Genomic DNA, 114,679 nt, shown 5'->3' with positions numbered 1-114,679 from the left:
CCGATCAGGCGCGACACCGCCCCGATCGCCCTGGAGAGCGACCACGAGCCCGCGATCGCGGTCATCCTGGAGTTCCCCGACAAGCAGAGCGTGCTGAACTTCTACAACTCCGCCGAGTACGAACCCCTCAAGGAGTTCCGGCACACCTTCGCCCGCGCCAGCGCCGTCCTCATCGACGCCACCTGACCCCCGTCCGGCGCGCTCCGCCCCCCACGGCCGGCCGAACCCACCGAGCCCGCCAGGCAGGGAGCCCTTCCGGATATCGAAGCGAATGCGCCCGCCCTTGACTGGATAGCACTCCTATCCAATAATTGGCTAGCTTCACTATCCAATGAGAGGTCCCCCATGTCACCGTCGTCGCTGAACACAGCGGGAACACTCCTCATCACCGTGCCCGCCGTGGCCTTCGGCGGGGTCTCCCTGCTCTCGCAGATCATGCGCGGAGTCCCCGGATATCTGGACAACCCGGTGCGGCGCGGCCTGTGGCGGGCCGGGCACGCGCACGCGGGCGTCCTGGTGCTCTTCGCGCTCGTCGCGCTGCTCTACATCGATCAGGCCGACCTGTCCGGCGGCCTGAAGGACCTGTCCCGGGTCCTGATCGTGGCGGCGCCCATCCTGATGCCGCTGGGCTTCTTCCTGTCCGTGGTGCGCCCCTCCGACACGAAGCCGAACAGGTTGATCTGGCTGGTCCCGGCGGGCGGGGTGTCATTGGGCGCCGGCACGCTGCTGCTCGGCATCGGCCTCGTGTGAGCCTCCGCATGAACCGTGCGGTCCCGCACGAGCCCCGTGAGCCCGTACGCCCCCGTGTGAGCATCGTCACCCAGGAATCCGGGCAGGTCCGACACTCCTGGAGAGATAAGGAACGTTCCAGGTAGGCCTTCGGGGCTGGAAACTGCGATCATTGGGTGGTGAGTACCATCATCGCGCGCAGATACAAGCTCGTCTCACGCGTCGGCCAGGGGGCGACCGGCGTCGTCTGGCGCGCTTACGACCTGCTTCTGGAGCGAGAGGTGGCCCTCAAGGAGATACTCCTGCCACCGGGGGCCGCCGCGGCCGAGCAGCGGCGGCGGGTGGTCAGGGAGGCGCGCATGGCGGCGCGGCTGAGCCACCGGGGCATCGTGACGGTGCACAACCTCACCGAGGAGGCCGAGCGCCTCTGGATCGTCATGGAGTTCCTGGAGGCGCTGACGCTGCACGACACGCTCGTGCAGGCGGGCCCGCTCCCGGTGGACCTGGTGGCGGCGATGGGATGCCGCCTGCTGGAGGCGTTGCGGCATGCGCACGACGGCGGGGTGATCCACCGCGACATCAAGCCCGCCAACATCATGCTGACCGGCGACCGGGTGGTGCTGGCCGACTTCGGCTTCGCCGCGCCGGAGGGCGCGGCGACGACCTCGACGCGGGGCACTCCGGCGTTCATCGCGCCGGAGGCGCTGCAGGGCAGGGGCGGCACCCGCGAGGCGGACATGTGGTCGTTCGGCGCGACGCTGTACATGGCGGTGGAGGGCAGGACCCCGTTCCGTACGGTGAACTCGATGGCGGCGCTGGTGGAGGCGCTGCGCGAGCCGCCACGCGCGCCGAAGCGGGCGGGCGCCCTGGAGCCGGTGCTGCGGGGGTTGCTGCGCAAGGATCCACGGGCACGGCTGAGTGCCGAGCGGACGTCGAAGATGCTGGAGGACGTGCGCTGCTTCAGCGCGGCCTGAGAACGTTCACGAGCGTTTCCGAAACGCCTTCGCCGACCTCCGGGCCATTTTCCTGATTCCCCGATCAGGGTTTACGGACATGGAACAAAATTCCATCATGCCCATGCGTCTGAATCGTTACCGAGAATCACCGTAGGTAATCACATAGTGCACTGTTCCAGGTGAAAATATGAATCAGCTGAGGGGCCCGGCTTCTATGTGCAGCAGGTGATTCATGGGAACAGATGCGGGAAAGGCACGCTTACTAAGTGATCGCTATCACTTGGCCTCGCCGATCGGGCAGGACGGCGTGGGCACGGTGTGGCGGGCCCACGATTCCCTGCTCGGGCGGAACGTGGCGATCAAGGAGATCCAGCCCCGGTTCGGCGAGGACGGGGCGGACATGCGCGAGGCGCGACGACGGGCGCTGCGCGAGGCGCGCTCGGCCGGGAGGCTGAACCACCCGGCGGTGATCTCCGTGCACGACCTGATCGAGGAGGACGGGCGGCTCTGGATCGTCATGGAGCTGCTGGAGGCCCTCACGCTCAAGGAGACCGTACGGCACCTGGGCCACCTGCCGATCCACTGGGTGGCGTGGATCGGCTTCCAGCTGCTGGGCGGGCTGCGCCACGCGCACGGGGCGGGTGTCCTGCACCGGGACATCAACCCGCGCAACATCCTGCTGACCGGCGACCGGGTGGTGCTGGCCGACTTCGGTATCGCGGCGCTGCACGGCGACCAGGACACTTCCGCGACCGTGCCGGTCGTCCACGTTCCCACCTTCGTCGCGCCGGAGCGGCTGCGGGGCGGGCCGCCGACCCCGGCGGGCGATCTGTGGTCCTTCGGGGCGAGCCTGTACTTCGCGGTGGAGGGCCGGCCGCCGCGCCCCCTGTCCCGTACGCCGGCGCCGCGCGAACCGGGGGGCGCCGGGCACCAGGGGCCGGTGGCGCGGGCGGGGATGCTGTGGCCCGTCCTGGAGGGGCTGCTCCGGCGCGACCCCGCGGCCCGCATCAGCATGGGGCAGGCGGGTCGCATGCTGTCGGCGATCCTCCATGCGGAGGGGGTGGCCCTGGCCCCGCCACGGCTGCCCGCGGCCCGGCTGCCGCCGGACGCCCTCCCCTGAGACTGGCCCCCTTAGGACCGCTAAGACCTGGCGGGACCGCGCGGGATCGCGCACGGCCTTTGGCCGGGCATTCGGGACGGGGAACGGCCGCCTTCCTCTTTCTCCCGCCACTCTTCCGCCACGCGGGCCCGCCTCCCGCGCGGGCGGGGTGTCTCGGGACGGCCAGGCCGGGCGCGTTTTCCGGCCGGGCGGAATTGATCAGAACGGATGGAGCTCGAGAAACCGCGAAAAGGCCAGACGCTGACACCCCTGGCTTTCAACACATCCCAAATCTTCGCCAATCATCACAAATTAGCTCGAACCAGCCTCGAGCCGTTTCCGGCGGCTTCGGACCGGCTCGGATCGGACCGGATCGGGCCGGATCGGGCCGGATCGGGCCGGGGCGGACCGGGGCGGGCCGGGGCGGGCCGGGCCGGGCCGGGGGGGCGGGGCGGACCGTTTCTGGGCGGTCCTGTTCTGGGCGGTCCTGTTCTGGGCGGTCCGGGGCCCGGGAGGTCAGACGGCCGGTACGCGGCGGCAGGCCTCGACGAACCTGGAGGCCAGCCGGGGACTGCCGGCCCAGTGCAGGTGCAGGTAGGAGGCGGTGATCCGGCCGTCGGCGAACCCGTCGGAGCCGCCACGCCAGCGGAACAGCGGCCGGTCGGGGACGGGCTCGACCGCGGTGCGGTGGAACTCGTGGCCCCGGTAGCGCTCCCCGTCCCTGGTGAGCGGCGAGTCGCGGACGGCCACCGCGTCCCGGTAGCCGAGGGTGAGGGTGCCGGTCATCCTGGCCTCGACGTCGAGGACCCCGCACATCGGCCTGCCGTCCAGCTTCCTGGCGAGATACAGCAGGCCCGCGCACTCGGCCGAGATCGGCCCGTCGAACGCGGCGACCTGATCGCGCAACGGCTCGTTGGCCGACAGCTCGGCCGCGTAGACCTCGGGAAAGCCGCCTCCGACGACGATCCCGCGAGCCCCCTCGGGGAGGGTCTCGTCGACGAGCGGGTCGAAGGGGACGACCTCGGCGCCCGCCGCCGCCAGCAGCTCCGCCTGCTCGGTGTAGCCGAAGGTGAAGGCCTGCCCCCCGGCGACCGCGATCCTCGTGACGGGAGCGGCGGGCGGCCCCGGGCTCCACGGGACGGCGGTCAGCGGCGGCGCGGTACGGGCCAGGCGCAGGAGCTCCTCCAGGTCGCAGGAGGCGGCCACCAGGTCCGCGACGGCGTCCATGGCCCTGACGGCCTGGGTGCGGCGCTCGGCCGCGGGAACCAGGCCCAGGTGCCTGGAGGGGGTGGCGACAGCGTCGCTGCGGCGGATCGCGCCGAGCACCGGGACGCCGCTCTCGGCGAGCGCCTCGCGGCAGATGGCCTCGTGCCGTTCGGAGCCGATCCGGTTGAGGATCACCCCGCCGAGCCTGATCCGGGTGTCGTAGGAGGCGAACCCGTGCACCAGCGCCGCCACGGAGCGGCTCTGCTTGGCGGCGTCCACGACCAGGACCACCGGGGCGCCGAGCAGCCTGGCGACGTGCGCGGTGGAGGCGAACTCGGTGGAGCCCGCGCCGTCGTACAGGCCCATCACCCCCTCCACGACCGCGACGTCCGCCCCGGCCGCGCCGTGCAGGAACAGCGGGGCGACGAGTTCCTCCCCCACCAGCCAGGGGTCGAGGTTGCGCCCGGGGCGGCCGGTGGCCATGGCGTGGTAGCTGGGGTCGATGTAGTCGGGCCCGACCTTGTGCGGGGAGACCGCCATGCCCCGGCGGGCGAGGGCGGCCATCAGGCCGGTCGCCACGGTCGTCTTGCCCGCCCCGGAGGCGGGGGCCGCGATGACCAGCCGGGCTACCATTCGATGCCCTTCTGACCCTTCTGCCCGGCGTCCATGGGGTGCTTGACCTTGCCCATCTCGGTGACCAGGTCGGCGGCGTCGAGCAGCCGGGGGTCGGCGTCGCGGCCGGTGACGACGACGTGCTGGCCGCCGGGGCGCCCGCGCAGGGTGTCGACCACCTCGTCGACGTCGATCCAGCCCCACTTCATCGGGTACGTGAACTCGTCGAGCACGTACAGGCGGAACGTCTCGGCGGCGAGGTCGCGCTTGATCTGCTCCCAGCCCTCGCGGGCGTCGGCGGCGTGGTCCTCCTCGCTGCCGGGACGCTGGATCCAGGACCAGCCCTCGCCCATCTTGTGCCAGGAGACCGGCCCGCCCTCACCGGAGTCGCCGAGCACCCGCAGTGCCCGCTCCTCGCCGATGCGCCACTTGGCGGACTTCACGAACTGGAAGACCCCGATCGGCCAGCCCTGGTTCCAGGCGCGCAGGGCCAGGCCGAAGGCGGCGGTGGACTTGCCCTTGCCCGGTCCCGTGTGGACGATCAGCAGCGGCCGGGTGCGGCGCTGCCTGGTGGTCAGGCCGTCCTCGGGCACGCTGGCGGGTTTGCCCTGCGGCATCGTCGCCCTCCTTTCACCGCCATGCGGCTCACTGTCTTACGGCTCACTGTCATGCGGCGCGGCGTTCTCGTCGGCCGTTCACCCTCACGCGGCGCGGTGCCCTCACCGTCCTCGCCGGCCCCTCGCGGTCACGCGGCGCCGCGCCGCTCGCGGACCATCCCGGCCAGGTCGGTGAGGTCGTCGAGGCGTACGGTCTCCGCGCCCATCCGCGCCGCCAGCGAGGCGGCGAGGCCGAGGCGCACGTGGCCGCCCTCGCAGTCGACCACCACCCCCGCCACCCCGGCCAGCAGTCCCGCCGCGCGGCGGGACTCCTCGACGGTGCCCGAGGTCGCCCTCCCGTCGGTGACCAGGACCACCAGCGGGCGCCTGGACGGGTCGCGCAGACGCTCGACCCGCAGCACCTCGGCGGCCCGCAGCAGGCCGGCGGCCAGCGGGGTCCGCCCCCCGGTGGGGAGCTCGCGCAGCCGGGCCGCGCCGGCCTCGACGGAGGAGGTCGGCGGCAGGACCAGGTCGGCGCGGGCGCCGCGGAAGGTGACGAGCCCGACCTTGTCGCGGCGCTGGTAGGCGTCGAGGAGCAGGCCGAGCACCGCTGTCTTGACCGCCCGCATGCGCTGCCTGGCGGCCATGGAACCGCTCGCGTCCACCACGAACAGCACCAGGTTGCCCTCACGGCCCTCGCGGACCGCCTCCCTGAGGTCGCCGCGCCGCAGCAGCAGTCCCGGCCCGTTCCTGCCCCGCGCGACCTGGTACGGGGCGGCGGCGCCGACGGTGGCCCGCAGGTGGAGGGAGCCGGTGGGGCCCTCGGGGACCCGGGCCCCCGTGGTACGGCCCAGGGGCGTCCTGGCGCGCGACCGGCGCCCCGGGGCTCCGGCGCCGACACCGGGGACGGTGAACAACCTGGTCCTGCCCCCGGGCTCGGCGTCGAAGGTCCGCTCGCGGGCCGGTGCTCCCCCGGCGGTCTCCGGCGGTTCACCGGGATCCTCGGTGGAGGCGGCGGGCTCCCGCGTCCCGGGGCCGGGAACGCCCGGGACGTCCGGGGCCGCGGGCCGGGAGGCCTCCCTGTCGTCGCGGCCGCCGGGAACGCCCGGGTCACCCGAGTCGCCCACCTCGTCCGGGGCGGCGTCTCCGGTCTCGGGGCCGCCCTCGGGCGCGGGCCCGTCCGGGCCGCCGTCCGGATCGGTGCCCCCCGGGCCTTCGGAGTCGTCCGGGCCCTCGGGGTCGCCGGGGTCGTCGGGGATCTGGTCCAGGAGATCCTGGAGCTTGGACTCGTCCAGGCCCGGCGCGTCGAAGGGGTCGCGGCGGCGGCGGTGCGGGAGCGCGAGCCTGGCCGCCTCCCGTACGTCGTCGGCGGTGACGGAGGTGCGGCCCTGCCAGGCGGCGTGCGCGATCGCCGCACCGGCGGTGACCAGGTCGGCCCGGAGCCCGTCCACCTCGAACCCCGCGCAGACGGTGGCGATCCTGAGCAGTGCCGCGTCCGGCAGGACGACCTGGGCAACCCTGGCACGAGCCTCGGCGATGCGCGTGGCCAGTGCCCGCTCCTCGTCCGCCCAGGCGGCGGCGAAGGCGCCGGGGTCGGCCTCGAAGGCCAGGCGGCGCCGGACCACGTCCACCCGCTGGGACGGTTCCCGCGAGGCCCGGACCTCCACGGTCAGCCCGAAGCGGTCGAGCAGCTGCGGGCGCAGCTCCCCCTCCTCGGGGTTCATCGTCCCGACCAGCAGGAACCGGGCGGCGTGCCGTACCGACACCCCCTCGCGCTCGACGTAGCAGGTGCCGAGGGCGGCGGCGTCGAGCAGCAGGTCCACCAGGTGGTCGTGCAGGAGGTTGACCTCGTCGACGTACAGGACGCCCCGGTGGGCGCTCGCCAGGAGGCCGGGTTCGAAGGATTTCACGCCCTCGGTGAGGGCTCGCTCGATGTCGAGGGAGCCGACGAGGCGGTCCTCGGAGGCGCCGACGGGCAGTTCGACGAGGCGTGCGGGCCGCGCGGCGCCGTCCCGCGCTCCACCGGGCCGCACGGTGTCGGACCGGGCTCCGCCGGACCGGGTTCCGCCGGGCTGCGCGACGCCGGGCTGAACGGTGGCGGGCGGGGTGAGCCGGTCGCCCGGCTCGGTACGGCCCTCGTGCGGCCCGTCCGGGCATCCGGGGTCGGGGGCGGCGGGGTCGCAGGAGAAGCGGCAGCCGGTCACCACCTCGACGGGCGGCAGGAGCGCGGCCAGCGCCCGCACGACCGTGGACTTGGCGGTGCCCTTCTCCCCCCTGACCAGCACTCCCCCGACGCGGGGGGAGACCGCGTTGAGGATCAGCGCGAGTTTCAGGTCCTCCAGCCCCACGATCGCGGTGAAGGGATAGCGGGAGTCACGCACCTTCGGGTTCTCCTGTCCGTCTCGTCGAATCAACGGGTCGCCGGGCGCTCGAACCGTCATGGGAGGTAGCTGAGCCGCCAGCGCCCGCCGCGCCCGGTGAGCGTCACGCGGGCCAGCGGCGCGACGTCGACGCGCCAGAAGGCCTGGGCGGGGGCGCCGAGGGCGTGGACGACCGCGGCGCGGATGACCGCCGGGTGGGTGACCGCGACGGCCCTGCCGGGTGCGCGGACGGCGAGCCAGCCGGACACCCTGGCCAGGAGCGCGGTGACCGGCTCCCCGCCGTGCGGCGCCGCGCCGGGGTCGCCGAGCCAGGAGGCGAGCGCCTCGGGTTCCGCGGCCTCGACCTCGCCGAGCGTCATCCCGCTCCAGCGGCCGTAGTCGCAGTCGGCCAGCAGCGGGTCGTGCTCGGCCCGCAGGCCGAGCGCCGCCGCCGTCTGGACGCAGCGCAGTTCGGCGGGGCAGGCCGCGGGACCCGGACCGAGGTCCCGCGCCATCCCCTCGGCCCGGCGCAGGCCGCGTTCGTCGAGCGGTTCGTCACCCGGGAACGCGGCCCGTACCGTCGCCGAGGTGGAGGCGTGGCAGACCAGGAGCAGGCGGGTGACCCCCGAGGAGGTCGTCACACCGGGCCGCGCCTGCGGGCGGCGAAGGCGAACAGCGCGCCGACGCCGGCCCAGAAGACCACCTGGGTTCCCATGGAGGCGACCCGGAAGTCCCACAGGAGGTCGGCGGGGAAGCCCCGGGGCACCTCCGAGATCTCCGGCAGGAGGACCCAGGCCGCGACGACGGGGATCAGGAAGGTGGCGCCCGCCGACAGCCAGCGCACCCACGGTTCGCTCCGCGAGGCGTAGCGGTGGGCGGCGACCGCGGCGGCGACGGCGAGGATCCCGATGACCACCGCGACCAGGTACAGCACGGTGCGCTGGCCGATGGTCTCCGGGTCACCGACGGCCGGCGGGTTGGCGGGGTATTTCACGAAGGGGATGAGGACGACGGAGGTGAACGCGGCGGCGGCGAGGGTGACCGCGAGCACCGGTTCCGAGCGGGGTCCCGCCCGGCCGCGTACGGCCGCGTAGACGAGGGAGAACAGGCCCCCGACCGCCAGGCCGTACAGGCCGAGGGCGAGGAAGAGCCCGAAGCGCTGCCCGTCCCTGCTGACCAGGGCCTCCTCCTCGTCGTGGGAGTGGGCCGCGGTCCCGGTGTCGTCGTGTGATCCGGCCGGGGCGGCGGCCGCGGCCGCCTCCTCCAGCGCGATGGCCCGGTCGATGCGCGGTTCGCCGACGGTGTAGGCGAAGACGGCCGCGAGCAGCCCTGCGAGCAGTCCGGCGACGAGGCCCCGGACGATGAGTTTGGTGATCACCTGTGGCTCAGTGGCACGGCACGCCGAGCAGGTGACGCCCGTCGTGCATGAGTTCGTGCAGGTAGTTCCCCGCCTGGGAGATCGCCCCCTGGTCGAAGGTGACCAGGTAGGCGAGGAGCAGCAGCACCGGTACGGCGAGCAGCCAGCGGGTGAGCGAGTGCCATGGGATGGGCTGGGTGTGCGGTGCCGAGATCTGGCTCACGGCCACCTCCTCCGGGATTGACGCGTCCCTTTTCGTAGGTCGGTGGCGGCCGAGTGTGACCTGGCTCCCGGCCCTCACGGGCCGGATTACAGTGGCGCGACCGCACCGGAATTTCACCGGATTTCCCTCGCACCGCCACAAAACATCCGGAACGTATCCCGGTTCTCCGTCCCCCGTCAATCCGGATGTCCGGTTCGACGGCCTCCGGCCGTCACGGGGTCCGGGCATGCCGAGGGGGGAGGCGGCCCGGCCGGGCCGCCTCCCCCCTCGCGGGAGTCACTGCTCGCCGGTCAGCGCCGTCACCAGCTCCGCGGCGGTACGGCAGCGGTCGAACAGCTCGCCCACGTGGGCCTTGGTGCCGCGCAGCGGCTCAAGGGTGGGGACGCGCTGCAGCGACTCGCGGCCGGGGATGTCGAAGATGACCGAGTCCCAGGAGGCCGCGGCCACCGACTCGCTGTACTGGCTCAGGCAGCGGCCGCGGAAGTAGGCCCGGGTGTCGTTGGGCGGCACCTCGATGGCCCGCTGGACCTCTTCCTCGGTGACCAGGCGCTGCATGCGGCCCCGGGCGACCAGCCGGTTGTACAGGCCCCGGTCGGGGCGGATGTCGGAGTACTGGAGGTCGACGAGCTGCAGGCGCGGGTGCGACCAGGGAAGGCCGTCACGGGTGCGGTAGCCCTCCAGGAGCTCCAGCTTGGCCACCCAGTCGAGCTCCCCGGACAGCTGCATCGGGTCCTCCGCCAGGCGGGTGAGGACCGACTCCCAGCGCTCCAGGATGTCCTTGGTGGGCTCGTCCAGGCCGTTGGCGCTGCGCTCCTCGGCGTACTTGCGGGCGAGCTCCAGGTATTCCATCTGCAACTGCACCGCGGTCAGCTTGCGGCCGTCGCGCATGGAGATCTCGTACTTGAGCGTGGGGTCGTGCGAGACCGCGCGCAGGGCCTGGACGGGGTTGTCCACGGCCAGGTCGCGGGTGAAGTAGTTGTCCTCGATCATGGCCAGGACGAGCGCGGTCGACCCCAGCTTCAGGTAGGTCGAGATCTCCGACATGTTGGCGTCGCCGATGATGACGTGCAGGCGGCGGTATTTCTCCGGGTCGGCGTGGGGCTCGTCCCGGGTGTTGATGATCGGCCGCTTGAGCGTCGTCTCCAGGCCCACCTCGACCTCGAAGAAGTCGGCCCGTTGGCTGATCTGGAAGCCCTCGCCCCGGGAGTCCTGGCCGATGCCGACCTTGCCCGCGCCGGTGACGACCTGCCGGGAGACGAAGAACGGCGTCAGGTGCCTGACGATGTCGGCGAACGAGGTGGCCCGGCGCATGAGGTAGTTCTCGTGGCAGCCGTAGGAGGCGCCCTTGTTGTCGGTGTTGTTCTTGTAGAGCTGGATCGGGGCGTTGGCCGGCATCGCCGAGGCGCGGACCGCCGCGTCGTGCATCACCCGCTCGCCCGCCTTGTCCCAGATCACCGCCGCCCGGGGATTGGTGCACTCGGGCGTGGAGTATTCGGGGTGGGCGTGGTCGACGTACAGCCGGGCCCCGTTGGTGAGGATCACGTTCGCCAGGCCGAGGTCCTCGTCGGTCAGCTGGCTCTGGTCGGCCACCTCCCGCGCGAGGTCGAACCCCCGTGCGTCCCGCAGCGGGTTCTCCTCCTCGAAGTCCCATCGCGCGCGCCGAGCCCTCGCGGCCGAGGCCGCCAGATAGGCGTTCACGACCTGAGAGGAGGTCACCATCGCGTTGGCCCCCGGCTGTCCGGGCACGGAGATACCGTACTCGGTCTCGATGCCCATCACCCGCCGTACCGTCATGCGCACCCTCTGTTCGTCAGGGACTGATTCTCTCCGTGGTATCTATTCCCGACCCTAGACCCTTCACTATGCCCGGTGGTCGGACAGTTATGGCACCGAAGCCTTTTCGCCCGTTGCGAGGGGGATCGAGGAGAGCGCGGGGAGCTGTGACGGGGACGGGGATGCGGCCCTTCTCCGCCTCCTGGACTTGACGAACTCCTGAAGCGGGCGCTCGGCCAACCGGTACACCAGGTAGGAGAACGCCATCGCGGCCAGCACGGTGACCAGCGCGGTCAGCGGGGGCGGCAGCACGTCCCGCAGCGCGGGGACGATCAGGACCGCGGCCGGGGTGTGGAACAGGTAGAGCGGGTAGGTGAGCGCGCCCAGGACGACCAGGCCGCGCCAGCGCAGCCACCCCAGCCAGCCGAGCGCCACCATCGCCATGAGCACGTAGAAGCCGATCACGGTGGCGGCCACGGCCCACTCGGGCACGGGCATCGCGGCGTAGCCGACGTTCTCGATCCGCCCGGCCACCCGGTCGATCGCCGCGTTCACCGCCAGGCCGCCGCTGATCCCGGCGAGGCACCACAGGACGAGCCTGGGGCCGAACTTCGTCATCAGGAAGAACGCCATGCCGCCGACGAAGTACGCCGCGTACTTGGGCATGACCACCAGGTCGACCCAGGCCTCCTCGCTCCCGGCGAAGAACCCGGCCGCCAGCAGCCAGACGCCCATGAAGGCAAGGCAGCGGTTGAGCGTCACCCCGGCGATCACCAGGATCGAGATCAGCACGTAGAAGCGGAGCTCCACCCACAGCGACCAGTAGACGCCGTTGGCGTCGTAGACGCCGAGGGCCCGCTGGAGCATCGTGAGGTTGATCCCGTACTCGCCGAGGCTGAGCTTGGGGTCCAGGGCCGTGGCGGCGGTCAGCCCGTAGACCGCGGCGGTGACGGCCACGCTGACCCAGTAGGCGGGAAAGAGCCGCACCAGCCGGGAGAGGGCGAACGCCCCCAGGCCCCGCCCCCAGATGCTCATCAGGATCACGAAGCCGCTGATCATGAAGAACAGCTCGACGCCGAGGATGCCGAGCCCGGAGAGGGTGGAGATCGCCGGGAACAGCTCGGCCGGGCGGTCGCCCCACACCGAGGCGAAGGCGATGAAGTAGTGGAAGGCGAGCACCGCCATGGCGGCGACGAAGCGCAGGAGGTCGAGCTCGGCGAGGCGGCCGCCTCCCCGAGGCGCCTCGCGGGACCCCGCGCCGTTCACCGGGCGGCCGGGCCGGAATGTTCACGCACGCCACTTGGACGGCGTCTCGATCATTCGGGTTCCCCGTGACGGCCGTCTATTTCCGTTCACTTCAGGGACGGGTGTGAAAGGAGATACGGACTCATAAGGACGAAAATGGATAAAACCGGACAAGGTTTATCGACCGTCGAACGCCGCACCCTCGACGAGGGTTTCGGGAAGACGCCGGCGGCGCGGCCCCCGGGAGGGGGCCGCGCCGCCGGTCACACGTGGTTACAGGTACTGACCGGTGTTGGCCACCGTGTCGATGGAGCGCCCGGCCTCGGTGCCCTGCTTGCCCGTCACGAGGGTGCGGATGTAGACGATCCGCTCGCCCTTCTTGCCGGAGATGCGGGCCCAGTCGTCGGGGTTGGTGGTGTTGGGCAGGTCCTCGTTCTCGGAGAACTCGTCCACGCAGGCCGCCAGAAGGTGCTGGATCCGCAGGCCCTTCTGCCCGGTCTCCAGGAACTGCTTGATCGCCATCTTCTTGCCGCGGTCGACGATGTTCTGGATCATCGCGCCGGAGTTGAAGTCCTTGAAGTACAGGACCTCCTTGTCGCCGTTGGCGTAGGTCACCTCGAGGAAGCGGTTCTCCTCGCTCTCGGTGTACATCCGCTCGACGACCCGCTGGATCATGCCGGAGATGGTCTCCTGGCGGTTGGCGCCGTGCTCGGAGAGGTCCTCGTCGTGCAGCGGGAGCTCGGGGATGAGGTACTTGGAGAAGATGTCCTTGGCCGCCTCGGCGTCCGGCCGCTCGATCTTGATCTTGACGTCCAGGCGGCCGGGCCGCAGGATCGCCGGGTCGATCATGTCCTCGCGGTTGGAGGCGCCGATCACGATGACGTTCTCCAGGCCCTCGACGCCGTCGATCTCCGACAGGAGCTGGGGAACGATGGTGTTCTCGACGTCGGAGGAGACGCCCGAGCCTCGGGTCCGGAAGATCGAGTCCATCTCGTCGAAGAACACGATCACCGGGGTGCCCTCGGAGGCCTTCTCCCGAGCCCGCTGGAAGACCAGGCGGATGTGCCGCTCGGTCTCGCCGACGTACTTGTTGAGAAGCTCGGGACCCTTGATGTTGAGGAAGAAGCTCTTGCCGGACTGGCCGGTCTTCTCCGCGACCTGCTTGGCCAGGGAGTTGGCGACGGCCTTGGCGATGAGCGTCTTGCCGCAGCCGGGCGGCCCGTAGAGCAGGACGCCCTTGGGCGGGCGGAGCTTGTGCTCGCGGAAGAGGTCGGCGTGCAGGTACGGGAGCTCGATGGCGTCCCGGATCTGCTCGATCTGCCGCATGAGCCCGCCGATCTCCTCGTAGGAGATGTCGGGCACCTCCTCCAGGACGAGCTCCTCGACCTCCGACTTGGGGATGCGCTCGTAGACGTAGCCCGAGCGGGGTTCGAGCAGCAGGGAGTCGCCCGCCCGGATCGGCTGGTCCATCAGCGACTCGGCGAGTTTCACCACCCGCTCCTCGTCGGCGTGCGAGATCACCAGCGCGCGCTGGCCGTCCTCGAGGAGCTCCTTGAGCATCACGATCTCGCCCAGGTCCTCGAAGCCGAGGGCCTCGACCACGTTGAGCGCCTCGTTGAGCATGACCTCCTGGCCGCGCTTCAACGACTCGACGTCCACCGCGGGACTCACGTTCACCCTGAGTTTGCGGCCACCGGTGAAGACCTCCACCGTGCCGTCTTCCCTGGTTTCGAGGAACACACCGAACCCGGACGGCGGTTGCGCCAGCCGGTCTACCTCCTCCTTCAAGGCGACGATCTGGTCTCTGGCCTCCTTGAGGGTGGCCACCAGACGCTCGTTCTGGCCGGTTACGGCCGCGAGGTTCGCCTGCACGTCATGGAGACGCTCTTCGAGAATCCTGGCCTGCCGGGGAGACTCCGTCAGCTTCCGACGCAACGCGGTGATCTCCTCCTGCAGGAAGGAGACCTGTGTTGTGAGGTCGGCGACCTCCCGTTCGCGCTGCGCGGCACGAGCCTCAGCGTCGTCGCGAGCTGCCACGGCGTCACCTCCTTCCCAGTCGAGACCGACTACTCAAAACCCTACCCATCTAAGGGCTGTCCCTTACCTGGCTGAGCAGTGTTCATATGACTACATTAAGTGCGTGATGATTAATCCTTTTTGGCGCTTTTAGTCCTAGAAGTATAAGAACACGAAGGTCTGCTTCCGTGTCACGCTCTCACGGACCGTCGTGGCCGAATCGTCATCATGTGGCGGAAGACGTGGAAGTCGTGGACTCCTCCCCATTGGCCCCCTTCGCCGGACGTCTACGTCGAGGTGGTGGCGTCACCCCGTCGGCCATGCGACGGGCCGTGACCAGGAACCCGGTGTGGCCGACCATCCGGTGGTCGGGCCGTACGGCGAGTCCCTCGACATGCCAGTCACGAACCAGGGTCTCCCACGCATGGGGCTCGGTGAAACTCCCGTGCTCCCGCAGAGTTTCGACCGTACGCGAGAGCTGGGTTGTGGTCGCGACATAACAGCAGATCACCCCGCCTGGGGTGAGAGCCCGGGCCGCGGCGTCCACACATTCCCAGGGGGCGAGCATGTCCAGGATGATCCGGTCGACGTCGCTCTCGTCGAGATCGTCGACGAAGTCGCCGACCACCAGGCGCCACTGCTTCATCGGGCCGCCGTAGAACTTCTCCACGTTCTTGGTGGCGATCTCGGCGAAGTCCTGGCGCCGCTCGTACGAGGTGAGGGTGCCCTCGGAGCCGATGGCGCGCAGCAGGAAGCAGGTGAGCGCGCCGGAGCCGACGCCCGCCTCCACCACCCGGGCGCCGGGGAAGATGTCGGCCATGGCCACGATCTGGGCCGAGTCCTTGGGGTAGATCACCGCCGCGCCGCGCGGCATGGACAGCGTGTAGTCCTGGAGAAGGTGCCTGAACGCCAGATACTGGGTGCCGCCGGACGAGCGCACCACCGAGCCCTCAGGCCGGCCGATCAGCTCACTGTGCGGGATTCCGCCCTTGTGCGTGTGGAACACGCCGTCTTCCTTCAGCGTCACCGTGTGGCGCTTGTTCTTGGGGTCGGTGAGCTGCACCTGATCCCCGGCCTGAAACGGCCCATGCCTGCGAAAACCCATGACCGCAAGGTTATCGGCGCGCGGCGGTGTCCTCGGACGGCCGGGGACGCCCCGGGCCCGGTCGCGGGGGGGAAGCGGGGGAGCGGAATCCCGTGAGACGGGGACGGCAGAGGGAGTGGCGGCGAGGGCGGGGGCGGAGGTGATCCACGAAGCACCGCAAAATGCTGCAAAACGATTCGCCCCCCAGGACGGCGCCTGGTAGCTGTTGTGGTGTGTTCCCCCATGACGTGATTCCGGCCGGCCCCGTCGTCCTGAGGCCGCTCGCCCCCTCCGACGCCGAGGCGATCGTCCGCGCCTGCGCCGACCCGGAGATCATCCGGTTCATCCCCCTCGTCCCCGTGCCGTACACCCCGGACGACGCTCTCCAGTACCTGGAGCAGACCCGGCAGGAGTGGCAGGCCGGAGGGGCCCCGTTCGCGATCGCGGACGCGGGGACGGACGAGTGGCTGGGCAACATCGGCCTCATGGCCCGTCCCCGTGGCACCACCGAGATCGGCTACCTGGTCGCGCCGTGGGCGCGGGGCCGCGGGGTGGCCACGGCCGCCACCGCCGCGCTGGCCCGCTGGGGGCTCGAGCACGGCGCGAAGCGCGTCGAACTGCTCGCCGACGTGGAGAACCTGGCCAGCCAGCGGGTCGCCCTGGCCGCCGGTTTCCGGCGCGAGGGCGTGCGGCGCGGGGCCGGGGAGCAGCGGGACGGCACCCGCCACGACCTGGTGGCCTTCGCGCGCCTGCCCGGGGACTCCGGCGAGCGCGTGACGCCCCTCCTGCCGGAGTTCCCCGGCGGCTCGCTGACCGACGGGGTCGTCCGGCTCAGGCGGCTCACCCTCGCCGACACCGCCGACTACCTGGCGATGCGGAACCTGCCCGACATCATGAGGTACAGCGTCCCGCCCGAGCCCTCCACCTTCGAGGAGGCCGAGGAGCGGTGCCGCACCGCGGGCGCGAACTGGCTGGCCGGTACGGGGGCCGAGATCGCGATCCTGGACGCCGCGACCGGCGCGTTCGCCGGGGACATACAGCTCAGCGGGGTGATCCCCCCGCTGGGGCAGGCCATGACGGGCTACAGCGTGCTGCCGGAGTTCCGCGGCAGGGGCTTCGCCGCCAGGGCGGTGGACCTGCTGGTCGGCTGGGCCTTCGAGCACACTCCCCTGGCCCGGATCATCGCGGGCACCTCGCCAGGCAACATCGCCTCGCAACGCGTGCTGGAGCGGGCGGGCTTCACCCGGGAGGCCCTGCTGCGCGGGCTGCTGCCCGGCCCCGGCGGCACGCGCCTGGACGACCTGCAGTGGTGCCGCCTGCGGAGCGACGCCCGGCGCTAGCCGTACACCGCCGTGCGCCGCCGTCCAGGCCCGGCGTCCCTGGACGCCGGGCCGGGTCTCAGTCGGCGCCGAAGCGGGCCCTGAGCTTGGCGTAGGCGGCGTCGGTGCCCTGCAGCGCCCGGTCGATGTCGGCGTCGGTGTGGGCGGCCGACAGGAACCAGTTGTGCCAGGGGTGGAGGTATACCCCCTCCTCCAGGCAGGCCTCGGCCCAGAACATGCCCTTGTCCAGCGTCGCGTCGCCCTCGAAGGAGAGCCACGGGATCTGGACCGGCCCCGTCTGGTTGACCGTGAAACCGTGGGAGGCGGCCTGGGCGGCGAGCCCCTCGCGCAGGCGGGTGCCCGCGCGCTCCATCAGCGCGATGCCGTCGACGGCGCGCAGCGTCTCGATCGTGGCCTTGGCCGCGGCCATCGGGGCGGCGTTGAACCAGAAGGAGCCGGTGGAGTAGAGCGTCTGGGCCGGCCCCCGCAGGGAGTCCACCCCGGTGACGGCGGCGATCGGGTGGCCGTTGGCCATGGCCTTGCTGAAGGCGTACAGGTCGGGGCGCACGCCCAGGGGCTCCCAGGAGCCGCCCAGGTCGATCCGCCAGCCCCCCCGCACGTCGTCGATCACCAGCGCGGCGCCGATCCGGTCGGCCAGGGCCCGCACCCCCCGGGCGAACTCCGCGGCGACGAGCTCCTGGTCCTCGAACGAGTCGTGCTTGAACGGCGTCACGATGATCGCGGCGACGTCGCCCTCCGCCTGAGCCGCGGCGGCCTCGACGCTGGCGAGGTCGTTGTAGGTGAACTCGACCAGGTCCGCGCGCTCGTTGGGGGTGGTCCCCGCCGTGCCGGGCGTGCACCACGGGTCGGACCCGTGGTAGGCGCCGTGCGCCATGAGGACCTTGGTCCTGCCGGTGGCGGCGCGGGCGACCATCAGCGCCTGGGTGGTGGCGTCGGTGCCGTTCTTGGAGAACATCACCCAGTCGGCCTGCGGGACGGTCTCCACCAGCAGCTCGGCGAGCTCCACGTAGACGGGACCGGGGCCGTTGAGGCAGTCGCCCGCGGCGAGCTGGGCCGCGACGGCGCTCTCGACGGCGGGATGGCGGTGGCCGAGCACCACGGGCCCCCAGGAACACATGAGATCGACGTACTCGCGCCCGTCGGCGTCACGCTGGCGGCACCCCTCGCCCCCGACGAAGAACTGCGGGTAGGCGGGACCGTGCAGGGCCGCGTTGAGATGGCCGTACATGCCGCCGGGGACGACCTTGGCGGCCCGCTCCCTGAGTTTGGCGTCGATGGACATGCGTCGTCCTTTCACCTCTGGGTTCACGTCTGGATGCGTTCGGGCGGTTCGACACCGCTCCCGCCGCCCTTTTCCGGCCCGGAGGCCGCGGGCGGCGGGGTCACTTCCCGTCTCGGAGCTCCCGCGCCCCGTCCAGGCCCGCGTCCGAGCCGAGGCCTCCGGCGACGCGGGCGGCCAGCGCGGTGCCGAGCCGGGCGGCGCCGGCCACGTCGCGGCCGTCGACCAGACCGGCGACGAACCCCGCGCAGTAGGCGTCGCCGCACCCGGTGGTGTCGACCACCGGCACGTCGAGGGCGGGTACGCGGGTGAGGCCCTCCGCGTCGGCGATCAGGCTCCCGTCCGCGCCGAGCGTGACCAGGACGGCCGAGGGGCCCTCCGGCAGCAGGGCCAGCAGGGACAGCGCGGCCTCCTCCACGTCGCCCCCCTCGCCCGCGCCGCTCATCAGCAGCGCCTGCTCCTCGTTGGGCAGGAGGTAGTCGACGTGCGGCAGGAAGCCGCGCACCCCCTGCATGAGGTCGGGCATGTTGGACAGCAGGTCCATGGTCACGATCGTGCCCGCCGCCCGGGCCTCGTCCAGCAGCGCGTAGAACGCGGGGTCGTACAGGCCCCAGGTGACGTCCATGCCGCCCAGGTGCACGACCCGCGCGCCGAGGACGGCCTCGCGGGCGACGTCGGCGGTGGACAGGCCCAGGTTGGCGCCGGGCACGTGGAAGGACGGGCGGCCGCCGTCGGGACGGATCGGCAGGATCGAGGCCGCGGTCTGCTCCCCCGGCCTGCGGACGACCCCGGTCACGTCGACCCCGCGCCGCTTCATCATCATGACGAGCAGGTCTCCGAGCTCGTCGTCGCCGATCGCCCCCACCGAGGCCACCGGGACGCCGAGCGCGGCCAGATCGACGGCGGTCGCGGCGGCGGCGCCCGCGGCGGTGACGCGGATCTGCTCCAGCAGGTGGGTGTCCTGCCCGGCGGGGATCGACTCCACCGGTCTGGCGAGCACGTCCACGATGTGCACGCCGAGGGTGACGACGGTCATAGTGAGTCCTCCTCGTGTCTTCAGCGGATAATAGACGGGCGCCCGACTAAAATGTCAACGAATCCATTCGAAAGGGACAAGGTGCCGAAGATCGTCAATCACCGCGAGCGCCGCGAGGAGGTCGTCGAGGCCGCGCGGCGCATCATCCTGCGCGAGGGGATCGAGGCCGCCACGACCAGGGCCATCGCCAGGGAGGCCGGTTACTCCAACGGTGTGCTGACCCACTACTTCGCCGACAAGGACGACATCATGTTGTCGGCGCTGCGGTCCTCGCACCGGCGCATCGTGGAACGCCTGCGCGGCAAGCTGGCCGGTCTCACCGGGCTGGCCGCGCTGCGCGAACTCCTCCTCGACAACCTTCCGCTGGACGACGAGCGCGCCGCGGAGAGCGGCCTGGAGATCGGCTTCTGGAGCCGCAGCATGACCAGCCCGGCGATGCTGGAGGCGCAGCGCGCCGAGGCAGAGGAACTGCGCTATCTGGTACGCAGCCTGCTCGGCGCGGCGGCCGGCGGCGGGGAGATCGCCACCTCCGACGACCTCGACGACGTCACCGAGCGGCTGCTCGCCCTCGTCGACGGGCTGAGCGCGCACCACCTGCTCTATCCGGACAGGCTCGGCGCCGCGCGCCTGGAACGGATGCTCGACGCCGAGCTGGACCGCCTGCGCCCCACCGGCGGGTAGGGCCGGGAAACACCCTCAGGGCAGCAGCGCGTAAAGCCGGTCGGCCACTCCCCTGGCGGTGGGCCGCTTGGCCGCGTCGCCGAGGCAGGACTGGACCAGGTCCGACAGCTCGGGCTCCAGGCCCGGGTCGATCGACGGCGGCGTGCTGTTCAGCCTGCGCAGGGTCAGCAGCGGGTCGTGGGTGGGCAGCTCCCCGTAGAGCCCGTTGCCGCTCACCGCCCAGTGCAGCGTCGCGCCCAGCGACCACACGTCCCCCGCGGGGCTGGGGGTCTCCCCCTGCAGCAGCATGGGGTCGGTGAACTCCGCCGATGCGATGTCGCCCATCCCGGTCACCGTCGCGCCCGGCGTCAGCACCTGCGACAGGCCCAGGTCCGAGAGCTTGCCGCCGTCGTCGGTGAGCAGCACGTTTCCGGGACGGATGTCGCGGTGGACGATCCCCTCCTCGTGCAGCGCCTGCGCCGCGTGGGAGACGCAGGCGATCGAGCGCAGCACCCGCTCGCGCGAGGGGCGCTCCGCGGGACGCGCCAGCGAGCCGCCCGGCAGGTACTCCATCGAGTAGTAGAACACCCCGCCCTGCTGCCCGGCGTCGTAGAGCCGCACCAGATAGGGCGAGCGCACCGCGGCGAACGCCTTCAACTCCCTCGTGGCGCGCCGGAACGCGTCGTTCCCGGTGCCGCCCACCACCTTCACCGCGACCAGGTCCGCCTCGACGGGCAACCGTTCCGGCCGCTTCGCCACGTAGAACTCGCCGTGGTTGCCCGCCCCCAGTGAGCGGACGAACTCGTAGTCGGCGATGCCTTCCACCAACGGTCTCCCTCCATGCCCGCGCGACGTTCGCGACGACATTCGCCACACGGTAACGTCGCCCTCGACATTCTCGGGGCTTTTCTTTGCTTACGGAAAGCGTGCCGCCACGTGCTCCATATGGACCTGCTCCTGCTCGACCTCGTCATCGTCCTCGCGGCGGCCCGGCTGTTCGGAGCGCTGGCCAGGCGACTCGGCCAGCCGCCGGTCATCGGCGAGATCGTGGCGGGCATCCTGCTCGGCCCCACCCTGCTGGGCCCCCTGATCGGCGACGAGCTGTTCGGCCCCGAGATGCGGCCCCCGCTGCAGGCTCTGGCCAACGTCGGCCTCGTATTGTTCATGTTCGTCGTCGGCCTGGAGCTGGACCAGAAGCTGGTCAGGGGCAAGGGCCGGATCGCGGTGACCGTGGCGCTCGGCTCGACGGTGGTGCCGTTCGTCCTGGGGTGCGTGCTCGCGCTGGCCATCGCGGGCGAGCACGTGGGCGGCGACAGGACCCTGCCGTTCGTGCTGTTCATGGGCGCGGCGATGGCCGCCACCGCGTTCCCGGTGCTGGCCAGGATCCTCACCGACCGGGGAATGCAGCGCATCACCCTCGGCGGCCTCGCCCTGGCCTCGGCCGCCGTCATCGACGTGCTCGCCTGGACCGTCCTGGCGGTGGTGGTGGGCATCGCCGGGGCGGGAGAGGCCGAGGGGCAGTGGAAGGTCCTGCTCGCCCTGCCGTACGCGCTGGTGATGTTCCTGGTGGTCAAGCCGCTGCTGGCCCGCCTGGTGCCCGCCTACGAGAGGGCGGGGCGGCTCACGCCCGGACTGCTCTCGCTGGTGCTCATCGGCCTGATCGGGTCGGCCTGGGCCACCGAGTGGATGCACGTCCACTTCATCTTCGGGGCGTTCGTGTTCGGCACGGTGATGCCCCGCGAGGGGGCCGAGCGGCTCAACCACGAGATCCTGGAGCGGCTGGAGCAGCTCGCCGTGCTGCTGCTGTTGCCGATGTTCTTCGTGGTGGCGGGCCTCAACGTCAACCTGCGCGAGCTCGACCTGTCCAGCCTCGGCACCCTCGCCGCGATCCTCGCCGTCGCGATCGGCGGCAAGGTGCTCGGCTCCTACGCCGCCGCCCGGACGCAGCGGCTGCCCGCCCGGCAGTCCTGGACGCTGGCCGCCCTGCTCAACACGCGGGGGCTCACCGAGATCGTCATCCTCACCGTCGGCCTGCAGAAGGGCGTGCTCGACGACGAGCTGTACTCGCTGATGGTGGTCATGGCCCTGGTCACGACCGCGATGACCGGCCCGCTGGTGCGCAGGCTCTACCCCGACCGGCGGGTGGCCCGCGACATCGCCGACGCCGAACGCGCCGCCCTCGGGGTGACCGCCGCCCACCGGGTGCTGGTGATCGTGCCGGAGCCTCCCGCCGAGCAGGCCCCGCTGGTCGGCCTGGCCACCACCCTGGCTCTGGCGAAAACCCCGTCCGAGGTGGTCCTGGGCCACCTGCGCCCCTACCCTGCGGGCCGCCTGGAGGTCGGCAGCGGCCTCTCCTCGGAACTGGCCGAGCTGGCCGAGACCCTTCAGGAGCTGGAGACGCTGGCCGCCACGGCCCGCGAGCGCGGCTCGGACAGCAGGGTGGTGAGCCGGTTCAGCGCGGACGTGGCGGGCGAGCTGCCGGGGCTGGCCTCCGGCGCCCTTCCCGACCTGCTGGTGCTGCCCGCCGGTGTCCCCGGCCACGCCGGTGTGCGCGACGGCGCCACCTGCCGCGTGGTGACCGTGGCGGGGACCGGCTCACCGTCCGAGTCGTTCCCGTCGTCCCCGCCCCTGTCCCCGTTCGGGCAGGCCGGGCCCGGCTCAATGCCCGGCTCAGTGCCGGGGCCGGTGGCGGTGCACCACGGCCCGGGAGGCGACGCGGCCGCCCACGTGGCGCTCACCCTCGCGACGCTGCAGGGACGTCCCCTGGTCCTCACCGGGGGAAACCGGGCCTCGGCACTGGCCCATCGGCTGGTCAGGCTCGGGGTGGAGGCCACCTCGGGCCCGGTCCCGGAAGGCGCGCTGGTCGTGGCCGCCGACACCGCGAACGCCCCGGAAGGCGCCCACCTGCTGGTCCGCGCCGAGCAGGACGCCGACCCGGTCGACTGGGCCGAGGCCGTCTCCGCCCTGCGCGCACAGGTCACACCGGTCGCACCGGTCGTGCGGCCCTGACCGCCCTCCTGCCCCGGGGACACCGGGAAAGCCCGAGGAGACCGGGAGGCCCGGGAACACCGGGAAACGGCGCCCCGGGAACGGCGGCTCCCTTGGAAGAGCCCGGAGAACACGCCGGGCGGCACGGCCGTGGCCGTGCCGCCCGGAAGGCGCGAGACGTTCCCAGCCGTAGGCGTTCCCAGCGACGGGCGCTCCCAGCGGCAGGCGTCCTCAGCGGTTGCGGTGCGACTCGTAGCGCATGGTGCGCGAGACGCCGATCCGCACGGTGGTGCCGGGCAGGATCGCGACCGGCTCGTTCGGCGGGATGTCGTAGAAGTTGGGGTCGCCGGGCGGCTGGATCTGGGTGCCGTTGACCGACCCCAGGTCGACCAGGTTGACATCCCAGCCGTCCAGCGCCACCCGCAGGTGACGCCGGGAGACCGAGCCGTCGGGGCTGGTGACCTTGGCCGGGCGCACCGAGCCGTCGGCCACCTCGGGAGCCCGCTCGGGGTCGCGGCCCACCAGGTAGTCGGTGTCGAGCCGCAGCGTCAGGCCGTCGTCCAGGAGCAGCACCCCCAGCGGCGGGCGCGGCCCCTTGTAGGGGACGAGGGTGCGCTGGACCAGCGCGATCCCGCAGACCGCGCAGTAGGGCACGCGAGGGTCGTTGAAGTGGTCGTTCTTGCAGTCGACCCCGTAGACCAGCGGCCGCGACTCGGGCTCGGCCGCGGGAGCGGAAGGCTCGTTCCCCGGCGGCGACCCCCCGGGCGTCAGCAGCTCGTACTCGAACGGCTGGTCGCGCACGTCGATGGGGTCCCCGCCCATCCCGCTCGCCATGGCGGTGTCGACGTCCTCGTGGTGGACGACCGCGGGGGCGGGCCCGGTGGAGGGACCGCCGGAATGGCCGCCCGGGTGGCCGGGAGAGGAGAGCGGGCCCTGTGCGGGCATCGGCTCGGAGTGCCACCCCTGCGGCTGCGGCTCGCGCCGCGGCTCCACCGGCGGGGCGACCGGGGGGTAGGGCTCGGCCGGGCCCATCGGGTAGGGCGCGGGCGGGGCGGCCTCCGGGGGCGCCGACCACTCGGGGGGCGCCGACCGCTCGGGCGGCGCGGGCATCGGGGTGGGCGCGGGGGCCGCGGGCTCCATCCGGGGCGCGGCGTGCTGGACGTTCTGCTGGGCGTGCTGCCCCCGGGGCGCGGCGGACTCCGTCTGCGGCACGGCCCGCGGCACGGCCCGCGGGGCGGCACCCGCCTCGGTCGGGTCACACCGGACCCCGCCCGCGACGATCACCCCGGCGTCCAGCCGGGACAGCGGATGCGCGTCCCCGGCGTCGGGCAGGCGCAGCTCCACCCGGGTCACCGGGCCGGGGACCAACCGGTCGGACCAGGTGAGCGCGTCACGGCCGGCGAGCTGGATCTCACCGTTCGCGCCGGTCACCGACGCGAACGCCGGGCCGCTGACCAGGACGGCCACTCCCCCGCTGACGGGACCGGCGACGGCGCACGCCACCGGCTCGCCCATCATGACGGCGAGGATCTGGGCGACCCGGCGGGCCAGCGCCCGGCCGTCGCCGCCGGAGGCCGCGGTCTCCCGCAGCGCCCCCAGCAGATCCTCGACGACGGCCTCGGCCGCATCGCACACCAGCAGCAGGCCACCCTCGTGGGCCACCAGCCCGTTGCCCGGAAGCGGACGCACCACCCCGAAGCCCTGGTCGGTCACAGAACTCTCCCTCCCCGGAAACGCCACCGGATGAACGGCACCCTCATGGGGCCGTTCGTCACCAACCAGATGCATACCCAGACGACGGTGAAGTGCGTCCAGAAGGCGGCAGGCGGGACCGGATCGATGAAATCAACTGCACCGGACCGTAGCAAAAAGTACAGCACAAGACCTTCGGGCACGAGCGTCAGCAAGCCGAAGAGGGTCGGCCAGTCCTTCTCCCATCTGAACTGCATCAGGAAGTGGTATATCAGCTCCCAGACGACCCCCAGCACGGCCACCGCCGCGATGACGAGGAGGCCGTTGACGTAGCGGCCGGAGAGCGACCCGGAACCGGGAAGCAGCGGAACGATCAGCAGGGTGATGACCACGCCGACGGTGGCGAGCATGAAAAGGCGCGTCTGAATACGGCCCAGCAGGGTCGGAACCACGGGAATTGCTCCTTACACCGGCGAGTTGCGGGCCCATTTGAACCACTGCGAGGTCGACCGCAGCGGCCCCATCTTCTTGACGAATCCCCGCCTCGCCAGGTCGTCGGCTATCTCCTGGGCCGCGATCTGCAGGCCGAGGAAGGTGTCGACGCCGGGGAAGTAGCCGCCGAGCGTGGCCGACCCCGAGGCGTAGAGGGCGCCGTCGCCGCTGGCCGTCCCCTTCACCTCGAAGTGGCGCTCCACGTCCAGCCTGCCCACCGGGTTGCGGCCCGCCCCGCCGTACTGGAGCAGGTCCGCGAAGATCCGGTGCTCGGCGATGTCGGCCTCGAGGCCCGTGCAGTCGATGATGTAGTCGGACACCGGCTCCCTGACGATGCCGTCGCCGCTGCGCACGTAGCTGACGAGCCGCCCGTCGCGGCTCTGCTCCACGCGGTCGACGGTGCCCTGCACGGCGTGGTAGTAGCCGCCGCCGCGGCCCGCCCGCATCTGCTCCTGCCAGCGCCGCCTGAAGGGGGTGTTGGTGCCGCCCATCTCCTTGTACTTCTTCGCCCGCTCGGGGCCCTCCAGCTTGCGCATCTGCGCCTTGAGCTGGCCGCCCCATACCGACTTGGGATAGTTGAAGCCCTGGTAGGCCCAGCCGTCCCCGCCCTTGCGGCGCGACCAGACGTGCGGGCCGTGCGAGCCGCTGACGAACGTGCGGAAGATGTGGATGATCTGGGTCTGCAGGTTGTACTTCTCCCGGTCGTCGAACAGCCGCTGGAGCACCCGGGAGGCGACGATGCCGCCGCCGCGGATGACCACGGTGCCCGGCCGGGTCTTCAGGAACTCGTACACCTGCTCGTGCGGCTCGTAGGCGTTGACGACGTGCTGGTAGTCACCGTGCTTGGTGCGGAACTCCTGCAGGTCGGGCAGGAACTTCAGGCCCGGGTAGCCGATCGCGACGTGCACGAAGCGCGAGCGGAAGATGATGCGCTTGGTCGGCGCCGCGCCGTCGGGCGGGGTGACCACGGTGAAGTAGCCGCCGCCCGCCCTGCGGCGGATCATCCGCACCTGGCCCTTGACCAGCATGTCCCAGTAGTCGATGCGCCTGGCCTCGCGTTCGAGGTTCTCGAAGACGGTGCCGGCGCGCGGGGTCCAGTAGTCGTTCAGGAGCGGCTCGGTGAGGATCTGCCACAGGTACGACGGCCTCTTCTCCTTCCACGCCTCTTCCAGGGCGTAGGAGGGGAATCCCCACAGGTTGTCCGGGCGGGAGGAGGAGTCGGAGCGGATCCGCTCCCCCCGGGGGATCTGCGAGCACCTGGTGAGGAACTCGTAGGTCTGCCACGGGTGGTCGATGTTGGACACCACCCGCATCTGCGAGGTGGGAACGCCGTAGATCCTCAGGTAGTCGAGCGTCACGAAGGACCCCATGCCGCCGCCGACCGTGAGGAACGGGATGTCGTACATGGGGATGCCCGCGGCCGCGACCATCTGGTCGGTCCATTCGGGGGCGCCGAGGAGATCCGGCGTCAGATCGCCGGCCGGAGCCGGCGTGTGGGGGGGTGCCAATTGACGTCCCTTAAGCTACTTGGCCGGCCCGTTCGCCGGCCAAAACACTGATCCTGGTTTGTGCCGAAAACGAGGGGACGAACACATGATCCTCTCCTGCCGTCCCCGTCATCGGCGAGTATCCAGTGAGACGCCTGTGAACCACATGTGGTTCGCTTAAACCCCGCTGAATACGCGGTTCACGTCCGAGGTCGCGAGCACGCCGAAGATCTCGCCGCCGCGCTCCACCAGGAGATACTCCCCCGCCGGGGACTCGCGCATGGCGTCGATCAGCGGCTCCCCCTCCAGGTCGGCGGCGAGCACCAGCGACGGCTCCAGGCTGCGCGCCAGCGAACCCGCCGTCACCCAGGGGCGGCGGCTCTCCGGGGTGGCCTCCACCGCGACCTCGTTGACGATGCCCGTGGGGTGGCCCTCGTGGTCGACCACCACCATCGCCCCCGCCCGCGCCTCCGCGGCCCGGCGCAGGGCCTCGGCCAGCGGCACGTCGCCGGTCACCGCGATGGCCCGCCTGGCCAGGGCGCGGGCGTTGACCTCGGGGATGCGGGCCCGCACGCGGGCGCCGCGCAGCGCCTGGGTGGCGCCGAACCAGATGAAGGCGGCCAGCAGCATAAACCAGACGATCATGGTCGTCTCCGGCTCCTGCCCGGCCACCAGCGGCAGGCCGACAGGCAGCACGACCAGGGCGACGGCCAGCACCCGGCCCGCCCAGGCCGCCGCGATCGTGCCGGAGACCGGCTTACGGGTGATCTTCCAGATGCCCGCCCGCAGCATGCGCCCGCCGTCGAGCGGCAGTCCCGGCAGCAGGTTGAAGATCCCGACCAGCAGGTTGGCGAGCCAGAGCTGGAAGACCAGGACGCCGGCGATCGTGCCGGGGTCGATGACGTAGGAGGCGGCGAAGCCGAGCGCGGCCAGCCCGAGCGAGAGCAGCGGCCCGGCGAAGGCCACCATGAACTCCCTGCCGGGGGTCTCCGGCTCGCGTTCGATCTCCGAGACGCCGCCGAGCAGGTAGAGCGTGATGCGCCGTACCGGCAGGCCGTACATCCTGGCCACCACGCAGTGCGCCAGCTCGTGCAGCAGCACCGAGACGTACAGCAGCACCGCGAAGACGAACGCGACGACGTACGTGAGCGGGGTGCTCAGGTCGGGCAGCCGGTAGGCCACCACGCTCTGGAACGAGTAGGTGATGAAGGCCGCCACGATGAACCAGGTCGGCGAGACGTAGATCGGAATGCCGAACGGGCGGCCCATCCGCAGCCCTGGATTGTCCTGGCGTGGGCTGTCGCTGCTCACCGCTGGCTCACCATTCCTCGTTCCCTCCACCCTCAGGCCTCGATGGTACGCGCCATCGGGCCTCCGGCAGACGCCACGAGGCCGCCTCGGGCACAAACTGTCGTCACCGTGACCTACAGTGCGGTCATGTCGCTGACCGAGCCCACGATCGTCGGAGCCCTCTCGCCGTCGCGCGCGGGTGACTTCATGACGTGCCCGCTGCTCTACCGTTTCCGGGTGATCGACCGGCTTCCCGAGCCGCCGTCGCCCGCCGCGGTGCGCGGCACCATGGTCCACTCGGTGCTGGAGCGCCTGTACGACCTGCCCGCCCCTGAGCGCACGGTCTCCGCGGCCCAGGACCTGCTGGAGCCGCAGTGGCGCAGGCTCCAGGAGGAGGATCCGTCGTACGCCGGCATGTTCACCGGCGACGACGACCGCGCCGAGTGGCTGGCCCAGGCCCGTGCCATGCTGGAGCGTTACTTCACCCTTGAGGACCCCACCTGCCTGGAGCCCGCCGAGCGGGAGCTCTACGTGGAGGCGGTGCTCGGCAGCGGCCTGATGCTGCGAGGCTACATCGACCGGCTGGACGTGGCGCCCACCGGCGAGGTCCGCGTCGTCGACTACAAGACCGGCAGCGCCCCGGGGCCCGCCTTCGAGGCCAAGGCGCTGTTCCAGATGAAGTTCTACGCGCTGGTCCTGTGGCGGTTGCGCGGCTCGGTGCCCCGCATGCTCCAGCTGATGTATCTCGGGGGCGGCGGCGAGGTCCTGCGCTACATCCCCGACGAGGCCGACCTGCTGGCCACCGAGCGCAAGGTCCAGGCCCTGTGGCAGGCCATCGAGCGGGCCCTGGAGACGGGCGAGTGGCGCTCTCGGCCCAGCAGGCTGTGCGGCTGGTGCAGCTACAAGGATCTGTGCCCGGAGTTCGGCGGCACTCCCCCGCCCGTTCCCGAGCGGCAGCCCGGCGACACCGTCCGCAGCAACCGGCGCCCCGCCAGGACCTCGAGGGCGGCCACCGACGAGCTGTGACGTGCTCTCCTGCCCGGACTTCCCGCGCGGCCTCACGGCGCTCTCCCCGGCCCGATCTCCGCGGCCTCACGGCGTTCCACGAACCGGTCCCGGCGCGGCCTTCGGGTGCTCCACGAACCGGTCCGGCGCGGCCTTCAGGCGTTCCGCGGGGCGGATCCTTCGCGGGGATGAGGGCGATATCCACCTCTGGCAGGGTGGCGCCGGAGGAAGGGCGCCTAAATTGATTGTGTGCGCAACACCATCGGCAGCCTTCGGACGTGGTTCCGCGGGCACCCGCTGATTCCCGACGCGATCTTCGGTGGAGCGCTGGCCGCCGCCTCGGTCCCCTTCGCCCACGCGGCCCACGTCCTCGGCGACCCCGACCGCCTCAGGACGCCCGACGCGATGGGCCTCGGCCTGGTCGTGGCGGGCTGCCTGTCGGTGGCGCTGCGCCGCCACCGGCCGTTCCTGGTGCTCTTCCTGGTCTGCGTGGCCGAGGTCACGCTGGCCTCCACGGGACGCAACCCCTCCCTGCTCTGGCTCGTCACCCTGGTGCTGGTCTACACGATCGCCGCCGGGCGCGGCCTGGCGCTCAGCCTGTGCGCCCCGGCGCTGGCCCTCACCGGTCACCTCCTGTCGTCGGCGGCGGGCGGCGGGTTCGCCGGGCTCGGCGGGTGGAGCGGTCACCTGCTGATGGCCGTGTTCACCGCCTCCCTGTGGATCGCCGGCCGGAGCGTGCGGTTGCGCCGCGCCTACCAGGCGGAGCTGCGCGACCGGGCACGGCGCATGGAACGCGCCCGGGAGGCCGACACCCGGGCGGCCAGGGCCGAGGAGCGTTCCCGCATCGCCCGTGAGCTGCACGACGTGGTCGCCCACCACGTGAGCGTGATGACCGTGCAGGCCGCGGCGGCGCGGCGGGTGCTGGCCAGCAACCCCGACGGGGCGAGGGAGGCCCTGTCGGCGATCGAGAAGCTCGGCCGGACCGCGATGTCGGAGATGCGCAGCATGGTGGGCGTGCTCAGGACCGACGGGACACCCGCCGAGCGCAACCCGCAGCCGGGGGTGCGCGAGATCCCGGCCCTGGTCGACCAGATGCGCGAGGCGGGGTTGCGGACGCAGCTGTGGATCGACGACGAGCGGGACACCCCGGGCGCGACAGGAACGTCAGGGCCGGACGGAACGGAGGGAACGGGGAGAAAACTGCCCCCCGGTGTCGACCTGGCCGCGTACAGACTGGTCCAGGAGGCCCTGACCAACAGCCTGCGGCACGCGGGGCCGCAGGCGCGGGCCTGGGTGACGGTACGGCACGAGCCGGGCGAGCTGGCCGTCCAGGTCGAGGACGACGGCCTCGGCCCGGCGGCGCGCGACGCGGACGAGGAGGTGACCGGGCACGGATTGGCGGGCATCCGGGAACGTGTCGCCCTCTATGGTGGACTTCTGAGGATCGGCCCGCGCGACGGGGGCGGATTCGAGGTCAATGCCCGGTTCCCCCTCAAGGACACGTGATGACGATCAGAGTGCTGCTGGTGGACGACCAGCCGCTGCTGCGCACGGGCTTCCGCCTGATCCTGGAGGCCGAGCCCGATCTGACGGTGGTCGGCGAGGCGGGGGACGGCAAGGCCGCGCAGGACCAGTCGCGGGCGCTGCTGCCCGACGTGGTGCTGATGGACATCCGGATGCCGGGGGTGGACGGCATCGAGGCGACCCGCAGGATCGTGCGGGAGGCCACCGCGGGCGCGCACGTGCCGCGGGTGCTGGTGCTGACGACCTTCGACCTCGACGAGTACATCGTGGAGGCGCTGCGCGCCGGGGCGAGCGGGTTCCTGCTCAAGGACGTGCCGCCCGAGGAGCTGGTGCAGGCCATCCGGGTGGTGGCGGCGGGCGACGCCATCGTCGCGCCGAGCGTCACCAGGCGGCTGCTGGACAAGTTCGGCGCGCACCTGCCCTCGGCGCACCAGCAGTCGACCCCCGCGCGCCTGGACCGGCTGACCGAGCGCGAGCTGGAGGTGCTCCGGCTGATCGCCAAGGGCATGTCCAACGCGGAGATCGCCGCCCAGCTGGTGGTGAGCGAGACGACGGTCAAGACCCACGTCGGCAACGTGCTCACCAAGCTGGGCCTGCGCGACCGCGTCCAGGCCGTCGTCCTCGCGTACGAGACCGGCCTGATCACGCCGGGCGCGCTGCCCTGACCCCCCGGACGCGACCCGCCCGCACGGAGACTCCGTACGGGCGGGGTGCGGCGAGTGGTCAGCCGGAGACGAGCTGCGGGGGCGCCTGCTCGGTGGGGGCGTTCTCCGGGAAGTGGCAGGCGACCTGGTGACCCGGGGCCAGCGTCGCCAGCGGCGGCTCCACCGTCTTGCAGATCTCCTGGGCCTTCCAGCACCGGGTGTGGAACCGGCAGGCGGGCGGCGGGTTGAGCGGGCTGGGCACGTCGCCCTGGAGGCGGATACGCTCGCGGTCCTTGCGCCGGGCCGGGTCGGGGACGGGCACCGCGGACATCAGCGCGGTGGTGTACGGGTGCATGGGCGACTCGTACAGGTCCTTGCGGTCGGCCAACTCGACGATCTTGCCGAGATACATGACCGCCACCCGGTCGCTGATGTGCCGGACCACCGACAGGTCGTGCGCGATGACCACATAGGTCAGGTCGAGCTCGTCCTGGAGGTCCTCCAGGAGGTTGACCACCTGGGCCTGGATCGACACGTCCAGCGCGGACACCGGCTCGTCGGCGATGATGAGCTTGGGCTTGAGGGCGAGCGTGCGGGCGATGCCGATGCGCTGGCGCTGGCCGCCGGAGAACTCGTGCGGGTAGCGGTTGTAGTGCTCGGGGTTGAGCCCGACCAGCTCCAGGATCTCCTGGACCGCCTTCTTGGTGCCCTGCTCGGTCTGGATCCCCTGGATGCGGAACGGCGCGCCGACGATGGCGCCGACCGTGTGGCGGGGGTTGAGCGAGGAGTAGGGATCCTGGAAGATGATCTGCACGTCGCGCCGGAGGGGCCGGATCTTGGACTGCGACATGTGAGTGATGTCGTGCCCCTCGAAGACGATCTTCCCGCCGGTCGGCTCGATGAGCCTGGTGATCATGCGACCGGTCGTGGTCTTGCCACAGCCGGACTCACCCACCAGGCCGAGGGTCTCACCCTTGCGGACGTCGAAGCTGATCCCGTCGACCGCTTTGACCGCGCCGACCTGGCGTTTGAACAAACCCTTGGTTACCGGGAAGTGCTTCTCCAGCCCTTGCACTGACAGAATTGACTCGGTCACAGACTTTCCGTTCGTCGAACGCGCGGCCGGGGCAACGGGCTTGTCGGCTCGCTCGCTCACGAGGACCCCAGGTTCGCTTTGATCTCGTTCTCCCAGATGTCCCGCCTGACCTCACGGGGCAGGTGACACCGGACCAGATGACCGCCGTCGCTCTCGAGCAGCTCGGGCACCTCGGTGTTCGCCCTTCCGCCGGTACGGTCAGCGTAGTCGCAGCGCGGGTTGAAGGCGCACCCGGCGGGCACGTTGATCAGGGAGGGAGGACTGCCCTTGATCGGCAGCAGCCGTTCGGTCCGCTCCCGGTCCAGGCGTGGCATCGATCCCAGCAGGCCCCAGGTGTAGGGGTGCTCCGGCCGGTCGAAGATGCTTTCCGCCGTGCCGTACTCGATGCCCTTCCCGCCGTACATCACCAGGATGTCGTCCGCCAGCTCCGCGACGACACCCAGGTCGTGGGTGATGACGATCAGCGCGGCGTTGAAGTCACGCTGCAGGTCGCGCATCAGGTCCAGGATCTGCGCCTGTACCGTGACGTCGAGAGCCGTGGTCGGCTCGTCCGCGATCAGCAGCTCCGGGTCGCAGGAGAGCGCCATGGCGATCATCGCGCGCTGGCGCATACCGCCGGAGAACTCGTGCGGGTAGCTGTCGACGCGCCTGTCCGGCTGCGGGATGCCCACCCGGCCCAGCATGTCGATGGCGTGCTTGCGCGCGACCTTCTTGCTGACCTGGTTGTGGATCCGGTAGGCCTCCACGATCTGCGCGCCCACCGTGTAGAAGGGGTGCATCGCCGAGAGCGGATCCTGGAAGATCATCGCCATCTTCTTGCCGCGCAACGTCCGGACGTGGTCGGCCGAGGCGGCGACGAGTTCCTCGCCGTCCAGCCAGATCTCACCGGAGATCCTCGCCCGGCCGCCCTTGTGCAGTCCGAGGATGCCCAGCGAGGTGACGCTCTTTCCGGATCCGGACTCTCCCACGATACCGAGCGTCTTGCCGCGCTCCAGCTGGAAGGAGAGCCCGTCGACGGACTTGACCAGGCCGTCGTCCGTCGGGAAGTGGATCCGCAGATCCCTCAGTTCGAGAAAGCTCGACGGAGCGCTCATCCCAGCCTCACCCTCGGGTCGACCACCGCGTACAGCAGGTCGACGATCAGACTGGCCAGCACGACGAAGAGCGCCGCGACCATGGTGACACCCATGATCTTCGGAAGGTCGTTCGTCACGATGGCCTGGACGGCATAGTCGCCGATGCCCTTCAACGAGAACGTGCTCTCGGTGAGCACCGCGCCGCCGAGCAGCAGGCCGAGGTCCAGACCGAAGATCGTCAGGATGGGGGTCAGCGCGGCGCGCAGCCCGTGCTTGACGACCACCCTGGACTCGTGCATGCCCTTGGCCCTGGCCGTGCGAATGTAGTCCTCACCCATGGTCTCCAGCATTCCCGCCCTGGTCAGGCGCGCGTAGGACGCGGCATAGAGGAATGCGAGGGTGATCCATGGCAGGAGGAGGTTGTAGGCCCATTGCGCTGGATTCTCCAGGAACGGCGTGAAACTGCCGCCCGGCGCGGTGATACCCAGCCCGTAGCTGAAGACGACGAGGGAGACGATGCCGGTGAAGAAGATCGGCAGAGAGACTCCGGCGAGCGCGATGCTCATCGCGGCCCGGTCGAAGAACGTGCCTTTTCGCAGCGCGGACAGCACGCCTGTCGCGACGCCGCCGATCAGCCAGATGACCGACGCGCCCAGGGCGAGCGAGAGGGTCACCGGGATGCGTTCCACCAGGTCGGGCCAGACCGGCTGCCTCCTGATGAAGGAGTAGCCGAAACAGGGGGCGGGGCACTCCTCGATGGCGGCGCCGGTGTCGTACGTCGAGCCGACGAAGACACCGGAGATCCAGCGGCCGTACTGCACGGGAATCGGGTCGTTGAACCCGAGTTTCTCCGCCGTGACCGCGATCATCTCCGTGTTGGCGGCTCTGCCCATGTAACGGCTGGCAAAGTCCTCAGCTGTGGCCCCCGCGACACGGGGAATCACAAAGAAGATCGAGAACGTGACCATGCTCACGATGACGAGCATGAGCAGTGCGCCGATCAAACGGCGGATGATGTAAGTGACCACAGTCCCCCCGGCTCCAGGGGCCGGCCTCGCGGGCCGGCCCCTTCAAGCCTCGACTAACCGAACTCGACTAACTGAACGGGATTTCCGACGGTTACTGGACACCGATGTTCAGGTAGTCGTACATGTCGAACGCACCGGTGACGAAGACGTTCGTCGCGCCGATGGGACGGACCATGACGCCCTTGGACCAGACCGCGGGCAGGACGTAGGCCTGCTCCATGACCCTCTGGTCGATCTCGCCCCAGAGCGCGTCACGCTTGGCGGCGTCGGCCTCGGTGAAGACCTGGTCGATCTTCGCGTCGATTTCCTTGTCCTTGACGCTGAGGTTGTAGTTACCGCCCGACTCACGGATGGTGCGGCTGTCGACGATCTGCGACATGAAGCCGAAGCCGTCGTTCCAGTCGGCGCCCCAGCCGTTGGTGGCCAGGCCGATGCCGTTCTTCTTCACGAAGTCCGGCTTGCCGGCGTAGAGGGAGAAGTAGTCACCGGTGGGGTAACCCTTGAGGGTCAGCTTGATGTTGACCTTGGCCAGCGCCTGCTGGAGCGACTCGGCGGTCGCCTTCTCCTTGGGACGGTCGGCGCGGTAGGCCATGATGGTCTCGAAACCGTCAGGCTTGCCACACGCGGTCAGCGCGGCCTTGGCCTTCTCCACGTCGCCGGTGCCGGTCGGGTAGAGGTCGAGCTTCTTCCAGCCCCCGATCGACGGCGGCATCAGGCCGGTCGCGATCTCGCCGCCGGCGAACTCGCCGCCGTAGGCGTTCTGCAGGCCCACCCGGTCGGCGCCGAAGATGATCGCCTTGCGGCACTCCACGTTGTCCAGCGGGGCCACGTCGCCGATGATCGAGGTGTACCAGGTGCGGGCGCCGGTGGGGTTGTCGGCCCGGGCCTTCAGCGTCGGGTCGCCCAGCACGCGGCCGAGCGCGGCGGGCTGGACGCCCGAGCCGGCGAGGTCGATGTGCAGGTCGCCGGAGATGATCCGGTTGTCCAGGTCGTCGGCGTTGACGCCGAGGGAGATCTCGTAGCTGTCGGGCAGAGCCTTGCGGATCGGGTCGGTCGCCGGGTCCCAGTGCTCGTTGCGGACCAGGGTGTACAGCTTGCCGGGCTCGACCTTGTCGAACTTGTAGGGGCCGGAGGCCATCACGTGCTCGCGGTACTTGACGCCGGTGTCCTTGGCCTGGGGGACCGGGATCGTGCCGGGCAGCGCCGCGAAGTTGTCGAAGCCCGCGTAGGCCTTCTTCAGGTGGAAGACGATCGTCTGGTCGTCCGGCGTCTCGATCGCGGAGTCGGTGTTGACGTCCGGGGTCTTGTAGACGGTCTTGAAGTCCTTCGGCAGGTCCAGCCAGTCGTTGAAGTACGTCGGGCCGTTGACGAAGGTCTCCTTGTCCATGGACCGCAGGACCGCGTACTTGACGTCCTTGGACGTGATCGGCGTGCCGTCCTCGAACTTCACACCGGCGCGAAGCTTGTAGGTCCAGGTCTTGCCGTCGTCGCTCGGCACGCCCAGGCTCTCGGCCAGGTCGGGGGAGAGCTTGCGGCCCTCGGCGCCGGGGGCCGGGGTGTAGGTCACCAGCGAACGGCCGTAGATCCGGACGAGGTTCCAGGAGAGCGCGTAGTAGGTGTCGCCGGGGTCCACCGAGTCCCAGTCCTCGGAGATGGCCATCTTCAGGACGCCACCCTTCTTGTCAGAAGGGTTGAACACCTTGTCGAGGCCGGCGTTGAACGCGTCCGCGGCCGCCGGCGCGGCCGACGAACCATCGGCCGGCTTCGTCTCGCCGCCGCCACCGCCACAGGCGGAGAGCCCCAGGGAGAGAGCGGCACCCGCGGCCGCGAAGGCCAGCGCGGATCTCTTGTTCATTTACTTGCACCCCTTGTTAATCCGGGAGAACGGGAGGTTGAGGGTCAACGGGACGCCTTCGGGTCGAGGGCGTCGCGCAGCCCGTCACCGAAGAGGTTGAAAGCCAGCACCGTAATGAAGATCGCCATACCGGGGAAGAACATGAAATGCGGCACGTTGTAGTACTTCACCGCCTGCGAGAGCATGCCTCCCCAGGTCGCCGTGGGCGCCTGGATACCGACTCCCAGGAACGAGAGCGCGGCTTCGAACAGGACATTCGTGGGGATGAGCAGCGTCGCGTAGATGAGGATCGGCGCGATCAGGTTCGGCAGGATCTCCCGGAACAGGATGTACGGTCCGCGGGCGCCCAGGCTACGGGCGGCGTCGACGAACTCGCGTTCCCGTAGTGACAGCGTCTGGCCCCTGATGATCCTGCCGATGTAGGGCCAGTTGAAGAAGCCGATCACGAAGATCAGCAGACCGATGCGCAGTGTGTCGCCCTGCACCCCGAGGCTCTGCTCGAACTGGCCGAGGACACCGACCAGGGCCATGGCGAAGACGAGGAGGGGGAAGGCGAGGAAGACGTCCATCGTGCGGCTGATCAGGGTGTCGACCCAGCCACCGAAGTAACCGGCCATCACTCCCATGACGGTGCCGATGACCACCGAGAGCACGGTGGCGAGGACCGCGATCAGCAGCGAGATCCGTGCTCCGTAGACCACCCTGCTGAAAAGGTCGCGGCCGTTGAGCGGCTCCACCCCGAACAGGAAGTCCCCGCTGATGCCCGTGCCGCCCTGGGGCGCCATGGTGGAGGGGTCGATCATCTCCTGGTGGAACTCGTTCGGCGGATGACCGAACACGCCCACGATCAGCGGAGCGAAGATCGCCGTGAGGATCAGCAGGACGACCACGCCGGCACCGGTGAGCGCGACCTTGTCGCGCTTCAGATGCATCCACGCGATCTGCCCGAGCGATCGGCCTTGGATGGCTTTCACGCCCGCTCCCGCGAGCACTGCCTCCGGCGAGACCTCGGTGGTCTTACCGGGGGCGTCGAGCGGTGCGGTCATACAGTTGGCCCCCTGGATCCCAGACGACGTCGTCCGTCAACGCGTCCCCCGGGTCGGGGTAGCGCGCCGTTAGTCTACGGGCCGTTATTAGTGGTCCCGTGCGCAGAATCTATGGGCTGAACTGCGCTGACCAGTCCTCTGAGGCGCTATGTGGCTCAACTGTGATTCACGTGAAATTCATTCGTTTTGATCTTGAAGGTAATGTCCGGAAGCCGTTCCGCTTCTGTCTCGGATTCGTGACATGGAAACGGGGCCGTGACGCAGCGTCACCCGATTCCCCGGCGCTTCAGGATGTCCTCGATATCGGAGAAGTCGTCGTCGGCCGCCGGCTTCGCCGCGGGCTTGGACCCGGCGGCCCTGGAAACGGGCGAGGGCGCGGGCGTGCGCTTGGGCAGCGGCTGCGTGACGGCCGTCGCGCCCGGCGTTCCCGGCGCCACGGCCCTGTGCTGCCCCGTGCCGGCCGGAGCGCTCGCGACGGGCGCGGGGGAGGCCCCGGACGCCGAGGAGGCGGCCCTGAGGCGGCGGCCGCGCAGGAAGCCGGAGACCAGGAAGAGCAGCGCGGAGAGCCCGGCCACCCCCACCCCGGCCCACACCATGGGGTTGAACGCCAGGCCGGTGACGAACCCGCCGATCGCCGTGCCGATCTGCCACAGCGTCGGCAGCGCGCCGGTCAGGTAGGCGGCGACGGGCAGCAGCGACCAGGCCGCGGCGCGCAACCCCGCCGCGGCCCCCCGGCGCCGCATCAGCAGGAAGCTCAGCACCAGCCCCACGCCGGTGACCCCGGCGCAGAGCGGCAACCACGCGATCTGTTCGAACGACATAGCGGACCGCCCCTCGTATCGGCTTACCCGATCTCCATCCTGGCACGTGGAACCGGGACGGGCCCTCCTTCCTGAGGAGGGATCACCCCTTAGGGGATACGGGGCGGTTCGCGCGAAAGATCAGGGGCGATCCCCGGCCTCGGACGGCTCGCCGAAGGACAGCGAACGCAGGATCGCCACGTCGACCTCCAGCAGCGAGTCGACGACGAGGCGGCCGGGCGCGGCGGGAATCGGCAGCACGCTTGGCACCGCCACCACCCGGCAGCCCGCGGCGGTGGCCGACGTCACCCCATTCGGGGAATCCTCCAGGGCGACGCAGCGGGCCGGATCGACCCCCAGCAGCCGGGCGGCCGTCAGGTAGGGCTCGGGGTGGGGCTTGGTCCTGGTGACGTGGTCACCGGTGACCACGTGGTCGAAGTTGTGGTCGCCGATGCTCCGCAGGCACGCCTCGGCGATCGGCCGGACCGACGAGGTGACCAGAGAGGTAGCCAGGCCGTGCCCGCGCACCTCCGCCAGCAGCTCGGCGGCGCCGGGCATCATCTCCACCCCGCCCGCGAGCCTGGCGGTCATGCCCTCCAGCATCCAGGTCTCCACCTCGGCGGGGGTGGCGCCCCCGCCGGAGATCCTGAGCATGTAGGCCACGGTGGCCGGCATGGAGCCGCCCACCAGATTCTCCTGGTGGGCCTCCCCCCACTCGCCGCCGAGCCGTTCCATCACCTCGGTCTCGACCTGAAACCAGATCTTCTCGCTGTCGACGAGAAGCCCGTCCATGTCGAAGAGAACCGCTTCCATCCCCGGTGAACCCCCTGCCGATCACACGCCGGTCATACGTTGAAGTAGTTGGCCTCAGGGTGATGGACGATCAGTGCGGACGTCGACTGCTCGGGGTGGAGCTGGAACTCCTCCGACAGCTCGACGCCGATCCTGGCCGGATCGAGCAGCTCCATCAGTTGCACCTGGTCCTCCAGGTTGGGGCAGGCCGGGTACCCGAAGGAGTAGCGGCAGCCGGCGACGTTGACCTTGAGCATGTCCTCCAGGGACTCGTCGCCGCCGATGCCGAGCTCGGAGCGCACGCGCGCGTGCCAGTACTCGGCCAGGGCCTCGGTCAGCTGCACCGACAGGCCGTGCAGCTCCAGGTAGTCGCGGTAGGCGTCCTTGGCGAACAGCTCGGCCGCGGCCTCGGAGACCCGGTTGCCCATCGTCGCGACCTGGAAGGCGACGACGTCGACCTCGCCGGAGTCCTTGGAGCGGAAGAAGTCGGACAGGCACAGGTGCCGGTCGCGCCGCTGGCGCGGGAAGGTGAAGCGGGTGCGCTCGTTGCCGCCCTCGTCCAGGATGATCAGCGAGTCGCCGTCGCTGACGCACGGGAAGTAGCCGTAGACGACCGCCGCCTCCAGCAGCCCGTCGGTCTGCATCCGCTCCAGCCACATCCGCAGGCGCGGGCGGCCCTCGGTCTCGACCAGCTCCTCGTACGAGGGCCCGTCGCCGCCGCGCGCGGCCTTGAGGCCCCACTGGCCCATGAACGTCGCCCGCTCGTCCAGGAACGCGGCGTACTCGGCGAGCGGCACGCCCTTGATGACGCGCTCACCGAGGAAGGGCGCCGCCGGCACCGGGTTGCCGGTGGCCACGTCGGAGCGGGCGGGCAGCTCCTCCACCGGGGTCCTGACCAGCGTGGCGCCGCCCTTGACCCGGCGCTCGCGCAGCGGCGGCAGGCTCGCGCCCTTCTCCCCGCGCTTGACCGCCATGAAGGCGTCCATCAGGCGCAGTCCCTCGAAGGCGTCGCGGGCGTAGCGGACCTGGCCCTGGAAGAGCTCCGCGAGGTCCTGCTCGACGTAGGCGCGGGTCAGCGCCGCCCCGCCGAGCAGCACGGGGAACTTCTCGGAGATGCCCCGGGAGTTCATCTCCTCCAGGTTCTCCTTCATGATGACCGTGGACTTCACCAGCAGCCCGGACATGCCGATGACGTCGGCCTTCTTCTCCTCGGCGGCCTCCAGGATGACCGACACCGGCTGCTTGATGCCGAGGTTGACGACCTCGTAGCCGTTGTTGGAGAGGATGATGTCGACCAGGTTCTTGCCGATGTCGTGTACGTCGCCCTTGACGGTGGCGAGCACGATGCGGCCCTTGATCTCGCCCTCGACCCGCTCCATGTGCGGCTCCAGGTAGGCGACCGAGGTCTTCATCACCTCGGCCGACTGGAGCACGAACGGCAGCTGCATCTGGCCGGAGCCGAACAGCTCGCCGACGGTCTTCATGCCGTCCAGCAGCACGTCGTTGACGATCTCCAGGGCGGGGCGCCGGGCGAGGCCCTCGTCGAGGTCGGCCTCCAGGCCCTTGCGCTCGCCGTCGACGATGCGGCGCTTGAGCCGCTCCCACAGCGGCAGCGCGGCGAGCTCCTCGGCCTTGCTCTCCTTGAGGGCGGCGGTGTCGACGCCCTCGAACAGCTCCATGAACCGCTGCAGCGGGTCGTAGCCCTCCCTGCGCCGGTCGTAGATCATGTCCAGGGCGACCTCGCGCTGCTCCTCGGGGATGCGCGCCATCGGCAGGATCTTGGAGGCGTGCACGATCGCCGCGTCGAGGCCGGCGTTGACGCACTCGTTGAGGAAGACCGAGTTGAGCACGACGCGGGCGGCCGGGTTGAGGCCGAACGACACGTTCGACAGGCCCAGGACCGTCTGCACGCCGGGGTGGAGCCGCTTGATCTCCTTGATCGCCTCGATCGTCTCCAGCGCGTCGCGCCGGGTCTCCTCCTGGCCGGTGGCGATGGGGAAGGTGAGCATGTCGATGAGGATGTCCTCGATGTTCATGCCCCAGTTGCCCGTCAGGTCCTCGATGAGGCGGACCGCGATCCGGACCTTCAGGTCGGCGGTGCGGGCCTGGCCCTGCTCGTCGATGGTGAGGGCGACCACGGCGGCGCCGTACTCGCGGACCAGCGTCATGTTCCGGTGGAAGCGCGTCTCGGGGCCGTCGCCCTCCTCGTAGTTGACCGAGTTGACGACCGCGCGCCCGCCGAGCATCTGCAGCCCGGCCTCGAGGACGGCGGGCTCGGTGGAGTCGAGGACGACCGGCAGCGTGGAGGCGGTGGCGAAGCGGAACGCCAGCTCCCTCATGTCGGCCACGCCGTCGCGGCCCACGTAGTCGACGCAGAGGTCGAGCATGTGCGCGCCGTCGCGGGCCTGCCCCCGCGCGATCTCCACGCACTCCTCCCAGTCCCGGGCGAGCATCGCCTCGCGGAAGACCTTGGAGCCGACGGCGTTGGTGCGCTCGCCGATGGCCATGTACGAGATGTCCTGGCGGAAGGGGACGCTCTGGTAGAGGGAGGAGGCGCCGGCCTCGGGGCGGGGGCGGCGCGGGGCCGTCTCCCGCCCGCGGACCCGCTCGACGACCTGGCGCAGGTGCTCGGGGGTGGTGCCGCAGCAGCCGCCGACCAGGGAGAGCCCGTAGTCACGGGTGAAGTTCTCGTGCGCCGAGGCCAGCTCCTCGGGGCTCAGCGGGTAGTAGGCGCCGTCGGAGGTCAGCACGGGCAGCCCGGCGTTGGGCATGCACGACAGGCGGACCCGGGCGTGGCGGGCCAGGTAGCGCAGGTGCTCGCTCATCTCGGCGGGGCCGGTCGCGCAGTTGAGGCCGATCACGTCGACGCCGAGCGGCTCGATCGCGGTCAGGGCCGCGCCGATCTCCGAGCCCAGCAGCATCGCGCCGTTGGTCTCGATGGTCACCTGGGCGATCACCGGCACGTCACGGCCGGAGTCGGCGATGGCCCGGCGGGCGCCGATCACCGCCGCCTTGACCTGGAGCAGGTCCTGGGAGGTCTCGATGATCAGCGCGTCGGCGCCGCCGCCGATCAGGCCTGCGGCGTTGTCGTAGTAGGCGTCGCGCAGCTCGGCGTACGGCTTGTGCCCGAGGGTGGGGAGCTTGGTGCCGGGGCCGATGGAGCCGAGCACGAAGCGCGGGCGGTCGGGGGTGGACCAGGCGTCGGCGGCCTCGCGGGCGACGCGGGCACCGGCCTCGGAGTACTCGAAGACGCGCTCGGGGATGTCGTATTCGCCGAGAGCTGAAAGGTTGGCCCCGAAGGTGTTGGTCTCGACGCAGTCGACCCCGACCTCGAAATAGGCCTCGTGCACGGCGCGGACGATGTCCGGACGGGTGACGTTGAGCACTTCGTTGCAGCCCTCATGGTCCTGGAAGTCATCCATGGTGACGTCGTGGGCCTGAAGCATCGTCCCCATTGCCCCGTCGGCGACCATCACGCGCTCGGCCAGGACTTCACGGAAAGACGGAGTGCTTGTCATGGGACAAGAGTACTGGGAGCCGTCCGGGCGCCCCTGTGTTCGGCGGCGATCTCGGCGGTGATTGGATCTTTCGCCCGCCCGATCCGGCGATCACCCCTGTCGCCGCCCCCGCCGCCGCGCCGGAACACCACCGGAACACCACCGGAACACCACCCGAACACCTCCGGACCACCTTCGGAGCACCGCAAGAGCACCGCAAGAGCACCGCCGGCGGCCGGTCGCGCCGTCCTCACCGGTACCGCCGATCCCCCCCGATCCCCCGGTCCACCGGCGGGCGCGGGGGCGGCCTCCCGCGGCCGCCGGGCCGGGAGCCCACCGGCCCCGCGGGGCGGTCGCGAGACGCGGTGCCGCCCGGCGTGTGGCGGCGCGGAGGCCGCGACGTCCCGATCGCCCGCACCATGTCGGGAAGGTGACGTGAAGGCCCCCTCACCGCATAGGCTTAGCCGGATAGGACGAGAGGTGAGAAGGAGGGGGCGCGTGATCGAGATCGAAGGCCTGCCCGAGCTCGTCGACCCGGTGATGATCGCCGCGTTCGAGGGGTGGAACGACGCGGGTGAGGCCTCGAGCGGAGTGATCGCGCACCTCGAGGAGCAGTGGAAGGCGACCCCGCTGGTCTCTCTGGACCCGGAGGAATACTACGACTTCCAGGTGACCCGTCCGATCGTCGAGATGGGTGAGGGGCTGACGCGGTCCATCACCTGGCCGACCACCAAGCTGTCGGTGGCCAGGCCCCCCGGCGTCGACCGCGACGTGGTGCTGCTGCGCGGCATCGAGCCCAACATGCGCTGGCGCGCGTTCTGCGAGGAGATCGTGCTGGTCTGCCGCGAGCTGGGCGTCGAGCTGGCGGTCCTGCTCGGCGCGCTGCTCAACGACTCGCCGCACACCCGCCCGGTGCCGATCGTGGGGTCGGCGACCGACGAGGGCCTGGCCAGGGCGATCAACCTGGAGCTGAGCCGCTACGAGGGGCCGACCGGCATCGTCGGCGTCCTGCAGCACTCCCTGGGCGCCGCAGGGCTGCACGCCGTGTCACTGTGGGCCTCGGTGCCGCACTACGTGGCCCAGCCGCCCAACCCGAAGGCCACCATGGCCCTGCTCAGCCGGATGGAGGACCTGCTCGACATCCCGATGCCGCTGGGCGAGCTGGCCGAGGAGTCCCGGGCCTGGGAGCACGGCGTCGACGAGCTGGCCTCCCAGGACAGCGAGGTCGCCGAGTACGTCAAGGAGCTCGAGGAGCGCAAGGACGCCGCGGAGCTGCCCGAGGCGAGCGGCGACGCCATCGCCGCCGAGTTCGAGCGCTATCTGCGCCGGCGCGACCGTGACTCCGACGGCTGAACTCACGGCGTACGGTTACCACCGGACGCTCTTTTTCGCCTAGGTTGAAACCAGGTTGAGCCTGGGGTCGGGCCCGGGTCGACAGGCACTGATCGGGCACGGCCCGCCTCTCCGGAGGCGCGCCGAGCGGAAAACCGGACGTCGGCGACTCCACGGCCAGGAAGAACCCAGGAAGCACACGGCCCCGTGGACGCCGGTGAACGACGCATCACCGTTACGACCATCTGTCCATGTGACTGCGCACGTTAGGGCGACCATGGCGACTCCCTATATCGACCCGTACCAGATCGACTCGTATCAGCAGACCGTCGACCCGCACCGGAACGCGCAGGAGGCGCGGCGCCGCGTCCTCGAGCTGGCCGCGTTCATGAAGCGCGAGGAAGCCGACGACGCCGCGCACCCGCGCTCGCGGGGCACCGCGTCCGGACACGCCGTCGACATGTTCCTGGCCCTGCTGCAGGACCGGCTCCCGGTCTGGCGGCGCGTCCTCGACGACCTGATGTACCTGGTCGGCAAGGGCCGGGTGAGCGAGAACCTGCTGCCCATCGCACGAGCGGGCATCGACTACTACTGCGAGGTCCAGGCGGCGGCGCTGCCCGCCTTCACCTCCCCCTCGGTCACCGTCCGCTTCCGCGAGGCGATGCGTGACAGCGACATCGGGCCGATGTCGGAGATCGTGCCGCTCACCGCGTACCTGGCGGCCGAGCAGCGGGCGGGGCGCGTCTCCGCCGGGCTCGTCCCGGTCGCCAGCGCCCGGCTGCTGCTCGCCGGGTGCTTCCGCCACGCCTACTACGAGACGCTTCTCGGCGCCGACGACTTCCTGCCGTCGCGGGACGAGGTCGCCGAGGAGATCGTCCGGGAGCTGAGGCTGGAGCTCCGGCCGGCCTGACCGCCCCCCGCGATCACCGGTGCCGGGCGGGCCACGCCGGGGTCCGGACGCTCGGAGGCCGGACGCCCCTGTCGAGTCCGGCCGCCACCGGCCCCGGACGGGCCTGGCCGCCGGCCGTGGCCGTCGACGCCAGGCGTGCCTGGTCGAACCGGGCCCACACCAGCGCGGCCAGGTCGGCGTCCACCCCGAGGGGGGCGGCGACCAGGTCGGCGCCGGACGCCTCCAGGCGGTCCTGGAAGAAGCCGGGGGCCAGGAGATAGGAGGCCAGCGCGATCCGCGGCGCGGGCCCCGAGCGCAGCCGCTCCAAAGCCTCGGCGACCGACGGGGTGCCCGTCGCGGCGAAGGCCGCGGTGACCGGGCGGGAGAGCCTGACCGACAGCAGCCGGGCCGCCGCCCGCACGTCGGCCAGCGCGGCCGGATCGGACGAGCCCGCCGCTCCCAGGATCACCGAGTCGGCGCCCCTCAGCCCCGCGGCGGAAAGCCGCCTGGCAAGGACGGCGGTGAGCAGCGCGTGCGGTCCCAGCGGGGCCGCGAGCACGGCGTCCGGCCTGGCCTCGGCGATCACGGAGGGCAGGTCGATGTGGACGTGGTAGCCGCCCGCCAGCAGCAGCGGGACCACCACGACGGGGCCGGGCAGGCCGGGCAGCACGTCGGCCAGCAGCGGCGAGCTGATCTCCAGGAACGCCTGCTCCACCCGCGTCCCCCGGCGGCCCCCGCGCACCAGGTCCCGCAGTCCGGCCAGGGTCTCCTCGCCCCTCGCGCTGCGCGTCCCGTGCCCGGCCAGGACCAGCGTCGTCACAGGCCTTCGCCCCGGTCGCAGGCCAGGCGGTAGCCGCGCTTGACGACCGTCTCGACGATCCCCGCGGGACCGAGGGCACGGCGCAGGCGGGTGATGGCCATCTCGACCGCGTGCTCGGCCGAGTCGCGCGACGGGCCGCCGGGGAGCACGGTCCGCAGGTCGGAGCGGGCCACCACGTGTCCCGGCTTGTCGGCCAGGCGCTTGAGGACCGCCATCGGCGCCGGCGGCAGCGGCTTCAGGTCGCCGTCCACCGCGACGGCGTGGCCGCGGATCTCCAGCCGGTGGCCGCCCGCGACCAGGCGGGTGACGCTGTGCTCGGGCAGGTGCCTGGCGAGGGTACGGGCCAGCGTGCCCAGGCGGGAGCGCTCGGGCTGCACGGTGGGCACCCCGCGCGCCTCCAGCGGCCCGGCGGTGACCGGTCCCACGCAGGCGGCGACGACCGGCCCGGCGAAGGCCGAGACCAGCGCGTCCTCCAGGCCGTCCGCGCGGGCGGAGTTGAGCATGGCCAGCACGGCCGGGGCGCTGGTGAAGGCGACCGCGTCCACGCCGCCGGAGATCGCCTGGCTGACCAGGCGCCGCAGCGGCGACACGTCGCGGTAGGGCAGCCACCGGTAGACCGGCACCTCGATGACCTCCGCGCCCGCCTCGCGCAGCGCGGCCACGAAACCGGTCAGCGGCTCCCCGTGCAGCTGCACGGCGATGCGGCGCCCGCGCAGGTCCTGGGCGAGCAGGTGCTGCTTGACCTCCTCGCACGACTCCGTGGGCGGGGTCCAGTGGTCGATCAGGCCCGCCGCCCTGACCGCGCCGCGCGCCTTGGGCCCGCGGGTCAGCAGCCGGGCGGCGGTCAGGTGCTCGGCGAGGTCACCGGAGAGCCCCCAGCCCTCGGCCGCCGCCATCCAGCCGCGGAAACCGACGCCGGTGGTGACCACCACGTCGTCGATCGGGGCGGCCAGGCTGGCGCGGGTCGCGGCCAGCAGGTCGGCGTCCTCCGCCAGGGGCACCAGCCGGATCGCCGGGGCGCGCACCACCCTGGCGCCCCTGCGTTCCAGCAGCGCGCAGAACTCCTCGCGCCGCCGGGTGGCGGTGACCCCGATCGTGAACCCGGCCAGCGCGTCGGGCGCGGTCTCGGGAGAGCCGACGGGCCCGTCCAGAACGGCGATGCTCATCTGTCGTTCACCACTCCTCGCTCGATGTTTCCTCGGTATCCGGGGTGTCCGGCCGCCCGCGGCCCCACCCCGTGCCCACCCGTGCTCACCCGGGGCCCACCTCCACCGTTCCGCCGGTGAGGCGGATCGGGTAGGTCGGCACGGCCACCGCGGGATCGTCCAGGCACACCCCCGTCACGAGGGAGAACACCTGCTTGTGCATCGGGGAGGCCACCACGGGCTCGCCCGCCCTGGTGCCCACGATCCCCCGGGACATGACGTGGGCACCGCTGAACGGGTCGCGGTTGCCGATCGCGAACAGGGAACCGTCGAAGGCGCGGAACAGCGCGATCTGCCTGCCGTCGACGAGCGCGCACGCTCCGCGCTCGGGCAGCAGGTCGGCGTAGGAACAGACCGCTGTCCAGGCGGTCGTCTCCAGGTCTTCTCCCAGCTCCAGGTCTTCTCTCAGCGCGGTCATCGGTGAAGGCCTCCTCTCTTCGGGTCCTCAGGTCCTCGGGTTCTCAGGTCCTCGGGGGTGCGACGACGGCGACCCGGCACGGCCGGCGCGGGACACGGATCGGGCCGGATCAGGAACGGACCACCTCCAGCGGGATCAGGACCGGTTTCACCTGGTCGCGCTCGGGCTCGAAGGCGATCGACGGGTCCGGGGTCCCGGGGGCGTTGACGAAGGAGACGAAGCGCCGCAGCTTCTCCGGGTCCTCGATCGCGGCCCGCCACTCGTCGGTGTAACCGGCCACGTGCCGCTCCATCTGGGCCTCCAGGTCGGCGCAGATCCCCAGGGAGTCGTCCAGCACGACCTCCTTGACGTAGGCCAGGCCCTGGGCCTCCAGCCAGGCGGAGGTGCGCTGCAGGCGGTCGGCGGTACGGACGTAGAACATCAGGAACCGGTCGATGACGCGGACCAGCTCCTCGGTGCTCAGGTCGGAGGCGAACAGGTCGGCGTGGCGCGGGGTGAAGCCGCCGTTGCCTCCCACGTAGAGGTTCCAGCCCCGCTCGGTGGCGATGACGCCGAAGTCCTTGCCGCGGGCCTCGGCGCACTCGCGGGCGCAGCCGGAGACGGCCGACTTCAGCTTGTGCGGCGAGCGCAGGCCCCGGTAGCGCAGCTCCAGCGCGATGGCCAGTCCGACGGCGTCCTGCACCCCGTACCGGCACCAGGTCGAGCCCACGCAGGACTTCACCGTGCGCAGCGCCTTGCCGTACGCCTGCCCGGACTCGAAGCCCGCGTCCACCAGCCGCTTCCAGATCAGCGGGAGCTGCTCCACCCGGGCCCCGAACAGGTCGATCCGCTGCCCGCCGGTGATCTTGGTGTAGAGGCCGAAGTCGCGGGCCACCTCGCCGATCACGATGAGCTTTTCCGGGGTGATCTCCCCGCCGGGGATGCGCGGCACCACCGAGTAGGTGCCGTTGCGCTGGATGTTGGCCAGGAAGTGGTCGTTGGTGTCCTGCAGGGCGGCCTGCTCGCCGTCGAGGATGTGGCCGTTGCCGAGCGAGGCGAGGATCGAGGCGACGACGGGCTTGCACACGTCGCAGCCGCGCCCGGTGCCGTGCTCGGCGATGATCTGCGAGAACGTGGTGAGGCCGCGCACCCGGACGATGTCGAACAGCTCAGCCCGGCTCTGCGCGAAGTGCTCGCACAGGGCCTTGGAAACCTCGACGCCCGAGGAGACGAGGATCTGCTTGAGCGTCGGGACGCAGCTGCCGCAGGTGGTGCCCGCGCGGGTGCACGCCTTGATGCCGGGGACGTCGGTGAGGCCGTGCTCGGCGATGGCCGCGCACACCTGGCCCTTGGTGACGTTGTTGCAGGAGCAGACCTGCGCGTCGTCGGGGAGATCCGTGCTCGCCGGCCCGCCGGTGAACAACAGCTCGCTCGGCGAACCCGGCAGGTCGCGGCCGACGAAGGGCTTGAGGGTGTTGTACGGGGTGGCGTCGCCGACGCAGATCCCGCCGAGCAGGGTGCGGGCGTCGTCGCTGACGAACAGCTTCTGGTAGACCCCGCCCACCGGGTCCATGAAGGTCACGTCCAGCGCGCCCTCCATCGCGCCGAACTGGGCGACCTCCACGCCGAGCAGCTTGAGCTTGGTCGACAGGTCGGCGCGGGTGAAGACCGCCTCGCCGCCGAGGACGCGGTCGGCGGCGACCTCGGCCATCGTGAAGCACGGCCCCACCAGCCCGTAGACCATGCCCTCGTGCAGGGCGCACTCGCCGATCGCGTAGATCGCCGGGTCACTGGTGCGCATCCCGTCGTCCACGGCGATCCCGCCGCGCCCGCCGACCTCGAGACCGGCCTGCCTGGCCAGCTCGTCGCGGGGCCTGACGCCCGCGGAGAAGACCACGATCTGCGCCTCGACGGTCTCGCCGTCCGGCTTGACCAGGCCCGCCACCCGCCCGTCCGGGCCCGCGACGATCTCCTTGGCCCCCGCCTCGGTGTGCACGTTCAGGCCGAGCGCCTCCACGTGGCCGCGCAGGACGGCGCCGCCGCCCTCGTCGACCTGCCGGGGCATGAGCCAGCCGCCCATCTCCACGACGTGCGTCGCCAGCCCCAGGCCGCGCAGCGCGTCGGCGGCCTCCAGCCCCAGCAGCCCGCCGCCGATCACGACGCCGCTCGTGGCGTCCGAGGCGGCCGCCCTGATCGCGTCGAGGTCGTCGATCGTGCGGTAGACGAAGCAGCCCTCCAGCTCCCTGCCCGGCACCGGCGGCACGAACGGGCTGGAGCCGGTGGCCAGCACCAGCACGTCGTACGGCTCGCGGTGGCCGTCGGCGGTGACGGCCTCGCGCGCCCGCCTGTCGATCTCCACGACCCTGGACGACATGCGCAGCACGACCCCGTCCGGCGTCGGGTACGTGAGGTCCTCGACGCTTTTGCCCGCCAGGTAGGAGGTGAGCGCCACCCGGTCGTACGCCGGCCGGGGCTCCTCCCCCAGCACCGTGATCCTTCCCGCGAAGCCCTTGGCGACCAGCGCCTCGACCAGCCGATGCGATGTCGGTCCGTGTCCTACCACGACGAGCCGTGACATGGGTTGCTCTTCCCCTCTCGTCCGCTCCGCCCCAGCCTTCACAGGCGTCTGGGGGGGAAGTGAGACCGACATGGATCCGATGGTGCTTTCAGGCGGTTTCACCCTGGGGTCTCCCCTGTTACCGATGTGCTACAAGCCGCTAACCGCGTTCACATTCACGATGAGGCGGATGTGAGTTGTCCGTCGGCCGGGCCGGTTCCGGATGTGAGCCGAACGGGCGCCAGGTACGCCGGGGTCACACGCGCGCCGCCGCCAGGCTCGGCACGGATCCCGCGGTCCGCAGGTAGCAGGCCCAGGTGATGGCCGCGCACACCAGGTAGAAGGCGGCGAAGGAGGCCAGGGCGGCGCCCGCTCCCCCGGTCGCGGCGATGGAGCTGCCGAACCCGCGGTTGATGAAGAACCCGCCGAAGGCGCCGATCGCGGAGATGATCCCGATCGCGGCGGAGGCGTCCCGCTTCCCGACGGCCACGGCGGCCTCGTGGGCGTCCGTACCGGGGGCGATGCCCGCCACGGCCTTCGCCCGGAAGATCGCCGGGATCATCCGGTAGGTGGAGCCGTTGCCGATGCCGGTGGTGGCGACCAGGAGCATGTAGGCGCAGAAGAACAGCACGAAGGCGTGCTGGGACAGGCCCTGCCAGACCAGCGCCGCCGCGCCCGCCATCGCGGCGAAGTTGACGAGCGTCACCCGCGCCCCGCCGAGCCGGTCCGACAGCCAGCCCCCGACCGGGCGGATCAGCGAGCCGAGCAGCGGGCCGATGAAGGCCAGCGCCACCAGGGAGGCGTGCTCGGGGAACTGGCTCTTGATGAGCAGCGGGAACGCGGTGGAGTAGCCGATGAAGGAGCCGAAGGTGCCGATGTACAGGACCGACATGATCCAGGTCTGGGCCCGGCCGGCGACCTTCAGCTGGTCGGCGGGACTGGCCTTGGCGGAGGTCAGGTTGTCCATGAAGAAGTAGGCGCCGATCGCGGCGGCCAGGATGAACGGGATCCAGAACAGCCCGGCGGCGGCCAGGCCGAACGCCCCGATCACCAGGGGCATGACGAGCTGCACGGAGCTGACCCCGATGTTGCCGCCGGCCGCGTTGAGCCCGAGCGCCGACCCCTGCCTGTCCTGGGGGTAGAAGTAGGTGATGTTGGCCATGCTGGAGGCGAAGTTGCCACCGCCCAGGCCCGCCGTGGCCGCGATGACCAGGAAGACCCAGTAGGGGGTGGCCGGGTTGCCGACCGCGATGGCCAGCAGCACCGCGGGCACGAGCAGGAGCAGGGCGCTGACCACGGTGAAGTTCCGGCCGCCGAATCTGGCCGGGGCGAAGGTGTACGGGATGCGCAGCGCCGAGCCGATCAGGTTGGGCAGGGCGACGATCCAGAAGAGCTGGTCGGTGGAGAACTCGTAGGAGCCGAGCTGCACGGCCACGATGCTCCACACGGTCCACAGCGTGAATCCGAGGTGCTCGGCGAAGATGGAGAAGATCAGGTTCCTGCGGGCCACCTTCCTGCCGTGCCCCTGCCAGAAGTCGGGGTCGTCGGGCCGCCAGTCGCTGATCCAAGGCTTGGCCATCTTTCCTCCTGCGGTTTCGGGCGGGCTTCGATCCCGAAATCTAAGAGGACGGCATTACGCACATTTACTATCTGTGATGGTGCGCCGGTTACGTGTGACTAACCATGGAAATACGCAATGCACACGTCGCACAGCGGCAACATTCCGGAAACACGAGGGGTGAAGAGGTAACGGTTGAGTCAGCGCGACAATGGGAATCGTCTCCGGTGCCCATTCGTTCGCTTCGGGGAGTGCGCGTGGCCGTCCAGCCGATCCGACCGTTCACCGATCCCGTGCTTCGCACGGTGTCCGAGCCGGTGACCACCTTCGACCGCGCGCTGCGCGCCCTGGTCAAATCGCTCCAGACCACGATGCGGGCCGGGAGGGGCCGCGCGGGACTGGCCGCGCCGCAGATCGGCGTCCCCTTGAGGGTCGTCGTCTACGAGCTGGACGGCAAGTCCGGTCACCTGGTCAACCCGCGCCTGGAGCTGTCCGAACGGAAGATCGTGGCCGACGAGGCCTGCCTGTCCGCGCCCGGCCGCTGGTGGCCGCTGGAACGCTCCTACATGGTCACCGCCCGTGGTCGCGACATGTTCGGCAAGCCCGCCACCGTCCGCGCCCTGGGCGTGCTCGCCCGCGTCCTGCAACACGAGGCCGACCACCTCGACGGCACCCTCTTCGTCGACCACCTCCCCGAGGAGGAGCGCGAGCGATTCCTCGCGTCGATCCCGTGACTTGCGCATCGCGGAGGCATCGGATAGCATCGTCTGGTTGCAGTCGTAGTTCTCAGCTTAGCCTTATCATCTCAAGTGCTTATGAGAAGTCCGCCGACAGCGGACGTTACACAGTTTCTCCGGATGGTTTCCGCGGGTGCATGGTAGGGTCCGCAACGCAGCCCCGTGCCGCCGACCTGGTGGTTCGGTGAGGCTCCCAATGAGGAGAAGTAGTTTTGTCTGAGGGCACCGTTAAGTGGTTCAACGCCGAAAAGGGCTTCGGATTCATCGCACCGGATGACGGCACCGCCGATGTCTTCGTGCACTACTCGGCTATCAACTCCGGCGGCTACCGCAGCCTGGAGGAGAACCAGCGTGTCAGCTTCGTCACCACGCAGGGCCAGAAGGGCCCGCAGGCCGACCAGGTTCAGGTCATCTGACCTGGTTTGACCTCAAAGGCTTCAGGCTGAGCCCGCACCGCGCAAGCGGTGCGGGCTCAGTCGTCTCTCAGGGCCGTTTCCCGCGCCCGGCTCTCAGGGCCGTTTCCCGCTTCCGGCGGCGCCCCCGGAAGCGGGCGCCGCCGCGCTCCAGGGGGCGGTGCCGCCCGGAGCCCAGGAGCCTAGAGCGCGACCCCGAGCAGCGCGTCCACGGTCTCCCTGACGAGGACCGGCGCGTCCGGGTCGCTGCCCCCTTCGGACAGGGCTCGCTCGGCCCAGTCGTCGACGACCGCAAGGGCGCCCGGGGCGTCCAGGTCGTCGGCCATCCGGGCGCGCACCCTTTCGAGCACGACACCGGCGTCGGGGCCGGTCTGCAGCCCCGCCGCCGAACGCCAGCGCGCCAGCCGTACCTCCGCCGAGCCCAGCTGCTCGGAGGTCCACTCCCAGTCGGAGCGGTAGTGGTGCGCCAGCAGGGCGAGCCGGATGGCCATCGGGTCGGTCTCCTCGCGCAGGCGGGAGACGAAGACCAGGTTGCCCTTCGACTTGGACATCTTCTCGCCGTCCAAGGCGACCATGCCCGCGTGCACGTAGGCCCTCGCGAAGGGCCACTCCCCGCACGCCACGTGGCCCTCGTGGGCGCCGCACTCGTGGTGGGGGAAGATCAGGTCGGAGCCCCCGCCCGCGACGTCGAAACCGCTGGACAGGTTCGCCAGGGCGATCGCGGTGCACTCGATGTGCCAGCCGGGCCGGCCCCGGCCGAACGGCGAGGGCCAGGACGGCTCCCCCGGGCGCTCCGCGCGCCAGAGCAGCCAGTCGAGCGGGTGCTTCTTGCCCTGCCGGTCCGGATCTCCCCCGCGCTCACCGAACAGGGCGAGCATGCGCTCCTCCGAGTAACCGGAGACGGCCCCGAACTTGGGGGCCGCGGCCACGTCGAAGTAGACGTCGCCGTCGAGGACGTAGGTGGCGCCCTTGTCGCGCAGCGACACGATCAGGTCGGCGACCTGATCGATCGCCTCGGTCACGGCGACGTAGTCACGCGGCGGCAGGATGCGCAGCGCCTCCATGTCGGTCCGGAACAGCTCGATCTCACGCTCGGCCAGGTCGCGCCAGTCGACGCCGGTCTGCCCGGCACGTTCCAGCAGGGGGTCGTCGACGTCCGTGGCGTTCTGGGTGAAGTGCACCTCGTGACCGGCGTCACGCCAGGCCCGGTTGACCAGGTCGAAGGCGAGGTAGGTGTTGGCGTGGCCCAGATGGGTGGCGTCGTAGGGTGTGATGCCGCAGACGTACATCCGCGCCGTGCGGCCCGGCCGGGTGGGGCCGACCTCTCGCGCGGCGGTGTCGAACAGCCGCAGCGGGACACCGGCACCGGGAAGCCGAGGAACCTTCGGCTCAGACCACGATCTCATAAAATGAAGCCTATCCAGCGGTTAGACCACCCCGATCGGCTCGGGATGGTGGATGTACGGGCACTCACCTCAACTCCGGGAGCCGACCGGATCATTCCGGGCGGACCTCGCGGAAGGCGCCCGGATCACGAGGGTCGGCGGTGAAGTCGTAGCGGACGCCGCCGGGCGCCAGGGCCAGCAGGGTGACGGAGCCGGAGCCGAAGGTCCGCCCGTCGGGCAGCTCGTGATGGACGATCATCGTGCGGGGGTCCTCGGAGGGAATCCCCGCCCCGGTGGCGAGCTCCCGCCACTCCTCCCAGGGGCCGTCGAGCTCCGAGGGGCGGCCCGCCTTGGCGAACAGGGGGCGGAAGAACGCCACCCGCTCGTTCTCCGCACCGCGCTCCCATCCGCTGTTGACGATCATGTGGGTTCCCGGGGGAAGGTCGTCCCGCTCCAGGGTGATCCCGTCCCAGTGCCACAGGCGGGCCCCGGCGGGATCGGCCCGCAGCAGGTGGAAGGGGTCGTAGTGGCCGAGGTCGCCCTCCACGGGCCCGTCTCCGGCCGCCGCCAGGAGCGGCAGGTCGCCCCGCGAGCGGCGGGCCTCCTCGGGGGCGAGCACGCCGAGGCCGTTGAGGAGGGCTCCGACCCGCCTGGCCTCGGGGTCGACGGCCAGCCAGGTGCCGCCTCCCCTGAGGTCACGCCCGCCGATCAGGCCGGGCCGGCTCTCCGGCCAGTGCCGGGCCGGGGGGACCCAGGGGCGGTCGGTGAACTCGTCGCGCACCCCGACCACGATCAGGGGGATCTCGGCGCTCGGATCGATGCTGACGACAACCGTGCACATGCCCGGAGGCTACGCCCCCGCGGGAGGCGGGCGCGGACCGGGGCCCTCCATCGGCAGGAAGGCCGAGGTCGGCCGAGGTCACCGAAGCCACGGCGAGGACACCCTCGACTCGCCGGTCCCGCTCCCCGCGGGACGCCCCGAACCCGGGACGGGGGACCACCGCGCGAGGGGCCTCAGATCGGCGGCCAGGGGATGGCGGGCCAGTCCTTGGAGGGAAGGGGGTGCAGGCCGGTGTCGAGCAGCCTGCGGACCCGCGACCAGGTGGCCTCGACCTCGTGGAGGGTGAGGAGCTCGCGGAGGCGGCGGCCGAGGCGGCCCTGCTCCAGGTCGGTCTCGAGGCGGGTGAGGACGTTCATGGCCTCGCGGGACAGCGGCTTGCCGCGCCACTGCCACAGCACGGTGCGGAGCTTGTCCTCGGCCGAGAAGGAGACCCCGTGGTCGACGCCGTAGACGTGGCCGTCTGCGAGCGGCAGCAGGTGACCGCCCTTGCGGTCGGCGTTGTTGACGATGGCGTCGAAGACGGCCATCCGCCGCAGCGAGGGCTGGCGGCTGCGGATCAGCACCATCAGGTCGGTCTCGGGGTCGGTGTCGATCCACAGCTGGCACATTCCCGGGCCGAAGGGGCCGTCGCGGTAGACGGTGGGCGGCACGATCCGCCAGCCGATCGCCGCGGAGACCTCGTAGGCTGCGACCTCGCGGGCCGCCAGGGTGCCGTCGGGGAAGTCCCACAGGGGGCGTTCGCCCCGTACCGGCTTGTACACGCAGGCCGCCGCGAGCCCGCCGAGCCGTACCGAGCAGTAGAGCGTCATGTTGGTCGCCTCGACCAGGCGGCCCGCCACGTCCAGTTGGCCGTCACGGAGCAGACGCGTCGCGGTCTCGTCGTCCAGCCCCGCGGCCGGCGCCGCACTCAGCGTCGGCTCGCTCTCAGCACTCATTCGCCTCCTCCAGCAGATGAAGCGCTACTACCCCGGTAACCGTTGAGCCGCACACAAATATGCCCCTCGGGATCGAGAGGCTGGGCGCAGAGCGGGCAGGGCGGGCGGCCGGCCGCGACGAGCGCCATGGCCCGCTTGGTGAAGGCCCTCGCGGCGCCGGCACTGATGTGCACGCGCAGCACCGTGGGCTCGACGAGCGGGGACGGCTCGAACTCCTCGTCCTCGGCGACGGCCTCCTTGGCCTCGATGACCACCTGCGCGGCCTCGGGGTCCCAGGCCAGGGCCATGACGCCGACGCGGAAGTCCTCGCTGATCGGCACGTCGAGGGGGGCGTTGTCCGCCAGCGCGGCCGGGGCGACGGCGGGCACGGGAACGTTGCCCTCACCGCGTCGCAACACCTCGTCGAGCAGCTCGTCGAGGCGGTCGGCCAGCGCCGCTACCTGGAACTTCTCCAGGGCAACGGTGGTCAGCCTGCCCTGGCCCCGCGCCTGCAGGAAGAAGGTTCGTGATCCCGGTTGCCCCACGGCACCGGCCACGAACCTCTCGGGTGGATCGTAGTCGAAGACCGGCATAGCCCGACCTTACGTGGTTCCGGATCCGCCGCCGACTGCGGCATCGCTCCCGGTGGGATTTTCTCCCCCGTCCTCGCCCTCCGAACCCTCCCTGGGGCGCAATCCGGCCACATCTCCGCCCAGGTCGTTGAGCCTGAGCACGAAGGGACGCAAGGGGGTGTAGCGAATGGCGGTGAGCGACGCCGGATCAGCCGTTATCCGCTGGAACTGGTCCAGGTGGAGTCCCATGGCGTCGGCCACGATGGCCTTGATCACATCTCCGTGGCTGCAGACGAGATAGACCGCCTTCGGGCCCAGTCGCTCGTTCCACTCCCTGACGGCCGTCACGGCGCGGTGCTGTACGGCGGACAGGGACTCTCCCCCGGGGAACGTCACCGCGCTCGGGTGGGCCTGCACGACCGGCCAGAGAGGGTCCTTGGCGAGCTCGGCGATCGGGCGGCCCGTCCAGTCGCCGTAGCGGCACTCGCCGAAGCGCTCGTCGGTCAGCACCTCCACCTCCCGCCGCCCCGCGGCGACCGCCTGCGCGGTCTCCTGGCAGCGTTCCAGCGGGCTGGAGACGATCGCGTCGAGTTCCAGGGTGGTCAGCCGCGCGGCGAGCGCCTCCGCCTGGGCCCGTCCCGCGTCACTGAGGTGCACCTCCGGGGTCCAGCCCGCGAGGACAGGACCGGTGAGGTGGGTAAGGCCGTGTCTGGCCAGCAACAAGGTCGTCACGCGGGCAAGTCTTGCAGCCTTCACTCCACTACTTTTAAGTGGCCGGGCGGTAACCTGGCCGGATCATGGAGCAGCGCTATGTGGGCCGGAGCGGCTTGTCGGTGTCCCGCCTGGGACTGGGGACGATGACATGGGGACGTGACACCGGCGCCGAGGAGGCCGCGGCGCAGCTCCGCACGTTCGCCGAGGCCGGCGGCACGCTCATCGACACCGCCGACGTCTACACCGGCGGCGACGCCGAACGGCTGCTCGGGCGGCTGCTGCGCGACTCCGTGCCGCGTTCGGAGCTGGTGCTGTCCACCAAGGCCGTGCTCACCCCTGCCGGGCGCAGGCCCCGCGACGCCTCCAGGAAACATCTGGTCGCCGCGATCGACGCCTCCCTGACCCGCCTGGGCGTCAACGAGGTCGACCTGTGGCAGCTGCACGCCTTCGACCCCGACGTCCCGCTGGAGGAGACCCTGGCCGCCGTGGACGCCATCGTGTCCTCGGGGCGGGCCGCGTACGCCGGGGTGTGCGACTACGCGGGCTGGCAGCTGGCGACCGCGGCCGTGGGGCAGCGGGCGGTCCCCGGCAGGGTGCCGATCGTCGCGGCCCAGGTCGAGTACTCGCTCCTGGCCAGGGAGGCCGAGCGCGAGCTGATCCCGGCCGCCGAGCACGTCGGCGCGGGAGTGCTCGCCTGGTCGCCGCTCGGGCGCGGGGTCCTCACCGGGAAGTACCGGACGGGCATCCCCGCGGACTCCCGGGCCGCGACCCCGCACTTCGCCGACTTCGTCACCCCCTACCTCGACGAGCGGTGCCGCCGGGTCGTGGAGTCGGTGACGACCGCCGCCGAGGGACTCGGCGTCTCACCGCTGTCGGTGGCCCTTTCGTGGGTACGCGACCAGCCGGGGGTGGCCTCCGCCATCGTCGGCGCCCGCACCCACGCGCAGCTGTCCGGGGTGCTCCAGGCCGAGGACCTGGCGCTGCCCGTGGAGATCAGGGAGGCGCTCGACGACGTGTCCGCGGACTGAGGCGCGGCACCGGAGAGGCTCCGGTGCGGACGGACTTCCCAAGAAGGACGGCCTCCCGGGGAAAAGGGCCGGCGTGCCAGGAGAACGAACGAGAAACCGAACGAGAATTCGTCTCGCGTATCACTAGTCGATACCGAATGACGACTTTCCGTGGAAAAAACGGGCCTCCCTACAAAACTGTCAAACAGGTGGCAGGGGGACACCGGGACGTCGGCGAGATTCATGGCCGACGTCCGGCCGGGGCGAAGGAGACGAGTGCGAACTGCGATGGCGGCAGGCGTTCTGGCGCTGGCGCTGGGGGGTGGAATCCCGGCGGTCGCTGTCGTGCCCGTGAGCGCCGCCCGGGCGAGTGCCGTCGCACGGCTGGACGACTGCGATCACGAAGGGCTGCTGGGCACCGTGACGGGCCGGGTCTGCCAGGCCGTGGAGGGCGTCGTGGACGGCCTCACGGAGGGCATCTCCCCGCTCGTCCCCTCACCGGCGCCCTCCGGCGGGGACGCCGCCCACGGCAACGCCGAGAACGACCCCGGGAACGGCAGGGAGAACGGCAGGGAGAACAACGCCGAGACGCACGCCGAGACGCCCGCCGAGACGGAGAGCCCGGCACCGGCCCCCTCGTCCGCCAGGACCTCCTCGGGCAAGAGCCCGTCCACCGCGAAGGAGGAGGAGGAGGAGGAGGAGAAATCCTCCGGCGGCACGCAGGCGCCCGCCGACGCCTGCGGGACCGCGGCCTCCGCCAAGTGCGCGGACTCGCCGGTGGCCCCCCTCATCGAGGAGCCGCAGGAGCCCGCAACCTCCGAGGCGCCCCGGCCCAGGGCGTCGCCGAGCCCCAGCCCGTCGGCGACCCTCTCGGCGAGCCCCTCGCGGGCCCAGGACGCCGCCCCGGCCAGGAAGAGCCCGGTTCCGGTGCCGACCGACCGGCCGCCGTTCCCCCAGCCGCCGCTCCCGGACACCAGGACGCTCACGACCGAGGTGGGCGAGCCGGTGGCCCCCAGGCCGTCACCCGTGGTCGACGCCGAGGCGCCCCGGGTGGAGTTGCTGTGGCCCGCCCCGCTGATGCAGGAGCTCCAGCGGCAGATGCCGGACGAGCACCCGGTGACCCCCAGCCGGTCGTCCGACACGGCGAGCACCGTGCTCACCACGACGGTGCTCGTCTCGGCCATTCTCGCGGTCCGCCTGCTGTACAGCAGGCGGAGGGTCAGGGAGTCGATACCGTTCGAGCCGGCTCCGCCGGGACACCACCGGGTGGCCTGACCGCGCCGCCCCGGCCCGCGGTTCCCTGCCCGGCCGCTTCACGGTCGCCGCGGCCTCGCCGCCCCGGTACGACACCGGCCCGGCCGATCACCGCCCGCCGGGCCGGGAACGGCTCAGGCTCCGATGGCGTGGACGCCGCCGTCGACGTGGACGATCTCGCCGGTCGTGGCGGGGAACCAGTCGGACAGCAGGGCGACACACGCCTTGGCCGCCGGGATCGGGTCGTTGATGTCCCAGCCGATCGGGGCCTTGGCGGGCCAGCTCTCCTCGAACTCGACGAAGCCGGGGATGCTCCTGGCGGCCATGGTCCTGATCGGGCCCGCGGCGACGAGGTTGACCCGGATGCCGTGCTTGCCGAGATCGCGGGCCAGGTAGCGGGAGCAGGACTCCAGACCGGCCTTGGCCACGCCCATCCAGTCGTACACCGGCCAGGCCTTCGTGGCGTCGAAGTCGAGGCCGACGATCGCGCCGCCCTCCTTCATGAGCGGGAGCGCGGCCACCGCGAGCGACTTGAACGAGTACGTGGAGACCTGGACGGCGGTCGCCACGTCCTCCCAGGAGGTGTTCAGGAAGTTGCCGCCCAGGGCGGTCTGCGGCGCGAAGCCGATGGCGTGCACCACCCCGTCCAGGCCGCCGAGGTGCTCGCCGACCCGGTCGGCCAGGGAGTCGAGGTGCTCGGTGTTGGTCACGTCGAGCTCCAGCACGGGGGGCGGCTCCGGCAGGCGCTTGGCGATGCGCTCGACCAGGCTGAGCCGGCCGAATCCGGTGAGCACGATCTGCGCGCCCTCCTCCTGGGCCAGCTTGGCCACCGAGAAGGCGATGGAGGCGTCGGTGAGCACCCCGGTGACGAGGAGCCGCTTGCCTTCGAGAATTCCCACGTCAGTGCCCCATTCCAAGGCCGCCGTCGACGGGGATGACGGCCCCCGTGATGTAGGCGGCGTCCTCGCCGGCCAGGAACCTGACCACGCGCGCGATCTCCTCCGGGGCGGCGTAGCGGCCCAGGGGGATGTTCTTCCGGATCTGCTCCTGGTACGCCTCGTCCAGCTCGGCCGTCATCTCGGTCTCCACGAAGCCGGGGGCGACCACGTTGACGGTGATGTTGCGCGAGCCCAGCTCCCTGGCGGCCGACCGGGCGAAGCCGATCATGCCGGCCTTGGAGGCGGCGTAGTTGGTCTGCCCGGCCGAGCCGAGCATGGCGACCACCGAGGAGATCAGCACGATGCGACCGCGCTTGAGCCGCAGCATGCCGCGGGTGGCGCGCTTGGCGACCCGGTAGGCGCCGGTCAGGTTGGCGTCGATGACGTCGGTGAAGGTCTCCTCCTTCATCATCGGCAGCAGCGTGTCCCTGGTGATGCCGGCATTGGCGACGAGCACCTCGACCGGGCCGAACTCGGCCTCGACCTTCGCGAAGGCGGCGTCCACGTCGGCCGTGCTGGTGACGTCGCAGCGCACGCCGAACAGGCCCTCTGGGGGCTGGCCGGAACGGTAGGTGACGGCGACGTCGTCGCCTGCCTGAGCGAGTTCGCGGGCGATCGCGAGGCCGATGCCGCGATTGCCGCCGGTTACGAGAACAGATCGAGCCATGGTCAGACGGTATCGGCTACCGGGGGGTAACCACCTTGTCCGGGAGGGACAAGATCACAGGGCTAGGATCGTTGACATGCGCCAGATCGACTCCGACTTCCTCGCCCTGCCTCTGCGCCGGCTGGCGGACGCGGCCCTGCAGCGCGCCCGTGACCTGGGCGCCGAGCACGCCGACTTCCGGCTGGAGCGCATCCGCGGGGAGACCCTGCGTCTTTCCGACGCCGCGTTGGAAGGTTCCATCGACGCCGACACCCTCGGTTACGCCGTACGGGTCGTCAAGGACGGCACCTGGGGCTTCGCCGCGGGCATCGAGCTCACCCCCGAGGCGGCCGTCAGGGTCGCCGAGCAGGCGGTGGAGGTGGCGGTCGTCTCCGCGGCGGTCAACCGCGAGCCCGTCGAGCTGGCCCCCGAGGCGGTGCACTCCGACGTCACCTGGATCTCCTCCTACGAGGTCGACCCGTTCGAGGTGCCGATGCGCGACAAGGCGGCGCTGCTCGCCGACTGGTCGGGCGACCTGCTGAGGGATCCCGGGGTGGACCACGTCCAGGCGTCGCTGATGCAGGTCAAGGAGCAGAAGTTCTACGCCGACACGGCCGGGACCACCACCACGCAGCAGCGGGTGCGCGTCCATCCCCGGCTGAACGCGACGAGGGTGCTGGAGGGCCGCTTCGACTCGATGCGGACGCTCGCCCCGCCCGTCGGCCGGGGGTACGAATACCTCACCGGCACCGGCTGGGACTTCCCCAAGGAGCTGGCGCGCATCCCCGAGCTGCTGGAGGAGAAGCTCCGGGCCCCCTCCGTCGAGGCGGGGCTGTACGACCTGGTGGTCGACCCGTCGAACCTGTGGCTGACGATCCACGAGTCGATCGGGCACGCCACCGAGCTCGACCGCGCCCTCGGCTACGAGGCGGCGTACGCCGGGACGAGTTTCGCCACCTTCGACCAGCTCGGCAAGCTGGTGTACGGCTCGCAGGCGATGAACGTGACCGGTGACCGCACCGTCGAGCACGGCCTGTCCACGATCGGCTACGACGACGAGGGGGTGGCGACCAGGGAGTTCGACATCGTCTCCGACGGCGTCCTGGTCGGCTACCAGCTCGACCGGCGGATGGCGCTGCTGAAGGGCCTGGGCGCCTCCAACGGCTGCGCCTTCGCCGACTCCCCCGGCCACACCCCGATCCAGCGGATGGCCAACGTGTCGCTGCGCCCGGCGCCCGACGGCCCCACCACCGAGGAGCTGATCTCCGGCGTCGACCGGGGCATCTACGTGGTCGGCGACAAGAGCTGGTCCATCGACATGCAGAGGTACAACTTCCAGTTCACCGGTGAGCGGTTCTATCTGATCGAGAACGGCAGGCTCGCCGGGCAGCTGCGCGACGTCGCCTACCAGGCCACGACGACCGACTTCTGGCGGTCGATGGCGGCGGTCGGCGGGCCGCAGACGTACGTGCTGGGCGGGGCGTTCAACTGCGGCAAGGGGCAGCCGGGCCAGGTCGCGCCGGTCAGCCACGGCTGCCCGTCGGCGCTCTTCCGCGGCGTGCGCATCCTCAACACCGTCCAGGAGAGTGGCAGTTGAGCACGCACGGCGAACGGGTGGGAGAAGGCGCCGGCCAGGAGGCCCGGCGGGAGAGGAACGGGATGACCCCTCAGGAGATGATCGAGAGAGTTCTCGAACTCTCCACGGCCGACGACAACGTCGTGATCGTGGACGAGACCTCGAGCGCCAACCTGCGTTTCGCGGGCAACACCCTCACCACCAACGGCGTGTTCCGTTCCGCGCAGCTGACCGTGATCTCCATCGTGGGCCGCGGCGTGGGCGTGGTGTCGCGGGCGGCGGTCCGCCCCGACCAGCTCGACGACGTCGTGGCCGCCGCCGACCACGCCGCCGAGGACGCGCGGCCGTCCGAGGACGCCCGGCCGCTGCTGGAGGGCACCCGCTCGGGCGACTGGGACGCCCCCGCGGAGACGACCTCGATCGGGGTGTTCGGCGCCTTCGCCCCCGCCCTGGGCGAGACCTTCGCCACGGCCGAGGCCGGCGGGCGCAGGCTGTACGGGTTCGCCGAGCACACCGTCACGACGACCTTCGTGGGCACCTCGACCGGCACCCGGCTGCGGCACACCCAGCCCACCGGCCGCCTGGAGCTGAACGCCAAGTCGCCCGACATGAGGCGCTCGGCGTGGACCGGCGTGTCCACCCGGGACTTCTCCGACGTCGACGTGACGGCCCTGGACGCCTCGCTGGCCCGGCGCCTGGATTGGGCGAGGAACCGCGTCGAGCTGCCCGCGGGCCGGTACGAGACGCTTCTGCCGCCGACGGCCGTGGCCGACCTGATGACGTACCTGTACTGGACGGCCGGGGCGCGCGACGCCCTGGAGGGACGCACGGTCTTCTCCAGGCCCGGTGGCGGCACCCGCGTCGGCGACGTCCTGTCCGAGCTGCCGGTCCGCCTGTACGGCGACCCCTCGGCGCCGGGCGTCGAGTGCCCGCCGTTCGTGGTGGCGCACGCCTCCGGCCGGGAGAACTCGGTGTTCGACAACGGGCTGCCGATCGAGCCCACCGACTGGATCTCCGGCGGCAGGCTGGCCAACCTGCTGCAGACCCGGCACTCGGCCGAGCTGACCGGCCTGCCGGTGACCCCGGCCGTCGACAACCTGATCATGCGGGGGCCCGAGGGCGGGCGGTCGCTGGAGGAGATGATCGCCTCCACCGAGCGCGGCCTGCTGCTCACCTGCCTGTGGTACATCCGCGAGGTCGACCCGCAGACGCTGCTGCTGACCGGGCTGACCCGCGACGGCGTCTACCTGGTGGAGAACGGCGAGGTCGTGGGCGAGGTGAACAACTTCCGCTTCAACGAGAGCCCGGTGGACCTGCTGCGCCGCCTCACCGAGATCGGCGCCTCCGAGCAGACCCTGCCGCGCGAGTGGAGCGACTACTTCAACCGCGCGATCATGCCCCCGATCCGGGTGCCCGACTTCAACATGTCGACGGTGAGCCAGGCCAGCTAGGCCCTCGCCGGGTACGGGCCGTTCAGCGCTGGACGAGCGGGATGGTGTGCACCGTCTCCCAGCGCTGCCCCGCCACCACGCGGGCGGTGGCGTCGGTGAGGTCGTAGACGACCGACCAGCGGGTGTGCGGCTGGGCCACCCGCCGGAGCAGGCCCATCGCGTCGCGCCAGTCCCGGGTGGCGGGCAGCCCCTCGGCGAGCGTGCGGTAGCGGTGGTCGGCCCGGCGCTGGGCGGCGGACGTGCCGGTCATGCCGAAGTTGGTGAGCATGCGGTCGTCGATGACGTTGAGCCTGCCCCCTGCGTACTCCACGACGGCCGACCCGCCCGCCGCGTCGGCGATGAGGTAGTGGATCTGCGGCCCGATCGTGAAGTCGACGTCGTAGCGGCGCATGATCGCCAACGCCTCGTCCACGGTCGCCGCCTGGTCGAGCATCATCCGGATGACGCGCACGCTGGTGATGTCGGGGCGGTCGGGAGAGCGGGCGGGCAGCCCGCCCTCGGGCGAGGTGGCCATGCCGATCGCCAGGCCCTTCTCGTTGACCCCGTCGTAGGGGGCGAGCACCGCGTGGGCCATCCTGCGGCGGTCGGGCGCGGCGGACAGGTCCGGCGGCGCGGAGCCTCCGATCAGGTGGAACAGGTCGACGACGGAGACCGAGGCGTAGCCGTCGGGCGGGTCGGCGTGCACGATCAGCGCCGGGTTGGGATCCCAGTCGAAGTTGCGGCCGAACAGCGGCCGGTCGCCGCCGAGGGCGAACAGGGAGCAGGCCCAGCCGTCGGCGCGCCCCGCCAGCTCCTCCTCCCCCAGGGGCGCCTCGAGGTCGTACGACCCGTGGTAGGTCATCTCGTACAGCGGCAGGTCGTCGATCTTGCGGAGGCTGCCTATCGTCCGCGCGACGTCGGCGGCGCTCTGGCGCAGCAGCGGTTCCTCCCGCGTTCCGGCCCGCGGCCCGGCGTCGGTGGTGGTGGGCGCGGGGGCGGTGGTGGGCGTGGTTCGCGAGACGGCCCCGGTGGCGGCGGGCACCGGGGCGGGCATCGGGGCGGGCACTGTGGGCGCGCCGCCCGCCGGGGTGGCGCAGCCGGCCGGGAGGATCATCGCCGCGGCCAGCGCGGCCCGTGCCACCGCGGCCGCCGCCGCACCGGGCGGCCTTCCCGCCCTCGGACCCCGGGTCTCCTTCATCCCCGTAGTCTGCGGTACCGGACATCCGTCGTACAGGCTCAGTCGTCCTCCAGGCGGAATCCGATCTTCATGCCGACCTGGAAGTGGCCGATCTCCCCCTCCTCGATGTGCCCTCTGATCTCGGTCACCTCGAACCAGTCGAGATGACGCAGGGTCTGGGAGGCGCGGCGGACCCCGTTGCGGACGGCGGCCTCGACGCTCTCCCCCGAAGTGCCGACTATCTCGGTCACCCGATACGTTCGATCTGTCATCCCCTGCTTCTTCCCGGAAAGCCACGATTACATGACCGTTCGCACCCAGCCGATATGAGGCCTAGATTGGGAATCGTGAAGGGATGGCGCAGGCGCCCGGTGGTTCATCAGGTGACGGACGCCCAGCCCTCCCTGAGCGCCGACATCGGCAAGCGCGAGAAGAGCTACTTCATCAAGATGGGGATCCGGCTGATCTGCCTGGTCCTCGCCTTCACGGTGCCCGCTCCGATGCCCGTGCGGCTGCTACTCTTCGCCGGAGCGATCTTTTTACCATACGTTGCCGTGATCGGGGCCAACGCGCCACCGCGCGGGGTTCCGCATGTCCCTGACGTGGAAGATTCCGGACAAAGTGAGATTCCACGCCACCGACGCGAGATCGGGTCGTGACTAAGTCTTGACGCACCCCAAGGGTAGTAGGTGTACGCTTTAGCCAAGTGCCCTGGTCCCCCGTCGGGGCACTGTTGCCGGCGTTCCGGGCCCCCGTCGGAACGCCGATGAAGCGACGCCGGGTGGTTTGCCCCCGTAACCACCCGGCGTCGCCCTTTTCTCAGACTTTTACATTAAAGCGCCTTGGCTTTTGGCATTATTTGTCGCCCAGCGTCTCGGTCGTCGCCTGTTCCCAGTTGCGTGCCAGCGTGGTCAGCCGCTCCACGACGTCCGGCGGCGCCGTGCCCGCCCCCTGGGCCAGGCCGAGCAGATAGGCCGTCAGCGGCGCGGCGGGCCTGGCCACCCCGTGCGCGACCTCCTTGGTCAGGTCCAGCACCTCGTCGCGGTCCATCACCGCGGGATCGATGCCCAGCTCCCGGCAGACCAGCGCGGTCCACTCCGTCAGCACGTTCACATCTCGCTCCTTGTCCGCGGTCGCGCCCGTCCCGCGCCGTCACCGCTCTCGCGGCCCTCGCCGGGACCCACGCCTCCGCCGCCGGAGCCCGGCTCCACCGTCCGGGCCCGCTGTAGATCGTCCATGGTGTCGCAATCGAACCACGGCTGCCCGGTGAGATGAAGCGTGACCGGGGCGAGCGGGGCGAGCAGCCCGTGCAGCGACCGCCCCTCGTAGCGGGCGAGCGCCCGCGCCAGGCTCCGCGCGTGCCACACCCCGGCGAGCCACTGCTCGCGCCCGCCGTCGTCGAGGAGCACCGCCCCGGCCCGGGGCCCGCCGGCCTCTCCGGCGCACGTCCCGGCCCCGCCCGGAGAGGGCCCCGTTCCCGCGTACGGCGCCGTGTCCCGCCCGTCCCCCGCCCCGGCGGCGTCCAGCAGCGCGTTCACGTGCTCGGCGGTCAGGAACGGGAGATCGGCGGCGAGCAGCGCCACCCACGGCGCGGTCACCTCGGCCAGACCCGCACGAAGCGCCGGGACGGGGCCGCCTCCCGGCGGGTCCTCACGCCGGAAGATCGCGCGCGGCAGCCCGGGGCGGGGCGGCCCGACGACGATCAGCCGTGCCGCGCCGGGCACGGCGGCGGCCACCGACTCGACCAGCGGGCGGCCGGAGACGTGCAGGCCGGGCTTGTCCCGCCCGCCGAGCCTTCGCGCGAGACCGCCCGCCAGGATGCAGGCGTCGTGGCGGGCGGTCATCGGACACCTCCGGGTCTCCGGGCGAGGACGTCAGCCGCCGATGGCGGACATCGGGCGGGACGGCTGCAGGAAGGTCGGGTCGTCGATGCCGTGACCGGCCTTCTTGATCCGGACCGCGGATCGCCAGCGCTCTGCGATCTCGTCGTCACCGGCGCCGGCGCGCATCGCGGCCCTCAGGTCGGACTCGTCGGTGGCGAACAGGCAGTTGCGGATCTGGCCGTCGGCGGTGAGCCGTACCCGGTCGCACGCGCCGCAGAACGGCCGGGTGACCGAGCCGATGACCCCCACCCTGGCCGGGCCGCCCTCGACGAGGAACAGCTCCGCCGGGGCGCTGCCGCGCTCCGCCGAGTCGGCGTCGACCAGGTCGAAGTCGGCCTTGAGCATGGCGAGGATCTCATCAGCCGTGATCATGTTCTCCCGGCGCCAGCCGTGCTGGGCGTCCAGTGGCATCTGCTCGATGAACCGGAGCTCGTAGCCCCGCTCAAGGCAGTAGCGGAGCAGCGGCACGGCCTCGTGGTCGTTGATCCCGCGCATCAGCACCGTGTTGACCTTGACAGGGCGCAGTCCGGCGGCGTCGGCCGCCTCCAGCCCGGCCAGGACGTCGGCCAGGCGGTCGCGGTGGGCGAGCTTCTTGAAGGTCTCGCGATCGAGGGTGTCGAGGGAGACGTTGACCCGGTGCAGACCGGCGGCGGCCAGGGCGTCCGCCATCCGGCTCAGCCCGATCCCGTTGGTGGTCAGCGAGACCTGCGGGACGGGGTCGAGCGCGGTGGTGCGGGTCACGATGTCGATGAGCTCGCGGCGGAGCAGGGGCTCGCCGCCGGTGTAGCGGACCTCGGTGATACCGAGCCGTTCCACCCCGATGGTGACCAGCCGGACGATCTCGTCGGCGGTCAGCAGCTCGGGCTTCGGCAACCATTCGAGGCCCTCGGGTGGCATGCAGTAGGAGCAGCGCAGGTTGCAGCGATCAGTGAGGGACACCCGCAGATCAGTCGCAACGCGACCGAACGAGTCCTGCAACACGGGACGCCACCTCCCAGTCGATCACCTGTTGGGACAGGGGGCCAGCCTACGGCCAGCCCCCCGCCCGGCCCTAAAGCAGGCCCTTAACGTTTCAACATCACCACGAGATGGTTGATTCCTGATGAGATGACCTCGTACGCCCCGGCCCGATCGGCCCGCCCCCTGACACGGATCGGTTGCCGCGGATGGGCGGCGGTCCCGACCGGGCCGGCCCGCGTCGCCACGACCGGCCGGATGTCCTCGTACCCGCGGGGCACGCCGAGCGGTCACGACCTACGACGCCCGATAAAATGAGTGGGATCTCATGCGGAACGTGGGCAAACTGGATCTCGCAACCAAGGAGATCATGATGCCGAACCAGCCCGCACCGAACCTGGTGTCGTGGGCCAGCGAGATCGACGAGAGTACGATCATGCAGGCCGCGCGCGCCGCCCGCCTGCCGTTCGTCTCCGGACACGTCGCTCTCATGCCCGACGCGCACATCGGCATCGGCGCGACGGTCGGATCGGTGATCCCGACCGAAGGGGCGATCATCCCGGCCGCCGTCGGCGTCGACATCGGCTGCGGCATGGTCGCGACCGAGACCACGCTCACCGCCGCCGACCTCCCGGACACCCTCGATGCCCTGATGCCGCTGGTGGAGAGGCGGATCCCGGCCGGCGTCGGCAAGGGCCACGACGACCCGTCCATGGACCGCGCGCTCAGCGACCTCGGCCGCCCGCACACCGGCCTGACCCCTCAGCAGGAGAAGAAGGTGTCGCTGCAGTTCGGCACCCTCGGATCCGGCAACCACTTCGTCGAGGTCTGCCTCGACGAGCGTGACCGGGTCTGGACGGTGCTGCACTCGGGCTCGCGCGGCATCGGCAACCTGCTCGCCACCAAGCACATCGTCGACGCCAAGAAGATGATGAAGAGGCAGGCGATCGGCCTGGAGGACCCGGACCTGGCCTACCTGGTGCAGAACACTCCGGAGTTCACCGCCTACATCGAGGACATGCTGTGGTCGCAGGCCTATGCCATGGCCTCGCGCGCCCGGATGGACAAGGTGCTGAGCAATGCCCTGTTCCGGGTCGCCGGCAAGGGGCAGCGGCTCCGGACGATCAACTGCCACCACAACTTCACCCAGCGGGAGACGCACGACGGCAAGGATCTGTGGATCACCCGCAAGGGAGCCATCAAGGCCGACACGGGCGACGAGGGCGTGATCCCGGGCTCGATGGGCACGCGCTCGTACATCGTGCGCGGGCTCGGCAACCCGATGTCGTACAACTCCTGCTCCCACGGAGCCGGCCGCAGGATGTCGCGCACCCGGGCGAAGCGGGAGCTCACCGCCACGTCCCTCACCGAGGCGATGCGCGGCCGCACCTGGAACGCGGACCGCGCCGCCGCCCTGGTGGACGAGCACCCGCAGGCCTACAAGCCGATCGACCAGGTGATGGCGGACCAGAAGGACCTGGTCGCGATCCAGCACACGCTGCGCCAGGTGTTCAACTACAAGGGCTGAGCCCGCGCCTCCCGTGCCCCGAAGCCGCCTCGGCGCCCGCAACCGTCCAGGGCCGTCGACGGCCCTGGACGAGCGTCACGGGGACAGCGGGAGGCGGACGACGAAGCGCGCACCCTGGGCACTGTCCTGGATGGTGAGCGTGCCGCCGTGGCTCTCGGCGATCTGCCGGGCGATGGGGAGACCGAGTCCGACACCTCCCGCGTCCCTGCTCCGGGCGGTGTCCAGCCGGGTGAACCGCTGGAACACCGTCTCTCGCTGGTCGGCGGCGACTCCCGCACCGTCGTCGAGCACCTCCAGTTCCGCGGCCTTCTCCGGGAGTCGTGGGTCGCCGTCCGCGCGTCGTACAGTGATCGTGACCGTGGAGGAGGCGTGTCGCTGGGCGTTCTGGACCAGATTGCCGATCAACTGGCCCAGCCGCACCCGGTCACCGCTGACCGTCACGCCCTTTGCCAGGTGCTGGACGATCTTCCTGCTCGGCTTGTGGCCCTTCAGTTCCGTGGTGACGAGCTCGGCGAGATCCACGATTCGTCGCTCGTACGGTACGCCCGCGTCCAGGCGGGTGAGCGTCAGCAGGTCGGCGGCGATCGACTGAAGCCGTTCCACGCTCGGGAGCACGGCGTTGCACAACTCGGCCGGGTCGACGTCCTGCGGCGCCATGAGGGCGACCTCCATCTGGGCGCGGATGGCGGTGATCGGGCTGCGCAGCTCGTGGGAGGCGTCGGAGCAGAACCGTCGTTGCTGCTCCAGCACGCCCTCCAGCCGGTCAAGTGTCTGGTTGACGCTGCGGGCCAGCCGGTGGATCTCGTCCTTGGCCGCGGGGACCGGGACCCGACGGCCGAGGTCGGTGCTCTGGATGTGGTCGAGCTGGGCCCGGATGGCGTCCACGGGTTTCAGCGAGCGGGTGACGGTGTGCCGCGCCCCGCAGGCCACCGCGATCGTGAAGATGACCGTCCCCGCGACCAGCAGGGCCGTCACACCCGGATAGACGGCGAACGGCGGCGTCGGCGCGGCACTGTAAATGGTCCAGTCCCCGTTGCGGAACACCTGCTGCGCGACGACGATGTGGCAACGGCCTGACGCGAAGACGGAGTGGCAGATGACGGCGCTGGCCACCCGGTGAGGGGACTTCGGGGTGAAACGCGCCATGGCCGGCTGGTTCCGCAGATCTCTGGTCGCCGCGACCACCCTTCCTTGGGGATCGACCACCTGGATGGGGCGGATCAGGTTCTGCGGGATGGGCGGAAGTGGATCGACGAGTTTTCCATGGTCGACGTAGTAGGCGGCCAGCTCCCCCACAGCGGTCACCTCCTTGGTGAGTTCGCCGGTGGCCGTCCTGTTGATGACGAACAACAGGACGATGGAGAACACGACGCACAGCGAACCCACCGCCACGCCGGTGAACAGCGCCAGGCGGCCTCTGATCGTGCGGCGTTCAAACCTCATGACGCCCCCCCGTTCACGGATGGGACCCGGGGCAGCCGGAGGACGAAGCACGCACCGCCGGTGGTGCTCTCCTCGACGTTCAGGGTTCCGTGATGCGCGTGGGCGATGTCACGGGCGATGGCGAGGCCGAGGCCGGTGCCGTTGTGATCGAGCCGGCGGGCGTCGTCCAGCCGGGTGAGACGGTGGAACACACGCTCCCTGTCGCCGAGCGCGATTCCCGGCCCGTCGTCGCTGACCGCGAGCTCGACCACGGCGTGAACGGCGTGCACATCGACGCATACCTGGTGCGTGCAGTGCCTTTGGGCGTTGTCCAGCAGGTTGGCGAGCAGCCGGCCGATCTGGATGGGCACCGCGTTGACGATGCTGCCGGACGCGAGGTGGAGCTGTACCGGACGCTGATCCGACCGTCGGGAAACCTCGGCCCGGACGAGTGCCGCGAGATCCAGGTGCTGTTGTTCGGCGGCCGCGCCGGTCCCCACGCGGGCCAGGAACAGCAGGTCATCGGTGATCGCCTGGAGCCGCTCCACCTGGCCCAACATCGTTTCGACCAGGTCAGGAAGCCGAACCCCGCCGAGATCCTGTTGCGCCTCCTCCAGCTGCGCGCGCAGTCCGGCTATGGGAGTACGCAGCTCGTGGGAGACGTCCGAGGCGAACCGCCGATGGGAGCGTTCCAACTCCTGAAGCTCCTCCTTGCCCTCGTTCAGGCGCTGCAGCGCATTGTTGATCGTCCGGCACAGACGGGCCACCTCTCGCGCGTTGGCCGGTTCGGAGATGCGCGTGCGCAGGTCGCCGAAGTCGATCACTGCCAGTTCGGAGCGCACCACGTCCACAGGGCGCAACACCCGGCCGGTCACCTTCCAGGTGGCGTACGTGGCCAGGGAGATCAGCGCGACAGCCTCGATCACCAGGATCAGGTGACGGGAGTCCGGCGACAGGAAACCCGCGGCCCGCGGCCCCGCGGCGCGAACCGGCGAGGCGGCCGAGCCGCTGGATCCGGACGCCGACAACCGCGGCTCGCGGTGGCGCAGGGACCATCGGCTCGCCTGGCCGGGGAGCGGCCCCAGGGCGGCGGCCGGTGAGGCGGCCGGATGGTGGCCCCGCGCCACGGTCCGGGTCCGGCCGAGGTCGGCGGCACGCGATCGCAACCGGCCGGGTGCCGTTCCGGAGCCGGTCTCATCGGCAGCGGGCACGGCCCGCTGAGGGGCTTCCTGCCCTCGGGCGGTGCGTGCGTGGTCCATCGAGTACATCCCCGCCCCCGCGACGAGGAGGGTGAGGAGGGTGAGGACGGTCACGGCGGTGGTCAGCAGGGTGATCTGTCCCCGGACCGATCCCGGCCCGCGTCGGATGGCCCGTGTCAGTGACCTCGTACGAGCCGACTTCCACCTCCGGCCTACAAGCGGCAGGCGCAGGTGACGCCCGCTTATACTCGTGCGACCTGTTGGACCGGGCGACCGCTCCTGAACAGGGTCGTCACCCGCCTGCGGGGAACGGGTGCGGGGCCGGTCGGCGGGGTCGATCGCAGAAGGCGCACGAGGCGAACAGCAGGGCTTCGGCAGACGGTGAGGCGGATCCTTCGCCCCGCGACGCCAATGGTCGTCATCACCGGTCTCCCCGCACGTGGGCTTCCTGAAGAGCGACGTCTCCGGGGACGGGAGATCGGCCCGCCGCCCCCATGATCTGTCGGTCAGCAGACGCACAAGGCCCGTGGCGATCACCATCCACGTGAGCAGGGTGATCAGGGGCCACATGAGTATCATCCAGTTGTCGTACGGGTCCGCCATTACCATCCTTCTGAAAAACAGATTCGAGGGGGATGCCGGAGTTCCGAGGGGACCGGGAGCCGCTACCGGCGGGTCGCCACCGCCGTCACTCCCTTACGCTCCTCAGCCGAGGGGATCCTTTTCGCGCCACTTCACCGGGAATGAGTGAACGGTATGAGCTTGGCCTTCGACCAAAGGCCGCCGTATCGCACATTTATGCATGTTTGTACCTCTGCGCTCCGCGCGTGCGACCATCGGTTTGGAGCTCGGTTGGAGTGGGCTTGGCCCCTGTTTTACGGACGTCCAAGGTCAGGTGTTCGCCCTCGCGGCCATGTCGCACGACGAGAAGCGCGGGAAGGACGAAGCCGGGTGAAGACCTTGCGCGCTTGAGCGGGCAACGGCTTTCTTCGCTAAGTGACGTTACGGAGGCCGGGGAACATCGCGGGCCCCCTCCGGCCCCGTACTTGACACGGCTGACATCTGGGTGGTTCATGGGCCTATGGGGCATTCATCCCGCCGTGACCGTGAAACTGCTGATGAGCCCGATCTCCATCAGTCGTCGTGGCCTGGTTGGCGTGGCCGCGCGCGGGAGTGGCGGCTCGTCGTCGGGTTGCTGCAGGCGGCCAAGATCGGCCGGGGCGGGATCATACTGGTCGAGGGCCGGTCGGGCGTCGGAAAGAGCCGTCTGCTCGACATGGCCGTCACCGCGGCGGCGAGGGCGGGGTTGGAGATCGCCCAGGGCACGGCGGACGAGCTGACCCAGCTGATACCGCTGGCCCCGCTGACATCGGCGCTCGGACAATCCGGCTGTGCGCTTCCCGCAGACGATCACATGACCGTCTCCGGTCCGGCCGATCAGCGACTGCTGCTGGTGGAGCGACTACAAGGCCCCCTGGAGCAGCGGGTGGCTCAAAAACCGCTGCTCCTCACCTTGGACGACCTGCAGTGGGCCGACCCGATAACCCTGCTGGCGCTGCGGTCGATGACCAGAGACCTCGCCTCCTACCCGCTCGTATGGATGCTGACCCGCACCAGCGGCAGCGGCGATGGCCCCCGCCTCAACTGTCTGTTCGACGTACTGGAACGTGACGGCGCGAGCCGGATCACGTTGGAGGCGCTGGACGAGCGAGCAGTGGCCGACGTCGTCACCGACGTCCTCGGGGCAGCGCCCGAACCGGACGTGCTGGCCCTGGCCGACATCGCGGACGGCAATCCCTTCCTGCTCGTCGATCTTCTGGAGAAACTCAAAAGCGAGTGCGTCTTCCGGATCGCCGACGGTCACGCACGGATGATCTCGGCACGACTGCCGTGTGCTCAGGCGATCACCCAGGAACGTCTGGAGGAGCTGTCCGCACCGACCAGGCACATGCTGCAGGGCGCCGGAATCCTGGGCCGTTCATTCTCGGTGAGAGATCTGACCGAGATATTCGGCGAATCGACCAGTGGCCTGTTGCCGATGCTGGAGGAGGCGATGGCGGCCGGCATCGTCGAACCCGCCGGGGACGAGCTCGCCTTCCGGCACGATCTGCTGTGGCAGGCGGTGATCGGAACCATCCCCGCCCCCGTACGCCGGGCCCTGCACCACGACGCGGCAGAGATGCTGCTCAACCGAGGCGGGTCGGCCGTTCCCGCCGCCGCGCACCTCATTCACAGCGCCGGCCGCGGTGATACGTCCGCACTCCTTGGACTGGACCAGGCGGCACGGGAGGTGCTGCGGTCCTCACCTCAGACCGCCGCCGACCTCGCCCTGCGGGCGCTGGAACTCAGCGGCTCCACCGACCCCGGCTGGTTCGGTCGCGCCACCACCGCGGTCGACGCCCTGACGGTCATCGGACGGCTGTCCGAGGCGGCCGATCTTGCCCGTGCCGCGCTGGGCAGGGCCCCGGCCTGCCACGCGCCTCGCCTGCGATGCGCGCTGGCGCACATCCTGCTGCTGAGCGGCCGACCGGCGGATGCGGTATCCGAGGCCGAAAGCCTGCTCGCCAGAAAAGACCTGCCCGAGGACCTTCGCGGCATCGCCGAATGGACGATGTTCTGGGGGCTTACCTGGCTGAACGACTTCCAGAAAGGACGGAAACAGGCGGAAGCCGTTCTGGCCGATCGAGAGCGGCACACCGATGCCGCCGTGGTCGGAGCTCTCCTGCTGCTCGCCCGGTTCGCGATGGTCGATGGGCGGATCGCCGACTCGTTCGCGCGTCTTTGCGAAGCCCTGCGCATCACCGACAGCGGCACCGCCGAAGCCATCCAGCGCCCGTACACGCGCCTGATACTGAGCCTCCACTACAGAGCCGTGCGTCAGTTCGATGCGGCCGACATCGCCATCCAGGCCGCGGAGGAGGAGATCAACGACCTCGGGCTGACCGTGCTCGCCGCACAACCCGCGCTGTTCCGCTCCGTTCTGAATCTGGGCGTCGGTCGACTTGACGACGCCGCCGCCGAGGCCCAAGCCGGGAAAACGATCGCCGAAGAGCTGGGCACACACGGGTTCATCCGCGTCGGGCTGTCCATACTCGCTGTCCTTGCCCTGCGGCGGGGCGACATCGACGCCGCGGTCGGGCACATCGAACGCTTCCAGTCCGTCCACGCCGCGCCCGAGATGTTGTTCGGATCGGTGTGGGAAAGGTGGGTGATGGCGGCGGTGGCCGAGGCCCAAGGTGATCCCGGACGGGCGATCGACATCCTTCACACGATCTACACCGACGAGGAGGAGCGGCGCTGGGCACTCCTCACGACGCCTCTCACGGCCGCCTGGATGACCCGGCTGGCGCTGGCCGCGGCGAACCGTCCGTACGCGCAGGCCATCGTTGACACGGCCGAGTACCTGGCCAGAAACAACCCGGACTTCCCCATCTTCGCCACCACGTTCGCCCACGCCCGCGGCATTTTCCATCAGGACCCCGGCGCGTTGACCGCCGCCGCCGATCAGCCCGAACCGTGGGCACGCGCCTTGGTCGCCGAAGACCTCGGCGTCCTGTGGGCCACCGATTCCGGCGCCGATGCCTCGGTGAAGGCCGTCGAGTGCCTGGATGAGGCGCTCGACGGCTACGAGCGCATCGGTGCGCTCTGGGACGTGGCCCGGGTGCGAGCCCGGCTGCGGGCACTGGGTGTACGGCGCCGCCACTGGGCCCGGTCCCAGCGGCCGTCTTTCGGATGGGACAGCCTCACCGACACTGAACGCGCGGTGGCCGACCTGGTCGCCCGAGGTATGACCAACCGCCAGGCCGCCGAGCGGATGTTCCTCTCCCCCCACACGGTGTCCACCCACCTTCGCCGGATGTTCGGCAAACTCGACATCGCGTCCCGTGCCGAGCTGGCTCGCATCGTCGCCGAGAAACGCCCCGACCTCCGCAGGACCTCTCAGGCCCGATGACTGAGATCACGGTGTCGCGAGGCCGGCCCAGGCGGCCGGCGCGAACCTGTCGCCTGGAGCGACGTCGTGGCGGCAGGAGATCGCTCCGGGTCACATCCCGAACGCGATCGACAAGGCCGGAACCGCCGGCCACCTCGCGACTCGACGACCATCGAGTCGCGGCGTTACGCGGGACAGCGGGGCGGCCGGACGCGCTTCCCCGTCAGGCGTGGGCGAGGTGCCGGACCGCCTGACGGCCGTGGCCGAGGGCCCGCCCGGCGATGAAAGCCGACATCGCCACGCTGACCGCCGCGCTCGCCGCCACCGCTGCCGCGAAGGAGGCCGTGACCCCCTCGGCACCCATGAGCATCAGGACGGCGATCGGCAGCCAGGCCAGGGCGGTGGCTCCGGCGGCGACGGCGAGCAACCGGCCGGCGGCACGGACGCCGGGGGCGAGCATGGGATCCCCGGCCGCCTTCGAAGGCAGCGCCAGGAGGAAGGCGAGCATCATCGGCACGAAGAAGCCGCCGGTCATGGCGTTGCCGAACACTCCCATCGGAAACCCGAAGTCCAGGAACACCATGCTCACGTACAGCCAGCCGAACAGTGCCGCTGGAACCAGGCACAGGGGCGCGAAGGCGATCACCTCGAAGGGGGCGGAAAGCTCGCTGCGTCTGATCACCCTCACCGCGTTCACCAGCAGCGGGAGCATCGCGAGCACGGCGATCATCGGTGCCGTCGTGAACACCGTGGTGCTCACGACGGCCAGCGGCTCCGCGACCGGCCCGTGCTCCAGAGCGTGCGACCACGTGGCCTCCAGGCTGGCCACCTGCCGGATGCCGGGGTTCCAGAGGTAGGTGAGCGCGATGCCGCCGACGATCAGTACGGCGGCGGGCGGAGTTCGCACGGCGGAGCCTCCTGGGATCAGGTCACGGTTGATCCGGGCGTCGAACGCGCCCGCGAGGAGATCGGCCACCGTGCGAAGCCGCACCGGGCGCGCCTCGATCAGCTCGCGGACCTCCTCCTCGTAGCGCCTGCGCCACGCCATGGGATAGAGCCGCAGCACTCCGACGGCCAGCGCCCGCATCATGACGACCCCCAGGCGACCCCCGCGCGCCTGGCGCCCGTCCGCTCGATCCGGCGCAGCGTCGCGAGCTGCTCGGTGAGCGCGCCCCTGCCGCTCTCCGTGAGCCGGTACGGCTTGCGTCGCTCGCCGGAGGCGACCTGCTCGATCCAGTCGCGCTTCTCCAGGCGCATGAGCGCCCCGTAGAGGGTGCCGGGCTCCAGAGCCGTCCCGGAGAACCCCTCGATGTCCTGGATCATCCGGTAACCGTGTTTGTCGCCCTCGGCGAGGCTGATGAGCACGAGCAGTGCCACATCGGTGAAGCGCCCGAGGTCCTGTGTTCGACGTCCCATCTATTCAGTAAAACTTAGTAAGTTGGACTAAGCAAGGGTGCCGGCGCGCCCGCCGTCGGCGACCGGCGAGGGAGACGGCGGGGCGCGCCGGGAGGGCTCAGAGCCCGAGCTTGGACAGTTCGTCGCTGGTGAAGGTGAGCTTCACGACGGGGGAGGTCTCGTCGCTCATGAAGGCGTAGAAATCGAGGTCCCAGAAGGGGTTGGGAGGCTCACCCGGAACGGCGTCCTTGACCCCCTGGACGCCAGGCGTGCCGCTCTTGTGGCGGGCGTACCACTGGTCGACGAAGAAGCAGTCGGGGCCGTAGGTCCTGATGTCGCCCACATCGCCCTCGGCGCGTCCCACGACGACGTAGGCGTGCCCGGCGCCCCCGGTGGTGTCGCGGAAGTTGACCAGCTCCACCTTGACGCCCGAGCCGAGCAGCTTGGGCTGGTCGGCGAGCATCCCGATGACGCAACAGGCGAAGAGCGTGCAGTTGGCGCCGGTGAGCCCGCGGTAGTTGGCCCGCCCGGTCGCGACGTACCCGCTCTTGAGCTTCTCGCGGGCCTCGGCGAACGTGGCCTGGGTCACCGGCCCGCCGAGCCCCGCCTCCTTGCCGATCGCCGGCAGGCGCACGGGCTTGAGGTCGGAGAACTGCTGCCCGTCGGGAATGATTTCTGGAACGTTCCCACCACCGGCCGCGATTTGCAGCTTCTTGATGACGACGTCGTCGTCCAGCAGCTGCGGCCAGGGGTTCCACAGCTTGGCCGTGGCCATCTTCGTCTTGGTGATCGCCGCCTGTACGGCCGCCATCCGTGTCTGCTTCGGGGTCGCGTGCGTGGTCTGACTCATGGTGATCTCCCAATTACTTTTCCGGAGGAACCATGACACTTCCACCGCGTTTCCCCGGTGGCAACGGGATGGCCTTTTGTGGCCAGAACAGGGGCGCCCGCGAGGATCCGGGCGGAGTTCACCCGGCCGCGCTCGCGCCCTCCCGACGGGGCCGGGAGTGCCGCGGGGCGGCGGTCCGGGCATCGGCGGACCGTCCGGGTGAGTGTCACGATGCCGGGGCGCCCGCGGCGGCCCGGCCTGGTGGACGCCGGTGGACCTCAGAGGCGGTAGTCCCAGCCGAGCAGGCCCGCGCGCAGGTCGCCGGCGAGGCCGCGGACGTAGTCGAGCTCGGCCTTGAGCACGGCCCGCTGGTACTCGGACTCCACCAGGAAGACGCGGGGCAGGAATCTCCCGCCCTCGGTCAGGTCGGTGTCCAGCTCCGACAGCCGCGTCTCCAGCGAGGTCAGGCGCTCCTCGAGCGCGGCACGGACCTCCTCGGGCGGCAGCACGACCATGAAGGCGAGCGCGGCGGGGAACTCGGGGAACTCGCGGGCCCGCGCGGAGAGCATCGTCCGCATCCACTGCCGCAGCGTGTCGCGGCCCGCCTCGGTGGGCTCGTAGACGGTCCGCTCCGGGCGGTTCTCCTCGCGCGAGGTCTCCCTGACCGCGATGAGCCCGTCGCGCAGCAGCCGGTCGATGGTCTGGTACACGCTGTTGCGCTGCGCGACGTTGACCACGTCGTCCTTGTGCCGCTCCTTGATCAGCCGCTGCATCCGGTACGCGTGCATCGGCGCCTCGGCGACCAGCGAGAGCAACGCCATGGCCAGGGGAGACCGCCTCGTAGACATGACGGACATCGTAGGACTCGCCAGGTAATAGTCATTTTATATATAGTCATCTTATGACCAAGAAAGCATTGATCATCGGCGGGGGCATCGCGGGTCCGGTAACGGCCATGGCCCTGCGGCGCGCGGGCGTGGACTGCGAGGTCTTCGAGGCGTACGACCGCGGGTCGGAGGGCGTGGGCGTCTTCCTCACGCTCGCGGTCAACGGGATCGAGGCCCTGCGCCTCCTCGACCTGCACGATCTCGTCCACGACCTGGGCATGGACTCCTCGCGGATGCTTATGCTCAACAGCCGGGGCAGGCCGCTCGCCTCCACCCGGCAGCCCAGCCGGACGCTGAAGCGCGCCGACCTCCACCTGGCGCTGCGCGACGAGGCCGTACGGCGCGGGGTGCGGATCCACTACGGCAAGCGCCTCACCGACGCCTCGATCACCGCGGACGGGGTGCGTGCGGTCTTCGCCGACGGCGGCACGGCCGAGGGCGACCTCCTGGTCGGCGCCGACGGGCTCCGCTCGCGCACGCGCACGGTCATCGACCCCGGCGCGCCGCGCGCCCGGCACGTCGGGCTGCTGAACACGGGCGGTTTCGCGGACGGCGTGGAGGTGCCGGGCGAGCCGGGAACGAACCACTTCATCTTCGGCAGGAGGGCCTTCTTCGGCTACCTGGTCCATCCGGACGGCCAGGTGTGGTGGTTCGCCAACCCGCCGAGCCCGAGGGAGCCGGCTCCGGAGGAGCTCGCGGCGGTCACCCCGGAACGGTGGCGCGCCACGCTGACGGAGCTGTTCAGGGACGACACCGGGCCGATGCTCGACATCATCCGCGCGACCGACCGCATCCCTGCCGGATGGAACACCTACGACCTCCCGACCGTGCCGAAGTGGTTCAACGAGCGCATGGTGATCCTGGGCGACGCCGCGCACGCGGCCTCGCCCTCGTCGGGCCAGGGGGCGTCCATGGCGATCGAGGACGCGGTGGTGCTGGCCAAGTGCCTGCGTGACGTCCCCGGCACCCTCGACGCGTTCGCCGCGTTCGAGAGGCTACGGCGGGGCCGGGTGGAGCGGATCGTGGCGCACGGCAGGCGCAGCGGAAGCGGCAAGGCCCCCGGAGCCGTCCGCGCCCTCCTCCGCGACCTCACGCTCCCCGCCATCATGCGGCAGGTGGACAGGAGGAACGCGCTGGCCTGGATACACGACCACCGGATCTCCTGGGACGAGCCGGTACCCGCGGCGTCCGCGACGTCTCGCTGAGACGCGGGCGGCCGGTCAGGGCGCGGTGATGGCGGTGCCGCGGGCGAGGAGCAGGGCGACGTCGACCGCGGCGACGGCGATCGCCATCGCGAAGGGGACGCGCGACGAGCCCCGGCCCAGTGCCAGCCCTCCGGCGGTGAAGACCCCCGCCGCCGCCAGGGCGGCCCAGCTTCCCGCGCCCGGCGGCTCCGGGGGCCCGAGGACGAGCAGGGCCGTCGCGGCCAGCAGGGGCAGCGGGATCAGGAGACGGACGCGGGCGGTGCCGAGCCGCTGCGGCCAGCCGCGGACCCCGCCCGCGAGGTCCGCGGGGATGTCGGGAAGCACGTTGGCCAGGTGCGCCCCGCAGCCGAGCAGCGCCGCGGCCGTCACCGCCCACCAGGCGGGCCACGGGTGTCCCGGCAGGCCCAGGGTCACGAACCCCGGCAGCGAGCCGAACCCCACCGCGTACGGCAGCCAGGACAGCGCGGTCGCCTTGAGCCCGAGGTCGTAGGCCCACGCCGCGGCGACGCCTGCCAGGTGGACGGCACCGGCGGCGGGACCGGAGGCCAGCGAGAGCGGCACGCACAGCGCCAGCGCTGAGAGCGCGGCGACCCACACCGTACGGACGCCCACCGCTCCGGAGGCGACGGGCTTGCCGGTGCGGCCCGCGGCGGCGTCCCGCGCGGCGTCCACCGCGTCGTTGCACCAGCCGATCGAGAGCTGTCCCGCCAGCACGGCCGCGGCCACCAGGGCGCACCCGGCCGCGTCGCGCCCGCTCGCGACGGCCAGCGCGGTCACCAGGGCGGTGACCGCCACGGTCGGTCCCGGGTGACAGGCCAGCAGTAATCCCCGTACGGCCCGGAGCGACGGCCCGGGGCCCAGGCGCGATGGCCGACTCCTCGTCACGGATCGATCGTAGGCGGGAACCTCACGGAGCGCGGGCACTCTCAAGGGCCGTTCCCTTCCCCCGTCCCGGCCCGCCACCTCGCGCAGCCGGAGCGAGAGCCGGAGCAGGAGCCGGAGCAGGAGCGCGGCTCTCCCGCGGACCGGAACCCCGCGGAAGACGGGCACGGAGGGCTTCGTGACGCATGCCACACGCGCAGGTGGGCAAAAGGGAGTTGTCCGCTGTTCGCGAGCCGGGAGTTACCAGATGACGCGAATCGTCGCTGTCCGCGGCGCACTCCCGACGAACCGCCACTCCCAGGCAGAGATCACCGACGCGTTCGCGCGAGCGTGCCTTCCCAAGGGTGCCAGCCGCCTGTTGCTCGACAGGCTGCACGCCTCCGCGCGGGTGGAGTCACGGCACCTGACGCTGCCGCTCGACCGGTACGCCAAGCTGGACGGCTTCGGCGCGGCCAACGACGCCTTCGTGGAGACGGCCGTGGAGCTGGGCGCCGAGGCGGTGGGCGGTGCGCTGCGGGACGCGGGGGTCCTTCCCGAGGACGTGGACATGATCCTCTTCACCTCGGTGACCGGTGTCGCGGCGCCCTCGGTGGACGCCAGGCTGGCCGGGCGGCTCGGGCTGCGCCCGGACGTCAAGCGGGTACCGGTCTTCGGCCTGGGCTGTGTCGCGGGGGCGGCCGGGATCGCCCGCCTCCATGACTACCTGCGCGGCTGGCCGGACCATCTCGCGGTGCTGCTCTCGGTCGAGCTGTGCTCCCTCACCCTGCAGCGCGGTGACGCCTCCATCGCCAACATGGTCGCGAGCGCCCTGTTCGGCGACGGGGCGACGGCCGTGGTGGCCTGCGGCGACGAATGGCGGCCACGGCGTACCGGATCCTCCGCGACCTCCCGCGCCGCCGCCGGGGCGAACGGCGCGTCCGCGACCACACGGCCCGCGGGACCCGCGGGCTCCTCCCCGCCGAACAGCGCGCCCGCCGCGCACCACCGGCTCCCCCTCTCCGGAGCCTCCGCGTCCCCTTCGTCTCCGGCGCCCGCGGGGTTCGCGAGGTCCTCCCCCGCGACCGGCGCGCCCGTGACGCACCGGCCGCCCTCCGAACCGGCGGGAACGTACGAGCTCCCGGAGCCGCCGGTCACGATGACCGGGCCGGCGGTGGTGGCCTCGCGCAGCCACCTGTATCCGGAGTCCGAGCACGTGATGGGCTGGCACGTCGGCGACACCGGCTTCCGCGTGGTGCTCGACGCGAGCGTCCCCGAGGTGGTGCGCACCTACCTGGCGGACGACGTGCACGGCTTCCTCGGTGACCACGGCCTGAGGGTCGAGGACGTGACGGCGTGGGTCTGCCATCCGGGCGGCCCGAAGGTCCTGGAGGCGGTGGCGGAGACGTTGCGGCTTCCCGAGGGCGCGCTGGACCTCACCTGGCGCTCGCTCGCCGCGATCGGGAACCTGTCCTCGTCCTCCGTCCTGCACGTCCTGCGGGATACGCTCGCCCTGCGGCCACCACCGCCGGGCACGCCGGGACTCCTCCTCGCGATGGGGCCGGGCTTCTGCTCCGAACTCGTACTGCTGCGCTGGTAGGAGCCCGATGTCCTGGCATCTGTCGTCCTGGTACCTGCTGCTCGTGCTGCTCGTCGGCCTGGAGCGCGTCGCCGAGCTGGTCGTCGCGCGCCGCAACGCGCGCTGGAGCATGGCGCGCGGCGGGGTGCTGTCCGGGCAGGGCCACTACCCGTGGATGGTCGCCCTGCACACCGGCCTGCTCGCCGGATGCCTGTTCGAGGCGGGCCTGGCCGACCGGCCCTTCGTGCCCGCGCTCGGCTGGCCGATGCTCGTCCTGGTGGTCGCCGCGCAGGGTCTGCGCTGGTGGTGCATCACCGCGCTGGGCCCGCAGTGGAACACCCAGGTCATCGTCGTGCCCGGCCTGCCGCTGGTGGAGCGCGGCCCCTACCGGCTGCGGTGGCTGCGCCACCCCAACTACGTCGCGGTGGCCGTCGAGGGGGCGGCGCTGCCTCTGGTGCACACCGCGTGGGTCACCGCGCTGGTGTTCACCGTGCTCAACGCCGCGCTGATGGTGGTGCGGATCCGCTGCGAGAACGACGCCCTGGCCTCGCTCGCCACGACGCCGCCGGCCGCCGGGACGGCGGGAACCGCGCCGCCGCAGGACGTGCCGCTCGCCACCGCGCCTCCGGGGGACGCGCCTCCGAGGGACGCGCCACCGTCCACCGGCAGGGCGCCGGCGTGATCGACGTCCTGATCGCGGGCGGTGGGCCGGCGGGTCTGGCCACCGCCATCCACGCCACACTGGCCGGGATGGAGGCGGTCGTCGTCGAGCCCAGGGCCGTACCGGTGGACAAGGCGTGCGGCGAGGGGCTGATGCCCAGCGGCACCGCCGCCCTGAGGTCGCTGGGGGTGCGGGTCGAGGGCAGGCCGCTGCGCGGCATCCGCTACCTGGACCGCCGGTACGCGGTGGAGGCGGCGTTCCGCGACGGGCCTGGCCTGGGTGTGCGGCGGACCGCGCTGCACGCCGCGCTGGCCCGGCGGGCGCGGGAGCTGGGCGTGGAGGTCGTGCCCGGCAAGGTGGACGGCGTGCGGCAGGACGGCGACGGGGTCGAGGCGGCGGGGCTGCGCGCCCGCTGGCTGGTGGCCGCGGACGGCCTGCACTCCCCGCTGCGCGCCCTGCTCGGGCTGGAGCTGCCGGGACGCGGGCCGCGCAGGTACGGGCTGCGGCGGCACTACCCGGTCGCGCCGTGGACGGACTTCGTCGAGGTCCACTGGGCGGCGGACGGCGAGGCGTACGTGACGCCGGTGGGCGAGAACCTGGTGGGCGTCGCCGTGCTGAGCTCGCGGCGGCGCGGCTACCCGGAGCACCTGGCGGACTTTCCCGCGCTCCTGGAGCGGCTGGAGGGACCGGCGGCGACCCCGGTGCGCGGGGCGGGACCGCTGCGCCAGCGGGTGCGCGCCCGGGTGGCCGGGCGGGTGCTGCTGGTCGGCGACGCGGCCGGCTACGTCGACGCGCTCACCGGGGAGGGGGTGTCGCTCGCGCTGACGTCCGCGCGGCTGCTGGTGGACTGCCTGCGGGCCGGTACCCCCGGGTCGTACGAGGCCGCCTGGCTGCGGCTGTCCCGGCGGCACCGGCTGCTCACCGGGGCGCTGGTGGGCACCCGGCGGTACCGGCCGGCGGGGCGGCTGATCGTCCCGGCCGCCCGGCGGCTGCCCTCCCTGTTCGGCGCGGCGGTGCACGCCCTGGCCTGACCTGGCACGTGTCCTCGCATGTCCTGGCACGTCCCTGGCACGTCCCTGGCCTGGCCTGATCCGATCTCGCCGGCCACCCGGTCCTCCGTCTCGACCCGGCCGGCCGAGCCAGGGGACACGTCTAGCGCGAGACCTTGTGGACGATGCCCAGCCTGGGGGCGTAGTGGTTCGTGCCCTGGAAGCGGATCCGCCACTCACCGCCCGTGCGATCGCCCACGGTCCGGGCGAAACGTCCCCGGGAGTCGGTCGTGGCGCCGGCCACCCTCGTCCATCCGGCCTTCTCCCCCGGCCGGTGCAGGATCTCGACGGGCTGGCCGGGGAAGGGCGCGTAGTCGAGGTCTCCCTGCGGGTCGACCCGGTTCAGCACCCCCGTCACCCGCACGCCCGAGCTCCCCCGGACCGCCTCCACCCCGCCGAACCTGGTCAGGCGCTTCAGCAGGAAGCCCGTGTGCCCGGTGACCTCGGCGCCGTCCGCGCCCCTGGCGGTCACGGAGACCGTCCAGGGTCCTGCCGGATACCAGCGGCTCAGGCTCTTCTCCGGGGCGAACCGCCAGGTCACCCAGCCCTCCCCCGGCCTGGAGACGATCTTCCCCGCCGTCGCCACGGCCGCGCCGGGAGCGAGGCGGGCGGCCACGACCGGGCCGGGTGCCGATCCGGGCGCGAGGGCGGGCCCCCGCCCGGGTCCCGGCCGGGCGGGCGTCCCGCGGCGGGGCGCGGTGACGGGGAAGGACGTGCCCGCCGAGGCGGGAGGCGCGCCGGGCTCGACGTTGATCCTCACCCCCTCGGGGCCGCTGACGCCCCGGGCCACCACCTCTATCACCATGCGTACGGAGTCGGCGGGCCCGACCACGGGGGTCGCGGGGCGCAGGGTCACCGAGCGGATCGTCAGGTCCTCGACAGCGGCGGCGGCCGGGGCTCCGGCCGGTGCCGGCAGGGTCACTGCCCCGGCCGCCAGGGATGCGAGAAGAACTCTCATCGTCATGATCAGGACGCTAGGAGGCCGCCGGTAACAAGCAGGTAGAGGACACACGCCCCGTTGGGCAAAGCGAGAGCCGCCCGCCGGGAAAAGCTCCCGGATCCCCCGAGGCCCGGCCGTTCCCCGGCCGTTCCCGCTGCTGTCGCTCGGCGCCCTCGCGATGAACGCGCAAGGCGTCAAGGCGTCAAGGCGTCAAGGCGTCAAGGCCGAGCGGGCCATGGGCAGGCCGATCATGTCGAGCCCGCACAGCATAGGAACACCGGGTCATGGGTCGCGTACGACTCAGATCGAGCAGGTGACGGTGACGCGGCACCGTCAGGCGCGGGAGAGGCGGCCACCATGGGCACGGGGCGTTCCCCGCGCGCGGTGTGGCCGCCCGTCCTCGATGGGTCTCAGGCCGTGAATCTCTCCCGCACCTCGGCGATCACCGTGCGGCTGTTCAGCAGGAGCATCGACGCGAACACCGAGGCCAGCAGCACCGGCAGCACCTCGGAGGCGATCAGCGTGAGACCTGCCGCCAGGACCAGCAGGCAGGCGTTGCCCAGTGAGGCCCGGGGGGAACGGGTGAGGAAGTACACGGCCAGGCGGGCGACGTCCCGCGCGCGGAACGCGAACAGGGAGGTGATCACCAGCACGTTGGCGATCCAGAGGGTCGCCGCCACGGCGATGAGGACCGACAGCACGGCCCACCATCCCGGGACGCCGGTGGTGGCGAGGTTCGACCCGATGACGGCCAGCCACAGCAGCCACGGGATCCAGAGCTTGGCGACCCCGCGGAGGTTGGCCCGGTAGCCGCGCCAGAACGCCGCCCCGGGATGGAGGTCGGTGAGGTCCAGGCGGCGGTGGTGCAGCGCGTACAGCGCGGCCGAGAGCGCCGGGCCGGCCGGGATCAGGCAGAGCGCGGCCAGCGGGATGTTGGTGGCGTCACGGCCGAGCAGGACGAGCCCGATCAGGCCGGGCACGGTGGTGAGCAGGAACAGCAGCTCGACCACCAGCAGGGTGTAGACGAGCGCGCAGGCACGCGCGAGAGGTCCTTCGCCGAACCGGATTCCGGCCGTCGTGTCGGTCATCGAATATCTCCAGCGTGGAAACCTCGTCCTTCAGGATGAGGAGGAAACGCGGCGCGGTGCCGTACGGATTCGGCAAGGTTTTCGGCGGTGGCGACAACCAAGCCGCCATATGCGTGATGCGAGGCCCTCGCCGCCGGGCCGGCGGGGAGGTGAAACGCCTGTAAAGCCGGCGTAAGACCTCAAAGGGGAAGTTTTCTCCTGGTGGGCGGCTGGCGGTGAAGCAGGAATTCCCGCGGGTGACCGTGAGAGCCCCCTTCCTTCCCGGAGGGGGGATGTCAACCGTGCTTTTGCTTGAACCGCTCGTAGGCGCCGTTCATCATGTTGACCAGGGAGGTCATGTTGTTGGCCTCGAGTTCCTTGACGTAGGCGCCCCACTCGCCGAGATCGCGTTTGCCGAGGATGAACCTGAGCGTGTTCTGGGTGACGTGGTCCTTCAGCGGCGTCTGCCACAGCGTCACCTGCTCGCGCTCCTCGTCGGTGAGCGGGTGCGGGGGCGGCACCGGCAGCGGCTTGCGGGAGTTCATCTCCTTCTGGAACGCGATCTCCTCCTCCGAGAAGGTCGACTGCAACAACTCGGTGGGCCCGCCGTAGGCGAAGATCCCGTTGGAGAAACCGAAGTCCTTTTGCAGGTGCTTGGGCGCCTTGGGGTTGAGCCCGACGAAGTCGACGTCGGAGGCGAGCTTGTACTTCCCGGACGCGTCCTTGGTGTGGGTGGCCCCCTCCACCCCCCACTTGGCGAACGCCTGACCTGCGTCGGAGTACCACAACCAGTCGATGAACTGCATCATCGCGACGAAGTTCTTGCTGTCGCGGGCCTTCTTGGAGATCATGACGCCGTTCTCCAGACGGGTGTTGCCCGCCCCGTACTTGATCGGCCCCAGCGGGCCGACGGGCAGGGGGATCTTGACGAGCCTGGCGTCGGGGTTGGCCTTCTCCAGCGGCGGCCGATACTCGTTGACCAGCGTCTGGGCATTCGAACCGATCACGAAGGACTTACCCGACACCAGCTTCTGGATCGCCAGGTCGTCGGTCTGGGTGAAGCTCTCCGGGTCGAGCAGCTTCTCCTGCACCAGCGTGTGCAGATACTCCAGCATCTGCCGGTAGGGCTCCGTGGCGCCGGTGAAGGCGAACTTCTGGGTGGTGGGCTCCCACACCACCCCCTCCCCGTAGCCCCAGCCGCCGGGGGCGCCGTAGGAGATGCCGACGATGTTCAGCAGGTTGGCGCCGGGCGTGAGGGTTCCCCAGCGGTCGGAGAAGGGGTAGGAGCCGGGATACTCCGCCTTCAGCGCCTTCAGCACGGTGCGTAACTCCTCCCACGTCTGCGGGATGGCGAGCCCGTGCTTGTCCAGGATGTCGACGCGGACCGCCAGGGAGTAGTCCACCCAGTGGTCCTGGTGCAGGCCGGGCAGCAGGTAGAAGCGGCCGTCCTCCTGCCGGATCGTGTCCAGGTCGGCCTGAAGGTTCCACTTGGCGACCTTCTCGGTGAAGTTCGGCATCAGGTCGAGGTAGTCGCTGACCGGCAGGATTGCGCCGGAGGCGACGAAGGGGGTCTCCTGGGCGGGGTAGGTCTTGGGGATGATGAGCGGGGCGTCACCCGCGCCGATCACCAGGCTGCGCTTGTTCTCGTAGTCGCTGAGCGGCACCACGCTCGGCTGGAGGGTCACGTTGGTCCGTTTGCCGAGCTCGGACCAGAACAGCCAGTCGTTCTTGATCGGGTAGAACGGGTGGTTGTTGTACAGCATGGTGAACGACAGCGGCGCGGCGGCCTTGAACTGGGCGCCGGCCCCATAACCGGGCATCGCGCCCTCCCGATTGGCCGCCAGGTTGTCGGACGGCTTCTTGGCGTCGTCGTCACTGCCGCAGCCGGCCAGGACGGCGAAGGTGCCCATCGCGACCATCGCCTGACGCCGGTTCATCTGATACATGCACGTCTCCTTTTTCTCGGATGTCTCGAAAACAGGTGGAGGAGGAGAACCGGGCCGGCGACCGAGCGGGCTGGCAGGCCCACGGCTATCCCTTGACCGCGCCGAGCGTGACCCCGGTGACGAAGTAGCGCTGGACGAAGGGGTAGATCCCCAAGATGGGCACGATGGTGAGCACCGTCGTCACCGCCTTGATGTTGGCGGCCACCGTCATGTTCATCGCATCGGCGCCCACCGACGACGCGCCGGTGGCGCCGGCGATCAGGTTGCGCAGGAAGACGGTCACCGGAAACAGATCGGACTGGCTCATGTAGAGGAACGCGGCGAACCACGAGTTCCAGAACGCGACGGCGTAGAACAGCACCATCGTGGCGATCACCGCTTTCGACAGCGGCAGCACGATCCGGAGCAAGATGCCGTAGGTGTTCATCCCGTCGATCGCGGCGGCCTCCTCCAGCTCGACCGGCAGCCCCTCGAAGAACGCCTTCATGATCAGGAGGTTGAAGACGCTGATGGCGTTCGGCAGCACGATCGCCCAGATGCTGTCCTTCATCCCGAGACTGGTGATCAGCACGTAGTTGGGGATGATGCCGCCGGAGAAGAACATGGTGAACACGGCGATCCCGATCAGGAGCCTGCGGCCCTTGAGATGCCTCTTGGACAACACGTAGGCATAACAGGTGGTCATGAACATCGCGATCGCCGTGGCCACGACCGTGTACACCACGGTGTTGCGGTAGTTCGTCCAGAACGTCGGATCAGAGATCACATACTCGTACGTCGACAGGGTGAAGCCGCGGGGGATGAGGTTGACCTGACCCGAGCGGATCGCGGCCTCATCACTCAACGAGCGGGCGACCACGTTGACGAAGGGGTACAGGGTCACGATCACGACACCGGCCAGAACGACGGCGTTGACCGCCTGGAACACCCGATAACCCCGGCTGTTGTCCACCCTCGCCGCCCGGTCCGCCCTCGCCTCCTGGTCCGCCTGGTCCGTGCTCACCACAGGCTCGTCCCCACCGTGCGCCGGGAGATCAGATTCGCCGACAACACCAAAATCAGCCCGATCAACGCCTCGAACAGGCCGATCGCCGTGGCATAGCTGAAGTTGTTCGACACCACGCCCATCCGGTACAGGTACGTGGAGATCACGTCCGCCGTCGGGTACGTCAGCGGGTTGTACAGCAACAACACCTTCTCGAACCCGACCGCCATGAACGCTCCGATGTTCAAGATCAGCAACGTGACCGCGGTCGGCCGGATGCCGGGCAGCGTCACGTGCCAGGTCTGCCGCCACCGGCCCGCCCCGTCGATCCGCGCCGCCTCGTACAGCTGGTCGTCGATGGTGGTCAGCGCGGCGAGATAGAGAATCGTCCCCCACCCGACGGTCTGCCACATCTCCGAGGACACATAGATCGTCCGAAACCACTCCGGCTGCTGCAGGAACGAGATGGGGTCATCGCCCGCCACCCGCAGGATCTGGTTCACCGGCCCGTCCACCGACAACAACTCGATGACCAGACCGGCCACCACCACGATCGACAGAAAATGCGGCAGATATGACACCGACTGGACGAACCGCTTCAGGCGCCGCTGCCGCACCTCGTTGATCAGCAACGCCAGCACGATCGGCATCGGAAAACAGAACAACAAGGTCAGCGCGCCCAGCACCAGCGTGTTGGTGAACACCTGCCAAAACGTCGGATCGTTCAAAAACATCCGCACGTAGCGCAGGCCCGCCCACTCCTCACCCAGCACGCTGCCACCGGGCTCGAACTTCCGAAAGGCGATCACATTGCCGAGCATCGGCAGGTACCGGAATATCGCGAAGAACAGCAGCGGAAGAACCGCCAGCGAGTACAGCTGCCAATCACGGCGCAGCGCCTGGCGCCAGCTACGACCGGGAGGGCGCTTCTCGCGGACAGGATCGGACGTCACCTCACCTGGATCGGGAGTGCCCGATGACACCTCGACCGTCCCGGTCGTGCTCATCCCCGCGTCTCCGGTACCGGCCGGTGAACGCGTACCGGCGGCCGCGGGCGTCGCCGGTGGACCGCCTGTTCGCTCATGCCGTCCCTTCGACCGGCGGCGGCGTCACCTGACGCTGTCGGCCGGGAATCAATCGGAGTCGTGAGGCTGAAACTTTCAATTAGCTTTATTAATATTGCGGAAATATAAGCGGCTAGTAGAGGTGCGTCAAGGGAGGTGTCAACAGCCTTATGCCGAGGAAGGCCTTTCTCGCCCTCACTCGTAGCTCAACGTCGTGCGAACTCGGCGCACTTCAGTCTTCCGAAATGTTTCGGAACCGGTGAGCAACCAGCGTCCCTGTCACCCCGCGGCGAAAGGTCCCGGCTCACGGTGCCGGACCAGCGCTCCTCGCCCGTGCTGGGACAGCGCCCCTCGCCCGCGCCGGTCCGGCGACCCGCTCCTCGCGGCCCGGCGGTCCGGACCGGGAGGTCAGCGGGCCGCCCGGCCCTTTCCCCGGGCCGGGTCCGGCGTGTCGAATCCCGCTCCACCGCTCGCGCGTCGTCTGGACGATCGGCGCCTTCCAAGCGTCCTGGCGGCCGTGAACGTTTCACGCGGCGCGACGCGGGGGCGGGAGCACAGTGCTTTTCACAGCGACCAGATCAAGGAAAGGAGAACCCGGCGCCCGGCGACGGCGGGCGCCGGGCGGCTCGTGGGCGGCTCGCGGTCTCCTCGTGGTCAGCTCTCGTTCATGCCGTGTGGTCAGCCCTCGTACATGCCGTCGATGATCTCGGCGTACTTGGCGTGGATGACGCGGCGCTTGAGCTTCAGGCTCGGGGTGAGCTCCGTGCTCTCGGCCGTCCACTCCACCGGCAGCAGCCGCCAGCGCTTGATCTGCTGGACGCGGGCCAGCTTCTCGTTGGCGACGGCGATCGCACCCTCGACGGCCTTGAGGACGTCGGGGTGCTCGGCGAGGTCGGCCAGGGTGGTGAACGAGACGCCGTTGGCCTGCGCCCAGCCGGGGGCCACCTCGCCGTCGAGGGTGAGGATCGCCACCGGGTACGGCCTGCCGTCGCCGTAGGCGAGGGCCTGGCCGATGAGCGGGTGCTCCTTGAGGTGGCTCTCGATGTTGGCCGGGGAGATGTTCTCGCCCCCGGAGGTGATGATGATCTCCTTCTTGCGGTCGACGATGCTGACGAAGCCGTCCTCGTCGATGGAGCCCACGTCCCCGGTGTGCAGCCAGCCGTCCTCGTCGAGCAGCTCGGCGGTGGCCTCGGGCCGTCCGAGGTAGCCGCGGGTGTTGGCCGGGCTGCGGGTGATGATCTCGCCGTCCTCGGCGATCCTGACCTCGACGCCGGGGCCCGCCTGGCCGACCGTGCCGAGCTTGTAGCGGTCGGGGGCGTTGGCGGTGAACGCGCCGGTCGTCTCGGTCATGCCGTACACGTCGAGGACCCGCAGGCCGAGGCCGGCGAAGAAGCGCTGGACCTCCAGCGGCATCGGCGCGGCGGCGGTGGCGAGCCAGCCCGCGTTGTCGAAGCCGATCATCGACCGGATGATCGACAGCAGGGCGGCGTCGGCCTGCTCGTAGGCGGCCAGGACCTCGGGCGAGGGGGTGCGCCCGTACTGGTTGGCCTCGATGTAGGCGAGCCCGGCGGCCATCGCCTGGCGCACGCTCTCCTGCTGCTCCTCAGGCTGGGTGGCGAGCAGCGCCTGCAGGCGGGCCATCATCTTCTCCCACACGCGCGGCACCCCGAAGAACAGCACCGGCTTGACCTGGCCGAGGGTGGCGCCGAGCTGGGCGAGGTCGGTGCAGAAGTGGGTGTGGGAGAACTTGAAGAGCGGCAGGTAGAGGCTGAGCACCCGCTCGGCGATGTGCGCGTAGGTGAGGTAGGAGATCTGGGTGCCGTTGCTGGGCAGGTCGGCCATCCGGTTGGTGGCCACGACCTCGAAGAACACGTTGGCGTGGGTCAGCGGCACGCCCTTGGGGTTGCCGGTGGTGCCGGAGGTGTACAGGACGGTGAGGACGTCGTCGGCGGTCACCGCCTGCCAGCGGGCGTCGACGGCGGCGGGGTCGGCGGCGAGCCTCTCGCGGCCGAGGGCCAGGAAGTCGTCCCAGGAGACGAACCGGTCGCCGGCCGGGGCGCCCTCCAGCACGATGACCTTGCGAAGCTCGGGAAGGTCGTCCAGGACCGGCTCCCACCTGGCCAGGTCGGCCGGTCCGCCGAGCACCGCGATCCTCGCCGCGACGTCACCGGCCACGAACGCCACCTGCTCGGGGGCGAAGGTCGAGTAGACCGAGCAGGACACGGCGCCGGCGTGCACCGCGCCCAGATCCGCCAGCACGTGCTCGCTGCGGTTGACCATCATGAGCGCGACCGCCTCGCCGGGCTCCAGCCCGAGGGCGGCGAAACCGGCGGCGATCTCCAGGACCCGCTGCCTGGCCTGGGAGTAGGTCAGGGTGGACCAGCCCCCCTCGACCGGGTCGGAGTACGCCGGTGCGTCGGGATTGCTCTCCGCCGCCTCCTTCAGCTGACCGCAGACCGTACGGCCCGCGATCTCCCTCTCGATCGCCGCCCGCTCCTCAAGGACACCGGCCATGACGCGCCTCCAGAAAGTGCTCACTTGCACGAGTGGCATGCATCGCACCACACGCCGTTCCCCTTGGACAAGACCCTGAAAGGGAGAAGAAACGCCACATTGCGCAACCGGCTTTCCCGTTCCCACGGGAGGCGTACGTAGAGTTAGCCTCTGATCACGCGATGACGTTCGGGGGGACGCATGCCATCGGGAACACGGGCTCGCGAGAAGACCTTCTTCGGGCACCCGCGCGGCCTCGCCACGCTGTTCGGCACCGAGATGTGGGAGCGCTTCAGCTGGTACGGCCTGCGGGCCATCCTCGCCACCTTCATGGCCGCCTCCCCCGCCACGGGCGGCCTCGGGCTGACCGAGCAGACCGCCCAGGCGATCATCGGCATCTACGGCGCCCTCATCTATCTCGTCGCCCTGCCCGGCGGCTGGATCGCCGACCGGATACTCGGCGCCCGCAGGGCGGTGCTGTGCGGCGGCGTCGTCATCATGTTCGGCCACATCAGCATGGCCATCCCCGTCAAGGGCGGCGTCTTCGTCGCGCTCGGCCTGCTCCTCATCATCATCGGGACCGGGCTGCTGAAGCCCAACATCTCCACGATGGTCGGCAAGCTCTACCCGCAGAACGACGACGCGCGCAGGGACGCGGGCTTCTCGATCTTCTACCTCGGCATCAACATCGGCGCCTTCATCGCCCCCATCGTGGTCGGCCGGCTCGCCGAGGGCGACCGCTGGCACCTGGGCTTCGGCGCTGCGGCGGTCGGCATGGCCCTGGGCCTTCTCCAGTACGTGCTGGGCGGGCGCCACCTCATGGGCGTGGGCGAGCGGCCCGGCCACCGGATGACCCCGCGCGAGCGCCGGCACTTCGTCCTCGCCCTCGTCGTGGCCGTCGTCGCGGTGAGCGGCGCGCTGGCCGTGTGGGTGGCCTCGGGCACCTTCAGCCTCGACACCTTCGCCCTGGTGATGACGCTGCTCATCGTGGCCGTGCCGGTGCTCTACTTCGGCTACATCCTGCTGGGCAGCCACAACCTGACCGACGACGAGCGCTCCCGGATGAAGGCCTACGTCTGGCTGTTCGCCGCGGCCGCCATCTTCTGGATGATCTACGATCTGGCGCCGAGCGTGCTGCTGTTCTTCGCCCAGAACAACACGGACCTGTCGCTGTTCGGCATGCGGATCACCCCGGCGACCACGCAGGCGTTCAACCCGCTGTTTATCATGATCTTCGTGCCGGTCTTCGCGGCGCTGTGGGTCAGGCTGGGCGACCGGGTGACGGCTCCCCACAAGTTCTCCGTGGGACTGTTCGTCAACGGCCTGAGCTTCATGATCATGGCGCTCGCCGCCATGCTGGCCCAGACCGGGAGGATCTCGGTGTGGTGGCTGGTGCTGGTCTACCTCGTCCAGGTCTTCGGGGAACTGGCGCTGAGCCCGGTCGGGCTCTCGGTCACCACCAAACTCGCCCCCGAGGCGTTCAAGAGCCAGATGCTCGGGCTGTGGTTCCTGTCCTTCTCGGTGGGCGACGCGGTGGGCGGGCAGACGGGGCGGTTGAAGAACTACATGTCGGAGCCCGCGTACTTCCTCACCCTCGCCGCGATCTCCATCGTGGCGTCGCTGGTGCTGCTCGCCTTCGCGGGCAGGCTGCACACGATGATGCGCGAGCACCGGGCGCCGGACGCACCGGGAACGCCGGACGCGCCCTCGTCGTCCTGACCGTCCCGCCGGTTTTCCGGAAAGTGCATATGTCCGTTTATGGCATAATTTATCAGTGAATCATGTGCTCGATCTCGTCGGGATCTTCGTCTTCGCCCTCTCTGGCGCCCTCGTCGGCGTGCGCAGGCGGCTCGACGTGGTGGGCATGACCGTGCTGGCCGAGATGACCGCGCTGGGCGGCGGCATCGCGCGCGATCTGATCCTGAACGTGCGGCCCGCGGCCTTCTCCAGCGTCGGCTACGTGGTCGTGCCGGTGCTGGCCACGGTGATCGTGTTCTTCTGGCACCCGCAGGTCGAGCGGGTGATGCCCGCGATGAACGTGTTCGACGCCGCCGGGCTCGGCCTGTTCTGCGCGGTCGGCACCGGGAAGGCGATGTCCTTCGGCCTCTCCCCGCTGCACGCGGCCCTGCTCGGGGTCACCACCGCGGTCGGCGGCGGCATCCTGCGCGACGTCCTCTCCGGGCAGATCCCCACCCTGCTGTACGACCGCCAGCTGTACGCGGTGCCCGCCATGCTCGGCGCGGCGCTGATGGCGCTGCTCTACACCCTCGACCTGCACGGCTGGCCGGCCACGCTGGCCGCCGCGCTCCTCGCCTTCGGACTGCGGATGGCGGCCGTGCAACTGAAACTGCGGGCCCCGCTGGCCAGGGGCGTCACCACCTCCGACTGAACCACGGGATCACAGGCTCGGGGTGAGGGGCTCGGCGGGGCGGGTGCCGTACGCGCCCCTGCGCCTGGCCTCGGCGATGCGCCGCACCGCCTCGACGAGGACCTGGGGCGGCTGGGTGAAGGGGAGGCGCAGCCGCCCCTCCAGGGTGCCGTCCACCCCGAACCACTGCCCGGGAGCCAGGCGGACCCCCTGGCAGGCCGCCGCGTCGACCAGCGCGACGGCCGAGGGGTCGGACAGCCGCACCCAGAGCGAGCCGCCGCCCGCGGGCGTCAGGAAGCTCCAGTCGGGCATGCGCGCCGCCAGCTCGGCCGCCAGGACGGCCCTGGAGGCACCGAGGAGGCGGGCCCGCTCGGCCCTGGCCCCCTCGATGTCCTCGAACAGTTCGGTCACCACCAGCTGCTCGAAGAGCGGGCTGGCGATGTCCACCGAGGCGCGGAGCACGGCCAGGCGGCGGACCGTCGCGGCGGTGGTGCGGATCCAGCCGATGCGCAGCCCGCCCCACCACAGCTTGGACGCCGAGCCGATGGTGATCACCCTGCCGTCGGTGTCGAACGCGGCCAGCGGCGCGACCCCGGGCCCCTCGTCGATCGCCAGCTCGCCCCAGCTCTCGTCGGCCACCAGGGTGGTGCCGTACCGCCTCGCCGCGGCGGCGAGGGCCGCCCGCGCCGTGTCGTCCATCAGGTGCCCGGTCGGGTTCTGGAAGTCGGGGATGACGTACACGAGGCGGGCGGCCGACTGGCGCATCGCGCAGGTCAGCAGTTCCAGGTCACGCCAGCCCTCCTCGGGGACGCCGACCGGGACGATCCTGGCGCCGCGCGTCCTGGCCAGATCGAGGACGTGCGGGTAGGTGGGCGACTCCACCAGCATCGGGTCGCCCCGGGAGAGCAGCATCGTGGTCACCAGGTGGATGGCCTGCTGGGCGCCGGTGGTGACGAGGATCTGCTCGGGGCGGGTGGCCACCCCGCGCGCGGTGTAGCGGGCCGCGATCGCCTGGCGCAGCGGGGCGATCCCGACCGGGTCGTAGCCCATGCCGAGCGTGTAGCGGGGATAGCGGCCGGTGGCGGCGGCGATCGCCTCGGGCAGCGTCGAGATCGCACTCGGGGCCGCGGCGTGCATCGGCAGCAGCCCGTCGCCCTCGGCGGCGAGCCACGGGTTGTCCGCGCCCAGCGAGCCCGCGTCGGGCAGCGCGGTCCAGCTTCCCGCGCCCTGCCTGCTCTCCAGGTACCCCTGCTCGCGGAGCAGGTCGTAGGCCGCGGTCACGGTGGTGCGGCTCACACCCAGGGCCGCGGCGAGATGCCGCTCGGCGGGCACCCGCATCCGCACGGGCAGCCGCCCGTCGAGGACCAGTGACCGCGCGGTCCTGGCCAGGACCCGGTAGTACGGCCTGGCGGCGGGGTCGATCGACAGGAGGCGGGCGAGCTGGGGGCCGCTCATATACCGGTCCATGCGGGCCATCGTAAGGCCACTTGTAACGATTGGCCCTTTTGGTCCGGCCAGATGGCCTGAACGATTAACGCCATCATGAGCGAACTCTCCCTGCCCGCCCTCGTCTCCCTCCCCAACCGCCTCACCCGCCTGTACGCGGGCCTGGCCCTCTACGGCGTCGGCGTCGCCCTGCTGATCGAGTCACGGCTGGGCGGCAGCCCCTGGGACGTGTTCCACCAGGGGCTCTCCATCCACCTGGGCCTGTCGATCGGCACCTGGATCATCATCGTGGGCGCCCTGGTCATGCTGCTGTGGATCCCGCTGCGGCAGAGGCCCGGGGTGGGCACCCTCAGCAACGTCGTCTTCCTCGGCCTGTTCGCCGACGCGGCCATGTGGCTGCTCCCGACCCCGGACGCCCTCGCCGCGCGCTGGGCGTACCTCCTGCTCGGCGTCGTGGTCACCGGCGCGGCGACCGGCCTGTACATCGGCGCGGGGCTCGGCCCCGGACCGCGCGACGGCCTGATGACCGGCCTGAACCGTCTCGGCCTGTCCATCCGCGCGGCGCGCACCGTCATCGAGGTCACCGTGCTGGCCGCGGGCTGGCTGCTGGGCGGGACGGTGGGGGTGGGAACGCTGGTGTTCGCCCTCGCCATCGGGCCGCTGAGCCAGTTCTTCATGCCCAGGACGCGGCCGGGCGCCCAGTTCCTCCCAAGGCCACCGTGGACCGCGCGGAGGCGTTAGCTTCGAGTCATGTGGATCGAGGACTACGCGCTCATCGGCGACATGCAGTCGGCCGCCCTGGTCGGCCGGAACGGCTCCATCGACTGGCTCTGCCTGCCGCGCTTCGACTCGCCCTCCTGCTTCGGGGCGCTGCTCGGGGACAAGAAGAACGGCCAGTGGTGGATCGGCCCCGCGCACGCCGAGCGGCCGCGCGCCACCCGGCGCCGCTACCGGGGCGAGAGCCTCATCCTGGAGAGCGAGTGGGACACCCCGGGCGGCACGGTGAGGGTGACCGACTTCATGCCCACCCGGCACACCAACCCCGACCTGGTGAGGATCGTGGAGGGCGTGTCCGGCACGGTGGAGATGGCCACCGAGATCCGCATCCGCTTCGACTACGGCCGCATCGTGCCCTGGGTGCGCCGCAGCGACGGCCTGCTGCAGGCCATCGGCGGACCCGACTCCGTGTGGCTGCACTCCCCCGTCGCGCTGGAGGGGAGCGACTACGCCCACCGGGCGCGGTTCGAGGTGTCCGAGGGCGACAGCATGGCGTTCGTCTTCACCTGGCACCCCTCGCACGAGCCGAGGCCCGTCGAGATCGATCCGTACGAGCAGCTGGCCGAGACCGAGACGCTGTGGGCCGAGTGGGTGGAGCAGTGCACCTACCAGGGGCCGTGGCGCGACGCCGTGGTCCGCTCGCTCATCACGCTCAAGGCGCTCACGTACGCCCCCACCGGCGGCATCGTCGCCGCCCCGACCACCTCGCTGCCCGAGGACCTCGGCGGCGTCCGCAACTGGGACTACCGCTACTGCTGGCTGCGCGACGCCACCATGACCCTGGACGCCCTGATCGGCGCCGGATACCTGGAGGAGGCGGGCGCGTGGCGGTCCTGGCTGCTGCGGGCCATCGCGGGCCGCGCCCAGGACCTGCAGATCATGTACGGCGTCGCCGGGGAGCGCAGGCTGACGGAGCTGGAGCTCGACTGGCTGCCCGGCTACGAGAACTCCCGGCCGGTCAGGATCGGCAACGGCGCGGTCGACCAGCTCCAGCTGGACGTCTACGGCGAGGTCATGAACTCCCTGCACCTGTCGCGCGTCTCGGGCCTCGAGGCGGACCACCGGGCGTGGACCCTGCAGTTCGAGCTGATCTCCTACGTCGAGGAGCACTGGGGCGACCCGGACGAGGGCCTGTGGGAGGTGCGCGGCCCGCGCCGGCACTTCGTCCACTCCAAGGTGATGTGCTGGGTCGCCGTCGACAGGGCCGTCAGGCAGGTGGAGGCCTTCGGCAAGCCCGCCCCGCTGACGCGCTGGAAGGACCTGCGCGACCGCATCCACGCCGAGATCTGCGACAAGGGCTTCGACCCGGTGCGCGGCACCTTCACCCAGTCGTACGGCTCGCAGGAGCTGGACGCGGCCCTGCTGCTGATCCCGATCGTCGGCTTCCTGCCGCCGGAGGACCCCCGCGTGGTCGGGACGGTGGAGGCGATCCAGCGCGAGCTGATGGTCGACGGCTTCGTGCTGCGCTATCCGGTCTCCCCCGACAACGACGTGGACGGCCTGCCCGGTGGCGAGGGCGCGTTCCTGGCGTGCAGCTTCTGGCTGGCCGAGGCACTGGCGATGATCGGCCGCAAGGACGAGGCCGTCGAGCTGTTCGAGCGGCTGCTGTCGCTCCGCAACGACGTCGGCCTGCTCGCCGAGGAGTACGACCCCCGCTACGGCCGGATGGTCGGCAACTTCCCGCAGGCGTTCAGCCACGTTCCGCTGATCCACACCGCCCGCGCGCTCAGCTGAGCGGGCGACGTCCGAACACTTTCAGCCTCATTTATCCCTTTTAGTCCGGATAGATCGTGATGGCGGGGTTGCTTTTCGGAAATCTGCTAAGAAATCTGGGATTCGGCTGCAACAATCCGGTGCGATCGTGACTCTCATCCGATGTAACACCACCGGAAAGGATCGGACCAATGAGCGATTTCGATGTGAGCAGCACTGACCTGGTCGACTACGACGGCGACGGAGGCACCGACGCCCAGCTGATCGACATCGACGGCGACGGTCTCGCCGACGAGGAGCGCTACGACATCGACGGCGACGGCGTCACCGACGTCGTCTACCTCGACCACGACGGCGACGGCTACATCGACGAGACGCGGGTCGACCTGAACGGTGACGGGGTCGCCGACTACACCGAGACCGCGGGCCCCTTCCCGACCGTCTGACCTGAGAAAGCGGCACGAGCCCGTGTGATCTCACCGAGGGGGGACCCGGATCCGGGTCACACGGGCGGCCGACGAGGAAGGCTTGCGATGAGGGACCGACGCGCGTTCCTTCCCCTGCTCCCGGTCTGGCCGGCGCTGACCGGCTGCGGGAACGTTCCGGACGGCCGGGACGGTGACGCGTGAACGCCGGGCCCGCGGACCTGCTGCGCCGCCTGTGCGACACCACCGCGGCCAGGCTCTCCGGCGCGGAGCTGCGCGAGCGGGTGAGGCAGGTGCGCGCCGGCCTCGACGCGCCGCTGCGGGTCGCGGTGGCGGGCGCGGTGAGCAGTGGCAAGTCGACGCTGGTGAACGCGCTGCTCGGCCTGCCCGTCGCCCCGGTGGACGCGGGCGAGTGCACCTTCGTGGTCACCCAGTACGAGTACGGCGAGGACGACGGCCACATCACGGTCGAACTCGCCGACGGCGGGGTGGCCCACTCCCGGCTGCTGCCGGGACACCGGCTCCCCGCCGAGTTCGGCGTCGACGTGGCCGCGATCCGGCGCCTGCGGGTCACGCTGGACCTGCCGTCGCTGCGCACGATCACCATCGTCGACACCCCCGGCATGAACACGGTGACGGCCGCCAACGAGCGGGCGGCCAGGAGCATGCTGTTCGGCTCGGGCGACGAGGACGACCGCGCGCAGGCGATGATCTACGTGCTGCGCTACGTCCAGAAGTTCGACGACACCACCCTCGCCGAGTTCCGCGGGCTCACCGACGCCTGCGGCATGAGCTGCGTCAACACCCTCGCCGTGCTCGGCCAGGTCGACCGGCGCGGCGACGAGGACGACCCGTGGCCGACCGCGAGGCGGCTCGCCGCCAAGGGCTACGCGGACCTGCGCACCTCCGTCTTCGACGTGGTCCCGGTGATCGGCCTGCTGGCCGAGACCGCGCGGGCCCGCCCGCTGGGCACCGAGGAGACGGCGGCCCTGGCGGCGCTGGCCGGGCTCGACGAGGACGACCTGGAGGACTACCTCCTGGACCTGGACGACTTCCGCTCGGCGCCCGAGCTGCCCGTACCGGCCGAGGTGCGGCACCGGCTGGTGGAGCGGCTGCACCGCTACGGCATCACCAGCGCGGTGGAGGCGGTGCGCGCGGCCGGGACCGCCGACCCCGAGACGCTCGCCGCCCACCTGCTGGAGCGTTCCGGCTACTCCTCGGCGGGCCGGGCCGCGACCGGCTCGGTGGCCGCGGGCATCGCCCACTTCGCCCGCCGCGCCGACCAGCTGAAGGCGCTCGACGCGCTGACCAGGCTGCGCGCGATCGCCCGCACGCCCGCGCTGGGGGCCGACCGCGCCACCCTGGACGCGCTGGCGGCCCAGCTCGACGAGAACCGGCCGATCGCGACCTCCCTGGGCGGCCTGCGGATCTTCACCGCCGCCGAGGCCCTCGGCCGCGGCACGCTCGTGCTGAACGAGGAGATGACCGCCGAGCTGCTGCGCCTGGCCCGCCACGACGAGCCCGCCGAGCAGCTCGGCCTGCCTGCGGGGGCCGCGCCCGCGGAGATCGCCGCCGCGGCCACGGCGGCGTCGATGCGCTGGCGCACCCTCGCCATGATGAGCGAGGGCAGGACCGGCGGGCAGCGGGCCAGGGACGTGCTGACCGTCCTGGAGGACCTCGTCTCGGCGGCGCTGGACGAGGTGGCACCGGAGAAGGCCGCGCCGGAGGCGGCGGCACCGGACGGGACCGCGCGGGACGGGCGAACGTCCTTCGCCGGTGGCGGGGGCGGGGGCGGCGAACCGCTCCCCCGGGTCCGGGTGGACCCCGCCGCGATCGAGGCGCTGCGGGCCTCTCCCATGGTCCCCGCCGACGACCGGCGGGCGCTGGAACTCCTGCTCGCCGGGTCCGAGCTGGCCACCCAGCTCGGAGCGCCGCCCGGGACCCCGAGCGCCGAGGTCGCGGGCTACGCCGCCGCCCTGAGCGCCCGGTTCCGCACCCTCACCCACCGGCCGCTCTCCCTGCGGCAACGGCGCGCCGCCGAGACCCTGTGCGAGGCGTACGAGACCATCTGGGCGCACTACGGCGACGGTCCCTGAGACGGCACCACCCCGGCAGCACCCGACCATCCCCGACAGGAGAAAAGGACCGACCATGACGACCCCCGACCCGACCGGCCCCGTGGCCAGGCTGCTGCGCTACGCCAACGAGGTCCACGCGCTGGCCGGGCAGTGCGGCAGGAAGGACCTCGCGGAGGTGCTGGCCGCGTGCGCGGGCCGCTGGAAGGACGAGTGCACCGACATCGTGGTCGCCGGGGCGCAGAAGCGCGGCAAGAGCCGGCTGCTCAACACGCTGGTGGCCCACCCCGACCTGCTCCCCGTCGACGCCGACGTCGCCACCAACTGCTTCCTGTCGCTGCGGCGCGGCCCCCGACTCGCCGCCGTCGTGCACCGCAGTACGGACGCGGGGCCGGTCCAGACGCCGATCACCGTCGAGTCGATCCCCGACTACGCCTCGATGCGCGGCGACGCGGGCAAGCGCCGCGACGTCGTCAGCGTGGACATCACCCTCGACAACCCGCTGCTCGACGGCCTGCGGCTGCTCGACACCCCCGGCGTGGACAGCCTGACGGTGGGCCACCGGCAGGTGACGGTGGCCATGCTGCAGCGGGCCGACGCGCTGCTGTTCACGCTCAGCGCCCAGGACCAGCCGGTGCTCAGGCACGAGCTGGAGTTCCTCGCCGAGGCCGCCGAGCGGGTCCAGGCGATCGCGTTCGTCCTGACGAAGGTGGAGGACTCGGCCAACTGGCGCGCCCTGCAGGAGGAGAACCAGGCCCGGCTGAGGACCTTCGTCACCGAGGCGATCGCGGCGAGTCCCGGCAGGGCGGCGACGCTGGCCCCGCTCCTGGAGGCGCCGTGGATCCCGGTGAGCGCCAAGCTCGCCGAGGCCGCCGAGGCCAAGCGGCGCGAGGGGCGCACCGAACGCGCCGACACCCTGCGGGCGCGCAGCGGCATGGACGTGCTGGAGCGGCACCTGCGCGGCTTCGCCGAGGGCAGGGACTCCGCGCGGGGCGCCACCGTGGTCGCCGCCGCGCTGTCGGTGCTGGGCTCGCTGGCGACCGGCGCCAAGGACGACGTCGCCGTGGGCTCCGGCGACGAGGGCGACGTCACCGCCCGGCTCGCCGAGGTGGACGCCGGTCTGGCGGAGCTCACCGCGCTGGCGGGGCGCCGCAGGGCGGGCGCGGTGGCCAACACCTTCCTCGGGCGCGAGGTGGCGGGCATCGTGGCGGCGCGGGTGTCGGAGATCCGCCAGCCGTACGAGAACACGATCGCCACGCTGAAGAAGCAGGCCCAGATCGACCAGTACATGGCGGAGCTGCCGGAGAGCGTGCAGCGCTCCCTGGAGGCGGCGTGGTCGCAGATCGTCTACGACGTGGAGACGCTGGCCAGGACCACGCTGGACGCCTTCGCCCGCGACCTCGGCCTCGACCCGGTGGACCTGGCCACCGACGGTCGCGCGATGCCCAGCCTGACGCAGGTCCAGGTCAGGGGCGACCAGGCCGCGGACGACCCGGGCAGCGTGGACCTGATCCGGGACGTGCTGCCCTCGGCCTCGATTGGGCTGTCCCTGGGCGGCTTCGCCACGGCCCTGCTCGGCCCGGTGGGCTTCATCCTGGTCGCCCCGGCCATCGGGGCGGCCATCTTCATGGGACGCCGCTCGATGGAGAAGGTGCAGCGCAGCCAGGCGGCGATCAGGGGGGCGCTGCGCGACCAGTTCTCGGTGATCGCCAGGGAGATGACGCTCGACCTGGAGCGGATGGTGGCGACCTGGCGGGTGGGCGTCGAGCAGACCGCGGACGAGAGCCTGGCACGGCGCCGCAGGGAGCTGGAGACCCGGCGGGCCGAGCTGAAGTCCGCCTCCGCCCGCTCGGCCGCCGACCGTCTCAAGGCTCGCAAGTCGGGCGAGGACCGCATCGCCGCGATCGGCACCCTCACCACGCGCGGCCAGGAGCTCCGCGCGGAACTCGCCGCCGCGGTGGCCGCACTGGGCGCGGAACGACCGATGCCCGCCGTGACGACCTGACCGGAGACCGGGACAAAGGCGTGACGCGTCCGTGGAGCCGTCGCGGCCCCCGGCGGGGGCCGTGACGGTCAGAGCGGCAGGTGCACCAGGGTGGCGGGCCGGTCGCGGGTGGCGCCGGTCGCGTCGGCGGGGCGGTGCAGGCAGAGCAGGCCCGTGGGAACCCGGGCGACCGGCTCGAACGTCCCCGGCGTGCGGTGCACCTCCCGCGCCCCGCCGGGGGTGACGTGCAGCAGCCTGCTGCGGCCCGCGTCCCGCATGGTCATCCACATCGAGTCGCCGTCGGCGACGAACCTGGGGCGCTCCCAGCGGTGCCGCGAGGTGAGGTGACCGGCCAGCGTCGCCGACTGCTTGCCCATCAGGAACTCCAGCGTCTGGGAGCGCTGGTCGAAGATCCCGACCGACCAGCCCCTGGCCGGGCTCACCTGGTCGACGCCGACCGCGTAGATCTGGCGGCCGGCGGGGAACCAGCGCAGCGCGCCGCCCCGGGGGCGCGGCATGACCAGCCTGGTCCTGCCGTCCGCGGTGTCGGCCTCCAGCCCCGCCGAGCCGGAGGTGAACCACCTGCCCTGGTGCAGGACCACCTGATGCAGCCAGCTCCGCCCCGGCTCGCGCATCGTCGGGCGCACGACGCCGCCGGGGTCGACCAGGCACAGTACCTGCCACGGCCTGAAGTCCTGGTGCCGGTTCTGGAACATCGGCTTGTTGCCGCCGAACTGCCCGAGCACCACGGTGCAGCCCGGCGCGCCCACCGAGGACGAAGGCTCGGTGCCGCTGGGGGCCTCCTGGTCGAGCAGCCGGCGCAGCCTGTTGTCCTCGTTGAGGAACCACCGGGCGTACGGGCCCAGCTCGCGCGGCTGGGGGGCCTGGAAGGCGAAGGTCCCGGCCAGGTCGAGCTCGATCATGGCCAGGTGGCCGGTCTCCCCCCAGGGCAGACCCATCGCGGTGTCGACGGGGACGGCCTGCCTGGGCTGGAAGAAGACCCACGCCGTACGGCCATGGGCGATCACGGTCGGGTCGCCCCACATCCGCAGCGGATGGGTGGCGCGAATGGCCAGGTCGGGGGTGAGGGTGCGGACCAGCACCTGCGCGGGCCCCACCTGTTCCACGGCGACGACGCCCTCTCCGGACGCGGCCCACTCCACGAGCCTGCCGAAGCGGAGCTCCCGGTCGTGGCGGCCGCCGATCCCGTCGAGCCTGCGCAGGAAGTGGCCGTTGTCGAAGGCCTGGTGGACGAAGACCCGGCCCGCCTCGGCACGCGCCTCCAGCACGGCGTCCGTGACCTTCTCGATCCCCTGGACCGTGGGCCCGCCCGCAGCGCCCCCGGGGCCCCCGGGGCCCCCGGGGCCCCCTGACGGGCCGGCGGGGACCTGGTGGCCGCCGGTGGCACCGTCCTCGGGACCGGTGAGCACCCGGTGGTCGCCGGTGGCACCGCCCGCCGGACCGGTGAAGGCCCGCGCGCCGGGGACCGGCGCGCCGGGAGGCCGGTGGCCCCCGGCGGGGCCGCCCGCGGGGACCGGGGAGCCCGCCGCGGGGCCGGTGAAGGCCCGCTGCCCCGTACCGGAGACCCGCCCGGTGCCGGGAGCGCCGGACGTGCCGGTGGGCACCGGGTGGCCGCCGGTGGCGGGAGCGGATCCCCTGCCGGGCTCGCGGTGCTCGACCTTGAGCTTCCAGGCCAGCTGCGCGGCGCCGTAGGCGACCACGATCTTCGGGTCGTCGTAGGTCCTGACCCGCTCGCCGAAGCGCTCGCGGACGGCCTTCTGGACCAGCGGCATCCTGCTGGGCCCGCCGGTCATGAACACCGCGGCCAGGTCGTCCGACTCGACCCCCGCGCCGCGGATCGTCTCGTCGAGGATGTCGACCGTCCTGACGATCTCCTCGCCGATGAGGTCCTCCAGGTCGGCCCTGGTGATGTGCACGTCCTCGTTGATGCCCACCACGTAGTGGGAGGAGGTGTCGAACTTCGACAGCGTCTCCTTCGCCTCCCTGGCCATCTTGAGCAGGTCGGCGGCGTAGCTGACGTAGCGGCGCTCGGGGTTGGTGGTCACCTGCTGCCACCAGTCGGCGTCGAGCCGCTCGATCTGGGCGCCGAGGAACGCGAACACCTGCTCGTCGAACCCCTCGCCGCCGATCTCGTCACTGCCGCCCGGCTCGCCGACGACCGCGAAGTCGCCGCCGTCCACGGTGAGCACGGCCGCGTCGAACGTGCCGCCGCCGAGGTCGTAGACGGCCAGGCGCGATCCGCCGGTCGCCCGCCCCGCGGACGCGAAGTAGCGGGCCGAGGCAACCGGCTCGTCGATGAGCGCGATCCGCACACCGCTGACGACCTTCCTCGCCGCCGCCAGCAGCACCGCCTTGCGGTCGGCGCCCCAGGCCACCGGGTGGGTCAGCGCGATGCAGTCGGGTTCGGCGCCGTCGAACCGCCGCCGCCCCTCGCTGACGAACAGTTCGAGCAGCGCCGCCAGGGCGTCGGCCACGTCCACCGGGACGCCGCCGAGCAGCATCCGGCCCCGGCCGACGTAGCGTTTGGGGTTGCGCTCGACGCGCTCGGGACTGATCGCGATGCCCCGCTGGGCGATCCTGCCCGCCACGAGCGCCCCCCGCTCGTCCAGCATGACGGCGGAGGGGATGCGCCGCTCTCCCTCGACCTCCAGGACGTCGAAGCGCCCTTCCGCCGCCATCACCCCGGCGGAGAAGCTCGTCCCCAGATCGACACCGAGGCACCACTGCGCCATGTCCACTCCTCGAAGATCAGGACCCATCATCCCGCATCCGGCGACCACGGCCAGGGCGCGGGCTGGAGCGCCGGTACCGATCCAGGACCCGGAGCGTCGGCGGCAGCCGGGATGGGCGCGGGAGCGTCCTCATCATCTCGCGCCCGCGCCGGTGCCGTCTCCACGGCTCACGATTCCGCCGCACGGGGAAGCCACGTGGGAAGCCGCGCGGGAACAGGCCCCGGGCCGGGACGCGGGTGACCGTCCTCGCGGGGGCGGGTCAGCCGCCGGTGGCGCCGTCGGGGCGGACGGCCAGGGCGGCGAGGACCCGGGCGAAGTCCGGCGGGGGCGCGACCACCAGCCGGGTCTGCCCGTCCTGGCTGACCAGGTCGGCCCTGATCAGGGAGAGGCGGCCGCCGTGCCACCAGTACACCTGCGGGCTGAGGGCGCCGGCGCGCCTGTCGAACTCCCGCTGGGCGAACAGCCGCAGCCGCTCGATCGCGCGGACCACGCCGATGCCCTCGACCGGGTGGACGATCAGCGTCGCCGGGTCGGGCAGGGCGACGAGGACCCCGTCGGAGGGAACCGGCAGGTAGTCGCCCAGCCTGCGCAGGTGGGCGGCGGCGCCCTCGGTGGGGCCGGTCAGCCTGCGGACCGCCACACCGCCGAGGTCACCCTCCGTGACCGAGAGCCGCTCCTCCCGGTTGGTGTTGTCCAGGGCCAGGTCGAGCGCCTGGCCCGCGGTGATCGGCCAGCAGCCGACCTCCTCGGGGCGGACCGTGCGCCCGGCGGAGGCGTCGCCGACGGTGAGCACCTCGACCAGGTCGGCGGTGAGGTGGCGCCCGACCACGCGGGCCGGGTCGAGGTCGTCGTCGAGCTGGATTCGGGTCCGCAGCATCGGGCGCACCTGCTCCAGGTCGCAGGCGTCGAACGGCTCGTCCGCCGTGGCCAGGGTGTGGGACAGGTGCTCGGAGACGAGGACGGGCCAGTCCTCGCGGGAGCGCCGCAGCGCCTCGGCGCGCAGCCCGGTGAGCCGTACCACGACCCGGCGCGGGCCGGTGAGCGTCAGGGCCGCGCCGCCGGGGTCGAAGGCGCAGGAATAGCCGAGATTGTCGGCGACCAGGGCGAGCAGGGAGTCGAGATCGACCTCTTCGACCGGACGCGGGGGCGTCTCGGTTCGCCGGTCACGGTGCCGCCGGAACAATCTCACGCGTGCGTCCCCTCTGCCGGTTTCCTCCTAGGTTCGCACCTAGAGTGCCTGGTCGGCGCCCCCTGTTGAGTAGGTCAGAGAGCACGATTTTGCATCAATAGCACCAAGTGCCCCGAGCAATACAGAAAACTGTGGCTTTCCATGCCCTATCGGAAGCCCCGCGATAACCGGTACGCCGAGCGGCGCGAGCAGCTCCTCCAGCACCGGGTAGGGGTCGCCGCAGCCGACCCAGGACCCCAGGACGAAACCGGCGGCCCCGTCGAGCGCCCCCGCCTGCAGCAACTGGGTGAGCATCCTGTCGATCCGGTACGGCGCCTCGGTGACGTCCTCCAGCAGCACGATCCGGCCCCGCGCCGACAGCGCGTACGGCGTGCCGCAGAGCGCGGCCAGCAGGCTGAGGTTACCGCCGGTGACCGGCGCCGTGACGTCGCCGGGAACGATCACCCGGTCGCCGGTGATCGCCGGCGGGGCTCCGGCGAGGGCGGCCGTGAAGTTCTCGAAGGTGCGCGGCTCGGGCCCCTCGGGGTCGCTGATCGTGGAGCAGGCCGGCATCGGCCCGAACCACGAGGCGACGCCCAGCTCCACGGCGAACGCGCTGTGCAGGGCGGTGACGTCGCTGGAGCCGACCAGCGCCTTGGGGCCGGCGGCCCGCATGGCGTCCCAGTCGAGGCGGCCGAGATGGCCGAGGAGGCGGGTGGCGCCGTAGCCGCCGCGGGCGCAGAACACCGCGCTCACCGCGGGATCGCACCAGGCGTCCCGCAGATCGGCGGCGCGGCCGGCGTCCGAGCCCGCCAGGTAGCGATCCCTGTCGAGGACGTGGGCACCGACGACGACCTTCAGCCCGAGCCCCTCCAGGACGCGGATGCCGCGCGCCAGCCGCTCGGAATCGGGAGGTCCGGACGGGGCCACCACCGCCACCGTGTCGCCCGGACGCGGCGGAGGCGGGACCGGTATCCCGGCAGCCGGTTCGTTCACTCCGCAAACGGTGCCACACTGGGCTTTCATATGCGACCTCCGCCCCACATCCTGGTGGTCAACGGCATCAAGGTCCGCAGGCCGGTGTTCGTGCTCGCCGCCCCGCACTCCGGCGCGGATCTGCTGGCCCGCGCCCTGAAACGCTCCCCCGGATTCCACGTCACCATGGGGCGGGCGGCGGTGGCGCACGTCGTCTACGCCTTCGCCCGGCGGCCCTCGATCGCGGGACGGGGCATGGGCGCGACCCGCGTGCTCCGCGACGCCATGGCCGAGTCCTGGCAGATCGTCCCGGGCGCCTGCCAGGAGTGCCCGGCCACCTGCCGGGAGGCGGGCGGCGTGACCGGGGCGGGGCCCTGCGTGGCCTCGGGCTCCGTGGCCCGCTTCGGCGACGCCAGCCCCGACCTCCTCTACAGCGCCTCGGTGCTGCTGCAGGCCTTCCCCGACGCCCGTTTCGTCCAGCTCATCAGGGACGGCCGCGACGTGGCCGCCGACATGCTGGCCGACCCCGCGTCCCTGACGTGGTTCAAGCCGGCCATGCTGAGCGACGAGACGGAGTTCCCCAACCCGTTCCTCGGCGTCAACTCCGGCGAGCACCGCGAGCGCTGGAAGGCGATGCCCACGGCGGGCAAGTGCGCGCTGCGCTGGCGCAGCGCGGTGCGGCTGTCGGCCTCGCTCCACCAGGAACTGCCCCGGGAGCAGTTGCTGACCCTGCGCTACGAGGACCTGGTCTCCTCCCCCGCCGAGGCCCTGGACGGGCTCTCCCGCTTCCTGGAGACCCGGGTCCCCAAGATCGCCCTGCTGGGCCCGAGCGTGCCGAAGGTCGGCGTCTGGCGCACCCGCCTGCGCGGCCAGGACTCCGAGCTGGTGGCCAAGGTCGCCCGCGAGGAGCTCACCCGCCTGGGCTACGCCACCTCGTCCTGACCCCGGTCCGCGCCGTCCTGACGCCGGTCCGCGTCTCCCGCCGGGCACTTCGGGAGCACGCGCGGGTCGCCTCTCCCGGGGCCCCGGTCGCCGGCGCGGCAGGCACCGGCGCGGTCACCAGTTCGCGACCTCGAACAGCGCGCCGGGCCGGATGTCCCCCGGGGGGAGGGGCCCGCGCGGCGGGGCCGCCTCTGAGCCAGGAGCCGGATCCTCGCCGCTTCTCAGCGTGCCCAGGATCGTCTCCCAGGTGCCGTCCACCGACCACCGGCGGTGCCGGTTGTAGACGGTCTTCCAGTTGCCGTACGTCTCCGGCAGCTTGCGCCAGGGGCAGCCGGTCCTGGCACGGAAGAACACCCCGTCGATGATCGTGCGGTGATCGGCCCACCGGTTTCCCCGCCGGGCGTGAGCGGGCAGCAACGGCGCCAGCCGTCCCCACTCGTCGTCGGTCAGGTCATCGCGTTTCAGCCGGTCGTCCACGTTCTCATGATCTAACACCATTCGCCGTGGAAGATCCACTCGCGGGCGCGCCGCCGGACGTCAGGAGGTGTGGCTGAACTGGGTCCGGTAGAGCTCGGCGTAGACCTCCCCCCTGGCCAGCAGCTCCTCGTGGCGGCCCTGCTCGACCACCCGGCCGTCCTGGACCACCAGGATCTGGTCGGCCTCGCGGATCGTGGACAGCCGGTGGGCGATGACCAGCGAGGTGCGCCCGGCCAGCGCGACCTTCAGCGCCTGCTGGACGGCGGCCTCGGACTCGGAGTCGAGGTGCGCGGTGGCCTCGTCGAGGACCACCACGCGGGGCGCCTTGAGCAGCAGCCTCGCCAGGGCCAGCCGCTGCTTCTCGCCACCGGACAGCCGGTGGCCGCGGTCGCCCACCACGGTGTCCAGGCCGTCGGGGAGGCCCAGGACCAGGTCGGAGATCTGGGCGGCGCGCAGGGCGTCCCAGATCTCCTCGTCGCCGGCCTCCGGCCTGGCGTAGCGGAGGTTGGCCCCGATGGTGTCGTGGAACAGGTGGGCGTCCTGCATGACGACTCCCACGGTCTCGCGCAGGGAGGCCAGGGTGGCGTCGCGCACGTCCAGGCCGTTGACGCGGACCGCGCCCTCGCCGACGTCGTAGAGACGGGAGACCAGGCCGGTGATGGTGGTCTTCCCCGCGCCCGAGGGGCCGACCAGGGCGACCATCTCGCCGGGGCGCGCGGTGAAGGTGACGCCGCGCAGCACCTCGTGGCCCGGCCCGGTGTCGGGGCGGGCCACCGCCTCCAGCGAGGCCAGCGACACCTCCGAGGCCGACGGGTATCCGAACCGGACGTCGTCGAACTCCACGGAGGCCGGGCCGCCGGGAACCGGCCGGGCATCCGGCTTCTCGGCGATCATGGGCCGCAGGTCGAGGACCTCGAAGACCCGGTCGAAGCTCACCAGCGCGGTCATCACGTCCACGTGCACGTTCGACAGGCTCGTCAGGGGGCCGTACAGGCGCATCAGGAGGGCGGCGAGCGCCACCAGGGTGCCGAGCTCGAAGACGTCGGAGACGGCCAGCACGCCGCCCACGCCGTACACCAGGGCGGTGGCCAGCGCGGCGACCAGGCCGAGCGCGACGCGGAAGACCGTCCCGTACATGCCGACGGTGACGCCGACGTCGCGCACCCGCCCCGCCCTGTCGCCGAAGGCGGCGGTCTCGTCGGCCGGGCGGCCGTACAGCTTGGCGACCATGGCCCCGGCGACGTTGAACCGCTCGGTCATCATGGTGCTCATCTCGGCGTCGAGCTCCATCTGCTCGCGGGTGAGCCCGGACATCTTCCTGCCGACCCACTTCGCCGGGAAGATGAAGATCGGCAGCAGCACGAGGGCGACGACGGTGATCTGCCAGGAGAGCACCAGCATGGCGCCGAGCACCAGCACCAGCATGACCACGTTGGCCACGACCGACGACAGGGTGCTGGTCAGGGCGCGCTGGGCGCCGATGACGTCGGTGTTGAGCCGGGAGACCAGGGCGCCGGTCTGGGTGCGGGTGAAGAAGGCCACCGGCATGCGCTGGACGTGGTCGAAGACCTCGGTGCGCAGGTTGTAGATGAGGCCCTCGCCGATCCGCGCGGAGAACCAGCGCTGGGCCAGGGTGAGCGCCCCGTCGGCGACCGCCAGGCCCGCGATGACGAGCGCGAGGGCGATCACCACTTCCCTGCGCTTGGCGATGATGCCGTCGTCGATGATCGCCTTCATCAGCAGCGGGTTGGCGATCACGATGACCGAGCCGACCACGACCAGCGCGAGGAAGGCGGCGATGTGCCGCGAGAAGGGCTGTGCGTAGCGGGCGATGCGCCTGACCGTGCCCGGCGCGAGACGCTGCTTGGTCACCGACCTGTCCCGCCGGAACGACAGCATCGCCTGGGGACCGAGACCCCCACCCATCATCGCCATACGGCCTCCTCTCCCGATGCGAGCACCGGGAGAGGCACGATCATTCCCCTGTCAGCTTCGGGCGAACACCATTGGAGGGCCACTGGGACGGACCCTGCGACGGGCCCTGTGACTGCCTTCCGCGAACCACGTGCCACGAGCGGGACGGCCTATCCGAAAAGCGCCTTGACGCGCCCCGCCTGCTCGCGCGCCTCGGCCGCGCCCTGCTCCTCCAGCGTGCGCCCCGAAGCACCCTGAAGCAGCCGCTTGGTCGCCGTCGCGGCGTCGCGGTCGGTCGCCAGCAGCGCGTCGGTCAGGTCGCGTACGGCCTGCGTCAGCTCCTCCGGCGCGACGACCAGCTCGGCCAGGCCGATCCTCGCCGCCTCCTGCGCCCCCACGACGCGGGCGGTCAGGCAGATCTCGATGGCCCTGGACAGGCCCACCAGGTCGACCAGCGGCTTGGTGCCGGTCAGGTCAGGGACCAGCCCGAGGGCCGGCTCCTTCATGCACAGTTTGGCGTCGTCCGCCAGGACCCGCAGGTCACAGGCGAGCGCCAGCTGGAACCCCGCACCGACCGCGTGGCCCTGAACGGCTGCCACGGAGACGATGTCGGGACGCCTCAGCCAGAGGAAACCCCGCTGGGCCTGCGCCACCCGCTCGGCGAAAGCAGCCTCGTCGAGTGTCGCGGAGGACGCGAACGACCCCTGCCCGGGAACCCCCTCCGGGGTGAACATCCTCAGATCGATCCCCGCCGAGAAGGACGGCCCCTCACCTCTGATCACGACGACCCTCACCTGCTGCGGCAGGCCGTCACCGATATGAGCCAGAGCCGACCAGGTGGCGAACGTCTGAGCGTTCCGCTTCTCCGGACGGTCCAGCGTGATCGTCGCGATCTCGCCGTCCACCTCATAGCGCAGACCGACCTCCTCGAGAGAGATCTCCTCCGCACTCCCCCCGAACGCCACTTCCGCCATCGCCTGTTCTCCCACCTTCGGTGTCCGCCTCGCCCGAGCCTATCGATTCCCCAGAATGAGGTTCTACAGGTCCGGGCGGGGACGGCTTCAGAGTGGGGGACGAGCGGCTGCGGTCGCGCGTTCCGAGGCGGGGTCAGCGCTTGGACTTGCCTCGGGTGGCGCCACCGCGCCCGCGCAGAGTCACGCCGGACTCGCTCAGGATGCGGTGGATGAACCCGTACGACCTGCCGGTCGAAGCGGCCAGGGCACGGATGCTTTCACCCGCGCTGTAGCGCTTCTTGAGATCGGAGGCCAGTTTTTCACGATCGGCCCCGGTAACCCGGGTGCCCTTCTTCAGAGTCTCGGCCACGAGTACCTCCTGTAGTGCCAGACTTCCGCAGCGTTACACACGCCATGATCAGTCATTTCAGCGAGATCGGCTACCTACTCCACGGGAAAAGATCCGTACCCGCTCAAATTAAGATCAGGCAAGTGCCACAAGATCGGAAAATTCGTCGCTCCACGCGTCTTCAACTCCGTCAGGCAGCAAGATCACCCTATCGGGTCGTAGAGCCTCTACAGCACCCTCATCATGCGTGACAAGCACAATCGCCCCAGAATAGGACGTTAGCGCCGAAAGAACTTGTTCCCTGCTGGCCGGATCGAGGTTGTTCGTGGGCTCGTCCAGGAGGAGGACGTTGGCCGCGGACAGCACCAGCGTGGCCAGCGCCAGCCGCGTCTTCTCCCCGCCCGACAGCACCCCCGCGGGCTTGTCCACGTCGTCGCCGGTGAACAGGAACGAGCCCAGGACCTTGCGCAGTTCCACGTCGGGCAGCTCTCCCCCGGCCGAGCGCATGTTCTCCAGCACGGTCCGCTCGGGGTCGATCGTCTCGTGCTCCTGCGCGTAGTAGCCCAGCTTGAGCCCGTGTCCCGGCTTGACCGCGCCGGTGTCGGGCTCCTCGATGCCGCCCAGGATGCGCAGGAGCGTGGTCTTCCCCGCGCCGTTCAGGCCCAGGATGACGACCCTGCTCCCCCTGTCGACGGCGGCGTCGACGTCGGTGAAGACCTCCAGGGAGCCGTACGACTTCGACAGCCCCTCCGCCATGATCGGGGTGCGCCCGCACGGGGCGGGCTGGGGAAAGCGCAGCTTGGCGACCTTGTCGCTGCGCCGCTCCACCTCCAGGCCGGACAGCAGGCGCTCGGCGCGGCGCTGCATGTCCTGCGCGGCCTTGGCCTTGGTGGCCTTGGCGCGCATCTTGTCGGCCTGCGACATCAGGGCCGAGGCCTGCTTCTCGGCGTTGGCGCGCTCGCGCCTCCTGCGCTTCTCGTCGGTCTCGCGCTGGGCCAGATAGGCCTTCCAGCCGACGTTGTAGGTGTCGATCACCGCACGGTTGGCGTCGAGGTGCAGGACGCGGTTTACCGTCGCTTCAAGAAGCGTGACGTCGTGGCTAATAATGATCAAGCCGCCCTGGTGAGATCGTAAAAAATCACGAAGCCACCCGATTGAGTCCGCATCTAGGTGGTTTGTCGGCTCGTCAAGAAGGAGAGTCTCCGCCCCGCTGAAGAGGATCCTGGCCAGTTCCACCCGCCTGCGCTGCCCTCCGGACAGGGTCTCCAGCGGCTGGCCGAGCACCCGGTCGGGCAACCCCAGACTGGAGGCGATGGAGGCGGCCTCCGACTCGGCGGCGTACCCGCCCAGGACGTGCAACCGGTCCTCCAGGCGCCCGTAGGCGCGGACCGCGCGGTCCCTGGTGCGGTCGTCGGCCGAGGACATGCCGGCTTCGGCCTCGCGCAGCTCGCGCAGCACCTGGTCGAGCCCCCGGGCCGAGAGGATGCGGTCACGGGCGAGCACGTGCAGGTCGCCGGTGCGCGGGTCCTGCGGCAGGTAGCCGACCTCGCCGCTGATGGAGACCGTGCCCGAGGCGGCCGACCCCTCTCCGGCGAGCACGCGGGTCAGCGTGGTCTTCCCGGCTCCGTTCCGGCCGACGAGCCCGATCTTGTCACCGGGGTTCACCCGGAAGGACGCACCCTCGATGAGCAGCCGGGCCCCGGCCCGCAATTCGATGTCAGAAGCTACGATCATGGTTGGAGAACACTCCCAGCAGGAAATACACAGGCTCACTTCACTGTGGCCGAACCCGCCGCGCCCTGTGTCTCCCGGCTCTCGGCTCGGCCGTCTCGCCTTCATCGGGACGACGGTCAATCGGGAGTGCGCATACCGATCAGTGTACGGCGCGACACCGGGCGGCTTCTCCACGTTTTGTCGAGCCCCGCCCGCCCGGGACCCGCGCACGCGGGCACCCGCCACGCGAACCCCGGCCGCCCGGCCCCCGGCGCGCGCAGGCGCTCACGCGGGCCCCGCCCCGCGAACCCCGGTCGCACAGGCCCTTGCGCACGGGACCCGCTCACCGGCGACCCGGTCATCCCGGATCGCTCACCCTGATGCGGACCGCGCGGAACTGGGCGGGGGTGTCCCTGAGAACCACCAGCCGCGGGTCGGGGACCGTCAGGAAGGGCTCGGCCTCCAGCGCGAAGACCGGCGCGAGCCTGCGGTCGGGCCGCAGCGCGTCGACCGCGCGCCGGTCG

The 114,679-nt window shown here is 71.2% G+C and carries 98 protein-coding genes and 1 riboswitch (2 of these 99 only partly in view); of the genes, 33 read left to right on the top strand and 65 right to left on the bottom strand.

Annotation, left to right across the window (positions count from 1 at the left end; genetic code table 11):
• From ACTOQ1_RS10970 to ACTOQ1_RS10955, 4 genes are all read left to right on the top strand, one after another.
• Positions 1 to 186: the 3' portion of a DUF1330 domain-containing protein gene (locus ACTOQ1_RS10970; protein ID WP_440066163.1), read on the top strand. Its footprint begins 102 nt before the window's first position; the window shows 186 of its 288 coding nt (coding positions 103–288); the start codon falls outside the window, past its left edge; the stop codon is at positions 184 to 186.
• Positions 187 to 345: 159 nt separating this feature from the next.
• Positions 346 to 750, top strand: coding sequence for a hypothetical protein (locus tag ACTOQ1_RS10965; RefSeq protein WP_440066161.1), 405 nt, complete (start codon positions 346 to 348; stop codon positions 748 to 750).
• 158 nt (positions 751 to 908) lie between these two features.
• The gene (locus ACTOQ1_RS10960) at positions 909 to 1,703 is read left to right on the top strand and encodes a serine/threonine-protein kinase (RefSeq protein ID WP_440066159.1); all 795 of its coding nucleotides are present in this window, start codon (positions 909 to 911) and stop codon (positions 1,701 to 1,703) included.
• Between the two features lie 262 nt (positions 1,704 to 1,965).
• Positions 1,966 to 2,805 (top strand): serine/threonine-protein kinase, encoded by an 840-nt coding sequence (locus ACTOQ1_RS10955; RefSeq protein ID WP_440066158.1) that lies wholly within the window; start codon positions 1,966 to 1,968, stop codon positions 2,803 to 2,805.
• A 495-nt stretch (positions 2,806 to 3,300) separates the two neighbouring features.
• Here ACTOQ1_RS10955 and ACTOQ1_RS10950 read toward each other — a convergent pair whose 3' ends face one another.
• From ACTOQ1_RS10950 to ACTOQ1_RS10905, 10 genes are all read right to left on the bottom strand, one after another.
• Entirely contained in the window at positions 3,301 to 4,623 is a 1,323-nt protein-coding gene (locus ACTOQ1_RS10950; protein WP_440066156.1) for a cobyrinate a,c-diamide synthase, read from the bottom strand.
• Complete coding sequence (gene cobO, locus ACTOQ1_RS10945) at positions 4,617 to 5,219, bottom strand: cob(I)yrinic acid a,c-diamide adenosyltransferase (RefSeq protein ID WP_440066154.1); 603 nt, start codon at positions 5,217 to 5,219, stop codon at positions 4,617 to 4,619. Before cobO ends, ACTOQ1_RS10950 begins: the two co-directional genes overlap by 7 nt.
• Positions 5,220 to 5,347: 128 nt before the next feature.
• A complete protein-coding gene (locus ACTOQ1_RS10940; protein WP_440066152.1) occupies positions 5,348 to 7,639 on the bottom strand; it encodes a magnesium chelatase subunit D family protein in 2,292 nt (763 codons plus the stop codon).
• Entirely contained in the window at positions 7,636 to 8,199 is a 564-nt protein-coding gene (locus ACTOQ1_RS10935; RefSeq protein ID WP_440066151.1) for a histidine phosphatase family protein, read from the bottom strand. Before ACTOQ1_RS10935 ends, ACTOQ1_RS10940 begins: the two co-directional genes overlap by 4 nt.
• On the bottom strand, positions 8,196 to 8,936 hold the full coding sequence (locus tag ACTOQ1_RS10930) for a CbtA family protein (RefSeq protein WP_440066149.1): 741 nt from the start codon (positions 8,934 to 8,936) through the stop codon (positions 8,196 to 8,198). Before ACTOQ1_RS10930 ends, ACTOQ1_RS10935 begins: the two co-directional genes overlap by 4 nt.
• Before the next feature lie 7 nt (positions 8,937 to 8,943).
• Positions 8,944 to 9,138: a CbtB domain-containing protein gene (locus tag ACTOQ1_RS10925; protein ID WP_362515902.1), complete on the bottom strand. Its 195-nt coding sequence runs from the start codon at positions 9,136 to 9,138 to the stop codon at positions 8,944 to 8,946.
• A gap of 30 nt (positions 9,139 to 9,168) precedes the next feature.
• Positions 9,169 to 9,290: riboswitch (cobalamin riboswitch) on the bottom strand.
• Between the two features lie 124 nt (positions 9,291 to 9,414).
• The gene (dop, locus tag ACTOQ1_RS10920) at positions 9,415 to 10,932 is read right to left on the bottom strand and encodes a depupylase/deamidase Dop (RefSeq protein WP_362686098.1); all 1,518 of its coding nucleotides are present in this window, start codon (positions 10,930 to 10,932) and stop codon (positions 9,415 to 9,417) included.
• Positions 10,933 to 11,019: 87 nt separating this feature from the next.
• Positions 11,020 to 12,177, bottom strand: coding sequence for an acyltransferase family protein (locus ACTOQ1_RS10915; protein ID WP_440066146.1), 1,158 nt, complete (start codon positions 12,175 to 12,177; stop codon positions 11,020 to 11,022).
• A gap of 252 nt (positions 12,178 to 12,429) precedes the next feature.
• Positions 12,430 to 14,193 (bottom strand): proteasome ATPase, encoded by a 1,764-nt coding sequence (gene arc, locus ACTOQ1_RS10910; RefSeq protein ID WP_440066145.1) that lies wholly within the window; start codon positions 14,191 to 14,193, stop codon positions 12,430 to 12,432.
• A 205-nt stretch (positions 14,194 to 14,398) separates the two neighbouring features.
• Positions 14,399 to 15,277: a tRNA (adenine-N1)-methyltransferase gene (locus tag ACTOQ1_RS10905; RefSeq protein ID WP_440066143.1), complete on the bottom strand. Its 879-nt coding sequence runs from the start codon at positions 15,275 to 15,277 to the stop codon at positions 14,399 to 14,401.
• A gap of 212 nt (positions 15,278 to 15,489) precedes the next feature.
• Here ACTOQ1_RS10905 and ACTOQ1_RS10900 point away from each other — a divergent pair, with 212 nt between their 5' ends.
• Entirely contained in the window at positions 15,490 to 16,596 is a 1,107-nt protein-coding gene (locus ACTOQ1_RS10900) for a GNAT family N-acetyltransferase (protein WP_440066141.1), read from the top strand.
• A 58-nt stretch (positions 16,597 to 16,654) separates the two neighbouring features.
• Here the strand turns inward: ACTOQ1_RS10900 and ACTOQ1_RS10895 are convergent, their stop codons facing one another.
• Both ACTOQ1_RS10895 and ACTOQ1_RS10890 read right to left on the bottom strand, forming a co-directional pair.
• Complete coding sequence (locus ACTOQ1_RS10895) at positions 16,655 to 17,878, bottom strand: aminotransferase class III-fold pyridoxal phosphate-dependent enzyme (protein WP_440066140.1); 1,224 nt, start codon at positions 17,876 to 17,878, stop codon at positions 16,655 to 16,657.
• Between the two features lie 100 nt (positions 17,879 to 17,978).
• The gene (locus ACTOQ1_RS10890) at positions 17,979 to 18,911 is read right to left on the bottom strand and encodes a carbohydrate kinase family protein (RefSeq protein WP_440066139.1); all 933 of its coding nucleotides are present in this window, start codon (positions 18,909 to 18,911) and stop codon (positions 17,979 to 17,981) included.
• Positions 18,912 to 18,992: 81 nt separating this feature from the next.
• On the opposite strand from ACTOQ1_RS10890, the gene ACTOQ1_RS10885 reads away from it, so the two are divergent.
• On the top strand, positions 18,993 to 19,592 hold the full coding sequence (locus tag ACTOQ1_RS10885; RefSeq protein WP_440066138.1) for a TetR/AcrR family transcriptional regulator: 600 nt from the start codon (positions 18,993 to 18,995) through the stop codon (positions 19,590 to 19,592).
• A gap of 15 nt (positions 19,593 to 19,607) precedes the next feature.
• On the opposite strand, the gene ACTOQ1_RS10880 is transcribed toward ACTOQ1_RS10885, so the two are convergent.
• Positions 19,608 to 20,396, bottom strand: coding sequence for a serine/threonine-protein kinase (locus ACTOQ1_RS10880; protein ID WP_440066137.1), 789 nt, complete (start codon positions 20,394 to 20,396; stop codon positions 19,608 to 19,610).
• A gap of 120 nt (positions 20,397 to 20,516) precedes the next feature.
• On the opposite strand from ACTOQ1_RS10880, the gene ACTOQ1_RS10875 reads away from it, so the two are divergent.
• Entirely contained in the window at positions 20,517 to 22,580 is a 2,064-nt protein-coding gene (locus ACTOQ1_RS10875; RefSeq protein ID WP_440066543.1) for a cation:proton antiporter, read from the top strand.
• Between the two features lie 210 nt (positions 22,581 to 22,790).
• Here the strand turns inward: ACTOQ1_RS10875 and ACTOQ1_RS10870 are convergent, their stop codons facing one another.
• The 4 genes from ACTOQ1_RS10870 to ACTOQ1_RS10855 all read right to left on the bottom strand — a co-directional run bounded on the left by ACTOQ1_RS10870 (position 22,791) and on the right by ACTOQ1_RS10855 (position 27,499).
• Positions 22,791 to 24,272: an FHA domain-containing protein gene (locus ACTOQ1_RS10870; protein ID WP_440066136.1), complete on the bottom strand. Its 1,482-nt coding sequence runs from the start codon at positions 24,270 to 24,272 to the stop codon at positions 22,791 to 22,793.
• Complete coding sequence (locus tag ACTOQ1_RS10865; RefSeq protein WP_440066135.1) at positions 24,269 to 24,703, bottom strand: hypothetical protein; 435 nt, start codon at positions 24,701 to 24,703, stop codon at positions 24,269 to 24,271. Before ACTOQ1_RS10865 ends, ACTOQ1_RS10870 begins: the two co-directional genes overlap by 4 nt.
• Positions 24,704 to 24,715: 12 nt before the next feature.
• The gene (locus ACTOQ1_RS10860) at positions 24,716 to 26,251 is read right to left on the bottom strand and encodes a hypothetical protein (RefSeq protein WP_440066134.1); all 1,536 of its coding nucleotides are present in this window, start codon (positions 26,249 to 26,251) and stop codon (positions 24,716 to 24,718) included.
• A gap of 156 nt (positions 26,252 to 26,407) precedes the next feature.
• A complete protein-coding gene (locus ACTOQ1_RS10855; protein WP_440066541.1) occupies positions 26,408 to 27,499 on the bottom strand; it encodes a site-2 protease family protein in 1,092 nt (363 codons plus the stop codon).
• A gap of 168 nt (positions 27,500 to 27,667) precedes the next feature.
• Here ACTOQ1_RS10855 and ACTOQ1_RS10850 point away from each other — a divergent pair, with 168 nt between their 5' ends.
• The 3 genes from ACTOQ1_RS10850 to ACTOQ1_RS10840 all read left to right on the top strand — a co-directional run bounded on the left by ACTOQ1_RS10850 (position 27,668) and on the right by ACTOQ1_RS10840 (position 30,714).
• A complete protein-coding gene (locus ACTOQ1_RS10850) occupies positions 27,668 to 28,546 on the top strand; it encodes a RecB family exonuclease (protein ID WP_362686060.1) in 879 nt (292 codons plus the stop codon).
• Between the two features lie 228 nt (positions 28,547 to 28,774).
• Positions 28,775 to 30,031: a sensor histidine kinase gene (locus ACTOQ1_RS10845; RefSeq protein WP_440066133.1), complete on the top strand. Its 1,257-nt coding sequence runs from the start codon at positions 28,775 to 28,777 to the stop codon at positions 30,029 to 30,031.
• Positions 30,031 to 30,714 (top strand): response regulator transcription factor, encoded by a 684-nt coding sequence (locus tag ACTOQ1_RS10840; RefSeq protein ID WP_350967820.1) that lies wholly within the window; start codon positions 30,031 to 30,033, stop codon positions 30,712 to 30,714. Before ACTOQ1_RS10845 ends, ACTOQ1_RS10840 begins: the two co-directional genes overlap by 1 nt.
• 58 nt (positions 30,715 to 30,772) lie before the next feature.
• Here ACTOQ1_RS10840 and ACTOQ1_RS10835 read toward each other — a convergent pair whose 3' ends face one another.
• The 8 genes from ACTOQ1_RS10835 to metH all read right to left on the bottom strand — a co-directional run bounded on the left by ACTOQ1_RS10835 (position 30,773) and on the right by metH (position 41,904).
• Positions 30,773 to 31,789, bottom strand: a complete 1,017-nt coding sequence (locus ACTOQ1_RS10835) for an ABC transporter ATP-binding protein (RefSeq protein ID WP_440066132.1) — start codon at positions 31,787 to 31,789, stop codon at positions 30,773 to 30,775.
• Positions 31,790 to 31,845: 56 nt separating this feature from the next.
• Positions 31,846 to 32,883 (bottom strand): ABC transporter ATP-binding protein, encoded by a 1,038-nt coding sequence (locus ACTOQ1_RS10830; protein WP_440066131.1) that lies wholly within the window; start codon positions 32,881 to 32,883, stop codon positions 31,846 to 31,848.
• Complete coding sequence (locus tag ACTOQ1_RS10825; protein ID WP_440066130.1) at positions 32,880 to 33,893, bottom strand: ABC transporter permease; 1,014 nt, start codon at positions 33,891 to 33,893, stop codon at positions 32,880 to 32,882. The genes ACTOQ1_RS10830 and ACTOQ1_RS10825 overlap by 4 nt, the downstream gene beginning before the upstream one ends.
• Before the next feature lie 91 nt (positions 33,894 to 33,984).
• Positions 33,985 to 35,748, bottom strand: a complete 1,764-nt coding sequence (locus tag ACTOQ1_RS10820; protein WP_440066129.1) for an ABC transporter substrate-binding protein — start codon at positions 35,746 to 35,748, stop codon at positions 33,985 to 33,987.
• A 44-nt stretch (positions 35,749 to 35,792) separates the two neighbouring features.
• Positions 35,793 to 36,794 (bottom strand): ABC transporter permease, encoded by a 1,002-nt coding sequence (locus ACTOQ1_RS10815; RefSeq protein WP_440066128.1) that lies wholly within the window; start codon positions 36,792 to 36,794, stop codon positions 35,793 to 35,795.
• Positions 36,795 to 37,060: 266 nt separating this feature from the next.
• The gene (locus ACTOQ1_RS10810; protein WP_440066127.1) at positions 37,061 to 37,615 is read right to left on the bottom strand and encodes a cellulose synthase; all 555 of its coding nucleotides are present in this window, start codon (positions 37,613 to 37,615) and stop codon (positions 37,061 to 37,063) included.
• A gap of 120 nt (positions 37,616 to 37,735) precedes the next feature.
• A complete protein-coding gene (locus ACTOQ1_RS10805) occupies positions 37,736 to 38,407 on the bottom strand; it encodes an HAD family hydrolase (RefSeq protein WP_440066126.1) in 672 nt (223 codons plus the stop codon).
• 32 nt (positions 38,408 to 38,439) lie between these two features.
• Positions 38,440 to 41,904 carry a methionine synthase gene (gene metH, locus ACTOQ1_RS10800; RefSeq protein ID WP_440066125.1) on the bottom strand — a complete coding sequence of 1,155 codons (3,465 nt, stop codon included), beginning with the start codon at positions 41,902 to 41,904 and terminating at the stop codon, positions 38,440 to 38,442.
• Positions 41,905 to 42,381: 477 nt separating this feature from the next.
• Between metH and ACTOQ1_RS10795 the strand changes: the two genes are divergently transcribed.
• Positions 42,382 to 43,236, top strand: a complete 855-nt coding sequence (locus tag ACTOQ1_RS10795; RefSeq protein ID WP_440066124.1) for a PAC2 family protein — start codon at positions 42,382 to 42,384, stop codon at positions 43,234 to 43,236.
• Positions 43,237 to 43,492: 256 nt separating this feature from the next.
• A complete protein-coding gene (locus ACTOQ1_RS10790) occupies positions 43,493 to 44,125 on the top strand; it encodes a hypothetical protein (RefSeq protein ID WP_440066123.1) in 633 nt (210 codons plus the stop codon).
• Between the two features lie 13 nt (positions 44,126 to 44,138).
• Here the strand turns inward: ACTOQ1_RS10790 and ACTOQ1_RS10785 are convergent, their stop codons facing one another.
• From ACTOQ1_RS10785 to ACTOQ1_RS10765, 5 genes are all read right to left on the bottom strand, one after another.
• A complete protein-coding gene (locus ACTOQ1_RS10785; protein WP_440066122.1) occupies positions 44,139 to 44,924 on the bottom strand; it encodes a sirohydrochlorin chelatase in 786 nt (261 codons plus the stop codon).
• Positions 44,921 to 46,090: a uroporphyrinogen-III synthase gene (locus tag ACTOQ1_RS10780; RefSeq protein WP_440066121.1), complete on the bottom strand. Its 1,170-nt coding sequence runs from the start codon at positions 46,088 to 46,090 to the stop codon at positions 44,921 to 44,923. The genes ACTOQ1_RS10785 and ACTOQ1_RS10780 overlap by 4 nt, the downstream gene beginning before the upstream one ends.
• Before the next feature lie 85 nt (positions 46,091 to 46,175).
• Positions 46,176 to 46,547 carry a nitrite reductase small subunit NirD gene (gene nirD / locus ACTOQ1_RS10775; RefSeq protein ID WP_440066120.1) on the bottom strand — a complete coding sequence of 124 codons (372 nt, stop codon included), beginning with the start codon at positions 46,545 to 46,547 and terminating at the stop codon, positions 46,176 to 46,178.
• 109 nt (positions 46,548 to 46,656) lie between these two features.
• Positions 46,657 to 49,104: a nitrite reductase large subunit NirB gene (nirB, locus tag ACTOQ1_RS10770; protein WP_440066119.1), complete on the bottom strand. Its 2,448-nt coding sequence runs from the start codon at positions 49,102 to 49,104 to the stop codon at positions 46,657 to 46,659.
• 235 nt (positions 49,105 to 49,339) lie between these two features.
• Positions 49,340 to 50,662, bottom strand: a complete 1,323-nt coding sequence (locus tag ACTOQ1_RS10765; protein WP_440066118.1) for an MFS transporter — start codon at positions 50,660 to 50,662, stop codon at positions 49,340 to 49,342.
• 236 nt (positions 50,663 to 50,898) lie between these two features.
• Between ACTOQ1_RS10765 and def the strand changes: the two genes are divergently transcribed.
• Together def and ACTOQ1_RS10755 are read left to right on the top strand one after the other, a co-directional pair.
• Entirely contained in the window at positions 50,899 to 51,375 is a 477-nt protein-coding gene (gene def / locus ACTOQ1_RS10760; protein WP_440066117.1) for a peptide deformylase, read from the top strand.
• Between the two features lie 215 nt (positions 51,376 to 51,590).
• Positions 51,591 to 51,794 (top strand): cold-shock protein, encoded by a 204-nt coding sequence (locus ACTOQ1_RS10755; RefSeq protein WP_344903117.1) that lies wholly within the window; start codon positions 51,591 to 51,593, stop codon positions 51,792 to 51,794.
• Positions 51,795 to 51,973: 179 nt separating this feature from the next.
• Here ACTOQ1_RS10755 and mshC read toward each other — a convergent pair whose 3' ends face one another.
• The 5 genes from mshC to ACTOQ1_RS10730 all read right to left on the bottom strand — a co-directional run bounded on the left by mshC (position 51,974) and on the right by ACTOQ1_RS10730 (position 56,235).
• On the bottom strand, positions 51,974 to 53,197 hold the full coding sequence (gene mshC / locus ACTOQ1_RS10750) for a cysteine--1-D-myo-inosityl 2-amino-2-deoxy-alpha-D-glucopyranoside ligase (protein WP_440066116.1): 1,224 nt from the start codon (positions 53,195 to 53,197) through the stop codon (positions 51,974 to 51,976).
• Between the two features lie 91 nt (positions 53,198 to 53,288).
• Positions 53,289 to 54,017: an NRDE family protein gene (locus tag ACTOQ1_RS10745; RefSeq protein WP_440066115.1), complete on the bottom strand. Its 729-nt coding sequence runs from the start codon at positions 54,015 to 54,017 to the stop codon at positions 53,289 to 53,291.
• Between the two features lie 173 nt (positions 54,018 to 54,190).
• On the bottom strand, positions 54,191 to 54,952 hold the full coding sequence (locus tag ACTOQ1_RS10740; protein WP_440066114.1) for an SCO1664 family protein: 762 nt from the start codon (positions 54,950 to 54,952) through the stop codon (positions 54,191 to 54,193).
• The gene (locus tag ACTOQ1_RS10735) at positions 54,949 to 55,524 is read right to left on the bottom strand and encodes a DUF3090 domain-containing protein (RefSeq protein WP_362685999.1); all 576 of its coding nucleotides are present in this window, start codon (positions 55,522 to 55,524) and stop codon (positions 54,949 to 54,951) included. Before ACTOQ1_RS10735 ends, ACTOQ1_RS10740 begins: the two co-directional genes overlap by 4 nt.
• Positions 55,525 to 55,533: 9 nt before the next feature.
• On the bottom strand, positions 55,534 to 56,235 hold the full coding sequence (locus ACTOQ1_RS10730; protein ID WP_440066113.1) for a histidine phosphatase family protein: 702 nt from the start codon (positions 56,233 to 56,235) through the stop codon (positions 55,534 to 55,536).
• A gap of 65 nt (positions 56,236 to 56,300) precedes the next feature.
• On the opposite strand from ACTOQ1_RS10730, the gene ACTOQ1_RS10725 reads away from it, so the two are divergent.
• Together ACTOQ1_RS10725 and ACTOQ1_RS10720 are read left to right on the top strand one after the other, a co-directional pair.
• The gene (locus ACTOQ1_RS10725) at positions 56,301 to 57,245 is read left to right on the top strand and encodes an aldo/keto reductase (protein WP_440066112.1); all 945 of its coding nucleotides are present in this window, start codon (positions 56,301 to 56,303) and stop codon (positions 57,243 to 57,245) included.
• Between the two features lie 255 nt (positions 57,246 to 57,500).
• Complete coding sequence (locus ACTOQ1_RS10720; RefSeq protein ID WP_440066111.1) at positions 57,501 to 58,499, top strand: hypothetical protein; 999 nt, start codon at positions 57,501 to 57,503, stop codon at positions 58,497 to 58,499.
• A 113-nt stretch (positions 58,500 to 58,612) separates the two neighbouring features.
• Here the strand turns inward: ACTOQ1_RS10720 and fabI are convergent, their stop codons facing one another.
• Positions 58,613 to 59,377, bottom strand: a complete 765-nt coding sequence (gene fabI, locus ACTOQ1_RS10715; RefSeq protein ID WP_362685989.1) for an enoyl-ACP reductase FabI — start codon at positions 59,375 to 59,377, stop codon at positions 58,613 to 58,615.
• A gap of 1 nt (position 59,378) precedes the next feature.
• Positions 59,379 to 60,083, bottom strand: a complete 705-nt coding sequence (locus ACTOQ1_RS10710; RefSeq protein WP_440066110.1) for a beta-ketoacyl-ACP reductase — start codon at positions 60,081 to 60,083, stop codon at positions 59,379 to 59,381.
• A 76-nt stretch (positions 60,084 to 60,159) separates the two neighbouring features.
• Here ACTOQ1_RS10710 and ACTOQ1_RS10705 point away from each other — a divergent pair, with 76 nt between their 5' ends.
• Complete coding sequence (locus ACTOQ1_RS10705; protein ID WP_440066109.1) at positions 60,160 to 61,659, top strand: TldD/PmbA family protein; 1,500 nt, start codon at positions 60,160 to 60,162, stop codon at positions 61,657 to 61,659.
• Positions 61,660 to 61,721: 62 nt separating this feature from the next.
• Positions 61,722 to 63,089 carry a metallopeptidase TldD-related protein gene (locus tag ACTOQ1_RS10700; RefSeq protein WP_440066108.1) on the top strand — a complete coding sequence of 456 codons (1,368 nt, stop codon included), beginning with the start codon at positions 61,722 to 61,724 and terminating at the stop codon, positions 63,087 to 63,089.
• 22 nt (positions 63,090 to 63,111) lie between these two features.
• Here ACTOQ1_RS10700 and ACTOQ1_RS10695 read toward each other — a convergent pair whose 3' ends face one another.
• Both ACTOQ1_RS10695 and ACTOQ1_RS10690 read right to left on the bottom strand, forming a co-directional pair.
• Positions 63,112 to 64,266 (bottom strand): carcinine hydrolase/isopenicillin-N N-acyltransferase family protein, encoded by a 1,155-nt coding sequence (locus ACTOQ1_RS10695; RefSeq protein ID WP_440066107.1) that lies wholly within the window; start codon positions 64,264 to 64,266, stop codon positions 63,112 to 63,114.
• Positions 64,267 to 64,304: 38 nt separating this feature from the next.
• The gene (locus ACTOQ1_RS10690; protein ID WP_440066106.1) at positions 64,305 to 64,517 is read right to left on the bottom strand and encodes a dodecin; all 213 of its coding nucleotides are present in this window, start codon (positions 64,515 to 64,517) and stop codon (positions 64,305 to 64,307) included.
• Between the two features lie 75 nt (positions 64,518 to 64,592).
• Between ACTOQ1_RS10690 and ACTOQ1_RS10685 the strand changes: the two genes are divergently transcribed.
• A complete protein-coding gene (locus ACTOQ1_RS10685) occupies positions 64,593 to 64,904 on the top strand; it encodes a DUF3099 domain-containing protein (RefSeq protein ID WP_440066105.1) in 312 nt (103 codons plus the stop codon).
• Positions 64,905 to 65,100: 196 nt separating this feature from the next.
• Here the strand turns inward: ACTOQ1_RS10685 and ACTOQ1_RS10680 are convergent, their stop codons facing one another.
• The 3 genes from ACTOQ1_RS10680 to moaA are packed head-to-tail and all read right to left on the bottom strand — an operon-like array spanning position 65,101 to position 67,109.
• On the bottom strand, positions 65,101 to 65,358 hold the full coding sequence (locus ACTOQ1_RS10680) for a DUF6457 domain-containing protein (RefSeq protein WP_362685971.1): 258 nt from the start codon (positions 65,356 to 65,358) through the stop codon (positions 65,101 to 65,103).
• The gene (mobA, locus tag ACTOQ1_RS10675) at positions 65,355 to 66,089 is read right to left on the bottom strand and encodes a molybdenum cofactor guanylyltransferase (RefSeq protein WP_440066104.1); all 735 of its coding nucleotides are present in this window, start codon (positions 66,087 to 66,089) and stop codon (positions 65,355 to 65,357) included. The genes ACTOQ1_RS10680 and mobA overlap by 4 nt, the downstream gene beginning before the upstream one ends.
• Before the next feature lie 30 nt (positions 66,090 to 66,119).
• Positions 66,120 to 67,109, bottom strand: a complete 990-nt coding sequence (moaA, locus tag ACTOQ1_RS10670; RefSeq protein WP_440066103.1) for a GTP 3',8-cyclase MoaA — start codon at positions 67,107 to 67,109, stop codon at positions 66,120 to 66,122.
• 313 nt (positions 67,110 to 67,422) lie between these two features.
• Between moaA and ACTOQ1_RS10665 the strand changes: the two genes are divergently transcribed.
• Positions 67,423 to 68,613, top strand: a complete 1,191-nt coding sequence (locus ACTOQ1_RS10665; protein ID WP_440066102.1) for an RtcB family protein — start codon at positions 67,423 to 67,425, stop codon at positions 68,611 to 68,613.
• 75 nt (positions 68,614 to 68,688) lie between these two features.
• Here the strand turns inward: ACTOQ1_RS10665 and ACTOQ1_RS10660 are convergent, their stop codons facing one another.
• Complete coding sequence (locus ACTOQ1_RS10660; protein ID WP_440066101.1) at positions 68,689 to 70,056, bottom strand: sensor histidine kinase; 1,368 nt, start codon at positions 70,054 to 70,056, stop codon at positions 68,689 to 68,691.
• Positions 70,053 to 70,961 (bottom strand): sensor histidine kinase, encoded by a 909-nt coding sequence (locus tag ACTOQ1_RS10655; protein ID WP_440066100.1) that lies wholly within the window; start codon positions 70,959 to 70,961, stop codon positions 70,053 to 70,055. The genes ACTOQ1_RS10660 and ACTOQ1_RS10655 overlap by 4 nt, the downstream gene beginning before the upstream one ends.
• A 1,354-nt stretch (positions 70,962 to 72,315) precedes the next feature.
• Between ACTOQ1_RS10655 and ACTOQ1_RS10650 the strand changes: the two genes are divergently transcribed.
• Positions 72,316 to 75,186, top strand: a complete 2,871-nt coding sequence (locus tag ACTOQ1_RS10650) for a helix-turn-helix transcriptional regulator (protein WP_440066099.1) — start codon at positions 72,316 to 72,318, stop codon at positions 75,184 to 75,186.
• 202 nt (positions 75,187 to 75,388) lie between these two features.
• Here ACTOQ1_RS10650 and ACTOQ1_RS10645 read toward each other — a convergent pair whose 3' ends face one another.
• The 4 genes from ACTOQ1_RS10645 to ACTOQ1_RS10630 all read right to left on the bottom strand — a co-directional run bounded on the left by ACTOQ1_RS10645 (position 75,389) and on the right by ACTOQ1_RS10630 (position 78,237).
• On the bottom strand, positions 75,389 to 76,255 hold the full coding sequence (locus ACTOQ1_RS10645) for a hypothetical protein (protein ID WP_440066098.1): 867 nt from the start codon (positions 76,253 to 76,255) through the stop codon (positions 75,389 to 75,391).
• Positions 76,252 to 76,581 (bottom strand): PadR family transcriptional regulator, encoded by a 330-nt coding sequence (locus tag ACTOQ1_RS10640; RefSeq protein WP_440066097.1) that lies wholly within the window; start codon positions 76,579 to 76,581, stop codon positions 76,252 to 76,254. Before ACTOQ1_RS10640 ends, ACTOQ1_RS10645 begins: the two co-directional genes overlap by 4 nt.
• Positions 76,582 to 76,678: 97 nt before the next feature.
• Positions 76,679 to 77,410: a hypothetical protein gene (locus ACTOQ1_RS10635; RefSeq protein WP_440066096.1), complete on the bottom strand. Its 732-nt coding sequence runs from the start codon at positions 77,408 to 77,410 to the stop codon at positions 76,679 to 76,681.
• 257 nt (positions 77,411 to 77,667) lie between these two features.
• Complete coding sequence (locus ACTOQ1_RS10630; protein WP_440066095.1) at positions 77,668 to 78,237, bottom strand: PadR family transcriptional regulator; 570 nt, start codon at positions 78,235 to 78,237, stop codon at positions 77,668 to 77,670.
• Positions 78,238 to 78,290: 53 nt separating this feature from the next.
• Here ACTOQ1_RS10630 and ACTOQ1_RS10625 point away from each other — a divergent pair, with 53 nt between their 5' ends.
• Positions 78,291 to 79,481, top strand: coding sequence for an FAD-dependent oxidoreductase (locus tag ACTOQ1_RS10625; protein ID WP_440066094.1), 1,191 nt, complete (start codon positions 78,291 to 78,293; stop codon positions 79,479 to 79,481).
• A 15-nt stretch (positions 79,482 to 79,496) separates the two neighbouring features.
• Here the strand turns inward: ACTOQ1_RS10625 and ACTOQ1_RS10620 are convergent, their stop codons facing one another.
• Positions 79,497 to 80,366, bottom strand: a complete 870-nt coding sequence (locus ACTOQ1_RS10620; protein WP_440066093.1) for a UbiA family prenyltransferase — start codon at positions 80,364 to 80,366, stop codon at positions 79,497 to 79,499.
• Between the two features lie 244 nt (positions 80,367 to 80,610).
• Here ACTOQ1_RS10620 and ACTOQ1_RS10615 point away from each other — a divergent pair, with 244 nt between their 5' ends.
• The 3 genes from ACTOQ1_RS10615 to ACTOQ1_RS10605 are packed head-to-tail and all read left to right on the top strand — an operon-like array spanning position 80,611 to position 83,610.
• Entirely contained in the window at positions 80,611 to 81,939 is a 1,329-nt protein-coding gene (locus tag ACTOQ1_RS10615) for a type III polyketide synthase (RefSeq protein WP_440066092.1), read from the top strand.
• Between the two features lie 7 nt (positions 81,940 to 81,946).
• Positions 81,947 to 82,600, top strand: a complete 654-nt coding sequence (locus ACTOQ1_RS10610; protein WP_440066091.1) for an isoprenylcysteine carboxyl methyltransferase family protein — start codon at positions 81,947 to 81,949, stop codon at positions 82,598 to 82,600.
• Positions 82,597 to 83,610: an NAD(P)/FAD-dependent oxidoreductase gene (locus tag ACTOQ1_RS10605; protein WP_440066090.1), complete on the top strand. Its 1,014-nt coding sequence runs from the start codon at positions 82,597 to 82,599 to the stop codon at positions 83,608 to 83,610. The genes ACTOQ1_RS10610 and ACTOQ1_RS10605 overlap by 4 nt, the downstream gene beginning before the upstream one ends.
• Before the next feature lie 121 nt (positions 83,611 to 83,731).
• Here ACTOQ1_RS10605 and ACTOQ1_RS10600 read toward each other — a convergent pair whose 3' ends face one another.
• From ACTOQ1_RS10600 to ACTOQ1_RS10575, 6 genes are all read right to left on the bottom strand, one after another.
• Entirely contained in the window at positions 83,732 to 84,592 is an 861-nt protein-coding gene (locus ACTOQ1_RS10600) for a hypothetical protein (RefSeq protein WP_440066089.1), read from the bottom strand.
• Between the two features lie 386 nt (positions 84,593 to 84,978).
• Entirely contained in the window at positions 84,979 to 85,656 is a 678-nt protein-coding gene (locus tag ACTOQ1_RS10595; RefSeq protein WP_440066088.1) for a DUF624 domain-containing protein, read from the bottom strand.
• A gap of 275 nt (positions 85,657 to 85,931) precedes the next feature.
• Complete coding sequence (locus ACTOQ1_RS10590) at positions 85,932 to 87,581, bottom strand: ABC transporter substrate-binding protein (protein ID WP_440066087.1); 1,650 nt, start codon at positions 87,579 to 87,581, stop codon at positions 85,932 to 85,934.
• 85 nt (positions 87,582 to 87,666) lie between these two features.
• Positions 87,667 to 88,584, bottom strand: coding sequence for a carbohydrate ABC transporter permease (locus tag ACTOQ1_RS10585; protein WP_440066086.1), 918 nt, complete (start codon positions 88,582 to 88,584; stop codon positions 87,667 to 87,669).
• A complete protein-coding gene (locus ACTOQ1_RS10580) occupies positions 88,581 to 89,573 on the bottom strand; it encodes an ABC transporter permease (RefSeq protein WP_440066085.1) in 993 nt (330 codons plus the stop codon). The genes ACTOQ1_RS10585 and ACTOQ1_RS10580 overlap by 4 nt, the downstream gene beginning before the upstream one ends.
• 735 nt (positions 89,574 to 90,308) lie before the next feature.
• Positions 90,309 to 92,144 carry an AMP-dependent synthetase/ligase gene (locus tag ACTOQ1_RS10575; protein ID WP_440066084.1) on the bottom strand — a complete coding sequence of 612 codons (1,836 nt, stop codon included), beginning with the start codon at positions 92,142 to 92,144 and terminating at the stop codon, positions 90,309 to 90,311.
• 180 nt (positions 92,145 to 92,324) lie between these two features.
• On the opposite strand from ACTOQ1_RS10575, the gene ACTOQ1_RS10570 reads away from it, so the two are divergent.
• Together ACTOQ1_RS10570 and ACTOQ1_RS10565 are read left to right on the top strand one after the other, a co-directional pair.
• On the top strand, positions 92,325 to 93,842 hold the full coding sequence (locus ACTOQ1_RS10570; protein ID WP_440066083.1) for a peptide MFS transporter: 1,518 nt from the start codon (positions 92,325 to 92,327) through the stop codon (positions 93,840 to 93,842).
• Positions 93,843 to 93,897: 55 nt separating this feature from the next.
• Positions 93,898 to 94,512, top strand: coding sequence for a trimeric intracellular cation channel family protein (locus ACTOQ1_RS10565; protein WP_440066082.1), 615 nt, complete (start codon positions 93,898 to 93,900; stop codon positions 94,510 to 94,512).
• 9 nt (positions 94,513 to 94,521) lie between these two features.
• Here the strand turns inward: ACTOQ1_RS10565 and yczR are convergent, their stop codons facing one another.
• Complete coding sequence (yczR, locus tag ACTOQ1_RS10560) at positions 94,522 to 95,958, bottom strand: MocR-like transcription factor YczR (protein ID WP_440066081.1); 1,437 nt, start codon at positions 95,956 to 95,958, stop codon at positions 94,522 to 94,524.
• A gap of 75 nt (positions 95,959 to 96,033) precedes the next feature.
• Here yczR and yczE point away from each other — a divergent pair, with 75 nt between their 5' ends.
• The 5 genes from yczE (at position 96,034) to ACTOQ1_RS10535 (ending at position 102,932) form a co-directional block, all read left to right on the top strand.
• A complete protein-coding gene (gene yczE / locus ACTOQ1_RS10555) occupies positions 96,034 to 96,678 on the top strand; it encodes a membrane protein YczE (RefSeq protein ID WP_440066080.1) in 645 nt (214 codons plus the stop codon).
• A gap of 9 nt (positions 96,679 to 96,687) precedes the next feature.
• The gene (locus tag ACTOQ1_RS10550; RefSeq protein ID WP_440066079.1) at positions 96,688 to 98,448 is read left to right on the top strand and encodes a glycoside hydrolase family 15 protein; all 1,761 of its coding nucleotides are present in this window, start codon (positions 96,688 to 96,690) and stop codon (positions 98,446 to 98,448) included.
• A gap of 170 nt (positions 98,449 to 98,618) precedes the next feature.
• A complete protein-coding gene (locus ACTOQ1_RS10545) occupies positions 98,619 to 98,873 on the top strand; it encodes a hypothetical protein (RefSeq protein ID WP_440066078.1) in 255 nt (84 codons plus the stop codon).
• Positions 98,874 to 99,052: 179 nt separating this feature from the next.
• The gene (locus tag ACTOQ1_RS10540; protein WP_440066077.1) at positions 99,053 to 100,948 is read left to right on the top strand and encodes a dynamin family protein; all 1,896 of its coding nucleotides are present in this window, start codon (positions 99,053 to 99,055) and stop codon (positions 100,946 to 100,948) included.
• Between the two features lie 55 nt (positions 100,949 to 101,003).
• Positions 101,004 to 102,932, top strand: a complete 1,929-nt coding sequence (locus tag ACTOQ1_RS10535) for a dynamin family protein (RefSeq protein ID WP_440066076.1) — start codon at positions 101,004 to 101,006, stop codon at positions 102,930 to 102,932.
• Positions 102,933 to 103,000: 68 nt separating this feature from the next.
• On the opposite strand, the gene ACTOQ1_RS10530 is transcribed toward ACTOQ1_RS10535, so the two are convergent.
• The 3 genes from ACTOQ1_RS10530 to ACTOQ1_RS10520 form a co-directional block, all read right to left on the bottom strand.
• Positions 103,001 to 105,664 carry an Hsp70 family protein gene (locus ACTOQ1_RS10530; protein ID WP_440066075.1) on the bottom strand — a complete coding sequence of 888 codons (2,664 nt, stop codon included), beginning with the start codon at positions 105,662 to 105,664 and terminating at the stop codon, positions 103,001 to 103,003.
• A 259-nt stretch (positions 105,665 to 105,923) separates the two neighbouring features.
• Positions 105,924 to 106,853, bottom strand: a complete 930-nt coding sequence (locus ACTOQ1_RS10525) for a hypothetical protein (protein WP_440066074.1) — start codon at positions 106,851 to 106,853, stop codon at positions 105,924 to 105,926.
• Positions 106,854 to 106,892: 39 nt separating this feature from the next.
• Complete coding sequence (locus ACTOQ1_RS10520; RefSeq protein WP_440066073.1) at positions 106,893 to 107,828, bottom strand: S66 peptidase family protein; 936 nt, start codon at positions 107,826 to 107,828, stop codon at positions 106,893 to 106,895.
• Between the two features lie 30 nt (positions 107,829 to 107,858).
• Here ACTOQ1_RS10520 and ACTOQ1_RS10515 point away from each other — a divergent pair, with 30 nt between their 5' ends.
• Complete coding sequence (locus tag ACTOQ1_RS10515) at positions 107,859 to 108,749, top strand: sulfotransferase family protein (protein ID WP_440066072.1); 891 nt, start codon at positions 107,859 to 107,861, stop codon at positions 108,747 to 108,749.
• Positions 108,750 to 108,863: 114 nt separating this feature from the next.
• Here the strand turns inward: ACTOQ1_RS10515 and ACTOQ1_RS10510 are convergent, their stop codons facing one another.
• The 6 genes from ACTOQ1_RS10510 to ACTOQ1_RS10485 all read right to left on the bottom strand — a co-directional run.
• Complete coding sequence (locus ACTOQ1_RS10510; RefSeq protein ID WP_440066071.1) at positions 108,864 to 109,226, bottom strand: transposase; 363 nt, start codon at positions 109,224 to 109,226, stop codon at positions 108,864 to 108,866.
• Positions 109,227 to 109,286: 60 nt separating this feature from the next.
• On the bottom strand, positions 109,287 to 111,161 hold the full coding sequence (locus ACTOQ1_RS10505) for an ABC transporter ATP-binding protein (protein WP_440066070.1): 1,875 nt from the start codon (positions 111,159 to 111,161) through the stop codon (positions 109,287 to 109,289).
• Between the two features lie 149 nt (positions 111,162 to 111,310).
• Positions 111,311 to 112,114: an enoyl-CoA hydratase/isomerase family protein gene (locus ACTOQ1_RS10500; protein WP_440066069.1), complete on the bottom strand. Its 804-nt coding sequence runs from the start codon at positions 112,112 to 112,114 to the stop codon at positions 111,311 to 111,313.
• Positions 112,115 to 112,247: 133 nt separating this feature from the next.
• Positions 112,248 to 112,463: a helix-turn-helix domain-containing protein gene (locus tag ACTOQ1_RS10495; protein WP_030904785.1), complete on the bottom strand. Its 216-nt coding sequence runs from the start codon at positions 112,461 to 112,463 to the stop codon at positions 112,248 to 112,250.
• Positions 112,464 to 112,577: 114 nt separating this feature from the next.
• On the bottom strand, positions 112,578 to 114,176 hold the full coding sequence (locus tag ACTOQ1_RS10490) for an ABC-F family ATP-binding cassette domain-containing protein (RefSeq protein WP_362685863.1): 1,599 nt from the start codon (positions 114,174 to 114,176) through the stop codon (positions 112,578 to 112,580).
• 337 nt (positions 114,177 to 114,513) lie between these two features.
• Positions 114,514 to 114,679 carry the final stretch of an acVLRF1 family peptidyl-tRNA hydrolase gene (locus ACTOQ1_RS10485; RefSeq protein WP_440066068.1) on the bottom strand. Its footprint extends 491 nt past the window's final position, so only the last 166 of its 657 coding nucleotides appear in the window; its start codon lies beyond the right edge, outside the window; the stop codon is at positions 114,514 to 114,516.

Source organism: Streptosporangium sp. OZ121, from assembly GCF_051918885.1.
Classification (GTDB): Bacteria; Actinomycetota; Actinomycetes; order Streptosporangiales; family Streptosporangiaceae; genus Streptosporangium.
The sequence above is the reverse complement of the archived record's forward strand: the minus strand, read 5'-3'. Positions and strand labels throughout refer to the sequence as shown.

Coding starts and splice junctions, on each gene's coding strand:
- ACTOQ1_RS10965 (WP_440066161.1), top strand. CDS start 346: ATGTCACCGTCGTCGCTGAACACAGCGGGAACACTCCTCATCACCGTG.
- ACTOQ1_RS10950 (WP_440066156.1), bottom strand. CDS start 4,623: ATGGTAGCCCGGCTGGTCATCGCGGCCCCCGCCTCCGGGGCGGGCAAG.
- cobO (WP_440066154.1), bottom strand. CDS start 5,219: ATGCCGCAGGGCAAACCCGCCAGCGTGCCCGAGGACGGCCTGACCACC.
- ACTOQ1_RS10940 (WP_440066152.1), bottom strand. CDS start 7,639: ATGACGGTTCGAGCGCCCGGCGACCCGTTGATTCGACGAGACGGACAG.
- dop (WP_362686098.1), bottom strand. CDS start 10,932: ATGACGGTACGGCGGGTGATGGGCATCGAGACCGAGTACGGTATCTCC.
- ACTOQ1_RS10905 (WP_440066143.1), bottom strand. CDS start 15,277: ATGGGTTTTCGCAGGCATGGGCCGTTTCAGGCCGGGGATCAGGTGCAG.
- ACTOQ1_RS10895 (WP_440066140.1), bottom strand. CDS start 17,878: ATGTCCATCGACGCCAAACTCAGGGAGCGGGCCGCCAAGGTCGTCCCC.
- ACTOQ1_RS10890 (WP_440066139.1), bottom strand. CDS start 18,911: ATGACCGTCGTCACCCTCGGCGTGCACATCGTGGACGTGCTCGCCAGA.
- ACTOQ1_RS10875 (WP_440066543.1), top strand. CDS start 20,517: ATGGACCTGCTCCTGCTCGACCTCGTCATCGTCCTCGCGGCGGCCCGG.
- ACTOQ1_RS10855 (WP_440066541.1), bottom strand. CDS start 27,499: ATGGGCCGCCCGTTCGGCATTCCGATCTACGTCTCGCCGACCTGGTTC.
- ACTOQ1_RS10850 (WP_362686060.1), top strand. CDS start 27,668: ATGTCGCTGACCGAGCCCACGATCGTCGGAGCCCTCTCGCCGTCGCGC.
- ACTOQ1_RS10840 (WP_350967820.1), top strand. CDS start 30,031: ATGACGATCAGAGTGCTGCTGGTGGACGACCAGCCGCTGCTGCGCACG.
- ACTOQ1_RS10830 (WP_440066131.1), bottom strand. CDS start 32,883: ATGAGCGCTCCGTCGAGCTTTCTCGAACTGAGGGATCTGCGGATCCAC.
- ACTOQ1_RS10820 (WP_440066129.1), bottom strand. CDS start 35,748: ATGAACAAGAGATCCGCGCTGGCCTTCGCGGCCGCGGGTGCCGCTCTC.
- ACTOQ1_RS10815 (WP_440066128.1), bottom strand. CDS start 36,794: ATGACCGCACCGCTCGACGCCCCCGGTAAGACCACCGAGGTCTCGCCG.
- ACTOQ1_RS10810 (WP_440066127.1), bottom strand. CDS start 37,615: ATGTCGTTCGAACAGATCGCGTGGTTGCCGCTCTGCGCCGGGGTCACC.
- ACTOQ1_RS10805 (WP_440066126.1), bottom strand. CDS start 38,407: ATGGAAGCGGTTCTCTTCGACATGGACGGGCTTCTCGTCGACAGCGAG.
- metH (WP_440066125.1), bottom strand. CDS start 41,904: ATGACAAGCACTCCGTCTTTCCGTGAAGTCCTGGCCGAGCGCGTGATG.
- ACTOQ1_RS10790 (WP_440066123.1), top strand. CDS start 43,493: ATGGCGACTCCCTATATCGACCCGTACCAGATCGACTCGTATCAGCAG.
- ACTOQ1_RS10780 (WP_440066121.1), bottom strand. CDS start 46,090: ATGAGCATCGCCGTTCTGGACGGGCCCGTCGGCTCTCCCGAGACCGCG.
- nirD (WP_440066120.1), bottom strand. CDS start 46,547: ATGACCGCGCTGAGAGAAGACCTGGAGCTGGGAGAAGACCTGGAGACG.
- nirB (WP_440066119.1), bottom strand. CDS start 49,104: ATGTCACGGCTCGTCGTGGTAGGACACGGACCGACATCGCATCGGCTG.
- ACTOQ1_RS10765 (WP_440066118.1), bottom strand. CDS start 50,662: ATGGCCAAGCCTTGGATCAGCGACTGGCGGCCCGACGACCCCGACTTC.
- mshC (WP_440066116.1), bottom strand. CDS start 53,197: ATGAGATCGTGGTCTGAGCCGAAGGTTCCTCGGCTTCCCGGTGCCGGT.
- ACTOQ1_RS10745 (WP_440066115.1), bottom strand. CDS start 54,017: ATGTGCACGGTTGTCGTCAGCATCGATCCGAGCGCCGAGATCCCCCTG.
- ACTOQ1_RS10740 (WP_440066114.1), bottom strand. CDS start 54,952: ATGAGTGCTGAGAGCGAGCCGACGCTGAGTGCGGCGCCGGCCGCGGGG.
- ACTOQ1_RS10735 (WP_362685999.1), bottom strand. CDS start 55,524: ATGCCGGTCTTCGACTACGATCCACCCGAGAGGTTCGTGGCCGGTGCC.
- ACTOQ1_RS10725 (WP_440066112.1), top strand. CDS start 56,301: ATGGAGCAGCGCTATGTGGGCCGGAGCGGCTTGTCGGTGTCCCGCCTG.
- ACTOQ1_RS10710 (WP_440066110.1), bottom strand. CDS start 60,083: ATGGCTCGATCTGTTCTCGTAACCGGCGGCAATCGCGGCATCGGCCTC.
- ACTOQ1_RS10705 (WP_440066109.1), top strand. CDS start 60,160: ATGCGCCAGATCGACTCCGACTTCCTCGCCCTGCCTCTGCGCCGGCTG.
- ACTOQ1_RS10700 (WP_440066108.1), top strand. CDS start 61,722: ATGACCCCTCAGGAGATGATCGAGAGAGTTCTCGAACTCTCCACGGCC.
- ACTOQ1_RS10695 (WP_440066107.1), bottom strand. CDS start 64,266: ATGAAGGAGACCCGGGGTCCGAGGGCGGGAAGGCCGCCCGGTGCGGCG.
- ACTOQ1_RS10690 (WP_440066106.1), bottom strand. CDS start 64,517: ATGACAGATCGAACGTATCGGGTGACCGAGATAGTCGGCACTTCGGGG.
- mobA (WP_440066104.1), bottom strand. CDS start 66,089: ATGACCGCCCGCCACGACGCCTGCATCCTGGCGGGCGGTCTCGCGCGA.
- ACTOQ1_RS10660 (WP_440066101.1), bottom strand. CDS start 70,056: ATGAGGTTTGAACGCCGCACGATCAGAGGCCGCCTGGCGCTGTTCACC.
- ACTOQ1_RS10650 (WP_440066099.1), top strand. CDS start 72,316: ATGGGGCATTCATCCCGCCGTGACCGTGAAACTGCTGATGAGCCCGAT.
- ACTOQ1_RS10645 (WP_440066098.1), bottom strand. CDS start 76,255: ATGATGCGGGCGCTGGCCGTCGGAGTGCTGCGGCTCTATCCCATGGCG.
- ACTOQ1_RS10640 (WP_440066097.1), bottom strand. CDS start 76,581: ATGGGACGTCGAACACAGGACCTCGGGCGCTTCACCGATGTGGCACTG.
- ACTOQ1_RS10635 (WP_440066096.1), bottom strand. CDS start 77,410: ATGAGTCAGACCACGCACGCGACCCCGAAGCAGACACGGATGGCGGCC.
- ACTOQ1_RS10630 (WP_440066095.1), bottom strand. CDS start 78,237: ATGTCTACGAGGCGGTCTCCCCTGGCCATGGCGTTGCTCTCGCTGGTC.
- ACTOQ1_RS10625 (WP_440066094.1), top strand. CDS start 78,291: ATGACCAAGAAAGCATTGATCATCGGCGGGGGCATCGCGGGTCCGGTA.
- ACTOQ1_RS10615 (WP_440066092.1), top strand. CDS start 80,611: ATGACGCGAATCGTCGCTGTCCGCGGCGCACTCCCGACGAACCGCCAC.
- ACTOQ1_RS10610 (WP_440066091.1), top strand. CDS start 81,947: ATGTCCTGGCATCTGTCGTCCTGGTACCTGCTGCTCGTGCTGCTCGTC.
- ACTOQ1_RS10600 (WP_440066089.1), bottom strand. CDS start 84,592: ATGACGATGAGAGTTCTTCTCGCATCCCTGGCGGCCGGGGCAGTGACC.
- ACTOQ1_RS10595 (WP_440066088.1), bottom strand. CDS start 85,656: ATGACCGACACGACGGCCGGAATCCGGTTCGGCGAAGGACCTCTCGCG.
- ACTOQ1_RS10590 (WP_440066087.1), bottom strand. CDS start 87,581: ATGTATCAGATGAACCGGCGTCAGGCGATGGTCGCGATGGGCACCTTC.
- ACTOQ1_RS10580 (WP_440066085.1), bottom strand. CDS start 89,573: ATGAGCACGACCGGGACGGTCGAGGTGTCATCGGGCACTCCCGATCCA.
- ACTOQ1_RS10575 (WP_440066084.1), bottom strand. CDS start 92,144: ATGGCCGGTGTCCTTGAGGAGCGGGCGGCGATCGAGAGGGAGATCGCG.
- ACTOQ1_RS10570 (WP_440066083.1), top strand. CDS start 92,325: ATGCCATCGGGAACACGGGCTCGCGAGAAGACCTTCTTCGGGCACCCG.
- yczR (WP_440066081.1), bottom strand. CDS start 95,958: ATGGACCGGTATATGAGCGGCCCCCAGCTCGCCCGCCTCCTGTCGATC.
- yczE (WP_440066080.1), top strand. CDS start 96,034: ATGAGCGAACTCTCCCTGCCCGCCCTCGTCTCCCTCCCCAACCGCCTC.
- ACTOQ1_RS10550 (WP_440066079.1), top strand. CDS start 96,688: ATGTGGATCGAGGACTACGCGCTCATCGGCGACATGCAGTCGGCCGCC.
- ACTOQ1_RS10545 (WP_440066078.1), top strand. CDS start 98,619: ATGAGCGATTTCGATGTGAGCAGCACTGACCTGGTCGACTACGACGGC.
- ACTOQ1_RS10535 (WP_440066076.1), top strand. CDS start 101,004: ATGACGACCCCCGACCCGACCGGCCCCGTGGCCAGGCTGCTGCGCTAC.
- ACTOQ1_RS10530 (WP_440066075.1), bottom strand. CDS start 105,664: ATGGCGCAGTGGTGCCTCGGTGTCGATCTGGGGACGAGCTTCTCCGCC.
- ACTOQ1_RS10515 (WP_440066072.1), top strand. CDS start 107,859: ATGCGACCTCCGCCCCACATCCTGGTGGTCAACGGCATCAAGGTCCGC.
- ACTOQ1_RS10505 (WP_440066070.1), bottom strand. CDS start 111,161: ATGGCGATGATGGGTGGGGGTCTCGGTCCCCAGGCGATGCTGTCGTTC.
- ACTOQ1_RS10500 (WP_440066069.1), bottom strand. CDS start 112,114: ATGGCGGAAGTGGCGTTCGGGGGGAGTGCGGAGGAGATCTCTCTCGAG.
- ACTOQ1_RS10490 (WP_362685863.1), bottom strand. CDS start 114,176: ATGATCGTAGCTTCTGACATCGAATTGCGGGCCGGGGCCCGGCTGCTC.